The sequence below is a fragment of the Lentzea fradiae genome, from assembly GCF_900100955.1.
Taxonomy (GTDB): domain Bacteria; phylum Actinomycetota; class Actinomycetes; order Mycobacteriales; family Pseudonocardiaceae; genus Lentzea; species Lentzea fradiae.
On sequence record NZ_FNCC01000001.1, the window covers coordinates 227339 to 340457 of the forward strand.

Below are 113119 nucleotides of genomic sequence, written 5' to 3' on the forward strand. Positions count from 1 at the left end.
CAGCCGGTCGTGCGGGCCGCAGACGCTGAAGCAGCCGATGGCGCGCGAGCCCCTGGCCACGATCGGCGCGGCGACCGCGGCGGCGTACGGGTCGCGTTCGCCCTGGCTGACCGAGTACCCGCGGCGCTGGTCGACGGCCAGCATCGCGCGCAGGGTCGTCTTGTCCCGCACCGTCCTGGCGGTCAGCGGGGCGAGCTCCACCCCGGACAGGTACTCGCTGAGGTCGGCCTCGGAGAACGTCATCAGGATCGCCCTGCCCGACGCGCCCGCGTAGAGCGGTGCCCGCCTGCCGACCTCGATGGTCATCCGGACGTCCTGCTTGCTCTCCACCTGCGCGACGTACATGCGCTGCTTGCCCACGACGAAGCTCAGGGTGACCGTCTCGCCGAGCTCGTCGCGGAGGTCCTCCATGATCGGCTGCGACAGCGTGCGGATGTCCATCGAGCCCAGCGAGACGAGGCTCAGCTCCAGCAGCCGGGGGCCGAGGCTGTACTTGCTCCTGTCGTGGTCCTTGGCCAGTAACCCCGATTTCGCGAGCGCTTCGAGGATGCGGTGCACCGCGCTCTTCGGAAGGCCGACCGCTTCCGCGATCTCGGTGACACCGAGATCGCGGCCGGACTCGGTGAAGCTGAGCAGCACTGCTGAGACCCGCTCGACTGCCTGCATCGTCGTCCTCCCGGTTCGAGTCAGAGCCGGCCGCGCAGCGCGGCCGCCGCGGTGCGGACGTCCGGCGTGCCCGACACCGCGAGCCCGGCGAGCCTGCCCTCGAACGCGGCTTCCAGTGCGGTGCGCGGCGCGTACGCGTCGCCCACCACGGAGGCGGCGAGGTGGCCCGGCAGGGACGGCGCGGAGCCCGCGGACCTCTGACGGATGGTGATCATTGACGAGACATTGTGCAGCTCGCCCTGCTCGCCGGACAGCGGGTCGGCGTAAGTCAGCACGCCGTCCTCCAGACGCACCGGGGTGCGCATCAGCACGGCGCTGAAACCCCGGCCGGTCAGCTTCTCCAGCAGGGCCGGCCGGGAGTAGACGGGCACCCGCCAGGACAGCACCGGGCGGTCGGTGAGGAGCGTGACCCGGCACCCGCGCGACAGCAGCAGGTCCGCCGTGGCGAGCGCGGTCGTGGTGCCGTCCTCGTCGAGCAGGACGACGTGCCCGCCGGTGCTCTCCGGATCGGTCACGGCCGTGTGCAGAGGCAGCACCGGGAACCGGGTGTCGGGCACCTCGACGCCCCCGGTCGCGACCACGACGTGGTCCCAGCCCTCGGCGAGCAGCTCGTCGTCCGCGCGCAGCCCGAGCCTGATGTCCACGCCCGCGTGCCGGGCCACGGCCTCCGCCTCGGTGATGAACCGGCCGAACTCGCCGCGCATCGGCAGCCCGGCGGCGAGCCGGAGTGCGCCCCCGAGCGCGTCCTCCGCCTCGGCGAGCGTCACCTCGTGTCCCACGGACGCGGCGGCGGTCGCGGCCTCCAACCCGGCGGGGCCACCGCCGATCACGAGCACCCGGCTGCGGGTGCCCAGGCGGGCGGCGTCGCGCAGCGCGGCCCACTCCCGTTCCATGCCCGCCTCGGGGTTGACCACGCAGCTGATCGGCAGCCCTGCCTCGAGCCGGCCCGCGCAGCCCTGGTTGCACGCGATGCACTCACGGGCCGGCGCCGAGCCGGACACCAGCGGGAGCGAGGAGATGTTCGGGTTGGCGATGTGCGGACGGGCCAGCGCGACCAGGTCCGCGTCGCCGTCGACCACCAGGCTCTCGGCGTTCGCGAGGTTGTCGACCCGGCCCACCGCGACCACGCTGAGCTGCGGGAACTCCTTCTTGAACGCGCGCGGGAGGTGCCGGAAGGCCAGCGGCGGGAAGCTCATGTCGGCCATCTGCGTGGCGATGCTCGCGCTGCCGATGTAGGCGGAGTGGCTGACGTGCAGCACGTCGATCCGGTGGTCCTCGACGAGCAGGCCGACGGCGGAGAGCATCTCCTCGACGCCGAGGCCGCCCTCGATGAACTCGTCCGCGCTGATCCGCAGGATCACCGGCATCTCGGCGGGCAGCGCCGCCGCGACGGAGGCGAGCACCTCGTGCGTGATCCGCAACCGGTTCGTGAGGCTGCCGCCGTACCCGTCGGTGCGCCGGTTCGTCGCGGGGGAGAGGAACTGCTGGAGCAGGTGGCCGTGTCCGAGGTGGACCTCGACGGCGTCGACACCGGCGGTGGCGGCCCTGCGCGCGGCGGCGCCGAACGCGCCGACCAGCTCGGCGATCTCCTCGGCGGTCATCTCGTGCGGCACGGCGGCGGTGGAGGACCACGGGATGGGCGAGGCCGCCCACGCCGGGGTCAGCATGTTGTGCCCGCCCGACTGCCTGCCGACGTGCAGGAGCTGCGCGGCGAGCTTCGCGCCCTCCCCGTGCACGACCTCCACCAGGGCGGACAACGAGGGGATCACGCCGTCGTCGAAGGCCGAGACCGTGTTCGTGCGGCCGAGGCTCGTGGGGTGCACGCGCATGCCCTCGGTGATGATCAGCCCGACTCCGCCCGCGGCGCGGGCCCGGTGGTACGCGAGGTGCCGGGCCGAGAACACGCCGTTCGCCGCGAAGTTGGTCGTGTGCGCTGGCATGACCAGACGGTTACGCAGCGTGAGACGTCCGCAGTGGACTGTCTCGTGCAGACGCGGAAGATCCGTCATTCCTCGCCCCTTCGGAATCGTTCTGGATCAACGGAAGCGTGATCAAGTCCCAGGTGGACAAGTTGTCGAAAACTGAACTTGTTGCCTGGCAGGTCTTGACAGTGAGTGATGCCGTTCTTGAGAGTGGGACAGCAGCGTAGCTCGTTCCCGATGACCGGAACAAGGTGAGGTTTGATGACGCGGAGATCACTTGCCCGAGCGGTTCGGACCGGCTCTGCCAGACGGAAGGCTGTGCGCCCCGTGGCCCTCGTGGCCGCCGTGGCGCTCACGGTCTCCGCGTGTGGCGGCGGCGGTGCGGCGCAGGACGACAACGCCCCCAAGGCGGGCGCGACGTTCACCTACGCGATGACCGGCCTGCCCACGAGCCTCGACCCCGCCGACTACCAGGGCGACCCCTCCCGCAACATCGGTTTCGAGCTCGGCAGCTCGCTCTTCCGCTGGGGCACCGAGGACCTGGACCAGCAGGGCTGCACCACCCTGGCCAACGTCAACCAGCTCAAGGGCGACCTGGCCGAGTCCTTCGAGCGCAGCGAGGACGGCAAGACCGTCAAGGTGAAGCTGCGCGAGGCGAAGAGCGCCGCCGGCAACACGCTCACGTCGAACGACGTCAAGTGGACGATCGACCGGCTGATCCAGCTGAAGGTGGGTACGCCCAACACCCTGATGCAGGACGTGGCCGACTGGGCCGCGGACCCGATCAAGGTCGTGGACGACCGCAACTTCGAGATCCTGATGGACAACCCGTCCGCGATGGACATCGCGATCACGACGTGGGCCCAGTTCCGCATCCTGGACAGCACCGAGATCAAGAAGCACGTCACCGCGGAAGACCCGTGGGGCAAGGCGTACGTCTCGAAGAACGCCTCGACCTTCGGTCCGTGGACGCACCAAGCCGAGGACTTCGTCTCGGGTGACCGCCTCACGCTCAGCAAGAACCCGAACTACACGGGCGAGCGCGGTGACGTCGAGAAGGTCGTCTTCATCGGTGTCTCCGACGCCGCGAGCCGCGCCCAGCTGCTGTCCACCGGCAACGCCTCCTACGCCGCGGGCCTGCAGTACGAGCAGTACGCGCAGCTGCGCGACAACCCGGAGATCGACGTGCAGACCTGCTCGTCGGCCGACCGCATCCCGCTGGTGCTCAACGCCAAGGACCCGGTGCTGGGCAAGGACGACGTCCGCAAGGCGATCTCGCTCGCGATCGACCGGAAGTCCATCGTGGACGCCGTCTACCGCGGCTTCAACCAGCCGTCCGAGGCCACGGTCAGCAACGCCTACGGTCTCGACCTGCCGAACGCCGCCAAGTACGAGTACAACGCGGACGAGGCGAAGAAGCTCCTGGCCGCCGCCGGAGTGTCCTCTCTGGACATCACGCTGCACATCAGCCCGGCGCGTCCCGGCCCCGAGGCCGAGCAGATCGCCATCCTGCTGCAGAACCAGCTGGGCAAGGTCGGCATCAACGTGAAGATCCAGACGCTGGCCAGCGCCACCGAGATCAACACGGTCTTCCACGACGGCAACTTCCAGGCGCTGCTGTACCTGGAGCCCCCGGCCGTGGCCGACCCGTACTACTCGCTGTTCCTCTACAACTCCTCGAAGAGCAAGCTCAACACCTTCGGCTACGTCAACGCCGAGCTCGACGAGGTCATCACCAAGGTCGGGACGACGAGCCCCGGCAGCGAGCGCGACACGCTCGTGAAGAAGGCAGGCGAGCTGCTCGCCGACCACCCCGGCTTCATCTACCTCGTCGACCGCCAGTTCGTCCACGCCGTCCGCAAGGGACTGACGAACTACCAGCACGCCCCGAACGGCGAGATGTTCGTTTACACGCTCAAGCAGGGTTGATATGACTGACTACCCGAACCTGTTCAGCCCGATGCGGATCGGCCCGAAGACGGCCAAGAACCGCGTCTGGATGACAGCGCACAGCACCCAGCTGGTGAAGGACCACAACTTCAGCGACGAGCACGTGCACTACTACGCGGAGCGTGCTCGCGGTGGAGTCGGCGTCATCACCATGGAAGCGATGGCGGTCCACCCCACCACACAGCCGTACAAGGGCAAGATCTTCGCTTTCCAGGAAGCGGTGGTGAAGAACTACCGCAAGCTGGCCGAAGCGGTGCACGAGCACGGCTGCCTGCTCCTCGCGCAGCCGTGGCACCGCGGCCGGGAGACCAACGGCACGACCAACAGGTTGCCGGTCTGGGCGCCGTCCTCGGTGCCCTGCACGGTCTACCGCGAGATGCCGCACGTGCTCACCGAGCCCGAGATCGGCGAACTGGTCGAGGGCTACCGGCTCGCGGCGAAGTACGCCTACGAGGGCGGCCTCGACGGCGTCGAGGTCCACGGCCTGGCGCACGGTTACCTGCTCGGCCAGTTCCTCTCACCGGCGACCAACCACCGCACCGACGCCTACGGCGGCAGCTTCGAGAAGCGGCTCAAGATCGTCCTGGACATCATCGACAAGACCCGTGAGGAGGTGGGCCCCGACCGCATCGTCGGTGTCCGCATCAACGGGACCGACGGTGGCGTCCCGGGCGGTCTGACCAACGCCGACTGGACCGAGATCGCCCAGGCGCTCGTGGCCACCGGCAAGATCGACTACGTGTCCGTCACGGCGGGCACGTACATCGAGCGCATGAACATCTACGGCGCGACGCCCCAGCCGGCCGGTTTCCAGCTGCAGGACACCGCCAACATCAAGCGCGCGCTGCCGGACCACATCCCGGTCGTCGCCGTCGGGCGGCTGAACACCCCCGAGCTCGCGGAAGCGGTGCTCACCAGGGGCGACGCCGACATGATCGGCATGACCAGGACCCTGATCGCCGACCCCGAGTGGCCGAACAAGGCCCAGCGCGGTGACGCGACGCAGATCCGGCCGTGCGTCGGCGCCAACTGGTGCCTCGCGTCGATCGTCAACTCGCCGCTGGCGTGCATCCACAACCCCGCTGTCGCACGGGAGACGGTGCTCGGCATCGGCACGCTGAAGCAGGCGCCGCAGAGCAAGCGGGTCGCCGTCGTCGGTGGCGGCCCCGGTGGTCTGCGGGCCGCGCTGACCGCCTCCCAGCGTGGCCACTCCGTCACGCTGTTCGAGCAGAACAGCGAGCTGGGCGGCCAGGTCGCGCTGATGGCGCAGTCGGCGAGCTACGCCGAGTGGCAGGGCATCACCGACTGGCTGATCTCGCAGATCGGCCTGACCCAGGTCGAGGTGAAGCTCGGGCACCGGGCGGAGGCCGACGACCTCAGCGGCTTCGACGAGGTCATCATCGCCACCGGTTCCACCCCGCTCAAGCACGGCTGGAGCTCGCTGCGCCCCGCGTCGTGGGGCGACGGCACCATCGTGCCGGGCGTCGACCAGTGGAACGTCTACTCGATCAACGAGGTGCTGGCGGGCAAGGCCGAGGTCGGCCCGAACGTCTTCGTCTTCGACGACACGGGTGCGAGGCAGCCGGTCGTCGTGGCCGAGCACCTCGCCGACCGCCGGCACAACGTCACGATCGTGACGCGGCTGCCGCAGGTCTCCCCGGACCTGGAGGCCAGCCGCGACCTCCAGGCCACGTACCGCCGCATCCGCGGCAAGGGAGTCCGGTTCATCACCGACCACGAGCTGGTGTCGGTGGTCGAGGACTCGGTGACGCTCGCCGACGTCTGGACCGGTGAGTCCACTGTGCACAGCGACGTGGACGCGGTGGTGCTCAGCACGGGGAACAAGGCGGAGGACGCCCTGTTCCACGCACTGCAAGGCGTTGTGCCCGTTCGCGCGATCGGCGACAGCGTGTCGCCCCGCCGGGTGTTCAACGCGATCTGGGAAGGCGAACTCGCCGGAAGGGAAGTCTGAGAATGACCACCACGGAGAACCCGAGGGTCGAGTCGGAGGCGCTCGCCGCCGCCAGGGCCCGGCGCGGCTACGTGCTCCCGGTGCACGAGCTGCTGGACGAGGTCGCTCCGGAGATCCTCGCCCGCTACGACGCGCTGACGGCGGAGCTGCTGTTCGCCGACGAGCCGCGAGCGCTCGACCTCAAGACGCGCTACCTCGTGCTGGTCGGCGTCGCGACCGCCGCGAAGGGCGACCCGGACGGGATCGTCCACTTCGGCAAGCGCGCCCTCAAGAACGGCGCGAGCCGTCGTGAGGTCCTGGAGGCCATCGCCCTGTCCGGCCTGCCCGCCGGCATGCCGACCATCGAGGCGGCCACCGAGGTGCTCGACCGTCTGTTCGACGGAAGCTGATGTCACGCCGTCCCGCGCGGCACCGCGCGGGACGGCACTTCTTCTTGGTACTACTGCGAAACGAGGAACAGCGGGTGACCACCTTCACGCTCGATGTCTTCAGTGCGGGCGCGGGGCCGCAGAGGCTGATCACGACTCCGCAACGCCTCTACAACCTGGGTTCGGCCACGGTCGACCCGAACGCGGCGGTCGCGCACCAGCGCGAGGTCGCCGACGTGGGTGTGCGGATCGCGTTCGACGTCCCTGCTCCCCGCATCTACCCGATGTCGGTGAACTCCGTGACCACCGACGAGTGGATCGGCGTGCACAGTGAGACGACCTCGGGCGAGGTCGAGCTGGTGATCGTCGTCCACGAGGGCGAGGTCTTCCTCGGCGTCGGGTCCGACCACACCGACCGCGCCCTGGAGAAGCACAGCATCATCTGGGCCAAGCAGTACTGCCCGAGCGTGCTCGGCCGCCGCGTGTGGCGGTGGAGCGAGATCGCGCCGCGGTGGGAGGACCTGGTCCTGGAGTCCACCGTGGACGGTGAGCTGTACCAGAGCTGCGCGGCGTCGGTCTTCCTCGACCCGGACAAGATCCTCGGCATCCTCGCCGAACGGGTGGAGTCGCTGCCCTCGTCGTACCTCGTCTACTGCGGCACGTACACGAGCATCGACTGCACCATCAAGTACGGCACCAGGTGGACCGGCACCCTGCGCGACCAGAACACCGGCGAGAGCATCGACCTCGCTTACGAGACGGTCGACCTGCTCTCCGAGCTCCGTCCCGGGTTCCGCGTGCCGCTCGTGAACGGCGGCAAGTGATGTACGGGCGCAGAGCACGTGTCGGTGTAGTGGTGCCCTCCACGAACACGACGGTCGAACCCGAGTTCGCGGCGTTCCTGCCGCCCGACGTGGCGGTGTTCTCCACCCGCGTCGCGGTGGCGGAGGTCGCCACGGAGGAGGAGAAGGTCGCGAGCCTGCTGGCGATGCACAGCCAGCTCGACCGCGCGGTGGCCGAACTGGCGTCCGCGGGCGTGTCCGCCATCGCCTACGCCTGCACGTCCGGCAGCTTCCTCGGCGGCCGCGACTCCGACCAGGCGACGTGCGACCGGCTGACCCGCACCTACGGCGTGCCCATCGTGACGACGAGCAGCGCGCTCGTCACCGCACTGTCCACGTTGGACGTGAAGAAGGTCGCGCTGGCGACGCCGTACGTCCGGCCGGTCGCCGAAGGTGCCGTCACGTACCTGGGCCAGGCGGGCTTCTCCGTCACGGCCCGCAACGACCTGGAGATCCTGTCCAACCTGGACAAGGGCAGGCTGGAACCCGCGGCGAGCTTCGTCGCGGCCACGGACCTCGACGTCTCCGACGCGGACGCCGTGGCGATCAGCTGCACCAACTGGCGCACGCTCGAGTCGCTCGTCGCCATCGAGCGCGAGACCGGCAAGCCCGCGGTGAGCAGCAACCTCGCCACGCTGTGGGCGCTGCTGCGGCTCGCGGGCATCGACGAGCCGCTGAGCCCGTCCGTGCGGCTGAGCGGCCTGCCACTGCCCGACAGCGCCCGCGCCGAATGGCACGGCGAGCTCGCGGAAGGGGGCGAGTGATGACCGAGCTGCAACGACAGCCCGTCGCCCTCGTCACCGGTGCGGCCGGCGGCATCGGCACCGCGCTGTGCGACGACCTGGCCGCCCACGGCTACGTCGTCGTCGCGGCGGACCTCGGTGGCGCGGCACCGGCGAGCGCCAAGCACGCCGTCGAGCTCGACCTGCGCTCCGGCGACTCCTGCCGCGCGGCCGTCGCCGCCGCCGTGGAGCAGGCCGGAACCGTGGACCTGCTGGTGAACAACGCGGGCATCAACGCCAGGGGCGCGACCGAGACCATGCCGGAAGAGGTGTGGCACGACGTCGTCGAGATCAACCTCAACGGCACGTTCCGCATGTGCCAGGCCGCGTACCCCGCGCTCGCCAAGGCCGGTGGCAACGTCGTCAACATGGCCTCGACCGGTGGCCTGGTCGCCATCGCCGGCTCGGCGATGTACGGCGTCACCAAGGCCGCGGTCATCCAGCTGACCAAGATCCTGTCGCTGGAGTGGGCGGGCGCGCGCATCCGCGTGAACGCCGTGGCGCCGACCATCGTGCCGAGCGCGATGACGGCGGACGTCCTGGACAACGAGAAGTACATGACCGCGAAGCTCGCGTCGATCCCGCTGGGACGCGTGGTGCTGCCGGAGGAGGTCGCGGCCGCCGTGCGCTGGCTCGCCTCCCCGGACGCGGCCATGGTCACCGGTCACACCGTGTGCGTCGACGGAGGGGTGAGTGTGCTGTGACAACGGCAGAAGCCGCGCAGGTCGCGGTCAAGGAGAAGCGGCGACGCCCCGTCCTGCGCTACGTGCTCAAGCGCGTCGCCATCGTGCCGATCTCCCTGTTCATCCTCGGCAGCGTGTCGTTCTTCCTGGTGTTCCTCATCCCGGGAGACCCCGCGATCACGATCCTCGGCGACTTCGCCACCAAGGAGCAGATCGCGCACGTCAACAGCCAGCTGGGGCTCGACAAGCCGTTGATGGAGCGGTACTTCTCGTTCTGGGCCAACCTGCTGCAGGGTGACCTCGGCACGTCGTTCTTCACCAACGAGCCGATCCTGCACGAGCTCGGGAAGTTCCTCCCCAACACGATCGAGCTGGTGTTCTTCGCGCTGATCTTCGCGATCACGCTCGGCATGACGATCGGCGTCATCGGCGCCTACTTCGCGCGCCGCATGCCCGACCGCCTGATGAGCGGCATCACCTCGGTGCTGCAGTCCGTGCCGGACTTCTTCCTCGCCCTGGTCGGCATCTACGTCTTCTTCTTCCTGCTCGGCTGGGCGCCCGCGCCCATCGGCCGGCTGCCGATCACGTCGGGCTCCGCGGACGGCACGCCGTTCCTGATCTTCAACAGCCTGTTCACCGGCAACTGGGACAGGCTCGGCGAGGCCGTGAGCCACGCGGCGCTCCCGGTGATGTCGCTGGGTCTCGTCTACGCCTCGTACTTCGCGAAGACGGCCCGCGGCAGCATGGGCACCGCGCTCACCACGCCGCAGGTCGAGTTCGCCCGTGCCTGCGGTCTGCGGGAACGCACCGTCGTCTACTACGCGTTCGCCGCGTCCCGCACCACGGTCATCACCTACATCGCGATCCTCTTCGGCTCGCTGCTCGGTGGCGCCGCGATCGTCGAGCGCGTCTTCAACTGGCGCGGCATGGGCCAGTGGGCGCTGGACGGCGTGCTGAAGGTCGACGTGCCCATCATCCAGGGCTTCGTGGTCACGGCCGGTCTTCTCACGCTGACCCTGTTCCTGCTGTTGGACCTCGTGGTCCTCTTCCTTGACCCGAGGGTGAGCTATGAGTGACACGACCTTCGCGCAGCCGTCCGCGCTGTCCCAGGTGTTCACCAAGACCGTGAACTACGTCCGGGCCAGCCCCGGCATCGTGGTCGGCGGCGGCATGCTGGCACTGATGCTGCTGGCGTCGTTCCTGGCGCCGCTGCCGTACGACCCGATGACCCCCGACCCCACCGCCGTGCTCAAGGCTCCGTCCGGGGAGTACATCTTCGGCACGGACGCCAACGGGTTCGACGTCTTCTCCCGCGTGATCGCGGCCGGCCGCAGCGACCTGCCGCTCGCGCTGATGGGAACGCTCGCCTCGCTCGTGATCGGTCTGCTGATCGGTCTTCCGCTGAGCGTGAAGAGCAAGTGGAGCGAGGGCTTCATGCGCGCCCTCGACGCCTTCCAGTCGTTCCCGCTGATCGTGCTGTCGGTGACGATCGTGTCGCTGACCGGCAACGACATCCAGAACATCCTGTACGCCATCGTCATCATCAACGGTCCCCGGTTCATCCGGCTGATCCGCGGTGAGGCGCTGTCGATCCGCGACGGCCGGTTCATCGAGGCCGCCATCGCGACAGGTGCACGGCCGAGGCGCGTGGTGTTCCGCCACATCATGCCGAACGTCGTGGACGTCTGCCTGGTCCAGTGCTCGCTCACCACGGCCAACGCCGTGATCGTGATCGCGGCGCTGAACTTCCTCGGCATCGGCGTCTCGCCGCCCACCCCGACGTGGGGCTCGATGGTGCAGGTGGGCGCCCAGGCGATCTCCACTGGTCAGTGGTGGATCGCGATCTGGCCCGGTGTGGCGATCTTCATCGCCATCGCCAGCCTCAACATGCTGGCCAACGGCATCCAGCGACAGGTGGAGGGAAGCTGATGCTCCGCGTGACAGGACTCACCTCCCAGTTCCGCGGCCGCGCGGGCGTGGTCAGGGCGATCGACGACGTGACGTTCGAGGTGCCCGCGGGAGAGGCCGTCGGCATCGTCGGCGAGACCGGTTCCGGCAAGTCCGTGACCATCCGGTCGGTCCTCGGGCTGCTGCCCTCCTACGGCAAGGTCGTGGGCGGCAGCGCCGAGTTCGAGGGCACCGACCTGGTCAAGCTGCACCGCAACCGCTTGCGGGAGATCAGGGGAGCGCGCATCGGCTTCGTCGCGCAGAACCCGTTCGGCTCGCTGAACCCGGTGCTGTCCATCGAGAAGCAGTTCCGCAACGTCATGCGGGCGCACCGCAAGATCAGCCGCACCGACCTGCGCGACCTCGCGATCGAGCGGCTGGAGTCGGTGCAGGTGCGGGGACCGGAGCGGGTGCTGCGCGGCTTCGCGCACGAGCTGTCCGGCGGCATGGCGCAGCGCGTCGTCATCGCGCTCGCGATGCTGCACGACCCGTCGCTGGTGATCGCGGACGAGCCCACCACGGCGCTCGACGTGACCGTGCAGCGGCAGATCCTGGACCTGATCGACACGCAGGTGAAGCAGGGCGGGCGGTCGTTGCTGCTCGTCACGCACGACCTCGGTGTCGTCGCCCAGTACTGCCACCGGGTGGTGGTCATGAAGTCCGGCAAGGTCGTCGAGACCGGGCTCGTCGCCGACGTGTTCACCAACCCCTCGCACGACTACACCAGGCAGCTGCTCGCCGCGGTGCCGCCCGCCCCGTGGGCGCAGGCCGTGCCGAGCCTGTCCGGCCAGGAGGTGTGAACCGCCCATGAGCATCATGGAACTGCACGACGTGAACCAGGTGTTCCGGCGTGGTGGCAAGGAGGTCTACGCCGTCAACGGGGTGTCGTTGTCGGTGGAGAAGGGCGAGACCGTCGCGGTCATCGGCGAGAGCGGGTCGGGCAAGTCGACGCTCGGCCGCATCGCGCTCGGCCTCATCACCCCCACCTCCGGCGAGGTCGTCTTCGACGGCACGAACCTGGGAGCGTTGTCCAAGAAGGACATGCGGGCCATGCGGTCGCGGCTGCAGGTCGTGTTCCAGGAGCCGTACGAGTCGCTGAACCCGCGCATCAAGGTCGGCAACATCATCGCCGAGCCGCTGCTCATCCACCGCCCCGAGCTCTCCCGCGCCCAGCGGATGGAGAAGGTGGTGGAGATCCTGGAGCGCGTCGGCCTCACCGCCGAGCACGCGGACCGGTTGCCCCGCAACCTCTCCGGTGGCCAGCAGCAGCGCATCGGCATCGCGCGGGCGATCATCACCGAGCCCGAGCTGGTGGTGCTCGACGAGCCGACGTCGTCGCTGGACGTGTCGGTGCGGGCCCGCGTGCTCGATCTGCTGCGGGACCTCCAGCGGGAGCGGGACATCTCGTACGTCTTCATCTCCCACGACCTGGCGACCGTCGGGCTGATCAGCGACCGCGTCGCCGTGATGTACCTCGGCAAGGTCGTGGAGCAGGGCCCGACGCAGGAGGTGCTGACCAACCCGCGGCACCCGTACACCAAGGCGCTGCTGTCGGCGACGCTCAGCACGGTCGTCGGGCAGAAGCGGGAGCACGTGCCGCTGCGCGGCGAGATCCCGAACCCGTCGAAGGCGCCCACCAAGTGCGTCCTCAGTGGACGGTGCCCGATCGAGGTCCCCGAGTGCTCGTCCTGGCCGGTGAGCCTGCTGCCGGTGGACGAGCGCCACGACGTGGCGTGCCTGCTGACGGAGGCCAGGGAGCCGGCGGAGCTGGGCGGGCCGTTGTGAGTGGTGGGTACGTCCGCACGTCCTGGGGATCGGTCCACGTCCTCACCTCGCGCAGGGCACCACTGGCCACCCAGCTCGCGACGGGGCTGCCCGCACTGGTGATGCTGCACCAGAGCCCGTTGTCGGCCCGCCGGTACCGCGAGGTCCTCGACGGCCTCTCCGAGTTCTGCGTGCCCATCGCGGTGGACACGCCGGGCTACGGCGAGTCCGACGCCCCGCCGCAGGGCTGGACGATCGACGACTACGCCGACGTGGCGTGGGCCGTCGCCGACGCCATCGGGGCCCGCAAGCCGTGGCTGTTCGGCCGCGCGACGGGTGCGGCGTTCGCGCTGCACGCGGCGGCACGGCGGCCCGGTGTCGCGGAAGGCGTGATCCTGCACGGGGTTCCCGTCTACACGGAGGCCGAACGCGCCGACCGGCTGGCGTCGTTCGCCCCGCCGTGGAAGGCGGTGCCGGACGGGTCCCACCTGAGCTGGATCTGGGACCGCGTGCGGGGCGAGTACCCGTGGGCACCGCCGGAGCTCGTCACCGAGCTGGTGCGCGACTACCTGCACGCGGGACCGGACTTCGCCTCCTCGTACCGCGCGATCTGGCGGCACGACCTGCGCGACTCGGTGCAGGCCGCGGGAGAGGTCGCGCTGCTGCTCGCGGGCAGCGAGGACCGGATCAGGCACATGCATCCGCGAGCAGTCGAGCTGATCAGGCACCGCAGGGCGCTCGAAGTGCCCGGTGCCACCGACTTCCTCGCCGAACAGGACCCGGACACGTTCTGCCGGGTCCTGCGCGAGGTCATCGAACCGAGGGGAGCCATGCCATGAGCGAGACGTCATCCGCTCTCAGCGATGGCCCGCTGACCGGGGTGAGGGTCGTGGACGCCTCCACGATCCTGGCCGGTCCGCTGTGTTGTCAGGTGCTGGGGGACTACGGCGCCGAGGTGGTCAAGATCGAGCACCCGCGCCGCGGCGACGGGATGCGCGGCCACGGCCCGTCCAAGGACGGGGAGCCGTTGTGGTGGAAGGAGATCTCCCGCAACAAGCGGCTCGTCGCCGCCGACCTCTCGCAGGCCGAGGGCGCGGAGCTGCTGCTGCGGCTGGCCGAGACCGCCGACGTGCTGGTGGAGAACTTCCGGCCGGGCACGATGGAACGCTGGGGCCTCGGGCCCGAAGACCTGTGGAAGCGCAACCCCGGCCTGATCGTGGTGCGCGTCACCGGGTTCGGGCAGACCGGGCCGTACGCCTCGCGCGCCGGCTTCGGCACGCTCGCCGAGGCGATGAGCGGCTTCGCCCACCTCACCGGTGAGCCGTCCGGGCCGCCCACGCTGCCCGCGTTCGGCCTCGCCGACTCGATGTGCGGCATCGCCGCCGTCGGCGCGACCATGATGGCGCTGTGGGAGCGGGACACGAAGACCCCCGGCGTCGGCCAGGTCGTCGACATGAACCTGCTGACGCCGCTCATGACGGCCGTCGGACCGGGACCCACGGTGTACGACCAGCTCGGCGTCGTCGGCCAGCGGCACGGCAACCGCTCGGTGAACAACGCGCCGCGCAACACCTACCGCACCAGTGACGGCTCCTGGGTGGCGATCTCGACCAGCGCGCAGAGCATCGCCGAACGAGTGATGCGGCTCGTCGGCCACCCCGAGGTGATCGACGAACCGTGGTTCGCGACCGGTGGTGAGCGCGCGAAGCACGCGGACCTGCTCGACGACTACGTGGGCTCGTGGATCGGGCAGCGCACCCGTGCCGAGGTGATCGAGGAGTTCACCGCGGCGGGCGCGGCCATCGCGCCGATCTACGACGCCGCGGACATCGTCGCCGACGAGCACGTCCAGGCGACGCAGATGTTGCGCAAGGTCGCCGACGAGAAGCTCGGCGACGTGCTGATGCACAACGTGATGTGGGGAATGTCCAGGACTCCTGGACGGATCAGGCGAACGGGCGGCGACCTCGGTGCGGACACCGACCCCGTGCTCAAGGAGCTCGGGTACGAGGCGGCGGAGATCGAACGGATGCGCGAGCGGGGTGTGATCGCATGACTGTCAACGAGGCGACCAGGGTGAGCACGGCGACGTGGCTCGACTCGGCGCTGGGTTCGGGGGTCAGGGTCTTCGACCTCGGCCGGCCGTTGTACCGCGGCATGCCGCAGTCGCCGAACCACCCTCCCTACTGGCACACGCTTCCGCGCAGACACGGCGACATGGTGAGAGCCGACGGCGGTTCCGCCGCGGCCGACCACATCTCCCTGGGGACGCACGTCGGCACGCACATCGACGCGTTCTCCCACGTGTCGCACAACGGACTGATGCTCGGCGGCGTCTCGGCTGCCGACGCGCAGCGCGGCGGCACGATGAGCTCGCTCGGCGCGGAGACCATCAAGCCGATGTTCCACCGCGGCGTCCTGCTGGACGTGCCGCGCGCTCTCGGGCTGGAGGAGTGCGAGCCCGGCTACGAGATCACGCCGGACGACCTGTCCCGCACCGCGGAGTCGCAGGGCGTCGAGGTGCGCCAGGGCGACGTGGTGCTGATCCGCAGCGGCTGGGGAAAGAACTTCGACAAGGGCAACGAGGTCTACACGGGCCACGACAGCGGTGTTCCCGGTGTCGGCGAGGCCGGTGCCTACTGGCTGGCCGGGCACGGCGTGCACGCGGCGGGCGCGGACACCATCGCGTTCGAACGCCTCGCCCCCGGCGCGGGCCACAGCCTGCTGCCCGCGCACCGCGTGCTGCTGGTGGAGACCGGCATCCACATCATCGAGACGATGGACCTGGAGGAGCTGGCCTCCGCCGGGGCGCACCAGTTCCTGTTCGTCCTGTCGCCGCTGAAGCTCGTCGGCGCCACGGGTTCGCCCGTCCGCCCGCTCGCGGTGGTGCCGGAGGTGACCCCGTGACCGAACTGACGCTGAGCCAGACCGTCGCCCGGTTCGCGGTCAAGACCGCGGCGGGGGAGCTGCCCGAGGACGTGCGCGCCAGCGTGCGGCACCGCGTCCTCGACGTGCTGGGACTGTGCCTCGGTGGCCGCGCCCTCGACACCAGCACCGCCGCGCTCGCCTTCGTGGCCGAGCAGGGCAGTGCGGGACGGGCGCACGTCATCGGTGACACCACACCGGTTCCGGCCGCGCAGGCCGCTTTCGCGAACGGCGTGCTGGCGCACTCGCTCGACTACGACGACACGCACCTGCCGTCCGTGCTGCACCCCAGCGCGAGCATCGTCCCGGCCGCGCTCGCCGCCGCGCAGGACAACGGCGCGAGCGGAGACCTGCTGCTCGCGGCGATCGCCGCCGGGCTGGAGGTCTGCGTCCGCGTCGGCATGGCGGGCTACGACCCCGAGAGCGGCAACTCCGTGTTCTTCGAGCACGGCCAGCACGCCACGTCGATCTGCGGCGCGGTCGGCAGCGCCGTCGCGGCGGCGTTGCTGGGTGGCGCGGACGAGCAGGAGGTGGCGCACGCGATCGGCATCGTGGCGTCGCTGTCGTCCGGCATCATCGAGGCCAACCGCACCGGCGGCACCGTCAAGCGCCTGCACTGCGGCTGGGCCGCGCAGGCCGGTGTGTCCGCCGCCCGGCTGGTGCGCCACGGCTTCACCGGCCCGCCGACGGTGTTCGAGGGCAGGTTCGGCTTCTTCCAGGCGTTCCTGCACGGCGAGTACCGGCCGGAGGCCATCACGGACGGGCTGGGCACCGACTGGGAGGTGCCGCGCATCTTCTTCAAGCCCTACCCGGCCAACCACTTCACGCACACCATCGTCGACGCGGCGGCCGAGCTGCGCCGGCAGGGCCTCGCGCCGCAGGACGTGGCGTCGCTGGAGATCGGCGTGCCCGCGCCGGTCGTGCGGACCGTGGGTGACCCGATCGAGAAGAAGCGGACGCCCAGCACCCCGTACGAGGCCCAGTTCAGCGGCCCGTACGCCGCGGTGGTCGGGCTGTTCGGGGGCGGCGGCCTGGGCGCGGCGCTCGGCGACTACGCGCCGGAGCACCTCACCGACCCCGCCCGCCAGGAGCTGATGCGCCGCACCACCGTCGTCGCCGACGACGAGTGCACGGCGATCTTCCCCCACCAGTTCCCCGCCGTGGTCAGGGCGACGTCCGCGGACGGTCGCCAGTGGACCGCCAAGGCGCTGGTCAACCGCGGCGGCGTCGACAACCCGCTGACCGACGACGAGATCGCCCGCAAGTTCACCGACCTCGCGGGGCCGGTCCTGGGCGAGGCCGCCGCACGGGACGTGGTCGAGGCGGTCGCGGGCCTCGGCACCACGACCGAGGTCGACGACCTGCTGCGACTGACCGCGCCCCGCACGAACGAGAGCACCGAGGAGACGAGATGACCGGCTACGACCTGGTTCTGCACAACATCGACCTGGTGCTGCCCGGCACCGACGACCCGGTCCGCACCGCGATCGCCGTGAAGGACGGCAAGGTCGCGGCGATCGGGCCGGAGCTCGCGACCGCCGAGGCCACCGAGGTGGTCGACGGTGGCGGCAAGCTCGCGTTCCCCGGTGTCGTGGACGCCCACCAGCACTGGGGCATCTACCACGAGCTCGGCGTCGACGCGGAGTCCGAGAGCCGCGCCTGCGCCCAGGGCGGCGTCACGACGGCGCTCAACTACATGCGCACCGGCCAGTACTACCTCAACCGGGGTGGGCGCTACGACTCGTTCTTCCCGGAGGTCCTGGAGACCGTCTCCGGCCGCGCGTGGGTCGACTACGGCTTCCACCTCGCGCCGATGATGAGCGAGCACATCGACGAGATCCCGGACCTGATCAGCAAGTTCGGCGTGCCGTCGTTCAAGGTGTTCATGTTCTACGGCTCGCACGGCCTGCACGGGAAGTCGAGCGACCAGAGCGACTTCCTGATGATCCCCGAGGGCGAGCGGTACGACTACGCGCACTTCGAGTTCGTCATGCGCGGCATCGAGGCGGCCCGCAAGAAGTTCCCGGAGCTCGCCTCGGAGATCTCGCTGTCGCTGCACTGCGAGACGGCCGAGATCATGACGGCCTACACCGAGCGCGTCGAGAAGGAGGGCAAGCTCACCGGCCTGGAGGCGTACTCCGCCTCGCGTCCGCCGCACTCGGAGGGCCTCGCGATCACGATCGCGTCCTACCTGGCGCACGAGACCGGCCTGGCCAACATCAACCTGCTGCACCTGACCTCCCGCAAGGCGCTCGACGCCGCGATGAGGATGTCGGAGGCGTTCCCGCACATCGACTTCCGCCGCGAGGTCACGATCGGCCACCTGCTCGCGGACTACACGACCGCGAGCGGCATCGGCGGCAAGGTCAACCCGCCGCTGCGCGAGCGCGCCGACGTGGACGCGCTGTGGGAGAGCGTCGCGGACGGCACCGTCGACTGGGTCGTGAGCGACCACGCGTGCTGCAAGGACGAGCGCAAGTTCGGCGAGGGCGACAAGCGCGACGACGTGTTCGCCGCCAAGTCCGGCTTCGGCGGCACCGAGTACCTGCTCGCCGGCCTGGTGAGCGAGGGCCGCCGCCGGGGCGTGCCGCTGGGCAGGCTCGCCGAGCTGGTGACGAACGCCCCCGCCCGCCGCTACGGCCTGCGCAACAAGGGCAACCTGGAGGTCGGCTTCGACGCCGACATCGCGCTGGTGGACCCGGACCACACCTGGGTGGTGCGCGCGGAGGACTCCGAGTCGAGCCAGGAGTACACGCCGTTCGAGGGACAGGAGCTGACCGTCAAGGTCACCGACACGTTCCTGCGCGGCACGCGCGTCCTGCAGGACGGCAAGATCGTGGGTGAGCCGGCGGGGCAGTACCAGTCCCGGCCGGTCGGCGTGACGGCCTGACCGGACGACAGACAGGCCGGACGGGGTGGCGTCATCGCCGCCGTCACCCCGCCCGGCCCTCCACACCGGAGTGGATAGTGCGAGTCGTCAGGCGGATAGTGCCGGGCGCGTCCCCGCGGGTTCACTGAGGTCGTGGATCTTGACGGGTGTGGGTACCGCGGTCAGCTGCCGGCGCACGGGACCGGCCGATGACCCCTGCTGCGCCAGAGGGTCCGCGAGGGCGGCTCGCCGAACCGCTCCCGGTACGCGCCCGCGAACCGTCCCAGGTGGACGAACCCCCACGACAGCGCGGCGTCGGTCACGGTCTGGCCGGGAGCACCCGCCGAGAGCACGTCGTGCACCCGGTCCAGCCGGACGTTGCGCAGGTACGTCGCCGGAGCGACACCCGCGTGCCGCCGGAACCCGGCCTGCAGCGCCCTGACCGACACCGAGACCGCCGCGGCGAGACTCGTGGTCGTCCACGGTTCGTCCGGCCGTTCCTCCAGCAGCTCGACGGCCCTGCGCACCGGTCCCGGCGGGATGTGGTGCTGCCGCTGCACCTCGTCGCGCAGGTCGTGGCGGAGGCTGAGCAGCAGGCCGTCCAGCAGCAGCTGCTCCAGCGTGCTCGCCGCGAGCGGGTGGCGGCGCAGCAGTCCCGGCCCCTCGAACTCCTGCAGGAACGGCGCGAGAACGCTCAGCAGGCCGCGCTGCGGCACCGTCTCGAACCTGATCCGGTCCACCTGGCGCCCGAGCAGCGCCGAGAGCCGCCGTTCCAGGGGCTGCCGGTCCACCATGAGGCACACCTGCGCGCACCCGGCGTCCCAGACGATCGAGGCGGGCTCACCCGGCAGGTACGGCACCATCTCCCCGGCCTCGGCGTCCACGACCCGGCGGCCGAACATCGACCGCGACCGTCCCGTCACCAGGAGGTCGAAGTGGTAGGCGGTCAGGTCGTGCGTCAGCATGTCGACGGTCTGTCCGTAGGCGAGGTATCCGGCCGTGACCGAGCCCAGCCGCACGGCGTTCAGCCGCATGTCGAGCGGTTTTCCCGAGTCCGGTGTGATCCGGTGGGGGAGGAAGACGCGGCTGACCGCGTCCTCGGCCTCGTCGACCCTCGTCGTGCGCGCCAGCCGGTGCCTCGCCAGTCGTTCCACGGTTCTGAGGATGCCGAACCGGCGTGGACCTCGCCGTACCCCGGAAGCCTGAACTCCGCGAACCGGATCGGCCTACGGGCGTCTCAGCCGGAGGACCGTGCGTGACGTCCGCGCGTGAACTGACCAACGGCGAGTGCTGGGACGTGCTGGGCCGCGTCGGCATCGGCCGGTTGCTGCACACCTCCGGCGGCCTGCCGGTGGCGCCGCTCGTGCCGTTCGTGATGCGCAACAAGGTGATCATGGCGTCCCTGGACGGGGACACGGCGGCGAAGGTGGTGCCGGCGGGCGCGGAGTTCGTCGCGTTCCAGGCCGACGACCTCTCGGCCGGTGGGCGTTCGTGCCACTCGGTGACGGTCTACGGCCGGGCACGGGTCGTGTCGAGCCGCCGCCGGGCGTGCGCCGAGATGGCCGGACTGCCCCGCTACGACGGGCGCGCCGTGTACGTCTGCGTCGCGCCCGTCCAGCTGAACGGTTCTTACGTGGACTTCGGCTGAGCGTCCCACGCCTGCCGCAGCGCGCTGGTCAGCAGTTCCACCGACTGCGCGCCGGAGACGGCGTGGGTACGTCCGAGCAGGAAGAACGGGACGCCGCTGATCCCGATCTCGCGGGCCAGCCGCTGGTCCGCGCGAACGTCCTCCGCGAACCTGTGCGGGTCGGCGAGCGCGGCCCGTGCCTCCTCGCCGTCCAGCCCGCCCTTCACGGCCAGGTCGACGAGGTCGCCCGTCGTGAACAACGACCGGGCCTCGGCGAAGTTGGCGTGGAAGGCGGCCGTGGTCAGCTCGTCGCGCAGGCCGTGCTCACCGGCCAGGTGCAGCAGGCGGTGCACGTCGAAGGTGTTGCCGACGACGCGGTCCCGCCGGTACCCGAGACCTTCCGCCTCGGCGAGCTCGGCGACCCCGGCGTCCATCCCGGCCGCCTGCGGCCCGAACTTCGCGGTCAGCATCTCCGTCACCGGCACGACGTCGTCCGCGGCACGTCCCGGGTCGAGCTCGAACGAGCGGTGCACCACCTCGACCTCGTCGCGGTGCTCGAAGCCCGCCAGCGCCTTGTCGAAGCGCGCTTTCCCGATGTAGCACCACGGGCAGACGACGTCGGCCCAGATCTCGACCTGCATGCCGGAAACATACCCGTGGACGTACCTGTGCGGCTCAGTGCGCGAACCGGTGTGTGAGGAAGGCGACCGCGTCCGCGACCCCGACGGTCTGGGCGGAACTGTGGCCCTGTCCCGCGTGCTCGGTCAGCACGACGTCGGCACCGCGTGCGCGGTACTGCGCCGCCAGTTCCCGTGCCGCCGACACGGGCAGCAGCTCGTCCTCCGTGCCGTGGTACATCAGCACGGGCGCGGCCGGTGTGCCGCCGAAGCCGACCGGGCTGAGCCGGTGCAGCAGGTCGCGGAACGGGCCCGAGGTGAGCGAGCCCGGCCACGCCTCGAACTCCCCGACCGCCGCGAAGTGCGGTCCGCCGAGGATGGGGGCACCGGCGCAGCCGTGCGCGTACCTGTCGGCGAGGGCGCGCCCGTGCTCGTTGACGTACCGGTCGGCGCCGGCTCGGGGGACGGCGTTGCGCACCGCCGCGACCGCGAACGGGATCCAGCCGGAGAACGCCTGTCCGCTGACGCTCGCGAGGGCCGCGTTCAGGTCGGCGGCCACACCGCCCAGGACCACGGCGCTGATGTCCAGCTCGGGGGCGAAGAGGGACTGCTTCTGCGCCGCGGAGGCCGTGGCGAGACCGCCGCCCGAGTAGCCCCACATCCCCACGGGGGCGTCGCGGTGCACACGGGCCGGGGCGAACGACCGTGCCGCGCGGATGCCGTCGAGCACGCCGTGAGCGGCGGCGTCCGCGCCGAGGAACTGCGAGCGGGGACCCTCGTAGTCCGGCACCATCACCGCCCAGCCGCGTCCGACCGCGTCCGCGACCTGCCCCCGGTCGAACCGGGCCTGACCCTCGGAGGCAGGGTCGTCGGTCTTCGAGCCCGCGCGCAGCAGGTACGACGGGGCGCAGAAGGTCGCGAGGCCGTCCTCGGGCGTCTGGTACGACAGCAGCGGCCGTTCACCGGGACCGGTCCAGCGTGCCGTGGGCACCAGCAGCGTGCCGACGGTGGCGGTGGCCTTCCCGGCGTTGTCGCGGGTCTTGTAGAGCAGCTGCCACACCTGTGCGGGTGCGGGGATCGCCAGCTCGTGCGCGGGTAGACGCCGCCAGCGCAGCACGGTGCCGTCGCGTTTGGCGTCCACATGCGACGGAACGTCGTAGAACGGGTCGTCGTCGGGAAGCACGACCGAGGGCGGTGAGGGGGTGGCGGTGGCGGCCGGAACCGTCGTCACGAGTGCCGCGACGGCGAACGCCACCGCGGCCGCGGGCCGGGCGGACTTCCGCAAGCGGGTGAGCATCGCGCTCCTTCGTCCTGGGTGGATCGGTCACCCCGAACGTAGGAAGGTTCTCGCGCGGCTCGGTCGTACCGCTTTCCCTGGGAACTCCAGTCCTACCCTGCGCGGAAGCGGCGCTGCGAGACTGGGCGCATGGCCGCCAAACACCTGCACGCACGGGAACTCGGCATCTTCCTGCGCGCCCGGCGCAGCCGGCTGCGCCCCCAGGACGTGGGACTGGAACCCGGCGGCCGGCGCAAGGTGCCCGGTCTGCGCCGTGAGGAGCTGGCCCTGCTGGCCGGGCTGAGCACCGACTACTACCAGCGCATGGAGCAGGGCAGGGAGGTGCGGCCCTCGGACGACCTGCTCGGCGCGCTCGCGTCGGCGCTGAACCTCGACGACCAGGAGCGCCGCCACCTGTTCGCGCTCGCCGACGCGGTCCGCCGCGGAGCGCCCCGGCCGCCCGCCGACGAGCAGGTGCCCGCGAGCACCCGGCACCTGCTGCGGACGATGTCCACCCCGGCGTTCGTGCTGAGCCGCCACCTCGACGTGCTGGCGTGGAACGACCACGCGGAAGCCCTGCTGGGCAGCGCGGAGAACGTCCCACCGGCACAGCGGAACCTGTTGGTCTTGCTGTTCACGGACCCCGGCGCGCGTTCCCGGTGCGTGCACTGGGAGGGGTTCGCCACGCAGTACATCGGGATGTTGCGGGCCACCATCGCCGCCGACCCGTCACACCCGCGCGGCACCGCGATCGTCGGTGAGCTGAGCATCCGCAGCGCGGAGTTCCGGCGGCTCTGGGAGAAGTACGACGTGCACGCGCCCGTGCGCGGCACCAAGGTGTTCCGCCGCCCCGAGGTCGGGGAGATCACCCTCGACTGGGCGATCTACCCGCTTCCCGGCAGTCCCGGTCCGGTGCTGATGGTCTACACCGCCGAACCGGGTTCCGTGCACGCCGAACGCCTGCGGGTCCTCGCGGAGCTGCACAGGCTCCGATCATCGCGCTGACCGGAGGCGGCGGCGCAGGTCGACCACCACCACGGCGATGGCGGCGCACAGGAACACGCAGGCTCCCGTGGTGGCCAGGTCGAGCGCGTCGAGGTGCAGCGCCGCGGGTGCGTCGGTCAGGGTGAAACCGGCCCCGTACACCGTGGAGTAGTAGGCCATCGACGCCGTCGCCACACCGACGCTGTTGCTGATGCGTTGCCCGAGCTGGCCGATGGAGCTGGCCGCGCTGCCCTGGTCGCTCGGCACGTCCATGAGCGTCATGGAGTGGTTGGGGGACACCACGAGCCCGCCGCCGAGGCCCTGGACCAGTTGCAGCAGTGGAATGGCGAGCAGGATGGCCGCTGTGCCCAGGTCCGCGTGCAGCACCGCGACCGTGCCCGCCGTGCTCGTGAGCACGAGCAGCATCCCGGTCCCGGTCAGCACCCTGCCCAGCCGCACCACGTACCGGCCGCCCAGCCACGCGCCGAGCACGGACGTGGCGGAGGACGGCAGCAGCACCAGCCCCGCGAGGAACGGGGTGAGCCCGCGGGCCTCCTGGAGGTACAGGGTCAGCGCGAGCGCGATGCCCGGCCCGGCGGCGAACCACGTGAGCGAGACGAGCACGCCGTTGCGGAAGGACGGGATGCGCAACAGGTTCGGGTCGATCACGGCGGACCGCCCCGTCGCGACCCGGCTCCGGCTGCGCGCGACGAACAGACCGGCGAGCAGCACCGCCGGGACGAGGGCGAACCAGCGCAGTCCGGCGTCGCCCGGCCGTCCGGTGGTGAAGATGAACGGCGTCAGCAACCCGATCAGCGCGAGCCCGCCGAACACCAGGCCCAGCACGTCGATGTCGGGTCTGCGCGGCTCGCCCTGGTCGCGGCCGACCGCGGGCAGCAGGACGTGCGCGGCGACGAGGATCGCCACCGCCACCGGCAGGTTCATCACGAACACCCCGCGCCAGCCCAGAACCGGTGTGGTGACGAGCAGTCCGCCGACGCTCGGGCCGAGCGCGGTCGCGAGGCTGACGCACATGCCGTAGGTGCCGAACGCCTTCCCGCGTTCTCCCGGCGGGAAGAGCTGTTGCACGATGCCCATCATCTGCGGCATCAACATTCCCGCGGCGACACCGAGAAGCGCGCGTCCGACGACGACGAACTCCGCGGTCGGGGCGATGGCGCACAACACGCTCGCGGCCAGGTACAGCCACATGCCCGCGTACGTGAGGGTGAGCCGCCGCCCGGCGTCGCCGATGCGGCCCGCGGGCACCAGCGTGACGGCGAAGCAGAAGACGTAGGCGGCCTGGATCAGCTGGATCCCGGTGGGACCGGGGTGCAGGGCGCGCTCGATCGACGGGATCGCGATGGACACCTTGTGGATGTCCAGCAGGAGGAAACCCGCTGTGGTGCCGCACAACAGCAGTGCGGCCCCGCGGTTCACGGTGGCGGGCGCGGAGGTGGTCGTCATGGTGAGCTCACGCGGACGGCGGCGCGACCGGTGCCGCGCCGCCGTCCGGGTGTGGTGTCCTCACGCCTCCTGGAGGATCTTCGTCGTGTCGACGAGCTTGCCGAAGTCGTTGTCCGAGTCGATGAGACCCCAGCTCGCGACCCAGTCCAGCGTCCGGTTGAAGTGGTCCTCCGGGTACGGGCCGGGGTGGATGTAGCGCAGCCGGCCGAGGTTGAAGTCCTCCGGGTCCAGCTCCGCGACGGGCGCCGCCTGCTGGATGAAGTACTTGAGGTACGGGCGGACGTCCTCGTGGATCTTGTCGACACCGCGCGTGACGGCACGGTTGATCTTGCTGAACGTCTCGGCGTCCAGGTCGTCGTTGGCGATCTCCGCGCCGAAGTAGTGGCCCTCGGCGAGGACCTTGTAGCCCTGCTTCTCGGCGACGGTGATCCACGGCTCCATCACCGCGACGGCGTCGATGTCGCCGTCGCGCAGGGCCTCGAAGCGCTCCTTGCCCTTGATGCCCACCAGGTTGATGTCGTCGCGGCGGAGGAAGCCCTCCAGCAGCTGCAGCACGAGGTAGTGCGAGCCGTGGTGGAAGTTGACGCCGACCCGCACGCCGGCCAGGTCGCCGGGGACGTTGTAGGGGGAGTCGGGACGGACGATGATCGCCTGGCTGGCGACCGCGGCGCGGCGCGCCACGACCTTGCCGTTGACCTGGCTGTCCTGCGAGCGGCGCAGCTGGCCCCACTCGCACGCGTTGTAGAGCTGCGACGCGCCCGCCTCGAAGAGCTTGAAGCTGCTGAAGGACGACACCTTGCGCGGGTCCTCGATGAAGCGCAGGCCCGCCTCGTCCGCCGGACGCGAGCGGATGAGCTCGACGTCGAGCCCCTCGTCGGTGAAGTAGCCCTCTTCCTCCGCCACGTAGTAGGGGAGGTAGAAGATGGCGCTGGTCGCCTCGATCTTGATCTTGGACATTCGGGCCCCTTGGTGAGCGCATACTAGAAGTTCTACGACGAACGTGGCTCAACCGTAGGTTCAATACGGGCCGCGCGGTAGAAGTTTCACATAGCGAGACGCCATCTACTACGACCCCTATTGGCCTTACGGTCTAGCGCAAGTGCTGTCACTGGACGGCGCGCAAGGGGCTAGAGAGACGAGAGCGAGTCGCCGACATGGAGCGCCACCTGACCGACGCGTCCGGACGCGTCCGACCCACCAGACGCCTGCCCGCCGCGGTGATCCTCCTGGTGTCCGCGGGTCTGGCGCTGGCCGGCTGTGCCGCGAGCGCCGACGGCGGTGCGGGTTCCGGCCCGGACGCCACTCCCGTGAAGGGAGGTGTCCTGCACTACCGCGCGGCCGGTGGCGGCAAGTCGATCGACCCCGCCGCGGCCACCGGCTACGGCCTCACCGTCCCGCTGCGCGCACTCGTGGACTCCTTGGTGTTCAACAACCAGGACGGCTCGTTCGCCCCGTGGCTCGCCACGAAGTGGGAGGTCAACGACAACGCGACGCGGTACACCTTCACGCTGCGCGAGGACGTGACGTTCTCCAACGGCGAGAAGCTCGACGCGGCGGCGGTGAAGGCGAGCTACCAGGCACTGCGCGACAACGGCGCCAAGTACGCCGTGGCGAACCAGTGGATCGGCGCGCTCAAGGAGATCACCACCCCGAGCCCGTACACGGTCGTCTTCGACTTCTCCAAGCCGAACTCCTCGTTCCTGCAAGCGTCTTCCAGCTCCGTGCTCGGCATCGTCGCCCCGGCGACCTCCGCGCTGCCGTTCGAGAAGCGCCAGGAAGGCTTGGGCATCATCGGTTCCGGCGCGTTCGTCGCGGCGGAGAGCCGCGGCGAGGAGGGCTACACCCTCACCCGGCGCGAGGACTACAGGTGGCCGCCCGCCCCGGCGAAGAACCAAGGTCCCGCGCATCTCGACAAGATCGAGGTGCGCAACATCCAGGACAACAGCATCGCCGCGGCCGAGCTGCGCGCCGGTGGCCTGGACCTGTTGCACAACACCGAACCCGCTGACAAGACCGAGTTCGCGAGCAGCTCCGAGATCACCATCCGGCGCGACCCGCTGCCCGGCTCCGCGCTCGGGTTCGCGGCCAACCTGAAGGTGCCCGGCCTCGACGACGTGAAGGTGCGCCGCGCGTTGTCGCTCGCGATCGACCGCGACGCCGTGCTCAAGCGGGCCTCCGCCATCGACGTCGCGCCCAAGAGCGCTTACACGGCAAGCAACCCGTACGCACCGGACCAGTCCGACAAGATCAGGACCGACGTGGCCGAGGCGAAGAAGCTGCTCGACGAGGCCGGGTGGAAGCCGGGCGCGAACGGCGTGCGGGAGAAGAACGGCGACAAGCTCTCGTTCACGCTCGTCTACAGCCCGTCCACGATCTCGCACGAGCCGAACATCGCCGTCGTGCAGTCGCAGTGGAAGGACATCGGCGTCGAGCTGAAGTTCGGCAGCCTCACCCAGGCCGAGCTGAACCAGCGCGTGCTGTCCGGCAACTACTCCTTCACGTGGGGCTCCGGCACCCGTCCCGACGCCGACGTGCTGCGGTCCACCTACGGCGGCAAGGACCCCGAGCTGGACAGGATCTTCGACGAGATCCTGGCGCAGCCCGACTTCGAGGCCCGCAAGGCGCTCGCGGCCAAGGCGTCGGAGATCGTGCTGACCGAGGCGTACTACCTCCCGCTCTACGACTTCATCCAGCCGCTGGCGTACCGCAACAGCACCCACCTCCCGCTGTTCGAGGCCACGCACGTCCCGTGGCTCGGCGACGCGTGGGTCGACCAGCAGTAGGCCAGGACGGGACCGGTCCTCGCGGTCCCCGACGAGTTCGGAGCTCCCGATGACCGGTTCCCCTTCTTCCGCAAGCCTTCCCGCCCGGCTGGCCCGTGACGTCGCGACCAAGCTCGCTCATGCCGTCGCGGTGGTGTTCGCGGCCTACTCCGCCACGTTCTTCCTGCTGTTCGTGCTGCCCGGCGACGCCGTGCTGGCGCGGATCGGCACGACCGACGCGATCGGGTCCAACGACCTCGCCCAGCTGGACCTCGACGCGCTGCGGTCGGAGGTGGGCCTCGCCGACAGCCTGTGGTCGCAGTACCTCCACGGCGTCACCGGCCTGCTGCGCGGCGACCTCGGCCGGTCGCTGATCACCGAGCAGCCCGTCACCACGCTGCTCGGGGAGGTGCTGCCGAACACCGTCACGCTCGGCGCGGTGTCGCTCGCCTTCTCGGTGCCGCTGGGTTTCCTGCTCGCCGTGCTCGCGGTCAACCCGAGGTCGAAGGCGGTCCGGTCGTTCGCCTCGATGGTGCCGTCCGCGTACGTGAGCCTGCCGGTGTTCTGGGTCGGCATCCTGTTCGTCTACCTATTCTCCATCACGCTCGGCTGGTTCCCGTCGAGCGGCAGCAGGGGCGCCGCGTCGCTGGTGCTGCCGGTCACCGTGCTGTCGTTGCTCGGCGCGGCTCAGTTCGCCCAGGTGCTGATCTCCAGCCTGCGCACCGAGCTGGGCACCACCTACGCGGCGGTCACGGCGCCCGCCAAGGGCGCGGGCCGGTTCCACACGCTCTACCGGCACTGCCTGCGCAACGCCTCGTTCCCGTTCCTCGCGGTGTTCGGCCTGCGGGTCGGGCAGCTGCTCGGCGGCGCCGTCGTGATCGAGATGGTGTTCTCCCGGGTCGGCCTCGGCAGGCTGATGGTCGACTCGGTCAAGGCGGTCGACCTGACCGTGGTGCTGGGCATCGTCGTCGTGCTCGCCGCCGTGTACGTCGCGATCAACGTCCTGGTCGACATCGGTTACGTGCTGCTCGACCCCCGTCTGCGCCGCCACCCGGCGAGCGCCACCCGGAAGGAGGCGGACGCGTGACCGACACGATCACGAGGGCCGTCGTCGAACCCGCGCCACCGCCCACCCCGGTCCGGCGCAGGCGCGGGCGTGTGCGCGAGCTGCACGTCCTGCTGGCACTGGTGGTGGTCCTGGTCGTGGTCGCCGTCTTCCCCGGACTGGTGACGTGGCACGACCCGTACGAGCTGGACGGCCTGCCGTTCACCGCGCCGAACGGCGACTTCCCGTTCGGCACCGACGAGATCGGCCGCGACCTGTACTCCCGGGTCGTGCACGGTCTGCGCGTCTCGCTGTTCTCGGCGGTGCTCGCGGTGGTCGTCGCACTGGCCGGGGGAGCGGTGATCGGCGTGCTGTCCGGCCTGCGTCCCGGCGGCCTGCTCGACCGCGCGCTCGGCATCCTCACCGAGGCCGTCATGGCCATCCCCGGTGTGCTGCTGGCCCTCGCCGTCATCACGACGTACGGCCGCGGCGCGTTCGTGGCGGCGGTGGCCATCGGCATCGGTGAGGCCACCGGGTTCGCCCGGCTCATCCGGGGCTGCGTGATCCAGGCGGGCACCCTGACGTACGTCGAGGCCGCGCGCACGTGCGGTGCCGGCCCGTTGCGCGTGGTCTTCCGGCACGTCGTGCCGAGCATCCACCACCCGGTGCTGTCCTACACGGCACTGCACTTCGGGCTCGCGATGCTCGCCATCGGCTCGTTGAGCTACCTCGGGTTCGGCGAGGCACCGCCGTCCGCGGAGTGGGGCGTCCTGATCGCGGGAGGCCAGAAGTACCTGGCGCACGCGTGGTGGGTCGCCGTCGTCCCCGGCCTCGCGCTGACCGCCGTGGTCGTGCTGTTCAGCCGTATCGCCTACCTGTCGCAGAAGGACAACCGATGACCCCGCTCGTCTGGATCACCGGCCTCACCGTCGCCTACCGCCGCGCGCACGACGACGTCGAGGACACCGCACTGGAGTCGGTCTCGCTGGACGTCCCGGCCGGACAGGTGACCGCGGTCATCGGCGAGTCCGGCTCCGGCAAGAGCACCCTCGCGCACGCCGTCGTGAGGTTGTTGCCGCACAACGGGCACATCAGGTCCGGCCGGATCGAGCTCGGCGGCGAGGACGTGCTCCTGCGCGGCGACCGGGAGTTCCGGGCGTTGCGCGGCAGGCACATCGGGTTCGTGCCGCAGGACCCGGTCGCGTCGCTCAACCCGACCAAGACCGTCGGCGCGCAGCTCAAGGAGGCGTTCAGCCTCGCGAGGTCGCCGCTGTCGCCGCAGGCCGTCGAGGAGCGGATCCACCAGGACCTGCTCGACGTCGGGTTCGCCGACCCGGCCGCGTTGCTCGCCCGCTACCCGCACGAGCTGTCCGGCGGGATGCGGCAACGCGTGCTGGTCACCATCGCGTTCTCCCAGCGCCCCCGCCTGGTCATCGCCGACGAACCGACCAGTGCGCTGGACGTGCTGGTGGGCAAGGAGGTCCTGACGGCGATCCACGCCGCACGCGTCCGCCACGACACCACGGTCGTGCTGATCACCCACGACCTCGCGGTGGCGAGCCGCAACGCCCAGCACGTGGTCGTGATGGAACGCGGCGTCGTCGTCGAGACGGGGCCCGTCGAGCAGGTGTTCGCCCACCCCGAGCACCCCTACACCCGGGCCCTGCTGGCCAGCTCCGCGCGCGTGGCCCAGGGCCGCGTCCTCAGCATCGCCGAGGCCCACCTGCGCCGCGCCGTCCAGCCGGTGCGCGAGACCGGGCAGCCGGTCGTGGAGCTGGAGGCCGTGTCCAAGCGGTTCGGGACGGCGCGGCGCGGCACGCTGGCCGTCGACGGCGTCTCGCTCACCGTGCCGCGCGGCTCGACGTTCGCGCTCGTCGGCGAGTCCGGCTCGGGGAAGACCACCACCAGCAGGCTCGTCCTCGGCCTCGAACGCCCGGACGCCGGAAGCGTGCGGGTGCTCGGCCGCTCGGTGCCGGACCTGCGCCGCGGCGAGCTGCGGGACCTGCGCCGGCGGATGCAGGTGGTCTACCAGAGCCCGTTCGAGTCGTTGAACCCCAGGCTTTCCCTGCGCGGCATCATCAGCGAGCCCCTGGACGCGTACCGGATCGGCAGCCGCGCGGAACGTCTGGCCCGCGTGGACGAGCTGCTCGACCTGGTGCGGCTGCCGCGTTCCTACCGCGACCGCAGGCCCACCGAACTGTCCGGCGGCCAGCGCCAACGGGTGGCCATCGCCCGCGCCCTGGCGTTGCGCCCGGAGCTGCTGGTGCTGGACGAACCGGTGTCCGCCCTCGACGCGACGGTCCAGGCGAGGGTGCTGGAGCTGCTCACCGAGCTGCAACGCGAGCTGGACCTGACGTACTTCCTGATCACCCACGACCTCGCGGTGGTCTCGGACGTCGCCCAGCGGGTGGCGGTCATGCGCGCCGGGCGCATCGTCGAGCACGGCACCACGTCCGACGTGATCCTCACCCCGCACGACGACTACACGCAGGCACTGCTGGCCGTCTGAGGCTCAAACGGCGGCGGGCACGACCGGGTGGATCTCCACGTCGAGGACGGTCGACACCGCGGGCAGCACCCGGCACCCGCCGCGGTACTGCTCCAGCAGCTCCTCGACCTCCTGCTCGGTCAGCCCGTCGACCATGACCTCCACCCGCACCCTGCCGACCTTGAGCCGGCCGGGCGTGTACCGCGACGTCCGCGCCCGCACGTGCACGGCGCGGGAGTCCGGGTTGTCCACGCCCGGCTCGCCGCCGGTGCGCAGCACGTTGAGGAGGTTGACGACGAGCGCGGACACCAGCAGGTCCAGCGGGCCGGGAGCCCGTCCGGGACCACCCGAGGCGACCGAGCCGTCCGCCAGCAGCTCGAAGGCGGGCCCGCGCACGGCGAACCGGCCGCCGACGTCGGTCGTGCAGCCCGTGATGGCGCTGATGTAGTCGTACCCGCTCATCTGCCCTCCTGCCTCGAGACGCTCCCAGTGTGCGCCAGACGGAGGGCGATTCACGCGGTGTACCGCGATGTGGACGGTCAGCGCTTGGCGAGCTCCGCCGCGAAGATCGCGGACGCCTTCTTCAGCACCTCGATCTCCTCCCGCAGCGTCTCGATGAGCTGCTGCGACGACTCCAGCTCCGACTCCAGCTCCGCGATGCGGGTCAGCAGCCGCTCGCGGGGAGCCTGCCGCAGCTGCGCGGCGCCGCCGGTGCTGAACATGCCGTCGTCGAGCCGCTTCACCCAGATCCGCAGGGACTGCTCGCCGACGCCGAACTCCTCGGCCACCTCGCGCAGGATCGACCGGTTGCCGGGCTCGGCCTGGCGGCGCTCCACGGCACGGCGGACAGCGGCGTCGCGCACCTCGTCGCTGTACTTCCGCTCGAACGCCATGACCTGCCCTTCCGTCCACGGTTCCCGACACAGAGTAACGACTGGCGCGGTGCCGTGGTGACCGGACGTACCGGGCGCGGGCGGAAACTGCCGCTGATGCGTCCACTGTGGACTTGGGGCTCCGGGTGGGACGGGGAGTCCCAGGTTGCCGAGTCCGAGGCCGCGCAGGGCCCGTGATGACCCCCGAAACGCCCTTCCGGTCCTCCAGCATTGAGTCATACCGGAAACGGGACCAAGAGCCCGGACCACAACGGAGAGAAGGAAGACGATGACCTTCCCAGCGGACCGCCCCGCCACCTGGTTCGTCACGGGTACCTCGCGCGGCCTCGGACTCGAGCTGGTCAGGCAGCTGCTGGACCGCGGGGACAACGTCGCGGCCACCACCCGCTCCGCGGACCGCCTGCTGTCCGCGCTGGGGGAGAGCACCGGCACGGAGCGCCTGCTGCCGCTGACCGTCGACCTGCGGGACGAGACGGCCGTCGCCGAGGCCGTCCGGCAGACCACCGAGCGCTTCGGCGGCCTCGACGTCGTCGTGAACAACGCCGGCTACGGCTTCCTGGCCGCGGTCGAGGAGACCAGCGCCGACGACGTCCGCGACATGCTGGACGTGCAGGTCGCCGGGGTGTGGAACGTCCTGCGCGCCACGCTGCCGATCCTGCGCGAGCAGCGCGCGGGCCACGTCGTCAACGTGTCGTCCGTGCTGGGCCTGACGTCGGTCCCCGGCTGGGGCCTGTACTGCGCGGGCAAGTACGCGCTGGAGGGCCTGACCGAGGCGCTCGCCGGTGAGGTCGCCGAGTTCGGCGTCAAGGTCACGATCGTCGAGCCGGGCTACTTCCGCACGGACTTCCTGACGACCGACTCGCTCGCGCTGCCGCGGGACACCACGGACGCCTACCCGGCGATCCGCGAGATGGTCGAGAACCACCTCAAGCTCCAGGGCAGCCAGCTCGGCGACCCGGTGAAGGGCGCGCGGGTCATGATCGAGCGGGTCGTGAGCGGCGAGGGCCCGTTGCGCCAGATCCTCGGTTCCGACTCGCACGCCTACGCCACCGCCAAGGTCCAGGCGTTGCGGGAGAACCTCGACGCCGCCGCCGGGACCGCCGGCGTCACCGACTTCGCGTCCGCCTGACCTTCCACCAGAAACGGGGAACCGTCGTGAGCAAGAAGATCCTGATCGTCATGTCCGCGGCCGACACCTGGGAGCGCACGGACGGGTCGAAGTACCCGACCGGCTACTGGGCCGAGGAGGTCGCCGCACCGCACGAGAAGTTCGCCGAGGCGGGGTTCACCGTCGACTTCGCCTCGCCCGGCGGGGTGTTGCAGCCGCTCGACCGGCACAGCGCCGACCCGGAGATCGCGGGCCCGGACGCCGCGCACCACGTCGAGCACGCCGAGCGCGCGCTGCGGGAGTTCGGTCCGCTGTTCAAGCTGGAGGACGTCGACCTCGGCGACTACGCCGCGATCGTCCTGCCCGGCGGCCACGGCCCGGTGGTCGACCTCCACCAGGACGCCGACCTCGGCCGCCTGCTCGTCGAGGCCGACGCGCAGGGCAAGGTCATCGGCGCGGTGTGCCACGGACCGGCCGCCCTGCTGTCCGCTGTGGACACGAGCGGCAGGTGGGTGTTCGAGGGCAGGAAGATGGCCGCCTTCACCGACGAGGAGGAGCAGCTGTTCGGCACCGCCGACAACGCTCCGTGGCTGCTCGCCGGCACGCTGCGGGAGAAGGGCGCGCTGCACTCGGGCGGACCGGCCTACCAGGCGTACACCGTCCGCGACGGCAACCTGTTCACCGGCCAGAACCCCGCCTCCAGCGCCCCGATGGCCGAGGCCATGATCGCCGCCCTCGCGGAGTAGCCCCTCTCGAAGACCGCTTGACGATGGAGACCACATCCGATTACGTTCTGATCCGGAACGAAACGTAATCGGAGGTGGTCGTTCGTGCAGGCACTCGTCGTGCAGTCGTCGGGAGAGGTCGAGGTCAACGAGGTCCCGGACCCGGAACCGGGGCCGGGACAGGTCCTCGTCGAGACCGAGGTGGCGGGCGCGGGGTTCGTGGACGTGATGCTCCGGCGCGGCCAGTACGCGGGTTCCGCCGCGGGCATGGTGCCGGGCGTGGAGGTCGTCGGCCGCGTGCGTGCGGCAGGTGCGGACGTCCCGGCTGACCTGGTCGGGCAGCGGGTGCTGGCCCAGCCGTCCCTCGGCGGCTACGCGGAGCTGGTGGCCGTCGACGCCGGCCGGGTCCTGCCGCTGCCGGAGGACACCGACGCGGCGAGCGCCGTCGCACTGGGCGTGAACGCGCTGGTCGCCGAGGTCTCGCTGAGCCGGGCGGGCGTGCGGAACGGCACCAGGGTCCTGGTCCGCGGCGCGAGCGGCGGCGTCGGCCTCCTCGCGACCCAGGTCGCGGCGGCCAGGGGTGCCGAGGTCACCGCGGTCACCTCGTCGGCGGAGAGAGCCGACCGCCTGCGGGCGTTGGGCGCGACGACCGTCGTCGACCGCACCACGGCCACCGTCTCCGGCGGGCCCTACGACGTGGTGGTCGACCCGGTGGCGGGCCCGGACATGCCGTCGTTCCTGGAGCTGCTCGACGCCAACGGCCACTACGTGGCGTGCGGTGCCGCCGCCGGGACCCCGCCGGACGCCTTCTTCCACGCCCTGCTGGCGGCCTTCTTCCGGTCGCCGACGCTGATGGCGTTCAGCCTGAGCTCCGTCACGCAGGACGAGCTTCGCGCGTCGTGGCGGGAGATCACGACGCTGTGGGCGAAGGGCGCGCTCGAACCCGTTGTGGACGAACGCCTGCCCCTGGCCGAGGCCGAGAAAGCGCTCGTGGCGCTGGAGGCCGGGACGCCGTTCGGCAAGGTGGTGCTGACGTGCGGCTAAGGTGACGCCAGGGAGGGAGCCATGCCACGCCAGCGGGACGAGCGCATCGACGACTCGGTGCTCACCGCCGTCTCGGCCCTGATGCGCGAGGTCGGCTACGCCGGGCTGACCATGGAGGCCATCGCCACGCGGGCGGGCACCACCAAACCGGCGGTCCGCCGCCGCTGGCAGACCCGCCAGCAGCTGGTGCTCGCCGCGATGGCCCGCGACCAGGTCGGCCTCGTCGAGCTGGACACCGGGTGCCTGCACTGCGACCTCATCGGCCAGCTGGAGGCGCTGCGGATCGGCATGGAGGACCCGGCGATGTACCGGGTCGTCCCCGGCCTGCTGGCCGACCTGGTCGACGACCCGGTGCTGCGGCAGGACTTCCTCGACACGGTGTGGGAACCGCGCCGCGCATCCTGTGTCATCGCCCTGCGGAACGCGGAGCAGCGCGGCGAGATCAAGTTCGACGACGTCGACCTCGTCCTGGACCTCTTCGTCGCGCCGGTCGTGTTCCGCGCGCTGTTCCGCCACGCGCCCTCGGGGCCGGACCTCTCCGAGCGCGTGGCGCTCGCGGTGCTGGCGGGCATCGGCAACCCCGGCCCGTACCGGTGCGGCCAGGGGTGAGTTCCGGTCCGGCGCTCAGACCGCGATGGCCAGGACCAGCAGGACCGAGGACACGAGGATCATCGGCACGTACCGGACGAGCTTGCCGAGCGGCTCGCGGATCCGGGTGTGCAGCAGCAGCGACATGACCGACTCCAGCACGACCATGACCGCTCCGGCGACCGCGACCGGCCCGAACTTCAGCCCTGCCGCCAAGGCCGCCGCGGCGACGATCTCGAACGCGCCCATGACGCGGAACCACGTGTATGACAGGCGCAGCGTCTCCGCGTTGGAGCGGAACACGGCGATTCCGCCGATCCGCAGCGTCCCCGCCACGAACATCAAGACGCCGAAGAAGATCGACAGAACGACGAACAACAAGTCCATTGTGGTTTCTCCGCTGAGCTGGATTCTCGTGGTGCCAGCGGAAGGTAGCGATGCGCACCCGGCGGAATGGCTAAAGTGAGAGCATGGCCGACGGTTTGCCTCACTCCCTGCGGTCGGACGCCCGCGACAACCGGGACCGCATCCTGGAGGCGGCGCGGGAGCTGTTCTCGGCCGAAGGACTGGACGTGTCGACGCAGCGGATCGCCCGGCACGCCGGAGTGGGCCCGGCGACGCTCTACCGGCGGTTCCCGACCAAGGAGGCGCTCGTCGCCGAGGCGTTCGCCGAGCAGATGTGGCACTGCGGCACCGTTCTCGACGAGGCGCTCGCCGATCCCGATCCCTGGCGGGGCTTCTGCTCCGTGATCGTCCGGCTGTTCGAGCTGCACGTCCGCGACCGCGGCTTCACCGCCGCGTTCCTGTCGGCCTACCCCAAGGTGCTGACGCTCGAGAACACCCGCGCGGAGCTGATGGCGAAGGCCGGTGAGCTGGCCCGCCGGGCGAAGGAGTGCGGGAAGCTCCGTCCCGACTTCGTCCCGCAGGACCTGGTCCTGGTCATCATGGCCAACAGCGGCATCCGGGCCGCCGAGGCGGACCAGGCCGTGCAGGCGTCGCGTCGGTTCGCGGCACTGGCCATCGAGGGGTTCCGGGCCACCCCCGGTGCCGCGCCACTCCCGCCCGCCTCCTGGACGCCCAGGCTGACGCCGGCCACCTGACCCACCGGCTCGGCGACCGCGGGCGGACCGTTGACTGACCAAGTGGCCAATCTGGTCAGTTGGTTCTACAGTGAGATCATGACACACCTTCGAAACGACCGCCGAGCGCTGGTCGTGGGCCTGGGAATCGCGGGCATGTCCGCGGCCGTCGCACTGCGCCAAGCCGGTTGGACGCCGCTCATCGTCGAGAAAGCACCAGGTCGCAGACGTGGCGGCTACTTCATCGGCCTGTTCGGCGTCGGCCGCAACGCCGCCGGGCGGCTGGGGGTGACGGGCGGGCTGGAGGACCGTTCCCCCGCGAACGCCGCGAGCTTCGAGATCGACCGCAACGGCGTCAAGCGGCCCAGCCCCGGGTTCGCGGACCAGCCGGGCAGCCCGGCCCTCATGCTGCGCGGCGACGCGGAGGAGGTGCTCTTCTCCGCTCTCGCGGACGACATCGAGGTCCGCTTCTCGACCACCCCCGTCGCCATCCGCCAGGACGACGACGGTGCCGAGGTCACCTTGCGCGACACGGCGGACGGCTCCGAGAGCGTCGAGCGGTTCGACCTGGTCGTCGGCGCGGACGGCCTGCGCTCCACCGTCCGCAAGCTCGTCTTCGGGCCGGACGGCGACTACCTGAAGCGCCTCGACTACATGATCGCGGCCTTCCACCTGCCCGGCGACCTGCCGGGGGTCGCCGAGGGGGAGGCGGTGACGCTGGCCGAACCCGGCCGCTCCTTCTGGGTGTTCCCGTTCGCCGGCAAGCCCAGCTCGGTGCTCTTCTCCTACCGCACGGACGACGTCGACGCCGAGTTCACGGCACCGCCGGCGCAGCGCATCCGCGCGGCCTATGGACCGGAACCGCTGGGAGCGGTCATGGAACACGCGGTCCGCGCACTGGAGACGGCGGACGAGTACCTGTTCGACTCCGTCGAGCAGGTGCACCTCGACTCGTGGCACCGGGGCCGGGTCGTCCTGGTCGGCGACGCGGCGTGGTGCACCACCCTGTACTCCGGAATGGGCGCGTCGAACGGCATCGCCGGCGCGGAGCTGCTCGGGACCATGCTCTCCCGCCACCCCGAGGACCTCGAACTGGCGTTGGGCCAGTGGGAACGGACCGTGCGCCCGTTCGTCAGCTACTTCGCGGAGTTCGCGAACCGCGGGCGAATCCTGTTCACGCCCGCCAACCGTCGCGAGTACTTCGGCAGGAAGGCGTTGATGCGCGTCGTGGGCTCACCGGTGGCCTCGGTGGCGCAACGCCTGCTCGGCGCGGACCAGAAGAACTTCCGGCTGCGCAACGCGGATCTCGAAGCCGCGTACCACCTCCTCGCGGAGAAGTGACCCCGCGGCTACCGGTCCGACGGCAGCAGGAACTCCCGCACGGACTTCGCCGAGTCGCCGAGAAAGGCCAGCACGTCGCTCGACAGTGCTTGCAGCCCACCGGGTTTGACGTCCGTGACGCCGAGCAGGGCCTCCGTCGCGGCGGACAGCACCTCGTCGGGTGACGTCGCCGTCTCCAGCCTGTCGATCTCGGGGTGGGTCTGCATCTGCAGGTGCCCGACCGTGAGGACCTGCAACGCGTACGCCTGGTCGTCGAGCTGCCAGTCCGCGCGGATCACGCCGTGCTCGCGCCAGATCGGGAGCAGTCCGGTGATCAGCGCGGAGGCCCCGTGCCGGTGCAGGAGGTCCTGGCTGCGCGGGTGGTCGATGATGATGCCGAGCAGCTCGGCGTCGTGCGTCTGCAGCGCGCGGGCGAGGGGCCGGTCCAGTGCGGCACGGACGATGTGCGCGCAGAACCGGTGCGGCAGCGTGAGTTCCGGCTGCCGCCTCGCTTCGGCGAGGTAGACCTCGATGACGGTCAGGATCTCGTTCGCCAGCAGCTCGACGAAGATGTCCTCTTTGGTCTGCCAGTACAGGTAGACCGTGCCCTTGCCGATGTGCGCCCGTTCCGCGATGTCGGAGATCGTGACGCCCTTGTAGCCCCGCTTCAGGATCAGCTCCTGGGCGGCGGACAGGATGCGTGCGGCCTTCTGCTCGTCGTGACGCGCTGGTGAGGGCATGGCGTGGCGACTCCCGATCCGGTCCGGTGCTGAGCGTGCCCAGTCTGCCCGTCCCGGCGAGCGGGTCTCAACTCGCTCGCCGCCGTGCCGGGCGTGGCGGGGCGGACGGTGGCCCGAACTCCGAGAACGTGCGGCCGATCAGGCCCCGCGCCGTCCGGGTGAGGTGGGCCTGGTCGGCGAAACCCGTCGCCGCGGCCACGGCGGCGACCGAGCTCGCGGGCAGACCGGCCACGGCGGCGTTCAGCCTGGCCCACAGCCGGAGCCGGGCCAGGGGAACAGGAACCTGGCCGCGGACGAGTGCGCGCAGCCGCGGCGCGGACAGGGTCAGGTCCTGTGCGATGGAGGCGATCGAAGCATCATGATCCGCGGCTATCGCCCGCAACGCCCGTACAACGCGCTCGTCCTTGACAGTGCTCCTGGGCGCGACGCGGTACAGCTCGGCGCGGACCGCCTCGACGTCCACCTCGTCGTCGCTTCTCGGCAGGGCAGCCGATCGCATCCGCCGGGCCGCGTCCGCTTCGATGCGGGACGGCGTGGAACCCGCTGCGAGAGCCCAGGAATCCACCGTCAACGCGACGTACTCGGACGACACCTCGCACGTGTGCGAGACCTGGGGCGGCACGATGACGCCGCCGTCGCTCTCCAGGCCGCGGCCGTCGCCAAAGCGGATCGCGACGGTTCCACCGAGCGGCAGGACGATCTTCCACGCGGGTTGCCGATGCGGCGTGACGCGGAACGGGCCGGACTCGTGGAGCACCGCGACCGACTCGCCGGCCGCGAAACGCAGGCGCCGATCGTTTCGTTCAAGCGTCCACGACGCCGCGGGCGACACCCTCACGGCATGAACGCGATCGCCGTTGCGCTTGCCATCTTCCTCATCGTCCACAGTGCCGTGCACTTCGTCGCACCGAGATTCGTCAGGGCGATGGTACCGGCGTGGGTGCCCCGCCCTGAGCTGCCGGTCGCCCTCGGAGGAGCGGCCCTGCTCGTCGACGGCCTGCTGCTCCTGCTCCCGGCAACCCGTGCGGCGGCGGGCTGGGGTGCGGCGGGGCTGATCCTCGTCTTCATGGTGGCGCACCTGGACTCGCTCGCCCGAGCCCTTCGCGAGCGGCCGCGGCGGCTCCGCGCGCAGGTGGCCGCGACCGTCAAGGTGCTGCTGAACCTCGGCTACGCCGGTGTTGCCGTCGCGGTCGCCGTGCTGGCGTGAACGCCCCGGCTCACCGGCGGGACCGGCAGCCGAGGACGAGTCTCATCCGGCTGTCTGACCAAGTGGCCAATCCGGTCAGTAAGTCGGTACGGTGGGTGGTGGGTCCGGCCGGCCCCTCACTCCCCGCACCACGCCACCCGCTCGGGACCGAGCGAGTTCGAAGGAGACCGCAGAGTGTCGATGGAAGTCCGAGACCTGTTCGCCGCACTGCCCACCGAACGCGACGGCTTCGGCCCCTCCGCCGCGTTGACCGCCGCCCGCGAGCAGACCCGCGTGACACCGCTCGGCGGGACGGCGAACCCGGCCGCCTGGCTGGTGTCCAGGTACGAGGACGTGAAGACCGTGCTGTCCAACGCCGACCTGTTCGGCAACGAGGAGGCGGCACCGAAGTTCCCGGGGGCGAACGGCCAGGAAGAGGTGATGGCGGGCAGCTTCCTGTCCTACGACCCGCCGAAGCACACCAGGCTGCGGCGCATGCTGGGCGGCGTGTTCACGCACCGCCGCGTCCAGGACCTGCGTCCCCGCGTCGCCGAGATCGTCGACGCGCACCTCGACGCGATGGCGCGCACCGGCCCGCCGGCGGACCTGGTCGCCGACTTCGCGCTGCCCGTGCCGTCACTGGTGATCTGCGAGCTGCTCGGCGTTCCCTGGGAGGAGCGCGAGGAGTTCCAGGACCGCAGTGCCCGGATGCTCAACGGCGACCTCGGCAAGGAGGAGCAGGACAGGGCCACCCTGGAGCTGTACCAGTACCTGGGCGGCCTGGTCGTGCGCACCCGCGCCAAGCCGGGCGACGACGTCCTCGGCATGCTGGTGACCGTCCACGGCGACGAGCTGAGCGACGCGGAACTGACGGGAATGGCGCTGCTGCTCCTGGTGGCGGGCCACGAGACGACCGCGAACATGCTGAGCCTCGGCACGGTGGGGCTCCTGACCCACCCCGACCAGCTCACCCTGCTCCGCCAGGACCCGGCCGCCGCGGTCGAGGAGCTCCTGCGCTGGCTCTCCGTCGTCTCCACCAGCCTCGTCCGGACGGCCGCCCGTGACACCGAGATCGCCGGCACGACCGTCCACAAGGGAGACCTGGTCGTCGTGTCGCTGACCGCGGCCAACCGCGACCCCCGGCACTTCGGCGACCCCGACGTGCTGGACATGACCCGCGAACGCAAGCCGCACCTGGCGTTCGGCCACGGCATCCACCACTGCCTCGGCGCACCCCTGGCACGGCTGGAGATGCAGATCGCCTTCCCGGCCCTGTTCGACCGTTTCCCGGCCCTGGCCCTCGCGCAACCGGCCCACGAGATCCAGTACCGCCCGAAGAGCGCCGTCTTCGGACCCCTCGCCCTCGCCGTCGAGTGGTGACCGGACAGGTCCTTTCCGGACGGTGAACCAGGTCACCCTCCCCCGAAGAAGTAGCGGACCGAAGCTGTCCTCTTCTGCCGCCACAGTGGCCGCCTGCACGGCACCGGCTCTTCTTCAAAGGAAAGTGACCATGACTGTCTTCACCGCACTGGCGTCCGTCAACTGGATCGCCGTGCTGCTCTCCGTCGTCGCGTACACCGTGCTCGGCGGCCTCTGGTTCGCGGGACTGTTCGCCAAGCACTACGCCGCCTCGCTCGGCCGGGAGAGCACGCCGAAGCCGGAGCAGCCCGCGCTGTTCTTCGGCGGCCCGGCCGTCGCGACGCTGTTCGTCGTGACCACGACCGCCGCACTGATGCGGGCACTGGACATCAACGCCGTCGGCGACGCCCTCGTGTTCGCGTTGGTCATCGGGATCGGCTTCCTGGCGGCGAACACGGTGATCATCGCGATCAACCCGAACATGCCGCGGCCGTTGTTCTACAGCCTGATCTCGGGCTCTTACCACCTCGTCGGCATCGTCATCACGGCGCTGATCCTGGTGGCGTTCGGCTAAGCACGCTTCCAGCACTGCTGTCCGTAACACCCCTCCCGCTCGCGACTCTCTTTCGTGTTTCCCGTGTAGTACGCGGGGGCCCTACGTCCCATGTAGGGAAACGTAGGGCCCCCGCGTTCCCAAGCCACGTCACGCAGCGCAGGCGGGACCGCCTGGGTGGGTGACGCGCGGGCGGGTGTGGGGCGGGAAAGGGGACAGCAACTCTGGCGGCTTGGGAAAGCGGTTCGGCTAGGGCAGGCGCCGCACCGAGATCTCGAACCCCTGCGCGGACAGCCGGTCGGCGAGGTGGTGGTCCATGGCGACGGATGGTGTCAGCACGCCGCCGTCCGACGTCAGCGGATCGGTCGCCAGCGAGAGCACGCTCTGCCCGAGCATGATCGACGTGGCGCGGTACCCCGGGTCGACCGAGGCTCCCACGGTCGCCACGTACCGCGCCCCGGTCGTGGTGCGGGTGTGGATCGCCACCCGGAAGAGGCCGTTCTCCTGCGTCTTCTCCGACGGACCGGACCCCGGCGGCAGCAGCCGGGTCATGATCGGCCGGGTGAGGCGGGACGTGAGCACGAACTTCATGAACGACAACCCGAACGTGAGCCCCACGGCCTGCAGGCGCGCCAACGGCGACGTTCCGACGCCCATGCCCTCGCGGTAGCGGAAGCCGGGACCGTACCCGCCTTCGGTGAGCGAGGCGCTGCGGCGGACGAACCTGCTGTTGAACGGGCCTCCCATCGCCGGGGCGAGCCACCGGCCGGTCAGGGGGTCGCGGAACGCGGACACCGGATCGGAGTCCACTGTGGACCCGGTGGGAACGGCGAGGGCGAACGGGTCGGCGATCGCGGCCCGCAGGGCGGGATCGGCTTTGAGGGCGGCGCTCAGCGCCTGGTTGGAGTCGAAGTTGCCCGCGCTGAAGCCACCTTTGAACTCATCGAGGATGCTGACGGTCTCCGTCAGGCCGCCTTCGCCGTCGGCGCGGGCCCGGTCGGCGAGCAGGAACGTGCCGAGGTCCGACGGGATCGCCTCGAACCCGCACGCGTGGACGATCCGGGCACCCGACCGCACGGCGAGGTCGTGCAGTTCGGTGATGCTGCGGCGGACGAACGGCACCTCGCCGCTCAGGTCGGCGTAGGAGGTGCCCTGGCGGGCGCAGGCCGCGGCGAGGGGGAAGCCGTGGCGCCCGATGGTCGACGCGACCGCGCGGGTGGACGCCGCGAGCTCCTTCGCACCCTCGTCGTCGCGGATGTCCAGCGCGATCACCGGCCACTGCACACCGAGGTCCTTCCGCAGCGCCATGAGCTTGCGCGCGTCACGCCCCGCGAGCGCGATCTTGGCGTCCGGTGCGGCTGCCGCCAGGTGCTTCGCGGTGAGACGGCCGACGAACCCGGTCGCGCCGTGCAGGACGATGTCGAACCTCCGGTGCGGGCCCGACACGGACTCGACCGCGGACTCTTCCGGCGACACGTGTTCGTTCACGGTGCGGACTGCCTTGCTGGTGACGGGAGCACGGCCGCGGGAGGCGAAGAACCACACGACGGCCGCGGTGGCGGACGCGGGAACCGTGCCCAGCGCGAGGAACCACGCGATGGGGTCGGGCAGGGGAGTGCTCGCGGTGGGGTGCGCGATGAGGTGCGCGGCGATCACGGACGAGGCCCACACGGTGCCGGTGATGGCTCCGCGCGCGACGGCTCCGGGCAGCGTGCGGTGCTGGGCTCCCGCGGGCAGGCCGCCGATCATGGACACGGCCGTGGCGAGGACGTACGCCGTGAGGCTGATGCCGGCGGCGAGCCCGACGAGCGCGCCTCCCAGGACCGGGCCCACGGCCAGCTCCCAGACCTGACGGGCTCCGCGCATGTCCGCGAGACGCGGCTGGGTGCGCAGGAAGCCCTTGGCGGGCACGGCCTTCACTGGAACTGCGGTCATGGGGGAGGACTCCTGGCGGGTGAGCAGACGCTACGACTCCATCGTGTTGATCAGCGAAGTCCTCCGGCAATGTCAAACTGCACCAGAATCCACGGAAACTGGTGCACTTTGTGCGCTCGTGGATAGGGTCGGCCCATGTCCTGGACGTTGCCGCCCGCCCCGATCCGCGCCCTGATCCGCACCGGGGCGGAGATCGCGCTCGCCGAGCTGGACGACTGGCTGGCCGAGCTGGGCGAGGCGGCCCTGCGGGGACCGAACATGGCCGCGGTCGCGGTCGACCCGGTGCTGGCGGCCTCGGCCAGGCGCACCATCCGGTCCAACGTCGTGCAGTGGGCGTCCGCCAACGTCCGCGACCCGGGAGCGCGGGTGCCCGCCGACGTGGCCGACGACCCGGTGAGGGCGGTCCGCGACCTGGTCCGGCGGGGCCTGACCGAGTCGTCGCTGGACGCCTACCGCGTCGGCCAGGCCGTCGTGCTGCGGCGGTGGTCCACCATCGCGTTCTCGCTGACGTCGGACCCCGGCGAGCTGCGGGAGCTGCTCGACTTCGCGCACCGGTCGATCGGGGCGTTCATCGACGACACGGTCGAGGCCGTCTTCGCGCAGGTGCACAGGGAACGCGCGAACCTGACCAGCGGCACCCAGGCCGAACGCCGCGAGGTCGTCACCCTGCTCCTGGACGGCTCACGTCTCCCGCGGCGCCGAGCGGAGGCCCGCCTCGGGTACCGGCTGTCCGGCGAGCACGTCGCCGCGATCGTGTGGAGCGACGACCGGACGTCCGGCCCCGACGACCTGGACCGGGCAGCCGAGGCGCTGGCGGGGGAGTCCCGCCCGTTGACGGTCGTCGCGGACTCGGCCACCCGCTGGCTGTGGCTGCCCGCGATGCCGGACACCAGCCGGGTCACCGTCGCCCCGTCCGTCCGGATCGCGCTCGGCACACCCGCGTCCGGCCTGGACGGGTTCCGCCGCAGCCACTGGGAAGCGCTGACCACGCAACGGATGCTGGCCCGCCTCTCCGCGTCCCGGCAGATCGCCACCCACGACGAGATCGAGCTGGTCTCCCTCGTCACCCGCGAACCGGAGCGGGCCGAACGGTTCGTGAAACGCACCCTCGGCGACCTCGAACACGCACCTGCGGACGTCCTCGACGCCGTCCGTGCCTACCTCGCGGAGGAATGCAACGCCTCCAGGGCCGCCGCCCGCCTTTTCACCCACCGCAACACGGTCGTCCGCAGGCTGGCACGCGCCGACGAACTGCTCCCGATCCCGTTGGCGGACAACGTGCTGCGCGTCGGCGTGGCGCTGGAGATCACCCGCTGGACGCCGTGACTCCGGCGCGGGCCTGAGGCAGGACCTCGAGCTTCCGGCGGGAACCACCGCGCGGCCGGTCGGCGACGAGCCGGTCAGAAGCTGTGCGGACCGAAGCGGCCCCAAGCCGCGAAGACGGCCAGGGCGAACAGGACGGCGTTGACGACGACGCCGGAGAACTCCTCGCTCGGCGTCTCGATGGCGGCCGTCGCCCGCGAGGCGGGGGTCGGCAAGGGCACCCTGTCCCACCGGTTCCCGAGCCGCCAGGACCTCGTCGCCGCCGTCTTCGCCGACCGCATGGACGCCTACGCGGACGCCGCCCCCGCGGCTAAAAGCAAACGCCGGACCGCGATTCGTTCCGGCCCGAGCGCGGCGGCGAGACAGTCCGTTGATTGCGGGACCTTGTTCCATTCCTCCCACGCCTCCTGACGCGAAACGGACTGCATCGGCTCATTTCCTCCGGCGACGTCGTGGAAGAGGGCCGCGGCCGGCACCCCCCAGTGACCGGCCGCGGCCCTCGATCCCCCTCCGAACCCTGCCGGCACAGGGTGTGCCCGATCGGTTCCGCTCGGCAAGCGTGTCCCGGTTGCTTCAGCTCATTTGGGACCGCTAGCTTCCTGACCTGCTGGGACATGTCCGTCCCGGGACGGCACCCGCCGGTCGGAGCACACCGCCGGCATGAACGTGAACGAGGTCCTGATGGCGCCTGGCCGGTCGAACGAACCCGATCCGGTGCGCACCCTGGCCGACGCGCTCAGCACCCTGCAGCGCAATTCCGGTCGTCCGCTGCGGTCGCTGGAACCCGAGATCCACGTCAGCGATTCGTCGCTGTCGCGCTATTTGCGCGGACACTCGGTGCCACCTTGGGATGTCGTTCGCGCGTTGTGCGTGGCGTTGAAAGCGGACCCCGTCGAATACCGGGCGCGTTGGGAGGCCGCCAATGCGATTCAGTCGCGTGCGGTGCAGGAGAAACCGGACGTCGCGCCGTCCAGGAAGGCGAGCAGGACGGAGTGGCGGTGGGCCGCCACCGGCGGGGGTGTGGGCGCGGTCCTCGGCAGCCTGGTCACCCTGGCGGTGATCCCCGCGCCGACGTCCGGTGAGAGCGATCCGGCCGGTCCGCTGCCCATCACGACGTCCGGGCGCATCTTCGTCAGCAGGGCGACCGGCGCCTGCCTGGACCACAGCATGGAGGGTGGGCTGCGCACGTTCCCCTGCAACGGCATGAGCTACCAGCGCTGGACGGTGCGGCCCTTCGGCGAGGGCACCTACCGGATCAGCAACCACGCCACCGGCGCCTGCCTCGACCGGGGGGCCACCGGACTGCGGAGCGCGGAATGCGCCGAGACGGCGTCTCAGCAGTGGATGGTCACGGTGTCTGACGCCGCCGCCGAGGTGCGCAGGGCGGACGACGACGAGTGCCTGCACGACGACGAGGTGGGCCTGCGGCTCATCGCCTGCGACGGCGGGTCCCGCAAGCAGCGGTGGGGATGACCGGCTCGCCCGTCCATCAGATGATGCCGTGCCTCATCGCGTAGGCGACGGCGTGCGCGCGGTCGAGCAGCCTGACCACCTCGGGCTCACGCTCGGTGAACCCGAGGTGGTCAGGCCCTTCGCGTCGAGGACGTCGTCGTGCAGCTGCCTCAGGCCGAGCAGAACGCCCGCGACCCGGCGCTCAGACGGGCTGGCCGACCTCGGCGATCCTGCCGAACAGGTGGGTGGCGGGAGCGTCCGGGTCGTCGCCGTAGAAGAACTCCAGGAGCGCCTGGTGGAACTCGGCGCGGTCCAGCCCGCCGGAGCCGTCGAGGTCGAGGGCGTCGAAGACGGCGGAGCAGTCCTCCGGCGACACGTTGCCCGCCAGACCGAAGATCTCGCGGAACTCCTCCCGGTCGATCCGGTCGTCGCCGTCGAGGTCGATCAGGTCGAAGTAGCAGTCGGCGACCGGCCCGACCTGCTGCGAGTAGAGGGACGGGTCGGCCAGCGCGCGGTGGAAGCCCTCGGTCATCTCCCGCAGGTCGACCTTGCCGTCGCCGTCCACGTCCATCGGGGCGATCACGTTGGCCCAGAACGCCGCCAGCCCCTCCGTCAGCCGGTGGGCGGTCTCCGACGCCGACGCGGCACCGCGGGCCGTCGTGAAGCGCTCGCCCATCAGCCGGACGTCCTGCACGGTGATCACGCCGTCGCCGTCGACGTCCGCGCCCCGGAACCACTGGCGGTACTTGAGATCCTGGACTGCGGTCATGGCACGGAAAGTAGGTACGCCGTCATGGGGTGTCCAGCGGTGTACCTCGGCCGGGAGCACGGATCATTCGTTCGAGTGATCGTCCGGCCGCGCGAGGCCGGGCGGGGTGAAGGCCAGCACGTCGGGCAGGGGGCCGTCGTGGCGTTCGACGTCGACGAGCACGCTGTGGGCGCTCGGGCCCTGGGACAGCCGCGAGCACGGCCGGTCCGCTGTGAGGACGTTCGGGTTGCCGTGGCGGTCCAGCGTCCCGGTCTCGCCCGGCTGGACCGGGTCCCACCACGCTCCCGTGGACAGCTGCACGACGCCCGGCATCAGGTCGTCGGACACGATCGCGCCCGCGAGGCAGCTGCCCCGGTCGTTGTGGACGCGCACGACCATGCCGCTCTCGATGCCGCGCGCCGCGGCGTCGGAACGGTTGATCGTCACGGGTTCGCGGCCGTGGATCTTCGAGCCGAGGCTGTTGCCGCCGTTGTCGTACTGGCTGTGCAGGCGTGACGCGGGCTGGTTCGAGATCAGGTGCAACGGGAACCGCTCCGCCAGACCGGCCCGCAGCCACTCCGTCGGTTCGTACCACGTCGGGTGCCCGGCGCAGTCGTCGTAGCCGAACGAGTCGATCTCCTCGGAGAAGATCTCGATCCGGCCGGACGGCGTCGCCAGCGGGAAGCCCTCCGGATCGGCGCGGAGGGCCTCGAAGCTGCCGGGGAACGGCCCGGCCGGCGCGGGCAGCTCCACCGCGGAGCGCCGCCAGAACTCGTCGAAGTCAGGCAGGACCGCCTCATCGCCGAGCTCGGCCCTGGTCACCTCGTACAGGTGCCGCACCCACTCGGTCTCGGAACGCCCCTCCGTGAACTCCTTCTCGAACCCGAGCCGGGACGCCAGCGCGGCGAAGATCCGATGATCGGTCCGCGACTCGCCCGCCGGTTCGCGGACCTTCGGCATGGCGACGACGTGCGGGTCCGAGAACCCGGCGGCGAAGTCGTCGCGCTCCAGGCTCGTCGCGACGGGCAGGACGATGTCCGCGAACTTGGCCGTGGTGTTCCACCACGCCTCGTGCACCACCACCGTGTCGGGCCTCTGCCAGGCGCGGGTCAGCCGGTGCAGGTCCTGGTGGTGGTGGAACGGGTTCCCGCCACACCAGTAGACGAGCCGGAGGTCGGGCAGGGTGAGGCGCATGCCGTCGTAGTCGATGACCTCACCGGGGTTCAGCAGCGCGTCGGCGATCCGCGCGACGGGGATGAAGCCGGGAACGGGGTTGGGCACCTCGGGGATCGTCGCCACGAAAGCGCGGGCGGGTGCGACACCCGTCGCGTCCATCGTCGCGTAGCCGGCGCCCCAGCCGCATCCCGGAAGTCCCATCGACCCCGACATGGCGGCCAGCACCACGGACATCCAGATGGGTTGTTCGCCGTGGTCCGCCCGCTGCACCGCGTAGTTGACCATGACGACGGAACGCCGGGAGGTGAGCCGCCGAGCGAGGTCAACGAGCACCTCGCGGCCGATGCCCGTGATCCCCGCCGCCCAGGCGGCGTCCTTCGGCACACCGTCGAGCTCGCCGAGCAGGTAGGAGGCGAAGCGGTCGAACCCGGTGCAGCAGCGGCGCAGGAAGTCCTCGTCGTGCCACCCGTTGACCAGCATCGTGTGCGCGATGCCGAGCATCGCGGCGGTGTCGGTGTTGGGGACGATCGGCAGCCACTCGGCGTCGAGGAACCCGGCGGCGTCACCGCGGATCGGACTGACGCTCACGAACCGCACCCCGGCCTCACGGCACCGGCGTTGCAGGTCCCGGGTCTGGTGCCGGGCGAGGCCGCCGGGGTTGATCTGGCTGTTCTTGAGGGCCAGCCCGCCGAACGCCACCACCAGCTCGCAGTGCTCGGCGATCTCGTCCCACATCGGCATCCGGCTCTGGTAGCTCCACGGATGACCGCCGATCACGTGGGGGAGGATCACCTCCAGCGCCGCGGTGCTGTAGGTGTTGCGGGAGTCGGTGTAGCCCCCTCCCAGCGCCAGGAACCGGTGGAGCTGCCCCTGTGCGTGGTGGAACCTGCCCGCGCTCGCCCACCCGTAGGACCCGCCGAACACCGCGCTGTCCCCGTGCCGCGACCGAACCCGCCGCAGCTCGTCGCTGACCAACGTGATCGCTTCGTCCCAGCTCACCTCGACGAAGCTGTCCGCACCCCTGGCCGGGGGCCTGCCGTCCAGCCACCCCTTGCGCACCGCGGGACGCAGGATGCGAGCGCTGTCCTCGGCCGCCGTCACCATCCCGGGCCCGATGGGCGAAGGCGCGGGGTCGCCGGGCGCAGGCTCGATCCGCACCAGCCGATCGGAGTCGACCACGGCGACGAAACTGCCCCAGTGCGTCGCGACCGGCAGGCGTCGTTCCATCACGCACCCGCTTCCCTCGGGAGAAGTCCCAGCGGGCCATGGTGGCACGGGAGCGGGCGGGGTTTCCCCGCCTCGGCACGAGCTTCATCAGGTCGGCCTACCGCGGACGCGACGTTTCGCGGAGCCGCTGCCGGAAGCGCGCGAAAACGGGAGACTCCCGGACAAGACCGTTTCGGGGGAGGCGTTGTGTCCGACGACCTGGGTGTGCTGACCGCGATCTACCAGTCCGATCGCACCGACCGTTCGACGACGCTGACCGTCAGCCTCGCCACGATGGGCGCCGCCGTCACCTACCTCGTCGGCACGATCGCCTTCTACGACAAGCTGGACCTCCTCGGCTGGACGATCTGCCTGCTCCCCTTCCCGCTCGTCTGCGTCGCCGCCTTCCACGCGGTGCTGCTGAACCTCGCCGCTGTCCGGGCCCGGTCGATCCTCACTCTCGAACGGGTGCTTCTCGACCGGGTGCCGGAGGGCTCGCCGCCGGACCGCCGTGAGATCGGCGTGACCGCGAGTGAACGAGCGGGCAACCTGCACACCGCCCATCCGAGCCAGCGCGCGGCGATACTCATCGCCTATGGCGGAGTCGCGGCCACCTACCTCGGGTACGTCGTCCTGATGCTCGTCAAGGCGGCACGGCACATGTCCGGGTGGATCGCGGTCCCGGTCGTGGCCTACGTGGTGCTGCTGGTGCCGGTGGCACTCGCCTGGCGGCACAGCACGGCGAACTTCGACCTGGAGCCTGCCCGCACCCCCTGACCCGCCTGGAATTGTTCACACGTTCGGGTGGTGCCATAGCGATTCCGCATCTGTGCGCCGGCTGCGTGCACTTGTGTCGGGTACGGGGAGGCACCGTGAACGCACTGAACCGAATCCTCACCACCCGGGAACCGTTCGGGCCCGCGGACAGCGAGAGCGTCTTCGAAGCCGGCCTCGCGGGTGTGGACGAGTTGCTCGACCGTTCCAACCTGATCTACGCGCAGACCATCAGCGCGAGCCGCCCGACCTACATCATCGGCCGCAAGGGCGCGGGCAAGACCGCGTTCCTCTTCGGCTCCGCGATGAACAACAGCGTGCGAGCGTTGCGCACCGCCACCGTCTACCAGTGGATGGCGAGCGTGATCCGCTGCTGGACGGAGGTGCGCGGGCCGCTCTTCGTCGACCAGGCCGCCGACATCTGGGAGGCGGTGTTCGAGCAGGTCGCCCTGTTCCACGTGCACGACACCGCGCAGAGCGACGACCCGGTGAACGAGCTGCAGGACGTCTGGGACCACCTCGACCACCCCGAGCACACCGACGCGACCAAGATCACCGAGCGGTTCCTCGCCGAGCTGCAGCGCCGCATCGGCAACCGGGAGCTGATCGGGCTGAACGAGATCATCGGCGACGTCTCGCACGGTGGCGTCACGTTCGACCAGGCGCGCCGGGCGATGCGGGTCATCCTGCGGAAGCGGCAACAGCCGCTGGTGATCGTGATGGACAACCTGGAGGACCTGCACGCACGGCTGCCCGAGCTGCGGGACGTGCTGTCGGGCATGTTCCGGTGCGTGGGCAGGGTGATCCTCGGCAACGACGCGTTCGGCGTGCAGATCTGCCTGCCCAGCGAGCTCTTCGACCAGATCCACGAGATCTCGACCGCGCCGGAGAAGGACTTCCGGGGCAGCTACCTCACGATCTACTGGACGGCGAAGGAGCTGCTCCGGCTCGCGGACAACCGCCTGGGCCTCTACCTGCGCACGCACCACCCCGACGAGTACGAGGTGCTGCTGGCGAAAGCGGCGGGCAGGGAGGAGCCGCGCCTGCTCAGAGCCGCGCTGCCGCACCGCATGACCAGCGGGCTCGGCGCGGAGGAGGACCCGCTCGCCTACCTGCTCCGGCACACCCAGCTGCTGCCGCGCCACCTGATCGAGATCCTGAACAGCGTGTTCACCGCACCGGTGAACGGCTCGGTGCCGTGGGCCGTCACCGAGGAGGCGATCCGCGGCGGAACCCGGCGCGCGGAACGCATGGTGGTCAACGGGATCTTCGCCGCCCACCAGGCGTCGTACCCGCTGGCGCGCGAGGCGCTGGTCCGGCTGTCGGACCGGCTGGAGATCTGCTTCGCCGCCAGGGAGCTGCACCGCGTGTTCAACCGCGAGGGCATCCGCAAGGCCACCGGGATGGAGTTCGGTGAGTTCCTGCCGATGCTGTTCACGCTGGGAGCACTGGGAGTGCGGTTCGACGAGACGGCGCGCTACAACAAGGCGCACTTCCAGTACACGTTCGACTCCAGCCTCACCGGCGAGGAGGACACCGACTACCTGTGCTTCCACCCCCTGTTCACCCGCTACCTGCACGAGCGGTCGTTGCCGAAGCTGCGCAGGAAGAACGCGAAAGCCACCTACCCGCACGGCTGCGACCCGGCGGACGAGGACTACCGGGTGTCCCTCGGGTACACCGCCGCGGCGGTGCGAGGCTGACATGGCGCTGGGCTACGGAGGACGCAGCCTGCCGAACGTGGGGGCCGAGTACGTCGAGGACCCGCCGGAGGGGATACGGATCGGGATCGCGTTGTCCGGCGGGGGAATCCGCTCCGCCGCGTTCAACCTCGGTGCGATGCAGGCGTTGCAGCACCGGCACGTCCTGGAGCGCGCCGACTACCTGACCGGCGTGTCGGGCGGCAACTACGTCGCGAGCGCGCTGACGATCACCGGCGCCTACAGCAATCCCGGCACCGACAACGGGAAACCCCACTGGGGCAGCGGTTCCGTCGAAGAACGCCACCTGCGCCAGCACACGAACTACCTGGCACCCGGCCGGGTCGGCAGGTTGTGGCTCGGGCTGAGCATGGTCTACGGGTTCATCCTGAACTACCTGCCGTTCGTGCTGTGCGCGTTCATCGGCGGAAAGCTCGCGGGATGGGCGCTGAACTGGCTCGGCCAGCCACTGGAACGCCTGCGGCTCAACGGTCTCGACCTGCCCGCGGCGCTCCCGCTGAAGGTGCTGCTGATCGGCGCGGCCGCACTGGCGGTCGTCGCCGTGCTGCTGGTGGCGTACCGCAGGTTCATCGACATCCGCCGGTCTCCCCGCAACTACGGGGAGACGCGGTCCGAGGGCGTCGCCGCGAACCTGGTGCTGCTGGTGGGCGTGATCGCGGTGCTGCTGGTGCTGCCACCGCTGGCGTCGCTGTACGGCAAGGTCTCCACCGCGATGATCTCCTGGCTCTTCCACGAGCCGCCGGAGGCGTTCGACACCACGCAGGGCCGCGTCGTGATGGCCGCGGTGTGGCTGGTGCTGTCGCTGGTGCTGGCCATCGCCGCGCTCGCGCTGAGCCGCCGGTTCCGCGCCCTGCGCCTGATGCTGGTGCTGTCCGGGCTCGGCAGCGCCGGCCTGCTGCTCGTACCCCTCCTGTCGTCGCTGGAGTTCGCCGCACGGCTCGGCGTCCGCGGGACCGGCGACCTGCTCGGCGTGCTCGCCGCGACCGCCGTGGTCGTCCTGATGTCGATCAAGGTGCACAACCGCCGCTACTCGATGCACCTGTTCTACCGAGAACGGCTCAACAGCGTGTTCGCCCTGCGGCGCAAGCTGAACGAGGACGGCGACGTCGTGTGCGAGCCCATCGGGTACGACGAACGCCTCTACTTCTCCAAGATCGGGTCCAAGCTCCGCGCGAGCGGGCGCAAGATGCCCAAGCTGATCGTGTGCTGCGCGGTCAACCTCACGAGCGACGAGGTGCCGGTCGGCAGGTTCGCGGAGTCGTTCACCTTCGAGCACGACCAGAGCGGTGGCGGCCTGTTCGGCCGTCGCGGCACCGACTGGTACGAGGAGCAGACCGGCCTGCCGGGCACGCAGCTCACCCTGCCGTCGATCATGGCCGTGTCCGGCGCCGCCCTGTCGCCGCTGATGGGCAGGTTCACCTACCCGCCGCTGCGCTTCCTGATGGCACTGACGAACGTGCGCCTCGGCGTCTGGATCAAGAATCCCCTGCACCCGCGCTGGGAGCGCAAGCCGGAGCCGCCCCGAGGCCGGCTGGCCCGCCTGTGGGCGTCCGTCCTGGACGGCTGGCACGAGCCGGGAGCCCTCTACGTGCTGCGCGAAGCGCTGGGCGCCACCAAGTCCACCCACCGCTTCATCTACCTGACCGACGGCGGCCACTGGGAGAACACGGGTCTGGTGGAGCTGCTGCGCAGGCGCTGCACGCACGTCCTGTGCTTCGACGCGAGCAGCGACCCCACCGGAGCCGGCCTGGACATCGGCCGTGCCATCGCGCTGGCGCGCAGCGAGCTCGGCGCGGACGTCGAGCTCGACCCGCGCCCGACGATGCCGGGGGAGGACGGCATGAGCGAGCTGATGGCCGTGCGAGGCCAGGTGAGGTATCCGGACCAGGGCGGCGAGGCCAAGCTGATCTACGGCAAGGCGGTGCTCACCCGGTCCGGCAGCTGGGACCTGCACGCGTTCAAGGCGCGCGAAGGCCGGTTCCCCAACCACTCGACCAGCAAGCAGATGTTCACCGACGAGCAGTTCGAGGCGTACCGGCGTCTCGGCTACGAGGCGGGGACGCAGGCGGTGGACCTGCTGAACATCCCGGACGCCTTGCTGAGCCCGGTGCGCATCGTGCTCAGCTGACGCGCGGACCAGCCGCCCCCGACCGCTGACGGCACAGCCATTCCACACCGTTGGGCCATCCGGGTGCCCTGGTTGCCGCGGGTCCATTACCGCCCCCTTACGGGACGCGTCCGACGACCGTATGTGGCCATACGGTCGTGTCGCCGCCGCCCGAGGAAAGGGGTTCACCTCATGGACATCCCGTTGGCCCGCCGTCTGCTCGCGGAACTGGCCGGCACCGCCGTGCTGTGCCTGTTCGGCATCGGCGCGGCGGTCGCGGCCGGACCGGCAGGTCTGCTGGTCGTCGCACTGGCACACGGACTCGCGCTCGCCGTGGCGATCTACGCCTTCGGTGCGGTCTCAGGAGGTCACTTCAACCCGACCGTCACGGTCGCCCTGGCCGTGCGCGGACGGTTCGCCTGGCGGGAGGTGCCCGCCTACGTGGCGGCGCAGCTCGCCGGTGGCGTGCTCGGCGCCGCGGTGGTCTTCGCCGTCTACCGCTCCACCGCGGTGACGGCCGGCTTGGGTGCCACGACGTACGGTTCCGGTGTCTCGCCGGTGCAGGCGCTGATCGCGGAGTCGACCGGCGCGTTCATCCTCGTCACCGCCGTGTTCGCGTTCGCGGTCGCACCGGACGCACCAAAAGGCCTGCACGGCTTGGGAATCGGGCTCGCGCTGGCGACGCAGATCATGGTGTTCGGCCCGCTCAGCGGAGCCTCGGTGAACCTGGCCAGGACGGTCGGGCCCGACGTGCTGCTGTCGCTGACCGGCGGCACCGCCGCCTGGTCCCAGCTGCTCGTGTACCTCGTCGGGCCGCTGGTCGGTGGCGTCGCCGCGGCACTGCTGCACGGAGTGGCGAGGCGGGTCACGCGAGTTCCAGTCGCGGAACATGCCTGAGCGCGGTGACGACCTGCCGGAGTGCTGCCGGGCGGCTGCCGAAGCCCACCACCGCTGCCTGGACGGCTTGATCGCGGAGGGCTGGCAGATCGAGGGCATGTGCGTGCTGCCGCGGTGTGTGCGCCACGACGGGTGCGAGTGGTGGTCGCGGCCTCCGGCGGATGACCGTCCACTTCAGACCTGAAGCACCGACTCCATCCCGCCGCCCCTGCCGGGCGGCGGGATGTTGCAGCGTCACCGGGGTCTCGTAGCAGGGCAGGTAACCCGTGATCGCCTGCCGCAGGACGTGCGACTCGGGTTTGGCAGCCTTTGTAGGGGATGATCACGTGGCGACCAGTCGCGTCGATCACCAAGCAGGCCGGGCACCAGTCTCCGGCGATCCAGCGTAACTTAAGCACATATACTGACAATGGATCATGCTCGACGCTCCGAGGCATCTGGTGCGACGCTGCTGCGCAACCCGATGGCCCGGCACCCGCGGCTGCCGCTGGTGCTGATGGGCGCGCTGATCGGCGGACTGCTGCTCGGCAGGCCGTACTCGTTGTTCCGGGTGATTTTCCGCGACACCGCGGCCAGCAACGACGTCGGGTACGCCGTCGCGGCGTTCGTGCTGCAGTCGCTCGGCAACATCGTGATCATGGTCCTGGTGTTCCTGGTGCTGATGCACGCCACCGGCTGTCGGGTGCGGCGGTGGTTCGCCGCACGACCCGAACGGATCGCGCTGGTGACCGGTGCCGGGTTGCTCGTCGCGAGCAGCTTCACACTGGTGTACTGGGATCTGCGCGTGCGCGGCAGAACCGGGATCATCCGGTATCCGATGATCTCCTGGTAGCCCGCGCGGACGGCCTGTGCGGCTTGGAAAGCCCGGCCGCGGTTGTCCGTTGTGGACCCCGACCGAACGGAACAGGTCCTGCCGACGACTCGTTGTTACTATGTACACCGAGAGTGAAGGCAGGTGGAAGTGGCAGGCGGCAAGCGCGACTACGGTCAGTTCTGCGGACTGGCCGCCGGGTTGAACGTCATCGGCGAGCGGTGGACGCTCTTGATCGTGCGTGAGCTGCTCATCCGGCCCGCGAGGTTCAACGAACTGAGCGAGAACCTACCGGGCATCGGACCGAACCTGCTGTCCGAACGGCTGCGCATGCTCCTCGAGTGCGGCGTGGTGGAGCAGACCTCGGTCGAGGGTGACGGCCGGGCGCGGCAGTACCACCTGACCGAGGTCGGCGAGCAGCTGCGTGGCGCGGTGCTCGCGCTCGCGCACTGGGGCCTCGGCTTCCTCTCCGAGGACGACCGCAAGGGCGCGATCAGGGCGGAATGGGGTTTCCTCGCCGTCCAGTCGATGATCGTGGAGGACGCGATCCCCGACGTCGACGAGGTGTACGAGTTCCAGGTCGGCGACCAGACGTTCACCATCGAGGTCAGCGACGGCGCGATCACCTTCGGTCTTGGCCACGTCAAGGAAGCCGACCTGACCATCGAGTGCGACGCCGACACGTTCATCCGGATCGGCGCGCACATGCTGTCCCCGTTCGAGGCGATCGCCACCGGTGACGTCCGCATAAAGGGCAAGCCGGACGCGGTGCGCCGCTGCACCCTCATGCTCGGCCTGAGCTGATCTCACTGCTATTAGCTATAGCGAGTTGGGCAGATGCTCGTGCGGCGCCGAGCGCCGCATCACGACCCGATGAGGCGGCGTCGCCCGCCCGTACCTCGACCTGTCGAGCTGGTGCAAGGCGCACGTCTGGTCCACCGTGGTGTCACCCGACCGCAGGCACGTGTACGTGTCGATGAGCGGCATGCGCGGCCCGGTCGCGAACATGGTCGGCATCGTCGTGTCACCCGACGGCGGGTTCATCTACGCCTGCGACTTCAACAGCTGGCAGGGCAACGGCAAGGTCATCGCGATCGACCGGAAGACCCGCGAGGTCAGCGTGCTCGCCGACGGGCTCGACCAGCCGTCGACGCTCAGCCTCGACGGCCCCTACCACCTGCTGGTCGCCAACACCGGCAGCCGCACGGCAAGGCGAGCGGCGGGCAGGATGAAATGAGCGTCCTTTGTGGACTTACCGGGTCATGGTGGGGCCGTTGGGCGTCGAGACGAAACGAGACGCTATGGGGTCTGACCAGTCAAAACATGCCGATGGGGCCGTCTTCGGGAGATGTCCCGAAAATGGCCCCATTGTGGCCGTCAGCTCTGGCCGGCCCACCACTTCTGGCCGGTCTCGCCGAGGGTGGAGATCGGGTCGTAGTAGGGGTAGCGGCGGTTCAACGCCTCCGGGTCCTCCAGTTCGATCCCGGTCCGGTAGTTCTTCGTCCAGTACGAGATCCCCAGCTCGCGGTCGTATTCCTCGAGCTGGTGCACCCACCGCTTTCCGACGTACGGCACGTCGCACACGATCCGCGGCGTCGCGTAGCCGGGCAGGTAGCCCATGATCGCGTGCTGGAGCTCCTGCGCCTCCCACACCGACACCCGCCAGTGCTCGGCGTTGGGGATCATGTCGCACATGTAGAAGTAGTACGGCAGGATGTTCGCTTCCCCTTGCAGGGCGAAGCAAAGGTCCAGCAGGTCGTCCGGCGTCGCGTTGACGCCCTTCATCAGCACGCCCTGGTTGCGCACGTCGCGGACGCCGACCTCCAGTGCCGTGCGCGCGGCCTCGGCGACCAGTGGTGTCACGGACTGCGCGTGGTTGACGTGGGTGTGGATCGCCAGGTTCACGCCGCGGCGCGAGGCGGTGCGGGCGACTCGTTCGAGGCCCTCGACCACGCGCGGCTGGAGCCAGTGCTGGGGGAGGCCCGCCAGCGCCTTGGTGGCCAGGCGCACGTCGCGGACCGTGTCGATGTCGAGCACCCGCATCAGGAACGACTCGAGCTGCGGCCACGGCACGTTCGCCACGTCGCCGCCGGAGACGACCACGTCGCGCACGCCGGGGGTCTTCTTCAGGTACTCGATCATCTGGTCCTGGCGGTCGACCGGCTTGAGCGACAGCTTGTGCTTGTCGATCAGCGGCGTGGAGTTGCCGACCAGGTCCATGCGGGTGCAGTGGCCGCAGTACTGCGGGCAGGTCGACACCATCTCGGCGAGGACCTTGGTGGGGTAGCGGTGCGTGAGGCCCTCGACGACCCACATCTCCGCCTCGTGCAGCGAGTCGCGCTGCGAGTGCGGGTGGGACGGCCAGCGCGGGTCGCGGTCGGAGCGGACCGGCAGCATGTAGCGGCGCACCGGGTCGGCGAGGAAGGCGTCGGTGAACTCCGCGGGGGACAGCGGCGCGTCGACCGCCATCGTGTTGAGCATCTGCGGCGGGAGCAGCATCGACATCGTCGCGAAGTTCTCCTGGTCCGCGGCCAGGTCGTCGTAGAACTTCTCGGTCAGCAGGTCGCCCGCCACCTTGCGGAGCTGCTTGACGTTCTTGACGCAGTTCACCCGCTGCCACTGGGCGTCACGCCACTGCGCGTCGGTCACGTGGGCCCATCCGGGGAAGCGCCGCCAGTCGGGTTCGACCAGCTCACGCCGGACGTACGTGTACGGCTGGCGGTCCAGCCGCTCCAGCGCCGTGGGGGCGTCGTGCAGCGCGGTCATCCGTACTCCTCAAAGTCGAGGTCGCGTGAAGATATCCTGTCACACGGTTCGACTGCCGTAAATATTTCAGCTCAAGCCCTGGTCGGGAGCATTTGGGGACTTCTGTGCGTTCAACCGGTATGCCTGTCTTCGCTCTGCTGCTGCTCGGCTTCTTCGCCGAGGTCGCGGTCATGATCACTGTCGGGAACGCCATCGGCGGGCTCTGGACGATCGCGCTGCTCCTGCTCGGCACCCTGGTCGGGTTGTCGCTGGTGCGCAGGCAGGGCGCGCAGACGATGGCGGCGTTCCGCGAGTCGGTGTTCCAGCGCCGCGAGCCGCACCAGGAGATGGCAGACGGCGTGCTGATCGCGGCCGCGGGCCTGCTGATCACGGTGCCGGGCTTCATCAGCGACGTGGTGGCGCTGTTCCTGCTGTTCCCGCCGACGCGCAGGCTCGTGAGCAGGCGGATCGCGCGCAAGGCCGAGGCCACGGCGCTGCGGCACCAGCACGAGCGGCGCTTCGGCGCCGGTCAGGTCGTCGAGGGTGAGGTGGTCGACGTCGACGAGCCGGTGGTCGTCATCGATCGCCGCGAACTGACGTGATCCGCGCGTACCGGCCCTCGGACCTGGACGCGCTCCACGACATCTGCCTCGACACCGGCAACGGCGGTCAGGGCGTGCGGCACCTGTTCGACGACCCCAGGCTGCTGGGGCACGTCCACGTCGGCCCGTACGCGGCGTTCGAACCCGACCTGGTGCTGGTGGCCGAGGACGACGACGGCGTCTGCGGGTACGTCGCCGCGGCGTCGGACAGCGAGGCGTTCGAAGACCGCTGCGAGCGCGACTGGTGGCCTGACCTGCGGCTCCGGTACCCGTTGACGCCGGAGTCGAACCGGGTCGTGTGGCAGATCCACCACCCGCCGCGCGTCGACCCGATGATGGTCCGCGACTACCCGGCGCACCTGCACGTGAACCTGCTGGCACGCGCCAGGGGCAAGGGGCTGGGCGGTTCGCTCGTCCGCACGGTGCTCGACCGCCTGGAGAAGGGCGTCCACGTGCACGTGCGGCGCCAGAACACGCACGCGATCGGCTTCTGGGAGCACCTGGGCTTCCGGGTGATCGACTCCGCCGACGGGCTGCTGCTGGGCCTGCGCCTGTGAGGGTGGGTCAGGCGAGCAGGTCCTTGAGCAGCAGCTCGAAGTCGACGACCTCGCGCCCGGCGGGCACCGCCGAGTAGGTCGAGTCGAGGAACCGGCCCAGCTCGTCGGCCGACAGGTGGAACACCGCGTGCGAGTCCTCGGTGAACAGCTCCAGCACGAGCACGTCGCCCTTGCCCGGCCGCAGCCGCACGTCGCCGATCCCGGCGGGGGACAGCAGCCCGTCGGACAGCAGCTCTCGGCCGACGAGCCAGGTCGACTCCCGGTCCCGTGCGTGGAAGCGCATCGTGACGGCGTGCGGGTCGTCCGAGCGGTACTGGAGGTCGACGTTCATCGGCTCTATCGAGCCGTCCGGCCGGACGAACTCGACGACGGTCATGGTGCCGACCCGTGTCTCGTTGAACATCGTCGTTCCTCCTCCGCAGTGAGGGTGCTCCCATAGACACGCGCGCCGCGCCCGGAAGGTTCAAAGCTTTCTCGGACTGCCCGACTGGGTACTAGAAGGCGCATGACGGTCTACGGCATCCACGCCTCACACGAGCAGATACACCCCGCCGGCCTCCTCGCCGCTGTGCGCAGGGCCGAGGAAGCGGGGTTCGCCGCGGCGATGTGCTCCGACCACTTCTCGCCGTGGAGCGCGCGTCAGGGCCAGTCGGGGTACGCCTGGTCGTGGCTCGGGTCCGCGCTACAGGCGACCGACCTGCCGTTCGGCGTGGTCACGGCACCGGGGCAGCGCTACCACCCGGCGATCACCGCCCAGGCGATCGGCACGCTCGCCGCCATGTACCCCGGCCGGTTCTGGGCCGCGCTGGGCACCGGTGAGGCCAGCAACGAGCACATCACCGGCGACGTCTGGCCGCGCAAGGACGTCCGCACCGCCCGGCTGCGCGAGTGCGTGGACGTGATCCGCGCGCTGCTGGCCGGGGAGGAGGTCAGCCACGACGGCCTGGTCACCGTCGACCGCGCCCGGCTGTGGACGCTGCCGGACGAGATGCCGCTGCTGGTCGGCGCCGCGGTGAGCCCGGAGACGGCGCGCTGGTGCGCCTCCTGGGCCGACGGCCTGATCACCGTCAACGCCGCTCCCGAGCGGCTGCGCGCGGTCGCCGACGCCTACCGCGACGCCGGCGGCAAGGGCAAGCTGCACCTCCAGGTGCACCTGAGCTGGGACCCCGACGAGGACGCGGCGATGGCGACGGCGCACGAGCAGTGGCGCAGCAACGTCTTCCAGCCACCCGTGTGCTGGGACCTGGAGATGGCGGAGCACTTCGACGTCGTGTCCGAACGCGTCACGCCCGAGCAGGTGGCCGAGGTCGTGAACGTCTCCTCGGACCTGAAGTGGCACGCGGAGCAGCTGAGCTCGTACGAGGAGATCGGGTTCGAGGAGATCTACCTGCATCACGTCGGCCAGGACCTGGACCCGTTCATCGACGCGTTCGGTGAGCACGTGCTGCCGGAGGTGACAGCGTGATCCGTTCCTCCGACGTCTGGTGGAAGAACGCCGTCATCTACTGCCTCGACATCGAGACCTTCACCGACGACGGCTTCAGAGGCGCGACCGAACACATCGACCACTTACACGCCCTTGGCGTCACGTGTGTGTGGTTGATGCCGTTCTACCCGACCCCCGATCTCGACGACGGCTACGACATCACCGACTTCTACTCGGTCGACCCGCGCCTTGGTTCGCTCGGCGACTTCGTGGAGTTCGTGCGCGCCGCACGGGACCGCGGCATGCGCGTCATCGCCGACCTCGTCGTCAACCACACGTCCGACCAGCACCCGTGGTTCCACGATCCCGAGAAACGCGACTGGTACGTCTGGGCCGACAAGCCCCAGGAGGACGGGCCGCAGGGCGTCACGTTCCCGGACAAGGAGGACAGCCTCTGGGAGTACTCGGAGGAGGTCGGCAAGTACTACCTGCACCGCTTCTACAAGCACCAGCCGGACCTGAACGTCGCCAACCCCGCCGTCCGCGACGAGATCGCGCGGATCATGGGCTTCTGGATGGAGCTGGGCCTCAGCGGTTTCCGCGTGGACGCCGTCCCGTTCCTGCTGGAGCACCAGGACCGCACCGACGCGATCGACCTGCCCGACCCGCACGACTACCTCGCCGATCTGCGCGCGTTCCTCAAGCGCCGCAACGGTGAGGCCGTGCTGCTCGGCGAGGTGAACCTGCCCTACAAGGACATGATGCCCTTCTACGGCCAAGGCGTCGGCGACGAGCTGACCATGTGCTTCGACTTCGTCGGCATGCAGGCGATGTACCTGGCGCTGGCACGGCAGACGAGCGGGCCGCTGGCGAAGGCGCTGCAAGAGCGCCCGGCGCCGCCCCGCGACGGGCACTGGGCGACGTTCGTCCGCAACCACGACGAGCTGACGCTGGACAAGCTGCCCCTCGACGAACGCCAGGAGGTCTTCGACGCCTTCGGCCCCGACCCGGACATGCAGCTCTACGGCCGGGGCCTGCGCCGCCGCCTGCCGTCGATGCTCCAGGACGACTACCGGCGCATCCGCATGGTGTACAGCCTGCTCTTCACGCTGCCGGGCACGCCGGTGCTCTTCTACGGCGAGGAGATCGGCCTGGTCGAGGACCTGGCGCTGGAAGGCCGGATGGCGGTGCGGGTGCCGATGGACTGGGAGGCCGCGGGACGGCAGCGGCACGCGCCGGACTCGCTGCTGTCGTTCATGCGACGGCTGGTCGAGTGCTACCGGGAGTGCCCCGAGCTGGCCTGGGGCACGGTCGAGGTGCTCGACGCCGGCGACCCCTGCGTGTTCGCCCACCGCGCCGACTGCGACGGCAGGACGGTGATCGCCCTGCACAACTTCGCCGACCGCGAGGTTCAGGTGCGCGTCCCCGTCGAGGGCACCCTCGTCAACGTGCTGAGCGGGGAGAAGAGCCCGGCCGAGTTCGACCTCGCGCCTTACGACTGCCGCTGGCTCCGACTGATTGCCGAGTGATGCTTGCGGTAAGTCCGTCCTTCACGTGAAGATATCCTTCGAGATAGCGTCGTCGACCGAAGGATTTTCAGGTGAGCGCGTACGGACTGCACCGCGTCCTCGAACCCGCCGGTGTCCTGCCGCAGCAGGCGTGGCGGCTGGACGCGAGCCCGGTCCCGGCCGCTGACGAGGTCGTCGTCGCGGTCGAGCGCCTGAACCTGGACGCGGCGTCGTTCCGCCAGCTCCGTGAGCAGCACGGCAGCGGCGCCGCGGTCCGGCAGGCGGTGCTCGGCATCGTCGCCGAGCGCGGCAAGATGCAGAACCCGGTCACCGGGTCGGGCGGCATGCTGCTCGGCACCGTGCTGGAGGTGGGGCCCGAGTCGCCGCTTGGGCTGCGGGTGGGGGACAGGGTCGCGACGCTGGTCAGCCTCACCCTCACGCCGTTGCGGATCACCGACGGCCTGGAGGAGTGGGACGGCGAGGACGAGCAGGTGCCGTGCCGGGGGACCGCCGTGCTGTTCGGCCGGTCCATCGCGGCCGTGCTGCCGGACGACATGCCCAGCGAGCTGGCGTTGTCCGTGCTCGACGTGTGTGGCGCACCGGCACTGACGGACCGTGTGGTGCGCAAGCACCCCGGTGGGTCGGTGCTGGTGCTCGGCGGTGGCGGTAAGTCGGGTTCCCTCTCTCTTGCGGCCGCCCGTCAGGCCGGAGCGTCGCGCCTCGTGGCGTTGGTGCCGACCGAACGTGAGGCGGCGCAGGTCCGTGAGTCGGGCTTGGCGGACGAGGTCGTCATCGCGGACGCACGGAACCCCGTCGCCGTCGCCGAAGCGGTGGGCAAGCAGGTCGACGTCACGGTCGTGTGTGTGGACGTGCCGGGGTGCGAGCACGGCGCCATCCTCGCGACCGCCGACGGCGGCACCGTGATCTTCTTCTCGATGGCGACCTCGTTCAGCGCCGCCGCTCTGGGAGCGGAGGGTCTGGCCGCCGACGTCGAGATGCTCGTCGGCAACGGGTATGTGCCTGGTCACGCCGCCTTCGCGCTCGACCTGGTCAGGAACCAGCCGGGTGTGCGGGCCCTGTTCGAGCAACGGCAGACTGCGTGACGTGAGTACGCAACTTTTGGTCGGCGGACGCATCTACGCACCGGATGCGACGGCGATGGCCGTGACGGACGGCGTCGTCGTGTGGATCGGACAGGACTCGGTCGGCCGTGCGCTGCACCCCGACGCCGAGGTCATCGAGCTGAACGGCGCCTTCGTCGCGCCCGCGTTCGTCGACGCGCACGTGCACGCCACGTCCGCCGGCCTGCTCCTGACCGGCCTCGACCTGACCCGCACCGCCAGCGTCGCCGAACTGCTCCAGCAGGTGCGGGACGCCGAGGGCCTGCTGGTCTGGGGCCACGGCTGGGACGAGACGCGCTGGCCGGAGAACCGCCCGCCGACGCGCGCGGAGATCGACGAGGCCGCCGCGGGCAAGACGGTCTACCTGTCGCGCATCGACGTGCATTCCGCCGTCGTCTCCTCGGACCTGGTGACGGACGAGGTCCGTGCCGCAGACGGCTACACGGAGGACGGCCCTCTCGCGCGTGCCGCCCACCACCACGTGCGTGGCACGGCCAAAGCAGCCATCACGCCGGAACAGCGCGAAGCCGCGCAACGCGCGTTCCTCCGCCACGCCGCGTCGCAGGGCATCGCGTCCGTGCATGAGTGCGCGGGCCCGGACATCTCCGGCGAGGACGACCTGCGCGACCTCCTCGCCGTGGACGAAGGCCCCGAGGTCGTCGCCTACTGGGGTTCCCACGACCTGCCGGACGTCCCCGTGCGTGGCCTGGCAGGCGACCACTTCGTGGACGGCGCGCTCGGCTCGCGCACGGCCGCCTTGGTCGAGCCCTACGCCGACGCCCCGACCTCCGGCGCGCTCTACCTGACCGCCCAGCAGATCGCCGACCACCTGGTGAAGTGCACCGAGCAGGGCCTCCAGGCCGGCTTCCACGTCATCGGCGACGCGGGCATGGCCACCGTGGTCGAGGGCTTCACGATCGCCGAGAAAACCCTCGGCACCCCGGCACTCGCGTCGGCGCGCCACCGCCTCGAACACGTCGAGATGGTGACAGCGGAGCAGGCCGCCCAACTCGCCGGGTGGGGTGTCATCGCCTCGGTCCAGCCGTTGTTCGACGCCGAGTGGGGCGGGCCGACCGGCATGTACGCCCAGCGGCTCGGAACCGAGCGCGGTGTGGGGCTGAACCCCTTTTCCCGCCTCGCGGCAGCAGGCGTAGTCCTCGCGTTCGGCTCCGACACCCCCGTGACCGCCATCGACCCGTGGGCCGCCGTGCGCGCGGCGGTGCACCACCGGACCGAGGGCTTCGGCGTCTCCCCACGCGCCGCGTTCACCGCGCACACGCGTGGCGGCTGGCGTGCGGCGGGCGTGGACGACGGCCTGACCGGCACGCTCCAGCCCGGCGCCCCCGCGACGTACGCGGTGTGGGAGACCGGTGACCTGGTCGTCGCCGGGTCCGACGCCCGCGTGCAGCGCTGGTCCACCGACCCGCGCTCGGGCGTACCCGGCCTGCCCGACCTGACCGGTCCCGCGCCCGTGTGCGTGCGGACCGTGCTGAACGGCCGGACGATCTACGAGAGGAAGTGACTTGATGGCGTTGCTCGACCTCGACCCCAAGGTGGTCGCCACCGCGCGTGAGCTCGCGGCGCGGGCGGCCGAGCCGGTGGTGTCGCTCGCGAAGGCGCACACCACCGTCGCCGTCGAGCGCGCCACCCTCCGGCTGGCCGGCATCACCGGCGCGGACTCCACCCACCGCGCCGGTGACGTGCCGTGGGTCAACCGCGTGATCGACACCGTGCGCGAGCAGTGCGGGCTGGAGCACGGCGTGGCGCTTCCCGCGTTCCACGCGCTGCGGCAGCACGACCTCGGCACCCTCACCGAGCTCGCCGAGGCCACCGCCGCCGGCCAGGTCCAGTTCACGATCCCCACCGGCAAGGACCTGACGGCCGCGCGGAAGGCCGCCACGTCCGCGGTGGCCAAGGGCATCAGGACGGTCGACCGCAACCGGGCGCAGCGCGACAAGCTCGTCGCCAAGTGGGGCGACCCCGCGCAACGACCGTGGATCTACCTGATCGTCGCGACCGGCGACATCGACGAGGACGTCGTGCAGGCGCAGAACGCGGCTCGTGCGGGCGCGGACATCATCGCCGTCATCCGGTCGACCGGGCAGTCGCTGCTCGACTACGTCCCGGAAGGCGCCACGCACCACGGGTTCGCGGGCACCTACGCCACGCAGGAGAACTTCCGGATCATGCGGGCGGCGCTCGACGACGTGTCCAAGGAGGTCGGCCGGTACGTGCGGCTGACCAACTACGCGTCCGGCCTGTGCATGCCCGAGATCGCCGTCCTGGCCGGTCTCCAGCGTCTGGACATGATGTTGAACGACTCGATGTACGGCATCCTGTTCCGCGACATCAACCCGATCCGCACGTTCGTCGACCAGCGCTTCTCCCGCCAGGTCCACGCCCGTGCCGGCATCATCATCAACACCGGCGAGGACAACTACCTCACCACCGCGGACGCCGTCGAGGCCGCGCACACCGTCACCGTCTCGCAGCTGCTCAACGAGCACTTCGCCCACGAGGCGGGACTGCCCGACCACCTGCTGGGCCTCGGGCACGCGTTCGAGATCAACCCGGAGGTGCCCGACTCGTTCCGGCTGGAGCTCGCCCACGCGCTGCTCGCCCGCGAGCTGTTCCCGGACGCGCCGCTCAAGTGGATGCCGCCCACCAAGCACATGACCGGCGACGTGTTCAACGGCTACCTGCTCGACGGGTTCTTCAACCTCGCGGGCGTCCTGACCGGACAGTCGATCCTGCTCGTCGGCATGATGACCGAGGCCGTCGTGACGCCGTTCCTCTCCGACCGGGACCTGGCGCTGCGCAACGTCCGGTACGTCCTGAACGCGGCGGGCAGCCTCGCGGAGGACTTCCGCCCCGCGCCGGACGGGCTCATCGTCAAGCGGGCCCACCAGGTGCTCGGCGAGGCCGTCGACCTGCTCGCCCGCATCGTCGACGACGGTCTGCTGAACGCGATCGCGGACGGCACGTTCGGCCTGATGAAGCGCCCGGCGGACAAGGGCAAGGGCGCGGACGGCGTGGTCGAGAAGGCGCCCGAGTACTTCAACCCGGCGAGCGAGATGCTGGAGGCAGCTCAGTGAGCGAGGACGTCACGACGAGCAGGTACGTGCGGCCGTACGGCGACACCACCGGCGACGGCATGGTCCAGACGTCGTTCACGCTGCCGATCCCGTTCGGTCCCAAGGCAGACGGCGCGGCGCAGCAGCTCGCGAACAAGATGGGCCTGGACCCCGCGATGGTGGTCCACTCGAACCCGATCGGCGACAACTTCACGTTCTTCGTCGTCTACGGCTCGGTGAAGCACCTCGTCGACCTCGACGAGGTCAAGGTCGTCGAACGCGAGTACCCGCTGCTCTCGCCCGCCGAGGTCAACACGACGCTGAAGAAGCTGTTGCGGCGCAAGCTCGTCGTGGTCGGCGGCTGCATCGGCACCGACGCGCACACCGTCGGCATCGACGCGATCCTCAACATCAAGGGCTTCGCCGGTGAGAAGGGCCTGGAGTACTACCGCGAGCTGAAGGTCGTGAACCTCGGCGCGCAGGTGAGCGTCCCGGAGCTGGTCCGCAGCGCCCGTGCGGAGAAAGCCGACGCCGTGCTGGTCTCCCAGGTCGTGACGCAGCGCGACGCGCACATCCTGAACACGCAGGAGATGTCCGCGGCGTTCCGCGAGGCGATGGGGGACAGGCGGCCCCTGCTCGTCGCCGGAGGCCCGCGCTTCGACCCGCTGATGGCGGGCGAGCTGGGGGTTGACCGAGTTTTCTCCCGGGGTACCACGCCGGGTGAGGTCGCGAGCTACCTGGTGCACGCGATCAAGGAGAAGAAGGGGGTCGCCGCGTGAGCGGGGCTTTGGTCGAAGGCTTTCAGGTGACGCACCGCCGTTACGTGCCGCACTCCCACGCGCACTACGGGGGCAGCCTCGTCGACGGCGCGTACGGGCTCGGCATGTTCGGCGACGTCGCCACGGAGCTGCTCATCCACACCGACGCCGACGAGGGCCTCTTCGCGGGCTACAGCTCCGTCGAGTTCGCCGCGCCGATCCAGACCGGTGACGTCGTCGAGGCCACCGCGACACTGGTCCGGATCGGAAAGCGCTCTCGCGAGATCGAGTTCGAGGCGCGCGTGGTCTGCCGTTCCGCACCGGAACGCGGCCCGTCGGCGGCGGGCGTGCTGCCAGAGCCGATCGTCGTGACGCGGGCGCGCGGCACCGTCGTGGCGCCGAAAGCCGCCGAATAAACCCGAGATCGAGGTCGAACCGGCGGACGTCCTGCTCCGAACCCCTGACTGCGGGGAGGGGGCAGGACGATGCCGTTGGGGAGCAGGCACCGGTTGCGCCGCGGCGCACTCGCCGCCTTCACCGCCGTGGAGCTGTTCGCGGCCTCCGCTTACCCGGCCCGCGCCGATCCGCCGTCCGTCGTGGACAGTGCCGCGATCCCCACCCTCCGGGACCGCGTCTCCGAAACCAGGCCCGCCAGTGGCGCAGGTCTGCCGACGATGCACCTGACCTGCGGTTACGTCCCGCCCCCTGTCGGAACCGAGGCCACCTTCGCCGGCTCTTGGCCCGGCAGATCGGCCTGCACTTCGTAGGTGTCTCATTTCGAGCGACGTGCGCACCACGCACGGGTGAACGAGGACCAGACCAATCTCCGCTGATTCGACCGCAACCTCCCGGGCACTCCTCCGTTGGTCAATACAGAGGTAGTGACATGCCGGGAGGATGGCCGCAGTGAAGATCGACCACCAAGGGGACCTTCCCCCGTACGAGCAGGTGCGCGTGCACTACGCACACGCCATCTCGAACCGAGAGCTGCCGGTGGGGGCCAAGCTGCCTACGGTGCGTGCCCTGGCGAAGGACCTGGGCCTGGCCGTCAACACGGTCGCGCGCGCCTACCGCGAGCTGGAGGAGGCGGGCCTGGTCGAGACGCGGGGCCGCGCCGGAACCGTGGTCAGCGCGAACGGTGACAGCAACCGCGAACGCGTCCGCGCCGCCGCCGCCCAGTACGCGGCGATGTCCGCCGAGCTGGGCCTCAGCTCCGCCGAGGCGCTGGACATCGTCCGCGCTGCTCTGAACCGCTGACGACGTTGTCCAACCGCTGCCCGCGGGTGCGTGGGCAGCGGAACCCTCGGCTCCTTCCACGCGGCGTCACCGCGTTCGTGCCCACCCCGAGCCGCCGAAAGCGGCTGTCAACCCACCGTTCGGCGATCAGTGGACAACTCCGCGTAGACCGCTCCACGAAAGGGTCGTCACACGCCGATCCATCACCCGTTCGCGACCTTCCAACCTGCTGAAACGCCGCTAGGCTGCCCCGTGGACCGCGAATAACTGACTCGTCAGTCAAATTGGGAGTGGGAGATGGGGCGGACCGTCCGCGACGGCCTGCGGCTCACAGCCGACCAGCACCAGTTCGTCGAGCTCGCCCGTGAGTTCGCCGCCTGCGAGATCCGCCCGCGCGCGCGAGCCGTGGACGAGGCCGACGTCGAGTCGCCGCTCGACCTGTGGGAGAAGGCGGCGAAGCTCGGGCTGACGAGCTTCATGATCCCCGAGCGGTTCGGCGGCGGTGGCGTCACCGACCTGCTCACCCAGGTGCTCGTCCAGCAGGAGCTGTGCCACGGCGACATCGGCATCGGCAACCTGATCACCTCCAACGGCTTCTTCAGCGCCCCGGTCGAGCACCTCGGCACCGTCGAGCAGCAGGAACGCTTCCTCCGGCCGTTGGGGACCGACACGCCGCCGCTCACCGCCGTCGCGGTCACCGAACCCGGCAACGGCTCCGACGCGGCCGGCATCCAGACGTTCGCCAGGCGCGACGGCGACCACTACGTCCTCAACGGACAGAAGACCTGGATCTCCAACGCCCCCTACGCCGAGCACTTCGTCATCTTCGCGACCGTCGACCCGTCGAAGCGCGCCAAGGGCGTCACCGCGTTCGTCGTGCCGAGGGACACGCAGGGCCTCGAAGTCGGGCCGCCGTTCCGCAAAATGGGACAACGCGCGATCGTGAACGCCGAGGTGTTCCTCGACGACGTGCGCGTGCCCGCGGAGAACCGGCTCGGCGAGGAGGGGCAGGGGTTCGTCGGGCTGATGCGCACGTTCGACGCCTCGCGCATCCTCATCGGCGCCGCCACGACCGGACTCGCCCGCGCGGCGCTGGACTTCGCCAACGACTACGCGCGCACCAGGACCCAGTTCGGCGTGCCGATCATCCAGCACCAGGCCGTGGCGTTCCGGCTGGCCGACATGGCCACCCGCGTCGACACCGCGCACCTGCTCACCGTGCGCGCGGCGGCTCTGTACGACGACGGTTTCGAGGTCGCGCAGGAGTCCGCGATGGCGAAGCTCGTCGGGTCCGAGAACGCGATGTGGTGCACGCACGCGGCCGTGCAGACGTTGGGCGGCTACGGCTACTCGCGCGAGTACCCCGTCGAACGCTGGATGCGCGACGCGAAGCTCGAAGAGATCGAGGAAGGCACCTCGGACATCCAGCGCCTCATCATCTCCCGGGGACTCGGTGCGAGATGATCTTCTCCGATCCCGCGTCCGTCGCCGTCGTCGGCGCCAGCGACGATCCCGCCAAATGGGGCCACTGGCTCGCCCGCGGAGCGCTGGTAGGACGTGACCGCCGCGCCGTGCACCTCGTGAACCGCGGCGGCGGCCCGGTGCTGTCCGAACCCACGGTCCGATCGTTGTCGGAACTGACAGAAGCCCCCGAACTGGTGGTGCTCGCCGTGCCCGCGGCCCACGTGCCGGCCGTCGTGGACGAGGCGCTCGCGGTGGGGGTGCGCGGGTTCGTCGGCATCACGTCCGGAATCGACGAGGCGGTCGTCCGCCGCATCCGTGCCGCGGGCGCCCGCATCCTCGGACCCAACTGCCTGGGCGTGTACGACGCCGCGACGTCGCTGCACCTCGCGTGGGGCCGGTTCCAGTCGGGCTCGCTCGGGATCGTGTCGCAGAGCGGCCAGGTAGGGCTGGAGATCGGCGGACTCGCAGCGACGTCCGGACTCGGCGTCTCGCGGTTCGTCTCGGTCGGCAACCAGGCGGACGTGACGGCGACGGAAGCGTTGCTGGACCTGGTTTCCCACGACATGACGACCGTCGTCGGCCTTTACCTGGAGAGCTTCGGACCCGGCATCGTGCCGGCGATGGCGGAGCTGCGCGCAGCCGGAAAACCGGTGGTACTGCTGACGGTCGGCTCTTCGGCGGCGGCCCAGGAAGCAGCTCTGACACACACGGGCGCACTGACGTCATCTTTGGACGTCGTCGACGCGGCTTGCCGTCGTGCGGGCGCGATCCGAGTCGCGACCCCGGCGGCACTGGTCGACCTGGCGGCCGTTCTGTCGGGCGGAATACCGCGCGGGCGCCGGATCGGGGTGATCTCGGACTCCGGCGGTCAGGGCGCGATCGCGGCCGATCTCGCCGTCGCCGCCGGTCTGTCCGTGCCTACGCTGACGTCCGTGGACGGCCTGCCCGAGGGTGCGTCCCGCCGGAACCCGATCGACCTGGCCGGGGCAGGCGAACGGGACCTGGCGAACTACGCCCGCGCCGTCGAAGTGCTGGCACGCGGGGGAGAAGTCGACACGGTCGTGTTGTCCGGGTACTTCGGTAGCTACGGGGAGGACACCCCTTCGCTGGAGTCCGCCGAGGTGGCCGTCGCCGAGCGGATCTGCCGTGCGGCAGCGGAAAGCGGCGTCACCGTGGTGGTGCACAGCATGCGTCCCGACTCGGCGGCGGTGCGGGCGCTGCGGGCGGGCGGGGTGCCGGTGCAGCACACGATCGAGCGGGCCATGGCTGCGCTCGGTGACGCGACACGGCTCGCTTCGCTGGACGAACGGTCCACTCGCGCGGCGAGCAGGCCGGGAATGTCGGTGCCGGCTGAAAGAATGAAAGCAGGGGGACCCCCTGGAGGGGACCCCTGCGCGAGCTTGGCCGCCCGCGAGACCTCGACCGCCGGCGAAAGACAGGTCGCGCGAACAAACGCGCCCCCATCGTGCAGACCGGGCTACCTGACCGCCAGAACCCTGCTGGACTTCGTCCGCTTCCCCCGAGCCCACGCCGTGACCAGCGTCGCCGAGACAAGAGCCACGCCCCTCAGGGGCCCCTACGCGCTCAAAGCCGACTGGCTCGCCCACAAGAGCGAACACGACGGCGTGAAAACCAACGTCACCGACCCCGCCGCGGCGTTCGAGGAGATGCACGCCAGGCTCGGTCCCGGCACCTACGTTCTCGAAGAGATGGACACCCGCGAGAACGCCGTCGAACTGATCATCGGTGCCAGGCAGGACCACTCGTTCGGTCCGGTCGTCCTCGTCGGGGCGGGGGGCCTGCACGCGGAGCTGTTCAACGACACCGCGATCGAACTGGCCCCGGTCACTCCCGCCACAGCCCGTGAAATGCTCGACCGGCTCGTCTGCGCGCCGTTGCTCAAGGGGTGGCGTGGGGCGCCCGCGCCGGACGTCGAGGCGTTGGCCGAGGTCATCGCCCGGATCTCCGAGATGATCTCGGCACGGCCGGACCTCGCCGAGATCGAGCTGAACCCGGTACGGGTCGGGCCGGACGGGGTGGTGGCGGTCGACGCGCTCGTCATCCCCGACAGGCCACTGCAAGAGGAGTGCGCGGAATAACCGGCGCGCATCGGGCGTTGTCTGCTACAGTCCGTTCATACCGGCAGTGCGCCAGGCGCACGTAAGTTCCGGCCAGCCGCTGGAAGATCACACTCCGCGGCGACGAACCCCAGTTTCTGACGCTGGTGGATCGCATCCGACGCCCTCTCCGAACAGGGGGCATCGACGAGCGCTCTCCTCCGCACACGATGTGCGGAGTCGATGAAGCGCACCTTCGAGCTACCCTCCTGAAAGGACAGACCCGTGAACGTCGGTCTACTCGACATACGCAACAACAAGGCATTCCTCCCGGACGGGACGGTGGTGCCGCAAGGGCTGGTGCGTCAGCACGACCTGCGGCGCGGCGACCGGATCAGCGGTGAGGCGCACGACGGCAAGCTCGTCAGCGTCGACACCGTCAACGGGCTCAAGCCGCACCGCAGGCCGAGGTTCGAGGACCTCACGCCGCTCTACCCCAACGAAAGGCTGCGGCTGGAGCACGACCCCCACGAGCTCACCAGCCGCACGATCGACCTGGTCATGCCGGTCGGCAAGGGGCAGCGGGCGTTGGTCGTGGCGCCGCCCAAAGCCGGTAAGACCGTTGTGCTGCAACAGATCGCTCAGGCGATCGCCAAGAACCACCCCGACGCGCACCTCATCGTCGCACTGGTCGGGGAACGGCCGGAGGAGGTGACGGACATGCGCGCCACCATTCCGGGCGAGATGTTCGCCTCCACGTTCGACGAGCACCCGAAGCACCACATCGCCGCCGCCGAGCTCGCGGTGGAGCGGGCCAAGCGGCTGGTCGAGGACGGGCGGGACGTCGTGGTGCTGCTCGACTCGCTCACGCGGCTCGGCAGGGCCTACAACCTGGCCGCGCCCAACGGCGGGCGCATCCTCAGCGGTGGTGTCGACGCGGGGGCGTTGACACCGCCGAAGAAGTTCCTCGGCGCCGCCAGGAACATCGAGGAGGGCGGCAGCCTCACGATCTTCGCGACCGCGCTCGTCGAGACCGGGTCCACGGCCGACACGGTGATCTTCGAAGAGCTCAAGAGCACCGGCAACGCCGAGCTGAAGCTCGACCGGAAGGCCGCGCAGAAGCGGATCTACCCCGCCGTCGACCTGCACCAGTCCAGCACCCGCAAGGCCGAGCTGCTGGTCTCGCCGCAGGAGCTGGCCATCACGGACGCGGTGCGGCGGGCGATGGCCGACCGCGAGATCGACGTGCTGCTGGAAGGGTTGCGCAAGACGAAGACGAACGCCGAGTTCCTCGTGCAGATGGCGCGCTGACCGACCCGTAGGGTTGGGCGGTGAGCTTTCTCGAAGTCACGTGGACGGACCCGGCGACGCGGGCGCGCGGGCACCTGGTCATCGACCGGCTGGTGCGCGGGGTCAGCAGCGGCGGACTGCGGATGCGGGCCGGCTGCACGCTCGACGAGGTGCGCGGGCTGGCACGGGGGATGACGGCCAAGGAAGCGCTGAACTACGAGCCCGGCGCGCGGTACGTGCCGCTCGGCGGTGCCAAGGGAGGCATCGACTTCGACCCTTCCGATCCGAGAGCCGACGAGGTTCTCACGAACTACCTGTACGCGATGTCGCCCTACATCGAACGGTTCTGGACCATGGGGGAGGACCTGGGGTTGCGGCAGTCCACGATCGACGCGGCCATCGAGCGGATCGGGTTGCAGTCGTCGATCCAGGCCGTGTATCCGTTGCTGGACGACGAAAAGACGGCGCGCCAACGACTTGCGGACGCCTTCCGGGTCACTGTGGACGGTGTCGGGCTGGACGAGCTGGTCGGCGGCTACGGTGTCGCGCAGGCGGCGCTGATCGGTGTCGAGCACCTGAACCTGAAGAACCCCACCGCTTTCGTGCAGGGTTTCGGTTCGATGGGAGGCGCGACCGCACGCTATCTCCAGCGCAACGGCGTCAAGGTGGTCGGACTGGCGGACGTGCACGGCGTCATCGCCAACCCCCGCGGACTGGACGTCGAAACCCTTCTGCTGTCAAGAGATCCCAGCGGCGGCATCGACCGCACCAAGCTGACGGAGAACGACGTGCGGCTGGACGGGGAGCGGTGGCTCGACGTCGAGGCGGACGTGCTGGTTCCCGCCGCCACCAGCTACGCGATCCACGCCGGCAACGCGCACCGGGTGCAGGCGTCGCTGGTCGTCGAGGCGGCGAACATGCCGATGACCGAGGACGCGGAAGCCGTGATCGACGCACTCGTCATCCCGGACGTCATCGCGAACTCCGCCACGAACTCCTGGTGGTGGTGGACCCTGTTCGGCGACGTCGAACCGACTGCGGCCTCGGCGTTCGGCAAGATCGACACGAACATGCGGCGGCTCGTCGGACAGGTCATCGCGCGGCCCTCGCCCCGCGCCGCGGCCAGGGAGATCGCCGCCGACGCGGTCGAGGAGATCGACAAGCGGTTCTAGACTCGGGCCCATGCCCGGTCTACAGCACTCCGTCACGATCGCGGCCCAGCCCGAACGGGTCTGGGCGGTCGTCACCGACGTCGAACGGTGGCCGGAACGCATCCCCACGGTGGACGAGGTGGAACGGCTGGAGCCGGGACCGCTGGCCGTCGGGTCGCGGACGCGGCTGAAGCAGCCGAAGCTGTCCGAGGCGATCTGGACGGTCACCGAGCTGACCGGCGGGACGTCGTTCACCTGGGTCTCGAGGTCGCCTGGCCTGTTGATCACGGCCGGGCACGTCGTGGAGCCGGACCCCGCCGGGGCCCGGCTCACGCTCACCCTGAAGCTCTCCGGACCGGTGGCGCCGCTCGGCTGGCTGATGACCAGAGCGCTGACCAGGCGGTACGTCGAGACCGAGGCGGCCTCCGTGAAGAAGGCCGCCGAGGACTAACGCTTCTTGCGCCGCGCCGGAGCGCCCACGTAGTCGGCCAGGTGCTCGCCGGTCAGCGTGGAGCGGCCAGCCACCAGCTCGGCCGGGGTGCCCTCGAACACGACCTTGCCGCCGTCGTGACCGGCGCCGGGACCCAGGTCGATGATCCAGTCGGCGTGTGCCATCACGGCCTGGTGGTGCTCGATCACGATCACCGACTTGCCCGAGTCGACGAGCCGGTCCAGCAGGCCGAGCAGTTGCTCGACGTCGGCGAGGTGCAGGCCCGTGGTCGGCTCGTCGAGGACGTAGACGCCGCCCTTGTCGGCCATGTGCGTGGCGAGCTTCAGGCGCTGCCGCTCACCGCCGGACAGGGTCGTCAGCGGCTGGCCGAGCGACAGGTAGCCCAGGCCGACGTCGTTCAGGCGGTCCAGGATGGCGTGCGCGGCGGGCGTGCGGGCGTCACCGGAGCCGAAGAACTCGACGGCTTCGGACACCGGCATGGCCAGCACCTCGGAGATGTCCTTGCCGCCCAGCTTGAACTCCAGCACGGCCTGGTCGAACCGCTTGCCCTCGCAGACGTCGCACGGCGTCTCGATGGTCGCCATGATGCCGAGGTCGGTGAACACGACGCCCGCGCCGTTGCAGTTGGGGCACGCGCCCTCGGAGTTCGCGCTGAACAGGGCGGGCTTCACGCCGTTGGCCTTGGCGAACGCCTTGCGGATCGGCTCCAGCAGACCGGTGTAGGTGGCCGGGTTGGACCGCCGCGAGCCCTTGATCGGGGTCTGGTCCACGACGATCGCGCCCGCGTCGCGCGGCATCGACTGGTGGATCAGCGACGACTTGCCGGATCCCGCCACGCCGGTGACCACGGTCAGCACGCCGAGCGGGACGTCGACGTCCACGTCGCGCAGGTTGTTGGCGGACGCGCCGCGGATCTCCAGCACACCCGTGCGCTCGCGGACCGACGGCTTCAGCGACGCCCGGTCGTCCAGGTGCCTGCCCGTCACGGTGCCGCTCTCGCGCAACCCCTCCAGCGTGCCCTCGAAGCAGATCGTGCCGCCGTTGCGACCGGCGCCGGGACCGAGGTCGACGATGTGGTCGGCGATCGCGATGGTCTCGGGCTTGTGCTCGACGACCAGGACGGTGTTGCCCTTGTCCCGCAGGCGGAGCAGCAGGTTGTTCATCCGCTCGATGTCGTGCGGGTGCAGGCCGATCGTCGGCTCGTCGAACACGTACGTCACGTCGGTCAGCGCCGAGCCGAGGTGCCGGATCATCTTCACCCGCTGCGCCTCACCGCCGGACAGCGTGCCCGCCGGGCGGTTGAGCGACAGGTAGCCGAGGCCGATCTCCACGAACGAGTCGAGCGTGTGCGCGAGCTTCTCGATGAGCGGCGCCACGCCCTTGTCCTCGACGCCGCGGATCCACTCGGCCAGGTCGGTGATCTGCATGTCGCACAGGTCGGCGATCGACTTGCCCTTGATCTTCGACGACCGCGCGGCCTCGGTGAGACGGGTGCCTTCGCAGCCGGGGCACGTGCCGAACGTCGCCGCGCGGTCGACGAACGCGCGGATGTGCGGTTGCAGCGCCTCCCGGTCCTTCGAGAGCATCGACTTCTGCAGCTTCGGGATCAGGCCCTCGTAGGTCAGGTTGATGCCGTTGACCTTGATCTTGACCGGGTCCCGGTAGAGGAAGTCGTGCAGCTCCTTCTTCGTGTACTCGCGGATCGGCTTCGCCGGGTCGATGAAGCCGGACTGCGTGAACGTCTGCACGGTCCACTGGTTGTCGACGTTGTAGCCGGGCACCTTGATCGCGCCCTCGAGGATCGACTTCGACTCGTCGTAGACCTCGGTCAGGTCGATGTCGGAGACCTGGCCGCGGCCCTCGCAGCGCGGGCACATGCCGCCGGTGATGGAGAACTCGCGGCGCTCCTTGACCTTCTGACCCGCCTTCTCGATCGTCACGGCGCCCGCGCCGGAGATGGAGGCGACGTTGAACGAGAACGCCTGCGGGCCGCCGACGTGCGGCGCGCCCAGGCGGCTGTACAGGATGCGCAGCATCGCGTGCACGTCGGTCGCGGTGCCGACCGTCGAACGCGGGTCGGCGCCCATCCGCTGCTGGTCGACGAGGATCGCCGTGGTGATGCCCTCCAGCAGGTACACCTCCGGCCGCGGCAGCGTGGGCATGAAGCCCTGGATGAACGCCGAGTACGTCTCGTTGATCAGCCGCTGCGACTCCGCGGCGATGGTGCCGAACACCAGCGAGCTCTTGCCCGAGCCCGAGACACCCGTGAACACGGTCAGCCGTCGCTTGGGGATCTCGACGTCGACGTCGCGCAGGTTGTTCACCCGCGCGCCCTGAACGCGGATCAGATCGTGGGTGTCGGCGTCGTGCCGAGCTGGTGCTGTCCTGGTCATGGCGCAGAACCTAGCCCGGACGACCTGGCCGTGCCTTCTCGATTCCTGACCGGTTACGCGCGGATCCGGTAGTGGTAGGCGCTCACCTCGCGGAACCCCGTCCGCTCGTACAGGCGGAACGCCCCCTGGTTCGTCCGCACCATCTGCAGGTACATGTGGTTCGCCTCGCGGGACGCGGCCCAGCTCGCGAGCGCCGCGAGCACCGACCGCGCCGCACCCTGCCCGCGGGCGTGCGGCAGCGTCGCCATCCCGAACACCCCGGCCCACCCGTCCTCGTCGACGGCCCTGCCCACGGCCACGATGTCGCCGTCGACCTCGGCGTACGCGTACGCGCCGGGGTGCTCGATGCGGCTGAGCAGGTCGCGTTCGGCGCTCACGTCGCGGTTCGTCACGGCGTGCCACGCGGTCAGCCACTCGTCGGTGGGCCGGGAGCTGACCTCGCCCGCGTCCGCGTGGGACTGCCTCAGCACGTCGGCGGTCGACGCGATCTGCAACGACATGTCGTGGCTGCGCGCGTAACCCCGGTCGCCGAGCCGCTCGTCCAGGTCGTCCGCGCACACGCCCGGCGTGATCTGGAACCGCACCTCGGACCCGCGTGAGGTGCAGAACTCCTCCGCGAGGTCCACGCGGTCCTCGCGGTCGTGCGGCAGCACCGATCCCACCCACCAGGCGTCGCCGGGGGAGTGGCGCAACCACCAGCCGCCCGCTTCCTCGACGTGGGCGGCCGGCTGGGCGCGCGCCGCGTACTCCTGCAACGTCTTCAGCAGCACGCGGTGCTACCACCCCCGGGACGCGGTGATCTCCATGGATCCCTTCTACCGCATCCGGGCTCGGAACGACATGGATCAGCGCCGGCCCAACCCCGCCAGAGCACTCGCCACGACCGCCATCCCGACGATGCTGATCACCGCCGCGGCGCCGCCCACCGCGGGTTTCGACAGCTGCCGCACCTCCGAGACCGGGCGCGGTGGCTGCGGCTCGGCCGGTGCGGGAGGGTCCGGTTCGTCCGGCGCCGGTGAGGACGGCGGCGGCGGTGTGACCGGCGGTGGCTGCACGGGCAGCGGCTCGGCCGTCACCGACTCGATCCGCACGACGGCGCTCTCGGTGACCGCCTGGCCCACTCCCCGCCCGGACACCGTCAGCCGGGCGTTCACCGGAACCGTGACCTGGCAGGTGTAGGTGATCCGCTCGAACGGCCGCAGCACCGGGAACACCCGGCGGCACGCGGCGGGCTCGCCCTCGACGCGGACGTTCTCGATCGTGTGCGGGGACGGGTTGCCGACCGTGATCGTCACCGTCACGACCTCGCCCTCGGGAGCACGGTCCGTCGACCACACCGCGGTGATGGTCAGCCGCGGGTAGATCACCTTCACCTGCACGGACGCCGTCGCCTCGACCGTGCCGCCGAGCTTGTCCGACGCCGTGACGGTGGCGGTCAGCGCGCCGCTCTCCTCCCCGGCGGGCGCCGTGCAGTCGACGGTGGCGCCGGCGCCGGGGTCGAGCCGGTCCTGCATGGGCTCGCACCCCGAAGCGGCGCGGGCGGTGAGGCCGTGCAGCGGCGTGTCCCCGGTGTTCGTGACGGTCGTGGTGAACGTGACGGCCTGGCCCGGCAACGCCGTCACCGGTTCGGCCGGCGCGGTGGCCCGCAGCGCCGGGTGCAGCACGTCGACGGTGGACGCCGCACCGGCGGTGAGCTGGTCGCCGGCGAGGCTCACGCCACCGGCCGTGACGGTGGCCTGGTAGTCGTCCTGGGCCGCTGTCGACGAGCACGTGCGGGTGGCCGTGGCGTGTGGCGCGAGCGCACCGATCTGCTGGCCGCACACGGTCACCTCCGCCGCCGGGGCGTCACCGGCGTTCGTGACCGTCGCCGTCTGCGTGACCGTGCCGCCGGGGTGCGCCTCCGCGTGTTCCGGCGACACCGCGAGGACGAGCTCGGGCAGCGGGAACGACCAGGCGATGCTCTGCACCAGGAACGCGTCCTCGTCGCGCTGGAACGTCAGCTCGGCGCTCTTGGAACCGGGCTGCAGGACGCCGTCGGGCACCGTCAGCGTGCGGGCGTCGACGCTCATGTTGTTGGGGTGCGCGGAACCCTGGGCCGACGACGCGAACACGTTGCGGCCGCCGACCGAGGTGCCGTTGACCAGCAACTGGTCGCCTTCGCCCGCCCAATCGCCCTCGTAGGCGGTGAAGCTGAGCCGGACGCTGCCGCCCGCCGGATGCGTCGGCGCGATCGGCGTGCGCAGGACCGGCACCCTCGTGGGGAGGCGGACGTGACCGCCGTGCACCGTGACGTGCCGTTTGGCCGGCGCCGCCGCCGTGGCGGCCGGGAACTTCCAGACGACGGTCAGCGACCAGCCGCCGAAGCAGTCGAAGCCCTGGGGCGTCCAGACGTTGCCGACCGTCACCGTCCCGCCGGTGACGTACCGGGTTACGTCGGCCTCGGCGCTGTAGAAGGCGTTGTCGGTGCCGCTGATCTCGCCCGGCGCGTCGGCGCGGAACGAGCCGGGGCTGATCGCGGTGCCGTTGAACAGCACCGGGTCGCGCGGGCCGCCCGGCGGCGGGGTGGCGCGGTCGCACGCGGTGTTGCCCGCCCAGCCGAGCTTGGCGTAGGCGACGGAGGCACCCGGCGGGAGGGCGAGCTGGGCGCTGGAGGAGTTGAACGTCCGCGAGTCGCCGTCGGTGTCGGTCCACGACATGCGGTGCGCGTTGTTCTGCGCCGACGGCCCACGCCCCTGCTGGTGCAGCGCGTCCACACAGGACTGCGGCGGATACCGGGGCAGCGGCCCGGCCTGCTCCCGCGTCGGGCACGTCACGACCGACTCGCCGATGATCGCGACGTCCCCGTACACCGCCTCGTCGAACTGCGTGCGCCACACCTCGGCCGCGCCGACCGGCGGCCCTGGTGAGAGGAGGGCGACCAGCAGCGCCACGGCGAGGAGGATCGGGACGCGCATGCAGGGCCTTCCGGTCGGGTCAGCCCAGGTTGGCACGCGTGGTCCGGCTTGTCAGCGCGCGCTGACCAGGGCGTCCTCACTCTCCGTCGAGGACGGTGGCGCCGCGGTTCTCCTGTTCGGGTAACGGGTGTTCCGCGCGGGGTCCGATGTGGACCGGCTGTGCACGGGTTCGGACGAGGTTGGTCTCGTCGGGCGGGGAAGTGTGCCGGGAAGCGTGAAGTTGGTGGTCAACGGCGTCCGGCTGTGGGGAGATGGGAGTCATGTGGACAGCTCTGCTCGTCGTACTCGTGTCGGTGGTCGTCGCCGCCGTCGCCTGCGTCCTGTTCGGGCGGGGGCGGGCACGGTCCCACGAGCAGGCCGACGACCGGGACGCGGACTCGCGCGGGTTCCTCGGTGCGGTGATCAGCGGGCTGTTCATCGTCGCGCTGGCGTTCTACGTGGTGATCGTGTGGGAGGAGAACGGCGCCGCCGAGGACAACGCCGCACGGGAGGCCGCCGCCATCGCCGACATCTACTGGCAGACCCCGGTCCTGCCGCAGCCGCAGCGCGACGTGATCCGCGGGCTGCTCACCGAGTACCCGAGGCTGGTGGCGGAGAAGGAATGGCCGCAGCTGGCCGTCGGCGAGGCCGACCCGGCCACGACCGCGGCGCTGCACTCGCTGCACGCGGAGGTCGTGAGCCTGCCCGCCACGCCGGACGTCGTGAAGAGCGCGCGCGAACGCGCGGTGGAGCGGTTGCGGGAGATCACCGACCTGCGGCGCGAGCGGCTCGACTCGGCGGGCGGGCTCGACGCCACGGGCATGATGATGCTGGTCGGCACCATCGCCGGGTCCGTGGCGATGGTGGTGTACCCGTTCCTGATCGGGTTCACGGCGCGTGCGCGGCACGTCGTGCAGCTGTGCCTCACCACGGCCGTGCTGGCGCTGGTGTGCGTGCTGTGCCTGGGGATGATGCAGCCGTTCGACGGGTTGTTCCAGGTGGAGCCGGAGTCGTTCACGAGCCTCACGGAGGAGCTGGCGGAGATCCCCGTCGACCGGAGCCGATGACACGCCACCGCCCACGCACGCCGTGGCGCACGTGGGCGGAGCCGCGGGCGGTCAGTAGCCGCGGTCGGGCATGATCACCCAGAGCACGAGGTAGACGACGAACTGCGGTCCGGGCAGAAGGCAGGACAGCAGGAACAGAAGGCGCACGGTGCCCGCCTTCATCCCCCAGCGCTGGGCCAGCCCCGCGCACACACCCGCGATCCTCCGGTTGGTCCTGGGCCTGCTCAAAGCAACTGTCGTGGTCATGACTCCAGGGTGCCCAAAAATCACCGCTTGCCGCATCGGGGACGAACCCTGGTTGAACCCGGAGGCGTCATCCCACCGCGGCGGACGACAGCTGGTCGACGAACCGCAGGCAGGTCGCGCGCATCACGTCGACCGTCATCGCCCGCGAGCCCGCCAGGACCTGCAGCGCCAGGCCGTCGAGCATGCTGACCAGCATGTTCGCCAGCTCGACCGGATCGCCGGGCGCGAGGATCTCGCCGGACGCCTGGCCGTCGCGGAAGATGCTCGCCACGATGTCGCGCCACTCGCCGTAGAAGCGCTCGTTGAGGTCCTGCAGCTCGGGGCTGCGGATGGCCTCCACCCACAGCTCGGCCCAGACCTTCCACGCCTCGACGGTCTCCGCGCCTTCCGGCAGGTAGGACTCCACCACCATGCGCAGCCGGGAGAGAGGTGGCTCGTCGGACTCGAGGATCCAGCGGCGGCGGGTCACCGACTGCTCGAAGCAGTGCTCGAAGGCGGCGTCCGTCAGTTCGCGCTTGGTCTCGAAGTAGTAGTGCACCGTGCCGCCGGAGACGCCGGCGTCCTTGGCGACGTCGGAGACGCGCAGGTGCCGGAAGCCCTCGGCCGCGATGACCTTGCACGTGGACGCGAGGATCTGGGCCTTGCGTTCGGCTTCCACGCTTGGACGGGGCATCCGCCGTCACCTCCTGATTTGTGGTGAACCTTACCGAAAGCGGGAACACGCCCGGTGCTCGTCAGGCGGTCCGGGTGGGGCCGGCGGCACGGTTTCGTCCGCTCGGTCCACCGCTGCCTGCCGAATGCCGGGCGGGGAGTGGGACGTGCGCCGGGCGCTGCGCGTTCCACGGTGTTCCCGAGTCCGGGAGATGCCGTCGCGCCCTGACATTTTCGTCAGGTGCCGGTGCGGGCGACAGCTCCTCGGGCAGGCGGCGCGCCAAGGTCGGAGGTGGAGGTTCCGTCACTCGGAAGGCTGGGCTCTTCGCCACAGGTGCCCTGGTGGCGACGCCGCCGCGGGGGACGCAGACTACTCTGGCGACTTGGCTAGGAGCCTGGCCCGAGTGGGTGATGCCCGCTACGGGCCTTGTGGCGTTGGCGCTGGGCTTCACCCGACGACGGAAGGACTCGAATGGCGCAGCAGCCTGACCAGGAACTCGGGCAGGTGCTGGTGGTGATCCCGACCTACAACGAGCGGGACAACATCGGAAAGATCGTCAAGAGGCTGCACACGGCGGTGCCCGAGGTGCACGTGCTGGTGGTCGACGACGGCAGCCCCGATGGCACCGGCCAGCTCGCCGACGAGATGGCGGCCGCCGACGACCGGATCCACGTGATGCACCGCACCGAGAAGGCCGGTCTGGGCGCCGCGTACGTCGCGGGCTTCCAGTGGGCGCTCGACCGCGGCTACGGCGTCATCTGCGAGATGGACGCCGACGGGTCGCACGCCCCCGAGCAGCTGCACCGGCTGCTGGACGCGCTGCCGCAGGCCGACCTCGTGATCGGCTCGCGCTGGGTGCCCGGCGGCGAGGTCGTGAACTGGCCTGCGCAGCGCAAGGTGCTGTCGCTGGGCGGCTCGCTGTACTCCCGGCTGGCGCTGGGCGCGAACGTCCGCGACATGACCGGCGGCTACCGGGCGTTCCGCGCGGACACGCTGCGCAAGCTCAACCTCGCGTCGGTGGCCTCCGCCGGGTACTGCTTCCAGATCGACCTGCTCTGGCGCACGATCGAGCTCGGCTTCCGCGTCCGCGAGGTGCCGATCACGTTCCAGGAGCGCGAGTTCGGCGAGTCGAAGATGAGCGGCAACATCGTCCGCGAGGCCCTGGTCCGCGTGACGAAGTGGGGCCTGCGCCGCCGCGGCACGCAGCTCAAGGAGCTCTTCGGCGGCAAGAAGAAGTAAAGCGCCACGGCAACGCCGGACCGGCCCGACGCGGGCTGCTCCGGCGTCCGCGCATTACGATTCGAAATCGATGCAGCGGAGGTGACGCGGTGGAGTGGAGTGCTGGAGCGGTGGCGCGGATGCTCGGCATCGCGCCGACGACCCTGCGCACGTGGGACCGCCGGTACGGGCTCGGTCCCAGCACGCGCCAGGAGGGCAAGCACCGCCGCTACAACGACGACGACCTGGCGCGGCTGCGGCGCATGGTGGAGCTGACCGGCTCCGGTGTGGCGCCCGCGTCGGCCGCGGCGACCCTGGTCGCGCCCGAGGGGCTCGACTTCGTGTCCGCCGCGGACCGGATGGACGCGGCGGGCATGCGGCGGGTGGCCGCCGACCTGATCGCGCGCCACGGCGTCGTGCACACGTGGGACGCGGTGCTGGTCCCGTTCCTGGTGGAGATCGGCGAACGGGTCGCGTCGACCGCGGCCGGCGTGGAGATCGAGCACGTCGCGAGCGGGAGCATCACCGACGCGATGCGGGCGTCCGGGGTGGTCGTCGGCACGCCGTCGGTGCTGCTGGCGTGCGCGCCGGACGAGCAGCACAGCCTGCCGCTGGACGTGCTGGCGGCGGCGCTGGCCGAGAAGGACTGCGTGGCCCGCAACCTGGGCGCCCGCGTGCCCGCCGACGCGCTGGTCAGTGCCGTGCGGCTGGTGCGGCCCGCGGTCGTGGTGATCTGGGCGCACGACCGGGTGTACGCCGACCAGGTGCCTCTCTCGGACCTGGGCGACGTTCCGGTGCTGGTCGCGGGCTCGGGATGGGCCGGTGTGGAGCTGCCGCCGGGGGTGGCGGTGGTCGACACGCTGCGCGGTGCGGTTGAAACGATTCTGAGTCGAATCTAGACTTGGGGGCATGAGCCTCGCCGACCGCATGATCCGCCTGCTGTGGGCGGCCGCGGGTGAGGACGTGGCCGAGCGCGTGCTGCGGTCGCACTGGAGGGTGCTGCCCTCCGACGATGCCGCGGGGAGGGCGTTGCGGGACCGCCTGGTCGGGGTACTCCTGCGGGAGCTGCCCGGCGAGTTCGACAAGATCCGCCGGGCGGTGCTCGACGACGAACTGTCGTTGCTCGACGACGCCGGGCGGGCGGCACCCAGCCGCTCGTCGGTGCTCGCCATCGTCCGCGCCTTGCCAGTCTGGAGTCCTCGATGACCAGCTTGTCCCTGCAGCGCAGGCACCCCGTCCGGGTGCTGCTCGTCTTCCTCGCGGCGGTCGTCGTCGTGGCCGTGTTCGGCTCGCTGTTCTCGATCTCCGCGGGTGACGAGTACAGCGGCCTGCGGCAGCCGTCCTGGGCACCGCCCTCCTGGCTGTTCGGCCCGGTGTGGACGGTGCTCTACGGGCTGATCGCGCTGTCCGGCTGGCTTGCGTGGCGCGGTAATGCCCGGCGCCGCGAGCTGACGCTGTACGGCGCGAACCTGGTGCTCAACGCGTTCTGGACGCCGTTGTTCTTCGGGCTCGGCTGGTTCTGGCCCGCGTTCGCCGAGATCGTGCTGCTGTGGCTGACCGTCGTGGCCCTGGTCGTGGTGTTCTGGCGGCACAGCCGGGTCGCGGCGCTGCTGCTGGTGCCCTATCTGGCGTGGGTGAGCTTCGCGGGTGCGCTGAACTTCTCGATCGCCACGCTCAACTGACGGTCCTCAGTTCACGGGGGAGTCGCTGCGCTTGCGTTCGACCGCGGTGGTGGCCACGCCGAGCAGGATCATCCCGGCGCCGAGCCCGAGGTGCAGCCAGTTGTCCGCGGTGTTGATCGGCAGGAAGTTCGCGCCGGTGTGCTCGCCGATCGCGGAGCCGTAGACCCACAGGACCACGTAGACGCCGCCGCCGACCACGAGGAACGCGCGGGAGAGCGGCGGGCTCTTCTTCGCCGCGAACAGGCCCAGCACACCGAACAGCAGGTGCACGAGGTTGTGCAGGATCGAGACCGCGAAGATCCCCAGCAGCAGTGCGCCGGAGTGTCCCGCGAAGGTCATCTCGTCGTAGTGCGTGGTGATGCCGGGGATGAAGCCGAGCACTCCGGCGAGCAGGAACGCCACGCCGGCCACCGCCGCCGCTGTCTGTACAGGTCGCATGATCGACGGATACCCGGCCGTGCGCGGGATGAACGTGCACGGAAAATCGATCGCCCGCGCGTGGGTCCTGCTGTCAGGATGGAGCCGTCAGCGCAGGTCAGAAGCCTGAAAATGACTTGCGCCGAGGTGGAGAGGGGGCTGTGGAGCCCCGCCCGTCTGTAAAACGGGAGCCCTCGCGCGAAGGCGGTTCGACTCCGTCCTCCACCACCGGTGACCCACCCGGGTGAACCGTGCAACGACCTCCTTCCTCCCGGCGACTTGGCTGTAGAGGAAAGGGGATCTCATGTCGATCGAAGTGCAGCAGCCGAAGCCGCTCGGGCTCGTGGGCAGCACCGTCCTGATCGCCGGCACGGCCGGCGGCGCGTTCGAGGCCGCGTTCAGCTACCGGGTGCACGAGGGGCACGACGAGGTCGTCGGCGGGTTCACGGCCGGCGACGGGGCAGGCGGGCACGGGCAGTTCCAGGTGGAGGTCGACGTCTCCGGCGCGGCGTTCGCGCTCGACCGGCTCTTCGTCGAGGTGTTCTGGCGCTCGCCCAAGGACGGCGAGGAGCTCGACAAGGTCATCGTGCCGGTCGTCTACGGTCCTCGGATCGTGCCGGGCTACCGCGTCTACCAGGAGTACCAGATCAAACCGGGCGACACTTTGTGGGGAGTCGCCACCCAGTTCTACGGCGCGGGCAACCTCTACACGCGGCTCGTGAGAGCGAACCCGCACGTCATCACCGACCCGAACGTGGTCAGACCGGGGGATGTGATCCGGATCCCGCAGGCGTGATCCTCGCGTCTTGCTCGACGCGGGCACGAGGGAGCGCCCGGTGGGTGAGTTGGGCCACGGGCTCAAGTGAAGCTGTGCCGAGGACCTGGTGCCTTGTTGGTTTCATACAAAGCACGCTGCTCAACTCGCTCCGCTCCAGCGATTTTCCTACCGGGTAGTAGACGAGAGTGTGTACACCGATTGGGCGGCGACTGCCGCTGAGGTCGTATGTCCGCGAGGAGTCAAGTCGTTGTTCAGTCGTGTAGCGATCGTCAACCGCGGGGAAGCCGCAATGCGGCTGATCCACGCCGTCCGTGAGCTCGCCGCCGAGTCGGGGGAACGAATTGAGACCGTTGCCCTGTACACCGATGTCGACAAGTCGGCACCCTTCGTCAGGGAGGCCGACCTCGCCTACAACCTCGGCTTGGCGGCCGATCGTCCGTACCTCGACCTGAAGGTGCTGGAGACGGCACTGGTCGAGACGGAGGCCGACGCCGCCTGGGTCGGCTGGGGCTTCGTCGCCGAGATCCCGGAGTTCGCCGAGCTGTGCGAGAAGGTCGGCGTCACGTTCGTCGGCCCGTCCGCCGAGGCCATGCGCAAGCTCGGCGACAAGATCGGCTCGAAGCTGATCGCCGAGGAGGTCGGGGTCCCGGTCGCGCCGTGGTCGAGGGGCGCGGTGAAGAGCCTGGAGCACGCGCTGGAGGTGGCCGAGCAGGTCACCTACCCGCTGATGCTCAAGGCGACCGCCGGCGGTGGTGGCCGCGGCATCCGCAAGATCACCTCCCCGGAGGAGCTGACCGAGAACTTCGACCGCACCAGCATGGAGGCGGAACGTGCGTTCGGCTCCGGCGTGATGTTCCTGGAGCGCCTCGTCACCGGCGCCCGGCACGTCGAGGTGCAGGTCATCGCCGACGGCCAGGGCACGGCGTGGGCGCTCGGCGTCCGCGACTGCTCGGTGCAGCGGCGCAACCAGAAGATCATCGAGGAGTCGGCCTCCTGCGTGCTGGCGCCCGAGCAGGTCGAGGACCTGAAGGCGTCGGCGGAGCGGCTCGCGAACGCGGTGGGCTACCGCGGCGCGTGCACCGTCGAGTTCCTCTACCACCCCGGGGAGAAGCTCTTCGCGTTCCTCGAGGTCAACACCCGCCTGCAGGTCGAGCACCCGATCACCGAGATCACCACGGGCTTCGACCTGGTCAAGGCCCAGCTGCACGTCGCGGGCGGCGGCAGGCTCGAGGGCGAGAAGCCCGCAGAGCTCGGCCACGCCGTCGAGGCCCGCCTGAACGCGGAGGACCCGGACCGCGACTTCGCGCCGTGCCCCGGCACGATCGTCCGGCTGGAGCTGCCGGCGGGCCCCGGCATCCGCGTCGACACCGGTGTCGCCGAGGGCTCGCAGATCCCCGCCGACTTCGACTCGATGATCGCCAAGATCATCGCGTACGGCCGCGACCGCGACGAGGCGCTGGGCAAGCTGCGCCGCGCGATGGCCGAGACCACCGTCATCATCGAGGGCGGCACGACCAACAAGAGCTTCGTGCTCGACCTGCTCGACGAGCCCGCCGTGATCGACGGCTCCGCCGACACGTCGTGGATCGACCGCGTCCGCGCCGAGGGCGGCCTGGTCTCGCACCGGCACTCCGCCATCGCGCTGGCCGCGGCCGGCATCGAGGTCTACGAGGCCGAGGAGCGGATCAACCTCACGCAGCTGCTCGCCACCGCGCGCGGCGGCCAGCCGCGCACCAACCACGAGGGCGCGAGCAAGCTGGAGTTCGTGCTGCGCGGCCAGCCCTACGTCGTGCAGGTCGCGCGCACCGGTGCCACCAAGTACCGCGTCGGCGTGTCCGCGGCGGACTCCGCGCAGGTGCTGACCGGTGACGTCGACGTCGAGCGGTTCGACCACCAGATCGGCCAGATCACCGTCAACGGCTCCCGGTTCCGCGTCGTCACCGGCACGCACGGCCCGGTCCACCAGGTCGAGGTCGACGGTGTCACGCACCGCGTCACCCGCGACGAGGGCGGCGTGCTGCGCTCGCCGATGCCCGCGCTGGTCGTCGCGACCCCGCTGGAGGTCGGCGCCGAGGTCGAGGCCGGTGCCCCGGTGCTCGTGCTCGAGGCCATGAAGATGGAGACGGTGCTGCGCGCGCCGTTCCGCGCCCGCCTCAAGGAGCTGAACGTCGTCGTCGGCACGCAGGTGCCCGCCGGTGGCGCGTTGCTCAAGCTGGAGGAGGTCGAGGACGCGGACGGCGCAGCCGAGGAGGCGAAGTCCGAGCCGTCGGTCGAGCTGGAGCTGCCCGCGCCGCGCACGGACGTCAGGCCGGAGGAGCGCGTCGCCCGCGGCCAGGACGACCTGAGGGCGTTGCTGCTGGGCTTCGACACGACCGCCGCGGAGACCGACCGCGTGCTGGCCGAGTACCTCAGCGCGCGCAAGGACCTGCACGAGCGGCCGCTGGTGCAGGAGGCGCAGCTGCTGGCGATCTTCGCCGACCTGTGCGACCTCTCCCGCAACCGGCCCGCCGGTGAGGAGACCAAGCCGGAGAACCACATCCACTCTCCGCGCGAGCACTTCCACACCTACCTGAAGACGCTCGACGCGGACCGCGCCGCCCTGCCGGAGAGCTTCCGCGAGCGGCTGTCGACCGTGATCGGCCACTACGGCATCACCGAGCTCGACCGCACGCCGGAGCTGGAGCAGGCCGTCTTCCGCATCTTCGTGGCGCAGCGCCGCGGGGTCTTCGACGCGGCCGTCGCGACCGCCCTGCTGCGCCAGTGGGTGGAGGAGGCGCCGCCGGTCGAGTCCGAGCGCGTCCAGGTCGGCCTGGTGCTGGAGCACATCGTCGCCGCGACGCAGGTCCGCTACCCGGCGGTGGCCGACCTCGCCCGCAGCGTCGTGTTCACCTGGTTCGCCCAGCCGCTGGTGCGCCGCAACCGTGCCCGCGTGCACAGCGAGGTCCGCAAGCACCTGATCCACCTCGACGCGCACCCGCAGGCGCCCGACCGCGAGCAGCGGATCGTGGCGATGGTGGCGTCCGCCGAGCCGCTGGTGCGCCTGCTCGGGCAGCGCATCGGCAAGCCCGGCGCGGACAACACCCCGCTGCTGGAGGTGCTGGGCCGCCGCTACTACACCAAGAAGGCGCTGGCGAACCCGCGCGTGAGCGGTGCGTTCTTCCTCGCGGAGAACGAGCCGGAGCAGACCCGGCTCGTGTCGACGGCGGTGGAGTTCCCGTCGCTGAGCGACGCCATCGGCGAGGTTCTCCGGCACGGCGACGGCGGCGCCGTGGTCGCCGACATCTACGTCAAGTGGACCGACGGACCGTCCGACCAGGACGAGATGGCCGCCGGGCTGGGCGCCGCGCTGGCCGCGCACCAGCTGCCGCCGACGATCACCCGCATCACCACCACGGTGGCGGGCCGCCGCGGCGAGTCCATGCACCACCACTTCACCTTCCGCCCGTCGTCGAACGGGTTCGCCGAGGAGAGGCTGGTGCGCGGGCTCCACCCGCGCATCGCCGAACGCATGCAGCTGGAACGGCTGCGCGAGTTCGACCTCACCCGGCTCACCTCGGTGGACGAGGACGTCTACCTGTTCCGCGCGGTGGCGAAGTCGAACAAGTCCGACGAGCGCCTGGTGGCGCTGGGCCAGGTCCGCGACCTGACCCCGTTGCGCGACGACGACGGCCGGATCGTCGCCCTGCCCGCCGCCGAGGACGTGCTCGCGGCGTGCCTGGACGGCATCCGCCGGGCCCGCGCGCAGACCGGTGGCCGCACCCGCCTCGCGACCAACCGCGTCGTGCTCTACGCGTGGCCGCCCACCGACCTGTCCTCGAAGGACCTCGACGCGGTCGGCCAGCGCGTGCTGCCCACCACCGTCGGCCTGGACCTGGAGGAGGTCCTGTTCCTGGCCAGGCGCAAGGACCCGGTGTCCGGTGAGCTCACCGACATCGGCGTCCGGATCGCCCAGGACGCGGGCGCGAGCGTGTCGTTCTCGTTCGTGCAGCCGCCGTCCGAGCCGATCCAGCCGCTCGACGACTACCGCCAGAACGTGCTGCGGGCCCAGTCGCGCGGCACGATCTACCCGTACGAGCTCGTCGACATGCTGATCGGCGACGGCGGGTCGTTCGTGGAGCACGACCTCGTCGACGGCGCCCTGGTGCCGGTCGACCGGCCGCGCGGCGGCAACAAGGCGGGCATCGTCGTCGGTGTGGTGACCACGCCGACCCCGGCCTACCCCGAGGGCATGAAGCGCGTCGTCCTGCTCGGCGACCCGACCAAGTCGCTGGGCGCGCTGGCCGAGCCCGAGTGCTCGCGGGTGATCCACGCCCTCGACCTCGCGACCGAGCTGTCGGTGCCGCTGGAGTGGTTCTCGCTGTCGTCCGGCGCGAAGATCTCGATGAGCTCCGGCGTCGAGAACATGGACTGGGTCGCGGCCGCGCTGAAGCGCATCGTCGAGTTCACCCAGGCCGGCGGCGAGATCAACGTCGTGGTCAACGGCATCAACGTCGGCGCCCAGCCGTACTGGAACGCCGAGGCCACGATGCTCATGCACACCAAGGGCATCCTGGTCATGACGCCCGACTCGGCGATGGTGCTGACGGGCAAGCAGGCGCTCGACTTCTCCGGCGGTGTCTCGGCGGAGGACAACTACGGCATTGGCGGCTACGACCGCGTCATGGGCCCCAACGGCCAGGCGCAGTACTGGGCCCCGAACCTGCGGGCGGCGTTCGACGTCCTGCTGGCCCACTACGAGCACAGCTACATCGCCCCCGGCGAGCCCGGCCCGCGCCGCGTGCCGTCCTCGGACCCGGCCGACCGCGACGTCTCGTCCTACCCGCACGTGGTCGGCGACAGCCCGTTCACGACGGTCGGCGAGATCTTCTCGGTGGAGGCGAACCCGGACCGCAAGAAGCCGTTCGACATCCGCACGGTCATGCGCGCGCTGTCCGACCAGGACCACGAGGTGCTGGAACGCTGGGCGGGCATGGCCGAGGCGGACACCGCGGTCGTCCAGGACGTGCACCTCGGCGGCATCCCCGTGACGCTGCTGGGCATCGAGTCGCGAGGCGTGTCCCGCACCGGCTTCCCGCCCACCGACGGCCCGGACACCTACACGGCGGGAACCCTGTTCCCGAAGTCGTCGAAGAAGGCAGCCCGCGCGATCAACGCCGCCTCGGGCAACCGCCCGCTCGTGGTGCTCGCGAACCTGTCCGGCTTCGACGGCTCACCGGAGTCGATGCGCGAGCTGCAGCTCGAGTACGGCGCCGAGATCGGCCGTGCGATCGTGAACTTCCGCGGCCCCATCGTGTTCACCGTGATCTCGCGGTACCACGGCGGCGCGTTCGTGGTGTTCTCGAAGGCGCTCAACCCGTCCATGACCGTGCTCGCGGTCGAGGGCTCCTTCGCGTCGGTCATCGGCGGCGCCCCCGCCGCGGCCGTCGTCTTCGCCCGCGAGGTGGACGGCCGCACGGCCAACGACCCGCGCGTGAAGAAGCTGGAGTCCGCCGTGGCCGAGGCATCCGGCGCCGAACGCGCGGCACTGACCGCCGAACTGACGGCGACCCGCCAGTCGGTGCGCACGGAGAAGCTGAACGAGATGGCCGCGGAGTTCGACCGCGTCCACAGCGTGCAGCGCGCGGTCGAGGTCGGTTCGGTCGACGCGATCATCTCCGCCGCCGAGCTGCGGCCGGCGATCATCAAGGCGATCGAGGACGGCCTGGCGAAGTAGGTCCGTCGTGGAGGAGCCCGGTCACTCGGTGGCCGGGCTCTTCTCGTCCGTGCGCGCACGTTCCGGACGCCGAACGGGACGTGCACGCACGGGACCGAACTCACCAGGTGCTGACACCTCGCGCCTTGCGATGCCTCCCAGGAAGAAGGCGTCGTTCATAGCGGTGATGCGCCACTTTTCGGGAACGGCTCGGCGCTCGTTCATGAGCTGGGGCGTTCCGCACTGTCAGGCGGCTCTCTCACCGCTCGTCAGGCAGCATCCAGCTTGAACGGGTCGTGCTCCGCCAGCAGCTTCTCCAACCGAGCCCGATCCACCCGCCGAGTGATGTAGCTGTCCTCCTGCCGGTCCCGGATCACCTTCGCCAGCGTGAAAGCCGAAGTCACGGTGTAGAGCATCGCGATCCCGAGGAACGCCCGCACCCACCCGTCGACAGGCAGGAACACAACTCCGATGGCGACGGCGCTCATCGAGAGACCGAAGGACAGGACGGCCTGCATGTAGAAGGCGCCGGACGTCGGTGTGTTCGCGGGCGTGGTGGTCATGGTGAAGAGAGTCGTCGATCACACCGTCAGCTGTCATGAGTACAGCTACTCATTCGTCACGCCGAAGGGAATGTGCACGCACGGCACGGTTTCCACGAGATGCCCGCGTTGGTCGTCGAAGAAGATGTGGGGCTTCAGCACGTCGAGGATCGGGCCTTTCTTGAGCCCTCCCAGGAAGAACGCGTCGTTCACCGTCAGTCCCCACGCCTTGAGGCTGTTGACGGCTCGTTCGTGGGACGGTGCGGAGCGGGCCGTGACGACCGAGACGCGGATGCGGTCTTCTGCCTGTCGCTGGATGCGGTTGATCGCGGCGAGGAAGTTGCGCAGCGGTCCCGGGTCCAGCGGTGTCACGACGTTCAACGCCTCGTGCTCCTGGAACCGGTCGAGGCCGCCTGCCTGGTAGATCCGCTCGGACGCGTCGTCGGCCAGTACGCCGTCGAAGTCGAACGCGATGCGCAGCGCCGGATCGTCGTCGTCCAGGAACGACGACTTCAGCACCTGACCGGCGGGCATGCCGGCCGCGGTCGCGCGGCGCACGTCGTTCTCGTTGGCGGACAGGAACAGCGACATGTTCAGCGCGGGCATGTACTCGTGCGGCGCGCGGCCCTCGGTGAAGATCGCGCGCGTCATCGTCAGGCCGTGGTGTGCCGCCGAACGCAGTATGCGCAGACCGGTGCCGGGGGAGTTGCGGGACAGGACGATCACCTCGACCAGCGGTCCCAGTTCGTTGAGGCCCAGCAGGCGGCGGATGAACGGGAACGCGACGCCGGGTGCGAACGGCTCGTCGAGGTGGGCCTCCTGGTAGGCGCGGTAGGCCAGTTCGCCCTCGGTGGTGAAGACCGCGTCGGAGGCGGTCAGGTCGAACAGGGCGCTCGACGCGACGCCCACCACCAGCAGGTTCTCCAGGCTCGGAGCCACAGCGCGTCAGCCTAGTCGCCTGTTCTGGTACGGTCGTACCAATGTACTGGGTCGTACTGGTGGCCTCCGGGGTGCTGGAGGCGGTGTGGGCCACGGCGCTGGCCGCGTCGAACGGGTTCCGCCGGCCGTGGCCGGTGGTGGTGTTCGCCGTGTCGACGACGTTGAGCGTCGTCGGGCTGGCCTGGGCGATGCGCGGGATTCCGGTCGGCACCGCCTACGCGGTGTGGGTCGGCATCGGGGCCGTGCTCACGGTGCTCGTGGCCGTCGTCCGCGGGCAGGAGAAGCTCGACGTGGCCAAGGCGGCGCTGCTCGTCGTGCTGATCGGCTGCGTCGCGGGCCTGAAGGTGGTGAGCTGATGCACTGGGCCGTGCTGGTGGCGAGTGCCGTGCTCGAGGCGGTGTGGGCGACGGCGTTGTCCGAGCAGTCCTATGTGGTCTTCGGCATCGCCGCCACGCTCAGCATGGTGGGGTTGTCCTACGCGATGAAGCAGATCTCCGTCGGGACCGCGTACGCCGTGTGGGTCGGCATCGGCGCGGCGCTGACGGTGGCGTGGGCGATGATCACCGGTGCGGAGCAGGTCTCGGTGTGGAAGATCGTGTTCCTCACCGGGATCATCGCCTGCGTCATCGGGCTGAAGTTCCTACGCGAACGTCCAGCGCTGGTTGGCGGTTCCGGCGCAGTCCCAGAGCTGGAGCCGGGTGCCGTCGGCCGAGGAGTTGCCGGTGGCGTCGAGACACCTCCCTGACGCCGCGTTGCGCAGCTGACCGTTCGACTCGGCGGTCCACTGCTGGTTGGCCGCGCCCGTGCAGTCCCACAGCTGCGTCACTGCGCCGTTGCCGGTGCCGGACGCGTCGAGGCACTTGCCCAGCGCCCGGAGGGTGTTGCCGGTGCGGGACCACTTCTGGGCGTTGGTGCCGTTGCACGTGTAGAGCTGGACGGCCGTGCCGTTGGCGGAGCTCGCCGCCGCGACGTCGACGCACTTGCCGCCGAAGCCGGTGATCGAACCGGCGGGCGGCGGGGGAGTGGTGCCGCCGCTCGCGGTCTCCCAGATCGCGTTGAGCAGGCTGGTGCTGCCGGTCGTGTCCTGCGACAGCTCCCAGTTCATGATCCCGCCCGCGTTGGACAGCGCCCACTGCGTCTTGCGGCGGATGGTCGGCAGGCCGTTGTAGCAGTTGCCGTTGTAGCAGTCGCGGTTGGCGTTGGCCGGGTCCTGCGCCACGAGGTCGCGGTAGGAGATGTAGGCCGGGCGGCTGTAGAACGGCACGCCCAGCACCGCCTTGCTCGCGGGCAGGCCGCGGTTCTTCCAGAAGTTGACCGCGTTGACCGACCAGTCGTAGTTGGCGTGCGGGCTGCCGCCGTCGTAGGCCATGATGTTCAGCCAGTCGACGACGCCGAACACCGCGGGCTGCACGCCGTTCGCGATGCCGCCCTCGCTGACCACCGCGGCGGTGAGCAGCTTGCCGCGGCTGTGCAGCTGCTCGCCGAGCTGCCGCATGAGCAACGTGTAGTTGTCGCCTTCCGCGCCGGGATCCGGGTACTCCCAGTCGATGTCGACGCCGTCCAGGTTGTACTGGTTGACGAGGTTCACCAGCGCGTTGACGAACGTCGTGCGTCCACTGGAGCTGGCGGCGAGGATCTCGAAGTTGTCGTCGTTGCCGTCGTTCCAGCCGCCGACCGCGATCGACACCTTCACGCCGTTCTGGTGGCCGAGGCTGACGAGCTGCTGGAGCTTGCCGGGGTCGGGAACGCCCTGGAGCGTGCCGTTGGAGTTCGGCAGGACGAACGAGTAGTTGATGTGCGTCAGCTTCGTGTACTGGATCGAGCTGACGTTGCCGGACCACGACGGCATGTAGCCGACGCTCTTGAACCCTGCCGGATAGGCGGCCTGCGCGGCAGGCGCCATGACGGTGATCGTCGCCGCGGCCGCGGCCAGCGCGAGGCCGGCGGCACCGAGGCGGGAGCGGAGTGAACGCATTGCGAGGTTGCCTCTTCCACTGTCGTCGAGCGCCCAGCGCGACGGTAGTGGTCTAGACCGGTTGTCGGGAGATCGCGGTCGAACCGGAACTGGTTCCGGTTCGACCGGTTCCGCGTCACCGCAGGTAGGAGGCCCCGTTCACATCCATGATCGTGCCGCTGGCCCAGGTCGCCGCCGGGCTCGCGAGGAAGGCGACGGCCGCGGCGACCTCCTCGGGTTCGGCGACGCGGCCGAACGGGCTCTGCGCGCGGATCTGCTCGCCCGCCTCGCTGTCGAGCAGGTCGGCCACCAGTTCGGTGCGCACGAAGCCGGGCGCGACCCCCGCGACCGCGATGCCACGCGGTGCCAGGGACTGGGCGAGTGACTGGGTCAGCGCGTGCAGGCCCGCCTTCGCCGCGCCGTACGCGGGGGCGTCGGGCTCGCCGCGGTACGCGCCGCGCGAGCCGACGTTGACGATGCGCGCGCCGTCGGTCATGTGCTGGACGGCGTGCCACGTGAGGTCTGCCGGGCCGTACAGGTTGAGCTCGACCGTGCGGCGCCACGCCCGCTGCCACTCGTCGAAGCTCGTCGTGGTGATCGGGTGGTGGAAGTAGATGCCCGCGTTGTTGACCAGGACGTCGAGACCGCCGAGCCGCTCGACGGTCGCGGCGACGACCTGCTCCGCCTGGTCCGCGCCGAGATCGCCCTGCACGGTGACGTGCCCGTCGCCGGGAAGTGCGTCGGCCACGGCCTGTGCGGCGGCGGGGTCGGAGCGGTAGTGGACCGCGATCCGGTGTCCGTCCGCCGCGAGGGCGTGGGCGATGGCGGCGCCGATGCCGCGGGAGGCTCCGGTGACGAGTGCGCGTCGGGTCATGGGGTGATCATGCCTGGTTGTCGATCATCCACTTGCCGTTCTGCTGGACGAACGTGTACGTGTGCCGCTCGGTCGAGTGGACGCCCCCGCCCTGCAGGTACGTCACCGACACGGTCACCACGTTGTCGCCCTGCGGCGCGAAGTCCGACAGCTGCACCCCGCTGAACTGGGACCACCATGACTGGTAGTTCTGGAAGCTCGGGGAGCGGACGGACTTGAACCTGTCCGTGAGCAGCGAGTAGCTGGTCTGCAGGTCGCCGGGGATCAGCGCGTAGTAGGCGGTGATCGCCTCCTGCGCGTTCTTCGGTCCCGCGGGCGGCGGCGGGTTCTGCCCCTGGCCGGGGTCCGTGGCGGGCGGGGTCTCCGCTGTGGACTCGGCGGGCGGCGTCGACTGGGTCTCGGTCGTCGTCGTGGTCTGCAACTGGGACTGCGGGTCCTGCTGTCCCTGGTCCGGGGCCGGCGTGTTCGTGCCGGAGTCACCGGCCGCAGGCGGGTTGTTCGCCTGGGAGCTGTCGCCCTTGGGCCACAGGAAGAACGCGCCGAAGCCCACCGCGAGCACCAGCAGGACGATCGCGACCGGCACGAGCGGGGACCGGCGGCGCTCCTCCTCCTGCGCGGCGGGGGCCGGCGGCGGGGGAGTGACCGGTGCGGGCCGTGCCGGTTCCGGGGCGGGGAGAACCGGCGTCGCGGCGGCGACCGCGGGGGTCGTGGCGGCGACGGTCTTGTCCTCCGAGGACTCCGCCGCGGCCTTCTCCTCGACGGGGGCGGGCTGGGGTTCCTCGGCGGCGGGCTCGGGTTCTTCCGCGACGGGCTCGGCGACGGGCTCTTCGGCGGCGGGTTCCGGCTCCTTGGCGGCCGCGGGCGGGGCGGTGAGCCCGGCGGCCTCGGCGGCCGCGGCACCCGCGACCAGTCCGGCGGCTGCGGTACCCGCGCCCTTCTTGGACTTCTCCTCCGGCTGGGCCTCGACGGGCAGCTCGACGGTCGAGGGGATGACGACCGTCGCCTCCGATCCCTGCGGCGACTCGTTCACCACCGCCGCCAGCAGGTGGACGGCCTCCTCCATGGTGGGACGGCGGTCGGGTTCGTTGGCCAGCAGGCGGAACAGCACGGGCGCGAGCAGCGGACCTGCGTTGGCCGGCGGCATGATCGAGCCGCTGGCGACGCGGTGCAGCATCGCGATGGTGTTCTCGGAGGTGCCGAACGGCGGTTCGCCCTCGACGGCGTTGTACAGCGTGGCGCCCAGCGAGAAGACGTCGGAGGGGAGACCGGCGTCCTCGCCGCGGGCGACCTCGGGGGAGAAGAACGCGGGGGTGCCCACGGTGCCGGTCGCGGTGGCGGTCGCGTCCTCACCGGTGGCGCGCGAGATGCCGAAGTCGGTGATCTTCACTTCCTGGTCGCCGATCAGCACGTTGCCGGGCTTCACGTCGCGGTGCTGGATGCCGTGGCGGTGCGCGGCGGCCAGCGCGGCGGCGGTGTAGCACCCGATCCGCGCGACCTCGCGCGGCGGCAGCGTGCCCTGCTCGGCGATGACGGCGGCGAGGCTGCGGGACGGTAAGTACTCCATGATCAGCCAGGGCTGACCGTCCTCCTCCACGACGTCGTACACGCGGATGGCGTTCGGGTGCTCCAGCCGGGCGGAGAGCCGGGCCTCGCGCATCGCCCTCGCCTTGGCGCGCGCGACCCTGGCGTCGTCGAGGCCGTCCAGCGCGAGCAGCGCCTTGGCGGCGACAACGCGTTGGAGCTGCTCGTCGTAGGCTTGCCAGACGACGCCCATGGCGCCCTGGCCCACCTTCTTCCTCAAACTGTAGCGGCTCCCGATGAGCCTGCTGCTCTCCTCCACGCGTGTGCTCCCGTCCCCTCTGATCACTCACAAGTGTGACGGTTGCCGCCGCCGACGTTGACCATAACCCCACCTGGGGGTACGCATGGGGTTATGCCAAAAGTCAACGTGTACCTGCCGGACGACCTGGCCGACTCGGTCAAGGAGCTCAACCTTCCTGTCTCGGCGATCTGCCAGCGGGCACTGGAGGTTTCCGTCAAACGACTGGCGTCGGTCCGCGGCCTCACCGTCGCCGACCTCGACGGGGAAAGGGGTTCCCAGCTGACCGAGCGCTTACGCACGGTGCTCCGGCTCGCGGGCGGTTCCTCGGTGGTCACCACGGCCGGTCTGGTGCGCGCACTCGTCGAGGAAGGCGGCAACCTCGCGCTCGACGTGTTGCGCGCCATCGACATCGACCCGCGGTCGTTGCGTCTCGACACGCCGGAACGCAAGGGGTCCGGCTTCGCCCCGGACGCGGTGAACGCGCTGGAGCTGGCGGTCGTGGAGGCGATCGCCTTGGGGCACAACTACGTCGGCTGCGAACACCTGCTGCTCGGCTTGGTGGCCGAACCGGACGGCGAGGGCGGCGAGCTGCTGCGCTCGCTCGGTGCGGACATCAAGGGCACGCGGCGGGCCGTGCAGACCGCGCTGGCCGGGATCATCCACGCGCAGAAGCAGAAGGCCGCGGGACCGGACCCGGCCGAGGTGGTGAAGATGATCATGGCTCGGCTGGACCGGCTGGAGAAGCACGCCGGTATCGGCTGACGAGCTCCTCGCCGATGCGCGCGAGGTGTTCGGCCACCTCGGGCGACTCGACCGTGACGAGACCGCCCCATCCGGCGACGTTGCGGGCGATGTCGAACGCGCGCGGCGCGGTCAGCTCGACCCTCGTCCGGTCGCCGACCTCTTCCACGACCGTGCAGTGACGGCCGTGCTGATGGCGGAAGACGTCGAGGAACCGCGTGGGCACGAGGATCGTCGCCGAAGCCGTCGCACGGCGTTCTTCGACGGCGGTGACGATCTCGTCCCACGCGCCCGCCAGCTCGAAGTCCGGCGGCCGGTCGGAGGGGACACCGGTGAGAGTGGCGCCGAGAATGCGATCGAGCCGGAAAGTGCGCTGACCCGCCGCGGTGCCGGCGATGAAGTACCAGGTGCCGTCCTTGTCGACGAGCCCCCACGGGTCGACGACGCGTCCTTCCGGTTTCTCGCCCCGTTTCCGGTAGCTCAGGCGCACCTGGACCTGTTGCACGATCGCGGTCTGCAGCGTGGCGACCAGGCCGGGGCGTTCCTTGACGTCCTCGCCCCATCCGGCCGTGTCGACGATCGTCGCTTGGGCGGCCGCTTCGGCGTCGGAGCGGAAGGTCTGCGGCAACGCGCGCACGAGCTTTCTCAGTGCCGACTTCACCTCCGGTGCCACGGACGCGGCCGGGCCCGCGACGAGGAACAGCGCCTGGGCCTCCGCCGAGGTGAGGCCGCTGAGATCGGTGCGGGCGCCACCGACGAGCGACCAGCCGCCGCCCCGGCCGGGCTGGGGGTAGACCGGCACGCCCGCCGCGGACAACGCCTCCAGGTCACGGCGTGCGGTCGCGCGCGAGACCTCCAGCTCCTCGGCCAGTTCGGCGGCGGTGATCCGGCCGCGGGCCTGCATCAACAACAACGTGGCGACGAGCCGGTCCGCGCGCATGTCTCCAGATTTCCGGTGAAAGTGCTCACTGGATGAGCACTTTACGGCGGAAGCTCGAAACACACCGACCGAAAATTTTGGAGGCAGCCGTGCTGCGAGGAATGTCGACCGTGTCCTACTTCGCCGACGACGTGGCGGAGGCCCGTGCCTGGTATGCGTCGTTCCTCGGCGTGGACGCGTACTTCGAGCGGAGCGGCCCCGACGGGCGGCCGGCCTACGTGGAGTTCCGCATCGGCGACTACCAGGCGGAGCTCGGGATCGTGGACCGCGCGTACGAGGTGACGCCGTCGGCGGGACCGGCGGGGCAGATCGTCTACTGGGCGGTCGACGACCTGGACGCGACGCTGGCGAGGCTCGCCGAGCTGGGCGCTCGGGTGCACGACGAACCGCGGGTGCGCGGCGAGGGCTTCGTGACGGCGTCGGTGGTCGACCCGTTCGGCAACGTCCTCGGCGTCATGACGAACACGCACTACCTGTCGGTCGTGGGCGGGAAACACCACTGATCCCCGTCGCGGCCGCCTATCCTGCACAGGTGCAGCTCGCCATCACCGGACATCGCGGCCTCTCCTCCGAGCTGGAGGCCAGGGTCGACAGGCTGATCCGGGACGCCGTCGCCACCAGCGGTGACGTCGTCGGCGTGTCGTGCCTGGCGGACGGGGCGGACGCGGTGTTCGCGCAGGCGGTGCTCGACGCGGGCGGTTCGCTGGTCGCCGTGCTGCCCGCCACGAGCTACCGCGAGACGCTGCCCGAGGACTACCGGCCCCTCTACGACCGGCTGCTGTCCCGCGCGGGCAAGGTCGTGCAGCTGCCGTACGTCGTGCCGGACCCGCACGCGTACATGGAGGCGGGCAAGCGGATGGTCGACGAGTCCGACTCGTTGCTCGCCGTGTGGGACGGACAACCCGGACGCGGTGAAGGCGGGACGGCCGACGTCGTCGCCTACGCGCGGTCGCGGGGCGTGCCGGTCACCGTGCTGTGGCCCGAGGGCGCGATCCGCTGAGCACATGCCACAACACCCTCGGCGCGAGCAGCGCTGACGGGTGGTCGGCCAGTTGCGCGACGCGGACGTACGCGCGGTAGACCCGTGCGTTGCCGGGGACGGCGTCGGCGAGGCGTTGCGCGTACCACCGCCGCGCCCGTGTGCGCGTTGTCGTCTTCCGGTTGCTCCAGGCGCGGTCGGCAGTCGTCACGGCCGACCACGGCAGCCGCGCCGACCTGGCCACCGCACGCTGGAAGACGAGCGGTTCCTTCGCCAGGTCGTGGCTCTGGAGCAGGTGCCGCAGGTCGGCGGCGTGCAGGGCGGCCAGCGTCATCCCGTGGCCGTGCACGGGGTTGAGCGAGATCACCGAGTCGCCGACCGCGAGCAGGCCCCGCGGCCATCGCGGCACCTGGTGGAACCTGTTCCAGCGGCTGCGCAGGGCGCCCGAGCGGTGGACGGGCGACGCGGGAACGGCGGTCTTCACGATCTCCGCGATGTCGTGGCACTCCAGGGCCGCGGCGTGCTCGGCGAACCCGTCCTCGTCGGCCGGGGTGGTGTCGCCGTCCGTGCCCACCAGCGTGACGAACCACCGGTAGCCGTCCACTTCGGACACAGCGGCGCCGCGCCGCGGTGAGGGCGCCCGCGTGAACTCGCGGGCCGTTCTCCAGTCGAGCCCGAGGTCGCTCGTCACGTGGTAGAGCCGCGAGGCGCAGGCGGCGTGGCCGGTGACGATCAGCGGCGCCGGGCAGTGCACACCGTGCTCGGCGAGCCACGACACGAGCTTGCCCGCCTGCCCGGACGCGTCGACCACCAGGTCCGCGTAGTCGGTGAACGGACGCCCGTCGCGCGTGCCGTGCACACCGGTGACGAGCCCGCGGTCGGTGAGCAGGCCCTGGACGGTCACGCCGTCCACCAGGGAGACGTTCGGGAGCTTCAACACCCGCTTCCTGACGACCTGCTCGATCGTCACCCGCGTCGCCGACAGCACGCTCAGCCCGAGGTGGTCGCGCGGCGCCCAGCCGGACGGGAAGCGGACCAGGTGGTCGCTGCCGACGTCCGCGCGGACCGCGCCCGCGTCCTCGAGGTCGGCGCGGAACCGGGGGAACAGCTCGTCCAGGACCTCGGCCCCGCGCGCCAGCAGCACGTGCGGGTGGTGCGCCTGGGGCACGCCGGGGCGGTGCCCGGTGTCCGGGGTGAGCCGGTCCCGTTCCACCAGCACGACGTCGCCGTACGACTCGGACAGCGCCCTGGCCGCCAGCAGTCCCGCGAAGCCGGCGCCGATGACCAGGGCGCGGTCGGAGTACATGGCGGTCATGCTGACAGAGCCCGGTCCGCGGATCGAGACGCCGAAAGTCCCGTGTCACGGCCGGGCGGAGTGTTCCCGGCTGGAACCTCAGACCGGGAAGTTCCGCACCCAGCGCTTCTGCCACGGCGTCTCGACGGCACGCTTGTGGTAGTTCGCGCGGGTCCACGCCACGGCTTCCCGCGCGGGGACGCCGGAGAGCACCGCCAGGCACGAGATCACGGTGCCGGTGCGGCCGATGCCGCCGCTGCACGCCACTTCGACGCGTTCGCCCGCCAGGGCACGGGCGTGCAGCGCGCGGATCAGCCGCACGGCCTCGTCGTGGTCGCGCGGCAGCCGGAAGTCCGGCCAGTCGATCCAGTCGTGCGGCCACGGCACGTCGACCGGCCGCGGCTGCAGGTACACGCCGTACTGCGGTTGCGGTTCGACGAGCGTGCCGTCCCGCAGCCCGCGTCCCGTCACCACGGTGCCGTCCGGAAGTTCGACGGTCTTCACGAGCAGTCCCCCAAACAGTTGTGAGGCAGGAATCCTAGGTGCACGGCAGGACCGTCGGCAGCGGAACGCACCCGGCCGCCTGGGTCACGACGTCACCCGCACACGGCGTTCATCGCTGGGTTCCTGCTGCCATGCGCTCGCGCACGTGCGCGACGACATAGGGCGGCACCGAGTCGCCCGCATCGAGGAGCCGGGGCAGCAGCTCGGGTGCGGTGAGCATGGCGCGGAAGAACAGCTCGACCGTGACGTCGTGGTCCGGCCGGTGCACGACGGTGATCTCGTCGCCCGGCGCGACGCGGCCCGCTTCGAGCACCCGCAAGTAGGCGCCGGGCCGTGCGACCTGCGTGAACCGCTTGACCCAGCCGCGTCGGCCGAGGAAGCCGGCGAACGTCCGGCACGGGATGCGCGCCGCGGTGATCTCCAGCAGCGCCGTACCGACCCGCCACCGCTCGCCGACCAAGGCGTGCGTCTGGTCGATGCCCTCGGTGGTGAGGTTCTCGCCGAACTGGCCGTTGCGCAGGTCGACGCCGAGCTCGGTCTGCCACCAGTCGAGGTCTTCCCGCGCGTAGGCGTACACGGCCTGGTAGTCGCCGCCGTGGTGGGCCTGGTCCGCGATCGCGTCCCCGCTCACCCCGCCGCCGGAGCTCCCCCACGGGCCGGGAGCGCTGATCTCGAGCGGTCCATCGACCGGGCGCTTGTCGATGCCGGTGGCGCCCTCCCTGGCGTAGTCGACCGGCTTCGTCTTCTGGGCGATGTTCAGCGAGAGCACGACAGGCATGGGTCCGAGGCTATTGCGCGGCCGTCTTCACGGCGATCGATTTGACGTAGTCCTCGTAGACGCCGACCTTGTGGGTGATGAGGTCCAGGCACTCCCGCAGGTGCTCCATCTGCAACCGGACGCGCTCCTGGTGCTCCTTGAGGACGGCCAGCCGCTGCGGCTCGTTGCCGTCGCCCTGACGGACCAGCTCGGTGTACCGGCGGATCTCCGGCACCGGCATTCCGGACGTGCGCAGCATGATGCACATGCGCAGCCAGTCGACGTCCCGCTGGGTGTAGACGCGGCGCCCACCCGGCCCCCGCAGGACCTGGTGGGCGAGGATGCCTTCCTTCTCGTAGAACCGCAGCGCGTGCACGCTCAGCCCGGTCTGTTCGGCGACCTGTCCGATGCTCAACCGCATGGCCGCGAGCATAGGTGCCGGAGCCGGACCGGTGCCCGTGCCGCAGCGTGGGTGGTCTTCGCGTCGTGCGACTGCCGGGGTGTGGCCGCGTGACCACACCCCGCGTCCCTTCTCACCAGATCTGGGTGCTCAGGCCGGTGCCCAGGTAGATCTGGTCGAACTCGTTGCCGTCGTTGTCGTCGGTGTAGACGACGGTGACGCGGCCCCACGGGTCGACGCCCACGGCGGGCTCGTCCTGCCTGCCCGTGGCGGTCGAGACCGTCAGCTGCCGTTCCGGTCTGCCGGTGGTGGTGCCGTCGGGGTTGTAGACCTGCGTGTACACGTCCTGCGCCTCCACCGTGGTCACCGCGACGCCCAGTTGGTCGTCGATGCCGATCTGCGGGTCGGCGCCGGTGGTCACGGCGACGGCACCGCGCGCCGCACCGGCCGCGGTGAACGACTGGGTGCGGACGCCGGACTGCTCCCACGCGATGGCGAAGTCGCCGTTGAAGTTGGCCGCGACGGCGGGGCGCTTGCCCGGTGCCGTGGTGGTCTGCGCGAGCTTCACGCCGCCGGCGGGCGTGACGATCTTGCGGGCCACGTTCGCGTCCGCCTCCCACACGACCACCGCGTTGCCGGCGGCGCCCATCGCGACCCTTGGCTTGGCGTGGGCCCCGCCGGAGTTGTTGACCTGGGCCTCGTACGACTTCGACGAGATCGACGCGAACATGCCCACCCGCACGGTCGGCGCGGCGGTGCCCTGCTGGTCCTCCCACACCACCGCGAAGCCGCCGCTGTCCGGGTCCGCCGCCACGCTGGGGAAGTGCTGCTGGCCGGCGGCGTCCGCGTTGGCCCTGCCGGTTCCGGAGACGGTGCCGGACGCGCTCACCGCGCGGACCGCGATGTTGTAGTAGCCGTTGCCGTCGGGGTCCTCCGACCAGACGACGACGGCGCTGCCGTCCTCGTGCAGGGCCACGTCCGGCTGCCAGTGCCGCCAGTTGCCGGTGCCGCCGGTGCTGAGCTTCTTCTCGTAGACCGAGGTCCCCTCCTTGTACAGGCGGATCCAGATGTCGGAGTGCACCGGGTCGGCCGGGTCGGTGGAGTCGCGGTCGTCCTCCCACACGACGGCCGTGTAGCCGTTGCGGGTGGCCGAGACGGCCGCGTTGTCCTGGTCGCCGGTCGCCGCGCTGTTGACCGTGGACCACGTCAGGGGTGCGGGTGCCAGCAGGAGGCTCGCGATCAGCAGTGTCTTCACGGCGCCTGCAATCCGGGGTTCGTGGCTTCGACGACGAAGCTGCCGACGGTCTTCACCGGGTAGTCGCGCACCGTGACCTTGTCGACGGCGCGGAACTCGACCCGCATCTCGGTGGAGCTGGTCCGCGTCTTCACGTACCCGCGCAGGTTCTTGAAGAACTTCACGTGCGGGTTCAGCGTCGGCTTGAGGCCGTTGTCGGCGGCGTTGCCGTCACTGCCGGACGTGACGGACGTGGTGACGAGCTCGGTGCCGATGACCCGGTTCTGGGTTCCGTAGTCCTGCATGAGGTTCGCGGCCCAGCTGCGGTGCACGTCGCCGGTCAGCACGACCGTGCCCTTGTTGCCGCTGGCGTCCCACGCGTTCTGGATGCGGGTGCGGTTGGCCGTGTAGCCGTCCCAGGCGTCCATGCTCTTCGAGCCGTCCGCGGCGGCGAGCCGTTGCGCGAAGAACACCTGCTGCCCCAGGAAGTCCCACGTGCCGAGCTTCTGGCGCAGCCCGTCGATCAGCCAGCTCTCCTGGGAGGTGCCGGTGAGCGTGCGGTTCGCCGCGTCGGCGTCGGGACACACCTTGGTGCCGTCACCGCACGCCTGGTCGTCGCGGTACTGGCGGGTGTCGAGCATGTGGAACGTGGCGAGGCTGCCCCAGCGGACCCTGCGGTGCAGCAGCATGTTCTCGCCGCTCGGAGCTTGCGCGCTGCGCAGGGGCATGTGCTCGTAGTACGCCTTGTAGGCGGCTGCGCGCCGGGCTTTGAAGTCCCCGGCGGGGCTGCTGTCGTTGCGGACGAGGTTCGCGTAGTTGTTCTCTACCTCGTGGTCGTCCCACACCACCAGCCACGGTGCTGTGGCGTGCGCGGCCTGCAGGTCCGGGTCGGTCTTGTACTGAGCGTGCCGGACCCGGTAGTTCGCGAGCGTGCTGATCTCGGACGTGGGCGCGAACCTGCGGACCTTCGTGGTGGTGGCACCGCCCTCGTAGATGTAGTCGCCGAGGTGCAGGACCAGGTCGGGGTGCTCCTCCGCCATCCGGCGGTAGGCGGTGAAGTACCCCTCCTCCCAGTGCGAGCACGAGGTGAAGAGCATGGTCAGCGCGGGCTGCGTCCCCACGGCCGGCGCGGTGAGCGCGCGGCCGACAGGGGAGATATGGCCGCCGGTGCGGAACCGGTACCAGTACTCGCGGCCCGGTTCCAGCCCGGTGAGGGTGACGTGCACGGAGTGAGCGCTCGCCTGCTGCGTGGTGACCGTGCCGGAGCGGACGACAGCGGTGAAGCGCTCATCGGTGGCGACCTGCCAGTCGACGGCCGTGGCGGTGTTCGGCATGCCGCCGAGACCGTCGGCGTTGAGAGGGCTGGGCGCGAGGCGGGTCCAGATCACGAACCCGTCCGCCGCCGGCTCGCCGGACGCGACGCCCAGGGTGAAGGGGTAGGCGATCGCGCCTGCCGAGGACGGCACGAGGATCCCGGCGCTCGCTCCCGCGAGGCCGCCCACGATGAAGGTGCGTCTCCGTAACGTGGTCATGGGGACAAGACCTATCGAACTCGGGTAAAGGCCCGCCTAACAGGAGACGACGGCGAAGTTGTTTCCTGTCAAGCAAAAGACGCGGCCTCCTCGCGCGACACCAACGTCACGTGGCCGCGCCACCTGAACCGCGCCCGCGCCAGGTACTCGCCTGCCCTGGCATTCTTGCGCCCGGCACCCCACGCGCCGTGCTTCCTGCCAGGGCCACGCCTCCCGTGCTCTGGTGCTGGCGAGCCTCACAGCGCTCGCGCCCGCCGCTCCGGACCCCGCGCCCGCCGCTCTGCACCCCCGGCACCCGCCGCTCCGCGTCGGCCGCGCGCCCGGCACCCGATCCGCCTCGTCCGTGTCGAATCACCTCGGCGACACCTGGTGCCGGCGACGGCGAGCCCTTGCCGAGTGGCTCAGAGCACGATGGTGTTCTGGCCGGCGGCGATCTTCCACGTACCGTCCTCTTTGGACAGGACGTAGAGCGGCGAACCCTCGTTCTGCTCCGACGGCGTCCCGTCCGGCCGGACCGGGCGCTGCCGGATCTTCACTGCCGCCACGTCGGGGCGGATGAACAGGACGTTCTCCACCTCGTAGGTCGCGGTGCCCTCCTTCGTCGAGCCCGGCAGCCGCTGACGGGTGAAGGCGGCGATCTCGTCGCGGCCGGTGAGGCGCTTGCCGTGGGCGGTGGTCCAGATCGCGTCCTCCCGGAAGAGGCCGATGAACTCCTCCGGGAGCTCGTTGCGCTGGGAGTGCTCGACGGTGGCCACGAGCTTCTCGATCTCGGTCATGTCCCGATCGTCGTAGCTCCAGCGCACTGGAGGTCAAGCCCGCGGGGCCACGCGGGACTCGTAGGACGCCGGGCGGTATCGCGGGTCGAAGTAGCAGCCGGTGCCGTACTCGCGGTCGAGCGCGGGGCAGGCCGCCGCGACCAGGTGCGGGGTGGCGCGCAGGCCCCGCTTCTCCCACGCTTCCAACGACCGCAGCGCCGCCGCGTACTCGGAGTCGCTCAGCGCGCTGTGCGTCTTCTCGGTCGTGAAGGTCTGCACGAGGTTGTACCAGCGGCCTGCCTTCCGCACCGTGTCGCGGTAGGCGGACTCGTGCTCCACGAACGCTGTCGGGTCGCCGATCGCGTGCACGGACAGCACCGGGATGTCGATCTTGCCGGTCAGGTCGCTGTCGTGCGCCAGGTCGGCTCGGGCGGCGGGATCGGCCGCGAAGCGCTCGACGCCCGCGTTCAGCGCCTCGTCGTCGTGCGAGCCGCGGTAGACGACGCCGGTGTTGCTGAACGGGTTCCGGCCGTCCAGGCGGTGGTGCACGATGTCGCGGAAGGTGAACGTCGCGAAGTTCAGGTGCGAGTTCAGCGTCTCCTCCGGGATCTTCGTGACGGCGAGGACGCCGTCGAGCTTCCGCTGTTGTTCGGGCGTGCGGTTGCCCGCTGTGCCAAGGCATTCCTCGACGCGGCCGCGCAGGCCCGCCGTCGTCATGGTGGAGTCGGCGCGCAGGCCCTGCCACAGCGGGTACTGCACCTCGGACGGGCGCGGGTGGTTGCCGCAGTAGTACTGGTAGACCGCGCGCAGGTCGACGCGGTAGTCGTAGCCGCGCGAGCCGCCGGCCAGGACGCCGCTGGTGAGCAGGGCGGCGTCGTAGCCGCGGTAGAGCTCGATCGTCTTGGCCGCGACGTTGCCGCCCCACGACTGGCCGTGCAGGTAGACCTTGTGCGGCCGGAGCATCTTGCTGACGAGGCGGCGCAGGTTGTCGGTGTCCTCGGCGGCCATCCGCGTGCCGTAGCCGCCGCGCCGGTAGGACGTGCCGGCCCACGCGTAGCCTTCCTCGACCACGACGGACCAGCGGTTCAGGTCGTCGCGGGTGCGTTCGGGCGTGGGGTCACCGAGGTCGGGGCCGCCGTGCGAGTGCACGACGAGCGTCTTGTTCCACTTCTTCGGCACGGCGACCGTGTAGTACGCGCCGTTGACGTCCCGGCCCTCGTAACACGTGGTGCCGGCGGGGACCTCCGCCGGGCACGGCGCTGTCGGCGGCAGGTGCACCGGTGACGTGAGACTGGCGGTGAGCGCGAAGGCCAGCAGGACGTTCATGGCGGGAATCGTGGTTCCGCGCGGGGGAGTGGTCCAGCTCACGCGGGCAAACTTGGGATTTCCCTGACGTTGCCGTCGTGTGCGATGGGTGGACCGATCATGCTCGCGGTACGGTCGTGGCGTGCGGTACCCACCCGAACCGTGGCACCTGCGGGGCTCGGCCGTGATCTCGGTGTTCCGAGTCCCACGCGACCAGGTCCCCGGTGACCACCTGCCCTCCGGAGCGAGGCTGCTCGCCGTGGCGGGCAACGTCTTCGTGGCCGTGGCGTTCGTGACGTACGAACCGGGCGGCGTGCTCTCCTACGACGAGCTGCTCGTGGGGACGCCGGTGTGGGACCGCGGCTCGCTCGCCGTGTCCATCCCGCAGATCTGGGTCGACAGCGAGGTGTCCCGCACCGGCGGGCGCGAGCTGTGGGGCATTCCGAAGCAGCTCGCCCGGTTCGGGCAGGGCTCGTCGATCGCGGCGGTCTCGGCCGGTGGCGGCGTGCCGCTGCCCGGCCGCTGGAAGGTCGCGGGCCCCACCGCCCAGCGCCTCGACGGCAGGGACGTGCGCGCGAAGGCCGCCGTGTCCGGCCGCGTCCGCCTGGTGAGGAGCGCCTGGCTGGTCCCGGCAGGCGGCCCGCTCGGCTACCTGACCGGACGCACGCCACTGCTCAGCGTCGCACTGGACGACATGCACCTGACGTTCGGCGAAGCCTCCTGACGGCCTTCGCGGGCCGTCAGCCGACGTAGCGGACGCTGTTCAGCACGTGCTGCGCCCAGGTCCGGTCCGCCGGGTAGCGGTGGATGCAGCGCACTGACAGCATGGTGCCGCGCCGGACGACGTGGGCGTGGAACACCTGTTCCTCTTGGCCGTCGATGACCTCGCTGAGCCAGAACGCGTGCCGCAGCTCCTCGCCGTCGTGCTCGACGGAGTGCTCCGCGGTCGCCGGGTAGCCGTCCAGGACCGCGCCGAGGAAGTCGCTCGGGCTGCCGCCGGTGAGGTCTGCGTAGACGTCGATGCTCACCGAGCGGCCGGGGCTGGAGAAGCGGACGGTGCGGCCGTCGATCGTGCACCGCATGCCCTCGGTGCGCTCGATCGTCCACACCTCGCCGAACTTCTCGCGGATGGGCACGGGCAGCGGGTGGCGGATGCGGCTGAGCACCTCGTCGCGGTCCCATTCGCGTTCCAGCAACGGGTGCGAGGTGTAGTACGGCAGCTCGTCGGCGTTGAGGACGGCCGCCTCGGCGTGCACGCCGAGGACGTCCCACGGTTTGATGACGTTCGCGAACTTGCCGGACAGGCGCAGGTTCGCGTACTCGGTGTCGTTGTCCCACACGGCGTGGGCGTACATCGCGTCGACCTTGCTGATCCGCATCCAGGCACCGAACACCAGCTCCGTTCCGCCGGTCAGCGCAACGGGGAGCAGGCAACGGATGTAGGTGTCACCGTCCGGTCCGACGAGCAGTCCGCCTGTCGGTGCGGCCAGCCGGTCGCCGGGGACGCCGACCAGTTGCTCCGGACGGTTCAACCGGTAGTCGATGCGGTCCGTCGACGTGATCTCGGCTCCGCAGCATCCGCATTGGACGGTCATGCGCGCATGGTAGTGCCGCGTCAAAGCTCCATCGCGGAGAGCAGCCGCGACCGGACCAGGAAGCGCACTCCCAGCGGTGCCTCCAGGGAGAAACCGCTCCCACGGCCGGGCACCACGTCGATCGTCAGGTGGGTGTGGCTCCAGAGCTCGAACTGCGCCAGGGACATCCAGATGGGGACCTTGAACGAGTCGACCTCGAGGTCGCCGAGGTGGACGTCCGACGAGCCCGTGCGGAACTCGCCGAACCGGTAGCACATCGGGGCGGAACCGTCGCAGCAGCCGCCGGACTGGTGGAACATCAGGTCGCCGTGGTCGGCGCGGAGGCGGCGGAGCACGTCCGCCGCCTCCGGGGTCAGCGCGACTCTCGTCATCAGAAGAAGCCCTGCGCGTTCTGGGAGTAGCTGACGAGGAGGTTCTTCGTCTGCTGGTAGTGGTCGAGCATCATGCGGTGGTTCTCGCGGCCGATGCCGGACTGCTTGTAGCCGCCGAACGCCGCGTGCGCCGGGTAGGCGTGGTAGTTGTTCACCCACACGCGGCCCGCCTGGATGTCGCGGCCCGCGCGGTAGGCGACGCCGCCGTCGCGCGACCACACGCCGGCGCCGAGGCCGTAGAGGGTGTCGTTGGCGGTCTTCATGGCGTCGTCGTAGTCGGCGAACCGGGTGACGGCGACGACCGGGCCGAAGATCTCCTCCTGGAAGATCCGCATCTTGTTGTCGCCCTCGAACACCGTCGGCGTCACGTAGTAGCCGCCGGACAACTCGCCGCCGAGGTCCGCGCGCCCGCCGCCGGTGAGGACCTTGGCGCCTTCCTGCTTGCCGATGTCGATGTACGAGAGGATCTTCTCGAGCTGGTCGTTGGACGCCTGCGCGCCGATCATCGTCTCGGTGTCGAGCGGGTTGCCCTGCCTGACCGCCTTCGTGCGTTCGACGGCGTCGCCGAGGAACTGGTCGTAGATGTCGTCCTGGATGAGCGCGCGGGACGGGCAGGTGCAGACCTCGCCCTGGTTCAGCGCGAACATCGTGAAGCCTTCGAGGGCCTTGTCGTAGAAGGCGTCGCGCTGGGCGGCGACGTCGGCGAAGAACACGTTCGGCGACTTGCCGCCGAGCTCCAGCGTGACCGGGATGATGTTCTCGCTCGCGTACTGCATGATCAGCCGGCCGGTGGTCGTCTCGCCGGTGAACGCGATCTTGGAGATGCGGCGCGACGACGCGAGCGGCTTGCCGGCCTCGACGCCGAAGCCGTTCACCACGTTCACGACGCCGGGTGGCAGCAGGTCGGCGATCAGCTCCATCAGCACGTGGATCGAGGCGGGGGTCTGCTCGGCGGGCTTCAGCACGACCGCGTTGCCCGCGGCGAGGGCGGGAGCGAGCTTCCAGACGGCCATCAGGATCGGGAAGTTCCACGGGATGATCTGGCCGACGACGCCGAGCGGCTCGTGGAAGTGGTAGGCGACGAGGTCCTCGTCGATCTGCGAGATGCCGCCCTCCTGGGCGCGGATCGCGCCCGCGAAGTAGCGGAAGTGGTCGATCGCGAGCGGCAGGTCCGCGGCGAGCGTCTCGCGGACGGCCTTGCCGTTGTCCCACGTCTCCGCGACGGCCAGCTTCTCGAGGTTCGCCTCCATCCGGTCGGCGATCCGGTTCAGGACGTTGGCGCGCTCGGCGACCGAGGTCCTGCCCCACGCGCGGGAGGCGCCGTGGGCCGCGTCCAGCGCCCGGTCGACGTCCTCCGCGGTGCCGCGGGCGATCTCGGTGAAGTCCTCGCCGGTGACGGGGGTCGGGTTGGCGAAATACCCGCCCTGGGCGGGCGGCACGTACTCGCCGCCGATGAAGTGGTCGTAGCGGTCACGGTAGGTGACCACGCTGTCCGGCTGTCCCGGAGCCGCGTACTGGGCCATTTCGCCTCCTGTGCGCATCGTTGCGAACCGGGGACGACGCTAAGTAGTGCAACGTTTCACCCACGTTGCATCCGAATGGAGTAACGCGGGCCGCCAGAAGGACCGTCATCCTGAACAGGTGACGGAGCCCGACGAGGCAGCCCGGCCGGTGATCGCCGAGTCGTGGCGGCGTTCCCTGGCCACGGGCGTGGACCCCGACCGCCACGAGGCGCCGGTCGTCTACGCCCCGGACGAGGTCGCCGACCTGCGCGGCACGCACCCGCTGGCCGAGGCGGTGCCGGTGCTGCGGCACACGCTGTCGATGGACGACACGATCATGATCGTCACCGACACCGCTGGTCACGTCCTGTGGTGCGAGGGCGACAACCAGGTCCGCCACAAGGCTGAACGCGTTCACCTCACCGAGGGGGCGAGGTGGAGCGAGGACGTCATCGGCACGAACGCGATGGGCACCGCGCTCGTCACCGGCAGGCCCCTCACCGTGCACTCCCGCGAGCACCTGGTGCGCACCTACCACGGCTGGACGTGCGCGGCGAGCCCGATCACCGACCCCCGCACGGGCGTGGTGCTCGGGGTGGTCGACGTCAGCGGGCCGCTGACGACCATGCACCCGGCCGTGCCGCAGCTCGTGTCGGCCGCCGCCCAGCTCGCGCAGCACCACCTCCGGCAGTGCGCGCCGCGCAGGCCCGTGCTCACGCTGAACTTCCTCGGCGGGCTGTACGCCGACCTGGGCGGCCGGACACTGGCGCTCACGCTGCGCAACGCCGAGGTGCTGACGGCGCTCGCACTGCACCCGAAAGGACTGACGGCCGAGCAGCTCGCGCTGCTGCTCTACGGCG

At 70.5% G+C, this 113119-nt stretch carries 111 protein-coding genes and 1 tRNA gene (2 of these 112 cut by a window edge); 71 read left to right on the top strand and 41 right to left on the bottom strand.

Annotated elements, in window-relative coordinates:
- Together BLT23_RS01020 and BLT23_RS01025 are read right to left on the bottom strand one after the other, a co-directional pair.
- On the bottom strand, positions 1-666 hold the 5' portion of the coding sequence (locus BLT23_RS01020; RefSeq protein ID WP_090044544.1) for an IclR family transcriptional regulator. It extends 84 nt beyond the left edge of the window; 666 of the gene's 750 nt are visible here — the first part of the coding sequence; it begins with the start codon at positions 664-666; its stop codon lies beyond the left edge, outside the window.
- 20 nt (positions 667-686) lie between these two features.
- Positions 687-2675 carry an oxidoreductase gene (locus tag BLT23_RS01025; protein WP_090044545.1) on the bottom strand — a complete coding sequence of 663 codons (1989 nt, stop codon included), beginning with the start codon at positions 2673-2675 and terminating at the stop codon, positions 687-689.
- Between the two features lie 231 nt (positions 2676-2906).
- Here BLT23_RS01025 and BLT23_RS01030 point away from each other — a divergent pair, with 231 nt between their 5' ends.
- The 15 genes from BLT23_RS01030 (at position 2907) to BLT23_RS01100 (ending at position 18711) form a co-directional block, all read left to right on the top strand.
- Positions 2907-4517 carry an ABC transporter substrate-binding protein gene (locus BLT23_RS01030; protein ID WP_176946535.1) on the top strand — a complete coding sequence of 537 codons (1611 nt, stop codon included), beginning with the start codon at positions 2907-2909 and terminating at the stop codon, positions 4515-4517.
- Position 4518: 1 nt separating this feature from the next.
- Entirely contained in the window at positions 4519-6510 is a 1992-nt protein-coding gene (locus BLT23_RS01035; RefSeq protein WP_090044549.1) for an oxidoreductase, read from the top strand.
- Between the two features lie 2 nt (positions 6511-6512).
- Positions 6513-6899 carry a carboxymuconolactone decarboxylase family protein gene (locus tag BLT23_RS01040; RefSeq protein ID WP_090044551.1) on the top strand — a complete coding sequence of 129 codons (387 nt, stop codon included), beginning with the start codon at positions 6513-6515 and terminating at the stop codon, positions 6897-6899.
- A gap of 74 nt (positions 6900-6973) precedes the next feature.
- Positions 6974-7702 carry a DUF2848 family protein gene (locus BLT23_RS01045; RefSeq protein ID WP_176946536.1) on the top strand — a complete coding sequence of 243 codons (729 nt, stop codon included), beginning with the start codon at positions 6974-6976 and terminating at the stop codon, positions 7700-7702.
- A 32-nt stretch (positions 7703-7734) separates the two neighbouring features.
- Entirely contained in the window at positions 7735-8484 is a 750-nt protein-coding gene (locus BLT23_RS01050) for a maleate cis-trans isomerase family protein (protein ID WP_176946537.1), read from the top strand.
- The gene (locus BLT23_RS01055; protein WP_176946538.1) at positions 8484-9206 is read left to right on the top strand and encodes an SDR family NAD(P)-dependent oxidoreductase; all 723 of its coding nucleotides are present in this window, start codon (positions 8484-8486) and stop codon (positions 9204-9206) included. Before BLT23_RS01050 ends, BLT23_RS01055 begins: the two co-directional genes overlap by 1 nt.
- The gene (locus BLT23_RS01060) at positions 9203-10261 is read left to right on the top strand and encodes an ABC transporter permease (RefSeq protein WP_090044557.1); all 1059 of its coding nucleotides are present in this window, start codon (positions 9203-9205) and stop codon (positions 10259-10261) included. The genes BLT23_RS01055 and BLT23_RS01060 overlap by 4 nt, the downstream gene beginning before the upstream one ends.
- Positions 10254-11114 carry an ABC transporter permease gene (locus BLT23_RS01065; RefSeq protein ID WP_090044559.1) on the top strand — a complete coding sequence of 287 codons (861 nt, stop codon included), beginning with the start codon at positions 10254-10256 and terminating at the stop codon, positions 11112-11114. Before BLT23_RS01060 ends, BLT23_RS01065 begins: the two co-directional genes overlap by 8 nt.
- Positions 11114-11932, top strand: a complete 819-nt coding sequence (locus BLT23_RS01070) for an ABC transporter ATP-binding protein (RefSeq protein WP_090044561.1) — start codon at positions 11114-11116, stop codon at positions 11930-11932. Before BLT23_RS01065 ends, BLT23_RS01070 begins: the two co-directional genes overlap by 1 nt.
- Positions 11933-11939: 7 nt before the next feature.
- A complete protein-coding gene (locus tag BLT23_RS01075) occupies positions 11940-12917 on the top strand; it encodes an ABC transporter ATP-binding protein (protein WP_090044562.1) in 978 nt (325 codons plus the stop codon).
- Positions 12914-13735, top strand: coding sequence for an alpha/beta fold hydrolase (locus BLT23_RS01080; RefSeq protein ID WP_090044564.1), 822 nt, complete (start codon positions 12914-12916; stop codon positions 13733-13735). The genes BLT23_RS01075 and BLT23_RS01080 overlap by 4 nt, the downstream gene beginning before the upstream one ends.
- Positions 13732-14952, top strand: coding sequence for a CaiB/BaiF CoA transferase family protein (locus tag BLT23_RS01085; RefSeq protein ID WP_090044565.1), 1221 nt, complete (start codon positions 13732-13734; stop codon positions 14950-14952). Before BLT23_RS01080 ends, BLT23_RS01085 begins: the two co-directional genes overlap by 4 nt.
- Positions 14949-15803 (top strand): cyclase family protein, encoded by an 855-nt coding sequence (locus BLT23_RS01090; protein ID WP_090044567.1) that lies wholly within the window; start codon positions 14949-14951, stop codon positions 15801-15803. Before BLT23_RS01085 ends, BLT23_RS01090 begins: the two co-directional genes overlap by 4 nt.
- Positions 15800-17236 carry an MmgE/PrpD family protein gene (locus tag BLT23_RS01095; RefSeq protein WP_090044568.1) on the top strand — a complete coding sequence of 479 codons (1437 nt, stop codon included), beginning with the start codon at positions 15800-15802 and terminating at the stop codon, positions 17234-17236. The genes BLT23_RS01090 and BLT23_RS01095 overlap by 4 nt, the downstream gene beginning before the upstream one ends.
- A complete protein-coding gene (locus BLT23_RS01100) occupies positions 17233-18711 on the top strand; it encodes a dihydroorotase (protein WP_090044570.1) in 1479 nt (492 codons plus the stop codon). The genes BLT23_RS01095 and BLT23_RS01100 overlap by 4 nt, the downstream gene beginning before the upstream one ends.
- Before the next feature lie 161 nt (positions 18712-18872).
- On the opposite strand, the gene BLT23_RS01105 is transcribed toward BLT23_RS01100, so the two are convergent.
- Entirely contained in the window at positions 18873-19844 is a 972-nt protein-coding gene (locus tag BLT23_RS01105) for an AraC family transcriptional regulator (protein ID WP_090044572.1), read from the bottom strand.
- Positions 19845-19945: 101 nt separating this feature from the next.
- Between BLT23_RS01105 and BLT23_RS01110 the strand changes: the two genes are divergently transcribed.
- Positions 19946-20338 carry a pyridoxamine 5'-phosphate oxidase family protein gene (locus BLT23_RS01110; RefSeq protein WP_090044574.1) on the top strand — a complete coding sequence of 131 codons (393 nt, stop codon included), beginning with the start codon at positions 19946-19948 and terminating at the stop codon, positions 20336-20338.
- Here the strand turns inward: BLT23_RS01110 and BLT23_RS01115 are convergent.
- Both BLT23_RS01115 and BLT23_RS01120 read right to left on the bottom strand, forming a co-directional pair.
- Entirely contained in the window at positions 20320-20958 is a 639-nt protein-coding gene (locus BLT23_RS01115; protein ID WP_090044576.1) for a DsbA family oxidoreductase, read from the bottom strand. The genes BLT23_RS01110 and BLT23_RS01115 overlap by 19 nt on opposite strands.
- Positions 20959-20992: 34 nt before the next feature.
- Entirely contained in the window at positions 20993-22231 is a 1239-nt protein-coding gene (locus BLT23_RS01120; protein ID WP_090044578.1) for a lipase family protein, read from the bottom strand.
- A 129-nt stretch (positions 22232-22360) separates the two neighbouring features.
- Here BLT23_RS01120 and BLT23_RS01125 point away from each other — a divergent pair, with 129 nt between their 5' ends.
- A complete protein-coding gene (locus tag BLT23_RS01125) occupies positions 22361-23215 on the top strand; it encodes a helix-turn-helix transcriptional regulator (RefSeq protein ID WP_090044580.1) in 855 nt (284 codons plus the stop codon).
- Here the strand turns inward: BLT23_RS01125 and BLT23_RS01130 are convergent.
- Complete coding sequence (locus tag BLT23_RS01130; protein WP_090044581.1) at positions 23204-24661, bottom strand: MFS transporter; 1458 nt, start codon at positions 24659-24661, stop codon at positions 23204-23206. The genes BLT23_RS01125 and BLT23_RS01130 overlap by 12 nt on opposite strands.
- Positions 24662-24721: 60 nt before the next feature.
- A complete protein-coding gene (locus BLT23_RS01135; RefSeq protein ID WP_090044583.1) occupies positions 24722-25618 on the bottom strand; it encodes an ABC transporter substrate-binding protein in 897 nt (298 codons plus the stop codon).
- Between the two features lie 197 nt (positions 25619-25815).
- On the opposite strand from BLT23_RS01135, the gene BLT23_RS01140 reads away from it, so the two are divergent.
- From BLT23_RS01140 to BLT23_RS01155, 4 genes are read left to right on the top strand one after another with little or no spacing between them, the layout of a single operon-like run.
- Positions 25816-27444, top strand: coding sequence for an ABC transporter substrate-binding protein (locus tag BLT23_RS01140; RefSeq protein WP_090044585.1), 1629 nt, complete (start codon positions 25816-25818; stop codon positions 27442-27444).
- 49 nt (positions 27445-27493) lie between these two features.
- Positions 27494-28510 (top strand): ABC transporter permease, encoded by a 1017-nt coding sequence (locus BLT23_RS01145; RefSeq protein ID WP_090044587.1) that lies wholly within the window; start codon positions 27494-27496, stop codon positions 28508-28510.
- Positions 28507-29367 carry an ABC transporter permease gene (locus BLT23_RS01150; RefSeq protein ID WP_218133595.1) on the top strand — a complete coding sequence of 287 codons (861 nt, stop codon included), beginning with the start codon at positions 28507-28509 and terminating at the stop codon, positions 29365-29367. The genes BLT23_RS01145 and BLT23_RS01150 overlap by 4 nt, the downstream gene beginning before the upstream one ends.
- Positions 29364-30977, top strand: a complete 1614-nt coding sequence (locus BLT23_RS01155) for an ABC transporter ATP-binding protein (protein WP_090044589.1) — start codon at positions 29364-29366, stop codon at positions 30975-30977. The genes BLT23_RS01150 and BLT23_RS01155 overlap by 4 nt, the downstream gene beginning before the upstream one ends.
- A gap of 3 nt (positions 30978-30980) precedes the next feature.
- Here BLT23_RS01155 and BLT23_RS01160 read toward each other — a convergent pair whose 3' ends face one another.
- Both BLT23_RS01160 and BLT23_RS40445 read right to left on the bottom strand, forming a co-directional pair.
- Positions 30981-31418 carry a hypothetical protein gene (locus tag BLT23_RS01160; RefSeq protein WP_090044590.1) on the bottom strand — a complete coding sequence of 146 codons (438 nt, stop codon included), beginning with the start codon at positions 31416-31418 and terminating at the stop codon, positions 30981-30983.
- Between the two features lie 77 nt (positions 31419-31495).
- Positions 31496-31849 (bottom strand): transposase, encoded by a 354-nt coding sequence (locus BLT23_RS40445; protein WP_176946539.1) that lies wholly within the window; start codon positions 31847-31849, stop codon positions 31496-31498.
- A gap of 268 nt (positions 31850-32117) precedes the next feature.
- Between BLT23_RS40445 and BLT23_RS01170 the strand changes: the two genes are divergently transcribed.
- The 4 genes from BLT23_RS01170 (at position 32118) to BLT23_RS01185 (ending at position 35335) form a co-directional block, all read left to right on the top strand.
- Positions 32118-32978, top strand: coding sequence for an SDR family oxidoreductase (locus BLT23_RS01170; RefSeq protein ID WP_090044593.1), 861 nt, complete (start codon positions 32118-32120; stop codon positions 32976-32978).
- Positions 32979-33004: 26 nt separating this feature from the next.
- Positions 33005-33703 carry a type 1 glutamine amidotransferase domain-containing protein gene (locus BLT23_RS01175; RefSeq protein WP_245743415.1) on the top strand — a complete coding sequence of 233 codons (699 nt, stop codon included), beginning with the start codon at positions 33005-33007 and terminating at the stop codon, positions 33701-33703.
- A gap of 84 nt (positions 33704-33787) precedes the next feature.
- On the top strand, positions 33788-34726 hold the full coding sequence (locus BLT23_RS01180; RefSeq protein WP_090044595.1) for a quinone oxidoreductase family protein: 939 nt from the start codon (positions 33788-33790) through the stop codon (positions 34724-34726).
- Between the two features lie 21 nt (positions 34727-34747).
- A complete protein-coding gene (locus BLT23_RS01185) occupies positions 34748-35335 on the top strand; it encodes a TetR/AcrR family transcriptional regulator (RefSeq protein WP_090044596.1) in 588 nt (195 codons plus the stop codon).
- 15 nt (positions 35336-35350) lie between these two features.
- Here the strand turns inward: BLT23_RS01185 and BLT23_RS01190 are convergent, their stop codons facing one another.
- The gene (locus BLT23_RS01190) at positions 35351-35692 is read right to left on the bottom strand and encodes a hypothetical protein (protein WP_143035775.1); all 342 of its coding nucleotides are present in this window, start codon (positions 35690-35692) and stop codon (positions 35351-35353) included.
- A gap of 92 nt (positions 35693-35784) precedes the next feature.
- Here BLT23_RS01190 and BLT23_RS01195 point away from each other — a divergent pair, with 92 nt between their 5' ends.
- Both BLT23_RS01195 and BLT23_RS01200 read left to right on the top strand, forming a co-directional pair.
- A complete protein-coding gene (locus BLT23_RS01195) occupies positions 35785-36414 on the top strand; it encodes a TetR/AcrR family transcriptional regulator (RefSeq protein ID WP_090044601.1) in 630 nt (209 codons plus the stop codon).
- 78 nt (positions 36415-36492) lie between these two features.
- Positions 36493-37734 (top strand): FAD-dependent monooxygenase, encoded by a 1242-nt coding sequence (locus BLT23_RS01200; protein ID WP_245743417.1) that lies wholly within the window; start codon positions 36493-36495, stop codon positions 37732-37734.
- Between the two features lie 8 nt (positions 37735-37742).
- Here BLT23_RS01200 and BLT23_RS01205 read toward each other — a convergent pair whose 3' ends face one another.
- A complete protein-coding gene (locus BLT23_RS01205; RefSeq protein WP_090044605.1) occupies positions 37743-38453 on the bottom strand; it encodes a TetR/AcrR family transcriptional regulator in 711 nt (236 codons plus the stop codon).
- Positions 38454-38520: 67 nt separating this feature from the next.
- The gene (locus BLT23_RS01210; RefSeq protein ID WP_090044607.1) at positions 38521-39291 is read right to left on the bottom strand and encodes a helix-turn-helix domain-containing protein; all 771 of its coding nucleotides are present in this window, start codon (positions 39289-39291) and stop codon (positions 38521-38523) included.
- A gap of 3 nt (positions 39292-39294) precedes the next feature.
- On the opposite strand from BLT23_RS01210, the gene BLT23_RS40450 reads away from it, so the two are divergent.
- From BLT23_RS40450 to BLT23_RS01225, 3 genes are all read left to right on the top strand, one after another.
- Positions 39295-39660, top strand: coding sequence for a DoxX family protein (locus BLT23_RS40450; RefSeq protein WP_090044610.1), 366 nt, complete (start codon positions 39295-39297; stop codon positions 39658-39660).
- Positions 39661-39840: 180 nt separating this feature from the next.
- Positions 39841-41019 carry a cytochrome P450 gene (locus BLT23_RS01220; RefSeq protein ID WP_090045654.1) on the top strand — a complete coding sequence of 393 codons (1179 nt, stop codon included), beginning with the start codon at positions 39841-39843 and terminating at the stop codon, positions 41017-41019.
- Positions 41020-41149: 130 nt separating this feature from the next.
- Positions 41150-41572, top strand: a complete 423-nt coding sequence (locus BLT23_RS01225; RefSeq protein WP_090044611.1) for a DUF1761 domain-containing protein — start codon at positions 41150-41152, stop codon at positions 41570-41572.
- Between the two features lie 228 nt (positions 41573-41800).
- Here the strand turns inward: BLT23_RS01225 and BLT23_RS01230 are convergent, their stop codons facing one another.
- A complete protein-coding gene (locus BLT23_RS01230) occupies positions 41801-43486 on the bottom strand; it encodes a saccharopine dehydrogenase family protein (RefSeq protein ID WP_218133596.1) in 1686 nt (561 codons plus the stop codon).
- Positions 43487-43621: 135 nt separating this feature from the next.
- Between BLT23_RS01230 and BLT23_RS01235 the strand changes: the two genes are divergently transcribed.
- Entirely contained in the window at positions 43622-44812 is a 1191-nt protein-coding gene (locus BLT23_RS01235; protein ID WP_090044612.1) for a PucR family transcriptional regulator, read from the top strand.
- Between the two features lie 74 nt (positions 44813-44886).
- Here the strand turns inward: BLT23_RS01235 and BLT23_RS40455 are convergent, their stop codons facing one another.
- Entirely contained in the window at positions 44887-45030 is a 144-nt protein-coding gene (locus BLT23_RS40455; RefSeq protein WP_218133645.1) for a hypothetical protein, read from the bottom strand.
- Here BLT23_RS40455 and BLT23_RS01240 point away from each other — a divergent pair.
- Both BLT23_RS01240 and BLT23_RS01245 read left to right on the top strand, forming a co-directional pair.
- On the top strand, positions 44990-45220 hold the full coding sequence (locus BLT23_RS01240; protein ID WP_090045658.1) for a helix-turn-helix domain-containing protein: 231 nt from the start codon (positions 44990-44992) through the stop codon (positions 45218-45220). The genes BLT23_RS40455 and BLT23_RS01240 overlap by 41 nt on opposite strands.
- Positions 45221-45469: 249 nt before the next feature.
- The gene (locus BLT23_RS01245; RefSeq protein WP_090044614.1) at positions 45470-46282 is read left to right on the top strand and encodes a ricin-type beta-trefoil lectin domain protein; all 813 of its coding nucleotides are present in this window, start codon (positions 45470-45472) and stop codon (positions 46280-46282) included.
- Between the two features lie 181 nt (positions 46283-46463).
- Here the strand turns inward: BLT23_RS01245 and BLT23_RS01250 are convergent, their stop codons facing one another.
- Both BLT23_RS01250 and BLT23_RS01255 read right to left on the bottom strand, forming a co-directional pair.
- Positions 46464-47030 carry an EF-hand domain-containing protein gene (locus BLT23_RS01250; protein ID WP_090044616.1) on the bottom strand — a complete coding sequence of 189 codons (567 nt, stop codon included), beginning with the start codon at positions 47028-47030 and terminating at the stop codon, positions 46464-46466.
- A gap of 63 nt (positions 47031-47093) precedes the next feature.
- Positions 47094-49412 (bottom strand): molybdopterin-dependent oxidoreductase, encoded by a 2319-nt coding sequence (locus BLT23_RS01255; RefSeq protein WP_090044617.1) that lies wholly within the window; start codon positions 49410-49412, stop codon positions 47094-47096.
- A gap of 186 nt (positions 49413-49598) precedes the next feature.
- Here BLT23_RS01255 and BLT23_RS01260 point away from each other — a divergent pair, with 186 nt between their 5' ends.
- The 8 genes from BLT23_RS01260 (at position 49599) to BLT23_RS01300 (ending at position 56938) form a co-directional block, all read left to right on the top strand.
- Positions 49599-50168 (top strand): hypothetical protein, encoded by a 570-nt coding sequence (locus tag BLT23_RS01260; RefSeq protein WP_090044619.1) that lies wholly within the window; start codon positions 49599-49601, stop codon positions 50166-50168.
- Positions 50169-50263: 95 nt separating this feature from the next.
- Positions 50264-51868 (top strand): P-loop ATPase, Sll1717 family, encoded by a 1605-nt coding sequence (locus BLT23_RS01265; protein WP_090044621.1) that lies wholly within the window; start codon positions 50264-50266, stop codon positions 51866-51868.
- Position 51869: 1 nt separating this feature from the next.
- Positions 51870-54014: a patatin-like phospholipase family protein gene (locus BLT23_RS01270; RefSeq protein WP_090044623.1), complete on the top strand. Its 2145-nt coding sequence runs from the start codon at positions 51870-51872 to the stop codon at positions 54012-54014.
- A 171-nt stretch (positions 54015-54185) separates the two neighbouring features.
- A complete protein-coding gene (locus tag BLT23_RS01275) occupies positions 54186-54890 on the top strand; it encodes an MIP/aquaporin family protein (RefSeq protein WP_090044625.1) in 705 nt (234 codons plus the stop codon).
- Positions 54883-55074, top strand: coding sequence for a hypothetical protein (locus tag BLT23_RS01280; RefSeq protein WP_090044626.1), 192 nt, complete (start codon positions 54883-54885; stop codon positions 55072-55074). Before BLT23_RS01275 ends, BLT23_RS01280 begins: the two co-directional genes overlap by 8 nt.
- A gap of 225 nt (positions 55075-55299) precedes the next feature.
- Positions 55300-55722: a hypothetical protein gene (locus BLT23_RS01285; RefSeq protein WP_143035776.1), complete on the top strand. Its 423-nt coding sequence runs from the start codon at positions 55300-55302 to the stop codon at positions 55720-55722.
- A gap of 123 nt (positions 55723-55845) precedes the next feature.
- The gene (locus BLT23_RS01290) at positions 55846-56505 is read left to right on the top strand and encodes a winged helix-turn-helix transcriptional regulator (protein WP_245743420.1); all 660 of its coding nucleotides are present in this window, start codon (positions 55846-55848) and stop codon (positions 56503-56505) included.
- A gap of 136 nt (positions 56506-56641) precedes the next feature.
- Entirely contained in the window at positions 56642-56938 is a 297-nt protein-coding gene (locus BLT23_RS01300) for a YncE family protein (protein WP_143035777.1), read from the top strand.
- 140 nt (positions 56939-57078) lie between these two features.
- Here the strand turns inward: BLT23_RS01300 and BLT23_RS01305 are convergent, their stop codons facing one another.
- A complete protein-coding gene (locus BLT23_RS01305; protein WP_090044633.1) occupies positions 57079-58467 on the bottom strand; it encodes a KamA family radical SAM protein in 1389 nt (462 codons plus the stop codon).
- A gap of 119 nt (positions 58468-58586) precedes the next feature.
- On the opposite strand from BLT23_RS01305, the gene BLT23_RS01310 reads away from it, so the two are divergent.
- The gene (locus BLT23_RS01310; protein WP_090044635.1) at positions 58587-59048 is read left to right on the top strand and encodes an FxsA family protein; all 462 of its coding nucleotides are present in this window, start codon (positions 58587-58589) and stop codon (positions 59046-59048) included.
- The gene (locus BLT23_RS01315) at positions 59045-59605 is read left to right on the top strand and encodes a GNAT family N-acetyltransferase (RefSeq protein WP_090044636.1); all 561 of its coding nucleotides are present in this window, start codon (positions 59045-59047) and stop codon (positions 59603-59605) included. Before BLT23_RS01310 ends, BLT23_RS01315 begins: the two co-directional genes overlap by 4 nt.
- Positions 59606-59612: 7 nt before the next feature.
- On the opposite strand, the gene BLT23_RS01320 is transcribed toward BLT23_RS01315, so the two are convergent.
- Positions 59613-60008 (bottom strand): SsgA family sporulation/cell division regulator, encoded by a 396-nt coding sequence (locus tag BLT23_RS01320; protein WP_090044638.1) that lies wholly within the window; start codon positions 60006-60008, stop codon positions 59613-59615.
- Between the two features lie 102 nt (positions 60009-60110).
- On the opposite strand from BLT23_RS01320, the gene BLT23_RS01325 reads away from it, so the two are divergent.
- The 13 genes from BLT23_RS01325 (at position 60111) to BLT23_RS01390 (ending at position 75141) form a co-directional block, all read left to right on the top strand.
- A complete protein-coding gene (locus BLT23_RS01325; protein ID WP_090044640.1) occupies positions 60111-61070 on the top strand; it encodes a TIGR03885 family FMN-dependent LLM class oxidoreductase in 960 nt (319 codons plus the stop codon).
- On the top strand, positions 61067-62560 hold the full coding sequence (locus BLT23_RS01330) for an alpha-amylase family protein (protein WP_090044641.1): 1494 nt from the start codon (positions 61067-61069) through the stop codon (positions 62558-62560). The genes BLT23_RS01325 and BLT23_RS01330 overlap by 4 nt, the downstream gene beginning before the upstream one ends.
- Before the next feature lie 71 nt (positions 62561-62631).
- On the top strand, positions 62632-63642 hold the full coding sequence (gene kdd / locus BLT23_RS01335; RefSeq protein ID WP_090044643.1) for an L-erythro-3,5-diaminohexanoate dehydrogenase: 1011 nt from the start codon (positions 62632-62634) through the stop codon (positions 63640-63642).
- On the top strand, positions 63635-65182 hold the full coding sequence (locus tag BLT23_RS01340) for an amidohydrolase (protein ID WP_218133627.1): 1548 nt from the start codon (positions 63635-63637) through the stop codon (positions 65180-65182). Before kdd ends, BLT23_RS01340 begins: the two co-directional genes overlap by 8 nt.
- Positions 65183-65186: 4 nt before the next feature.
- Positions 65187-66755 carry a lysine 5,6-aminomutase subunit alpha gene (gene kamD, locus BLT23_RS01345; RefSeq protein ID WP_176946540.1) on the top strand — a complete coding sequence of 523 codons (1569 nt, stop codon included), beginning with the start codon at positions 65187-65189 and terminating at the stop codon, positions 66753-66755.
- Entirely contained in the window at positions 66752-67513 is a 762-nt protein-coding gene (gene kamE, locus BLT23_RS01350) for a lysine 5,6-aminomutase subunit beta (protein WP_245743423.1), read from the top strand. Before kamD ends, kamE begins: the two co-directional genes overlap by 4 nt.
- Positions 67510-67908, top strand: coding sequence for a 3-aminobutyryl-CoA ammonia lyase (gene kal, locus BLT23_RS01355; protein WP_090044648.1), 399 nt, complete (start codon positions 67510-67512; stop codon positions 67906-67908). Before kamE ends, kal begins: the two co-directional genes overlap by 4 nt.
- A 481-nt stretch (positions 67909-68389) precedes the next feature.
- Complete coding sequence (locus BLT23_RS01365) at positions 68390-68749, top strand: GntR family transcriptional regulator (protein WP_090044652.1); 360 nt, start codon at positions 68390-68392, stop codon at positions 68747-68749.
- A gap of 276 nt (positions 68750-69025) precedes the next feature.
- On the top strand, positions 69026-70192 hold the full coding sequence (locus tag BLT23_RS01370) for an acyl-CoA dehydrogenase family protein (RefSeq protein WP_090044653.1): 1167 nt from the start codon (positions 69026-69028) through the stop codon (positions 70190-70192).
- Positions 70189-72291, top strand: coding sequence for an acetate--CoA ligase family protein (locus tag BLT23_RS01375; protein ID WP_090044655.1), 2103 nt, complete (start codon positions 70189-70191; stop codon positions 72289-72291). Before BLT23_RS01370 ends, BLT23_RS01375 begins: the two co-directional genes overlap by 4 nt.
- Before the next feature lie 243 nt (positions 72292-72534).
- The gene (rho, locus tag BLT23_RS01380) at positions 72535-73560 is read left to right on the top strand and encodes a transcription termination factor Rho (RefSeq protein ID WP_090044656.1); all 1026 of its coding nucleotides are present in this window, start codon (positions 72535-72537) and stop codon (positions 73558-73560) included.
- 20 nt (positions 73561-73580) lie between these two features.
- Complete coding sequence (locus BLT23_RS01385) at positions 73581-74711, top strand: Glu/Leu/Phe/Val dehydrogenase dimerization domain-containing protein (RefSeq protein ID WP_090044658.1); 1131 nt, start codon at positions 73581-73583, stop codon at positions 74709-74711.
- Positions 74712-74721: 10 nt separating this feature from the next.
- Positions 74722-75141 carry an SRPBCC family protein gene (locus BLT23_RS01390; RefSeq protein ID WP_090044660.1) on the top strand — a complete coding sequence of 140 codons (420 nt, stop codon included), beginning with the start codon at positions 74722-74724 and terminating at the stop codon, positions 75139-75141.
- Here BLT23_RS01390 and BLT23_RS01395 read toward each other — a convergent pair.
- The 3 genes from BLT23_RS01395 to BLT23_RS01405 all read right to left on the bottom strand — a co-directional run bounded on the left by BLT23_RS01395 (position 75138) and on the right by BLT23_RS01405 (position 80488).
- The gene (locus BLT23_RS01395) at positions 75138-77534 is read right to left on the bottom strand and encodes an ATP-binding cassette domain-containing protein (RefSeq protein ID WP_090044661.1); all 2397 of its coding nucleotides are present in this window, start codon (positions 77532-77534) and stop codon (positions 75138-75140) included. The genes BLT23_RS01390 and BLT23_RS01395 overlap by 4 nt on opposite strands.
- A 53-nt stretch (positions 77535-77587) precedes the next feature.
- Entirely contained in the window at positions 77588-78304 is a 717-nt protein-coding gene (locus BLT23_RS01400; RefSeq protein WP_090044663.1) for a GNAT family N-acetyltransferase, read from the bottom strand.
- 75 nt (positions 78305-78379) lie between these two features.
- Complete coding sequence (locus tag BLT23_RS01405; protein ID WP_090044665.1) at positions 78380-80488, bottom strand: hypothetical protein; 2109 nt, start codon at positions 80486-80488, stop codon at positions 78380-78382.
- A gap of 260 nt (positions 80489-80748) precedes the next feature.
- Here BLT23_RS01405 and BLT23_RS01410 point away from each other — a divergent pair, with 260 nt between their 5' ends.
- Positions 80749-81534, top strand: a complete 786-nt coding sequence (locus tag BLT23_RS01410) for a bestrophin-like domain (RefSeq protein ID WP_176946541.1) — start codon at positions 80749-80751, stop codon at positions 81532-81534.
- A gap of 51 nt (positions 81535-81585) precedes the next feature.
- Here the strand turns inward: BLT23_RS01410 and BLT23_RS01415 are convergent, their stop codons facing one another.
- Both BLT23_RS01415 and BLT23_RS01420 read right to left on the bottom strand, forming a co-directional pair.
- Positions 81586-81780: a PspC domain-containing protein gene (locus tag BLT23_RS01415; RefSeq protein WP_090045664.1), complete on the bottom strand. Its 195-nt coding sequence runs from the start codon at positions 81778-81780 to the stop codon at positions 81586-81588.
- Positions 81781-81847: 67 nt separating this feature from the next.
- Entirely contained in the window at positions 81848-82453 is a 606-nt protein-coding gene (locus BLT23_RS01420; protein ID WP_090044668.1) for a TetR/AcrR family transcriptional regulator, read from the bottom strand.
- Positions 82454-82903: 450 nt separating this feature from the next.
- Between BLT23_RS01420 and BLT23_RS01425 the strand changes: the two genes are divergently transcribed.
- The 4 genes from BLT23_RS01425 to BLT23_RS01440 all read left to right on the top strand — a co-directional run bounded on the left by BLT23_RS01425 (position 82904) and on the right by BLT23_RS01440 (position 85332).
- Complete coding sequence (locus tag BLT23_RS01425) at positions 82904-83671, top strand: polyprenol monophosphomannose synthase (protein ID WP_090044669.1); 768 nt, start codon at positions 82904-82906, stop codon at positions 83669-83671.
- Positions 83672-83760: 89 nt separating this feature from the next.
- Positions 83761-84549, top strand: coding sequence for a MerR family transcriptional regulator (locus tag BLT23_RS01430; protein WP_218133597.1), 789 nt, complete (start codon positions 83761-83763; stop codon positions 84547-84549).
- A 10-nt stretch (positions 84550-84559) separates the two neighbouring features.
- The gene (locus BLT23_RS01435) at positions 84560-84856 is read left to right on the top strand and encodes a hypothetical protein (protein ID WP_090044671.1); all 297 of its coding nucleotides are present in this window, start codon (positions 84560-84562) and stop codon (positions 84854-84856) included.
- Positions 84853-85332: a TspO/MBR family protein gene (locus BLT23_RS01440; RefSeq protein WP_090044673.1), complete on the top strand. Its 480-nt coding sequence runs from the start codon at positions 84853-84855 to the stop codon at positions 85330-85332. The genes BLT23_RS01435 and BLT23_RS01440 overlap by 4 nt, the downstream gene beginning before the upstream one ends.
- A gap of 6 nt (positions 85333-85338) precedes the next feature.
- On the opposite strand, the gene BLT23_RS01445 is transcribed toward BLT23_RS01440, so the two are convergent.
- A complete protein-coding gene (locus tag BLT23_RS01445) occupies positions 85339-85770 on the bottom strand; it encodes a DUF4383 domain-containing protein (protein WP_090044674.1) in 432 nt (143 codons plus the stop codon).
- A 125-nt stretch (positions 85771-85895) separates the two neighbouring features.
- On the opposite strand from BLT23_RS01445, the gene BLT23_RS40460 reads away from it, so the two are divergent.
- The 3 genes from BLT23_RS40460 to BLT23_RS01455 all read left to right on the top strand — a co-directional run bounded on the left by BLT23_RS40460 (position 85896) and on the right by BLT23_RS01455 (position 92240).
- A tRNA-Tyr gene (locus tag BLT23_RS40460) sits at positions 85896-85977 on the top strand.
- A 76-nt stretch (positions 85978-86053) separates the two neighbouring features.
- Entirely contained in the window at positions 86054-86545 is a 492-nt protein-coding gene (locus tag BLT23_RS01450) for a Gmad2 immunoglobulin-like domain-containing protein (protein ID WP_090044676.1), read from the top strand.
- Positions 86546-86774: 229 nt separating this feature from the next.
- A complete protein-coding gene (locus BLT23_RS01455; RefSeq protein ID WP_090044678.1) occupies positions 86775-92240 on the top strand; it encodes an ATP-binding protein in 5466 nt (1821 codons plus the stop codon).
- Between the two features lie 248 nt (positions 92241-92488).
- Here BLT23_RS01455 and BLT23_RS01460 read toward each other — a convergent pair whose 3' ends face one another.
- Both BLT23_RS01460 and BLT23_RS01465 read right to left on the bottom strand, forming a co-directional pair.
- Positions 92489-92782 (bottom strand): YiaA/YiaB family inner membrane protein, encoded by a 294-nt coding sequence (locus tag BLT23_RS01460; RefSeq protein ID WP_090044680.1) that lies wholly within the window; start codon positions 92780-92782, stop codon positions 92489-92491.
- Positions 92783-92827: 45 nt separating this feature from the next.
- A complete protein-coding gene (locus tag BLT23_RS01465; RefSeq protein WP_090044681.1) occupies positions 92828-93700 on the bottom strand; it encodes a 5'-nucleotidase in 873 nt (290 codons plus the stop codon).
- 41 nt (positions 93701-93741) lie between these two features.
- Between BLT23_RS01465 and BLT23_RS01470 the strand changes: the two genes are divergently transcribed.
- Positions 93742-94056 carry a DMT family transporter gene (locus tag BLT23_RS01470; protein ID WP_090044683.1) on the top strand — a complete coding sequence of 105 codons (315 nt, stop codon included), beginning with the start codon at positions 93742-93744 and terminating at the stop codon, positions 94054-94056.
- A complete protein-coding gene (locus BLT23_RS01475; RefSeq protein WP_090044685.1) occupies positions 94056-94445 on the top strand; it encodes a DMT family transporter in 390 nt (129 codons plus the stop codon). The genes BLT23_RS01470 and BLT23_RS01475 overlap by 1 nt, the downstream gene beginning before the upstream one ends.
- Here the strand turns inward: BLT23_RS01475 and BLT23_RS01480 are convergent.
- The 3 genes from BLT23_RS01480 to BLT23_RS41975 all read right to left on the bottom strand — a co-directional run bounded on the left by BLT23_RS01480 (position 94341) and on the right by BLT23_RS41975 (position 98329).
- On the bottom strand, positions 94341-95675 hold the full coding sequence (locus BLT23_RS01480; protein WP_090044686.1) for a glycosyl hydrolase family 18 protein: 1335 nt from the start codon (positions 95673-95675) through the stop codon (positions 94341-94343). The genes BLT23_RS01475 and BLT23_RS01480 overlap by 105 nt on opposite strands.
- 115 nt (positions 95676-95790) lie before the next feature.
- Positions 95791-96528, bottom strand: a complete 738-nt coding sequence (locus BLT23_RS01485; protein WP_090044688.1) for an SDR family NAD(P)-dependent oxidoreductase — start codon at positions 96526-96528, stop codon at positions 95791-95793.
- 7 nt (positions 96529-96535) lie between these two features.
- Positions 96536-98329 carry a serine/threonine-protein kinase gene (locus tag BLT23_RS41975; RefSeq protein ID WP_281248811.1) on the bottom strand — a complete coding sequence of 598 codons (1794 nt, stop codon included), beginning with the start codon at positions 98327-98329 and terminating at the stop codon, positions 96536-96538.
- Between the two features lie 132 nt (positions 98330-98461).
- On the opposite strand from BLT23_RS41975, the gene BLT23_RS01495 reads away from it, so the two are divergent.
- The gene (locus BLT23_RS01495; protein WP_090044690.1) at positions 98462-99112 is read left to right on the top strand and encodes a Clp protease N-terminal domain-containing protein; all 651 of its coding nucleotides are present in this window, start codon (positions 98462-98464) and stop codon (positions 99110-99112) included.
- On the opposite strand, the gene BLT23_RS01500 is transcribed toward BLT23_RS01495, so the two are convergent.
- Positions 99066-100031, bottom strand: coding sequence for a helix-turn-helix transcriptional regulator (locus BLT23_RS01500; protein ID WP_090044692.1), 966 nt, complete (start codon positions 100029-100031; stop codon positions 99066-99068). The genes BLT23_RS01495 and BLT23_RS01500 overlap by 47 nt on opposite strands.
- A gap of 89 nt (positions 100032-100120) precedes the next feature.
- Here BLT23_RS01500 and BLT23_RS01505 point away from each other — a divergent pair, with 89 nt between their 5' ends.
- Positions 100121-100534, top strand: a complete 414-nt coding sequence (locus tag BLT23_RS01505) for a VOC family protein (protein WP_090044694.1) — start codon at positions 100121-100123, stop codon at positions 100532-100534.
- A gap of 29 nt (positions 100535-100563) precedes the next feature.
- Positions 100564-101031, top strand: coding sequence for a DNA-processing protein DprA (locus BLT23_RS01510; protein ID WP_090044696.1), 468 nt, complete (start codon positions 100564-100566; stop codon positions 101029-101031).
- On the opposite strand, the gene BLT23_RS01515 is transcribed toward BLT23_RS01510, so the two are convergent.
- From BLT23_RS01515 to BLT23_RS01550, 8 genes are all read right to left on the bottom strand, one after another.
- A complete protein-coding gene (locus BLT23_RS01515) occupies positions 100997-102316 on the bottom strand; it encodes a tryptophan 7-halogenase (RefSeq protein WP_143035778.1) in 1320 nt (439 codons plus the stop codon). The genes BLT23_RS01510 and BLT23_RS01515 overlap by 35 nt on opposite strands.
- A gap of 87 nt (positions 102317-102403) precedes the next feature.
- Positions 102404-102808, bottom strand: coding sequence for a protein-tyrosine phosphatase family protein (locus BLT23_RS01520; RefSeq protein ID WP_425434338.1), 405 nt, complete (start codon positions 102806-102808; stop codon positions 102404-102406).
- Between the two features lie 109 nt (positions 102809-102917).
- Positions 102918-103586 (bottom strand): MOSC domain-containing protein, encoded by a 669-nt coding sequence (locus tag BLT23_RS01525; RefSeq protein ID WP_090044702.1) that lies wholly within the window; start codon positions 103584-103586, stop codon positions 102918-102920.
- A gap of 10 nt (positions 103587-103596) precedes the next feature.
- The gene (locus tag BLT23_RS01530; protein WP_090045668.1) at positions 103597-103986 is read right to left on the bottom strand and encodes a MerR family transcriptional regulator; all 390 of its coding nucleotides are present in this window, start codon (positions 103984-103986) and stop codon (positions 103597-103599) included.
- A 112-nt stretch (positions 103987-104098) separates the two neighbouring features.
- Positions 104099-105220 carry a hypothetical protein gene (locus BLT23_RS01535; protein ID WP_245743428.1) on the bottom strand — a complete coding sequence of 374 codons (1122 nt, stop codon included), beginning with the start codon at positions 105218-105220 and terminating at the stop codon, positions 104099-104101.
- Complete coding sequence (locus BLT23_RS01540; protein ID WP_090044704.1) at positions 105217-106731, bottom strand: alkaline phosphatase D family protein; 1515 nt, start codon at positions 106729-106731, stop codon at positions 105217-105219. The genes BLT23_RS01535 and BLT23_RS01540 overlap by 4 nt, the downstream gene beginning before the upstream one ends.
- A 401-nt stretch (positions 106732-107132) precedes the next feature.
- Positions 107133-107507, bottom strand: a complete 375-nt coding sequence (locus BLT23_RS01545) for an SgcJ/EcaC family oxidoreductase (RefSeq protein ID WP_090044706.1) — start codon at positions 107505-107507, stop codon at positions 107133-107135.
- Between the two features lie 33 nt (positions 107508-107540).
- Positions 107541-108812 carry an alpha/beta hydrolase gene (locus BLT23_RS01550; protein WP_090044709.1) on the bottom strand — a complete coding sequence of 424 codons (1272 nt, stop codon included), beginning with the start codon at positions 108810-108812 and terminating at the stop codon, positions 107541-107543.
- Positions 108813-108933: 121 nt separating this feature from the next.
- Between BLT23_RS01550 and BLT23_RS01555 the strand changes: the two genes are divergently transcribed.
- A complete protein-coding gene (locus BLT23_RS01555) occupies positions 108934-109515 on the top strand; it encodes an acetoacetate decarboxylase family protein (protein ID WP_218133598.1) in 582 nt (193 codons plus the stop codon).
- 16 nt (positions 109516-109531) lie between these two features.
- Here the strand turns inward: BLT23_RS01555 and BLT23_RS01560 are convergent, their stop codons facing one another.
- Genes BLT23_RS01560 through exaC form a run of 3 tightly spaced genes read right to left on the bottom strand, consistent with a single transcriptional unit; the run spans position 109532 to position 112280 of the window.
- The gene (locus BLT23_RS01560) at positions 109532-110386 is read right to left on the bottom strand and encodes a hypothetical protein (protein ID WP_090044713.1); all 855 of its coding nucleotides are present in this window, start codon (positions 110384-110386) and stop codon (positions 109532-109534) included.
- Between the two features lie 20 nt (positions 110387-110406).
- Positions 110407-110757, bottom strand: coding sequence for a DUF779 domain-containing protein (locus BLT23_RS01565; protein ID WP_090044714.1), 351 nt, complete (start codon positions 110755-110757; stop codon positions 110407-110409).
- Positions 110757-112280: an acetaldehyde dehydrogenase ExaC gene (gene exaC / locus BLT23_RS01570; RefSeq protein ID WP_090044716.1), complete on the bottom strand. Its 1524-nt coding sequence runs from the start codon at positions 112278-112280 to the stop codon at positions 110757-110759. Before exaC ends, BLT23_RS01565 begins: the two co-directional genes overlap by 1 nt.
- Positions 112281-112398: 118 nt before the next feature.
- On the opposite strand from exaC, the gene BLT23_RS01575 reads away from it, so the two are divergent.
- Positions 112399-113119, top strand: partial view of a GAF domain-containing protein gene (locus BLT23_RS01575; protein ID WP_090044718.1) — the 5' portion only. 401 nt of this gene lie beyond the right edge of the window; only the first 721 of its 1122 coding nucleotides appear in the window; its start codon is at positions 112399-112401; its stop codon lies beyond the right edge, outside the window.

What these genes read in the sequence shown, in the direction of transcription:
- BLT23_RS01435 (WP_090044671.1), top strand. Translation starts at nt 84,560, where the DNA reads ATGAGCCTCGCCGACCGCATGATCCGCCTGCTGTGGGCGGCCGCGGGT.
- BLT23_RS01405 (WP_090044665.1), bottom strand. Translation starts at nt 80,488, where the DNA reads ATGCGCGTCCCGATCCTCCTCGCCGTGGCGCTGCTGGTCGCCCTCCTC.
- BLT23_RS01100 (WP_090044570.1), top strand. Translation starts at nt 17,233, where the DNA reads ATGACCGGCTACGACCTGGTTCTGCACAACATCGACCTGGTGCTGCCC.
- BLT23_RS01370 (WP_090044653.1), top strand. Translation starts at nt 69,026, where the DNA reads ATGGGGCGGACCGTCCGCGACGGCCTGCGGCTCACAGCCGACCAGCAC.
- BLT23_RS01460 (WP_090044680.1), bottom strand. Translation starts at nt 92,782, where the DNA reads ATGACCACCACGCCCGCGAACACACCGACGTCCGGCGCCTTCTACATG.
- BLT23_RS01365 (WP_090044652.1), top strand. Translation starts at nt 68,390, where the DNA reads ATGGCCGCAGTGAAGATCGACCACCAAGGGGACCTTCCCCCGTACGAG.
- BLT23_RS01090 (WP_090044567.1), top strand. Translation starts at nt 14,949, where the DNA reads ATGACTGTCAACGAGGCGACCAGGGTGAGCACGGCGACGTGGCTCGAC.
- BLT23_RS01200 (WP_245743417.1), top strand. Translation starts at nt 36,493, where the DNA reads ATGACACACCTTCGAAACGACCGCCGAGCGCTGGTCGTGGGCCTGGGA.
- BLT23_RS01170 (WP_090044593.1), top strand. Translation starts at nt 32,118, where the DNA reads ATGACCTTCCCAGCGGACCGCCCCGCCACCTGGTTCGTCACGGGTACC.
- BLT23_RS01550 (WP_090044709.1), bottom strand. Translation starts at nt 108,812, where the DNA reads ATGAACGTCCTGCTGGCCTTCGCGCTCACCGCCAGTCTCACGTCACCG.
- BLT23_RS01220 (WP_090045654.1), top strand. Translation starts at nt 39,841, where the DNA reads ATGGAAGTCCGAGACCTGTTCGCCGCACTGCCCACCGAACGCGACGGC.
- BLT23_RS01530 (WP_090045668.1), bottom strand. Translation starts at nt 103,986, where the DNA reads ATGCGGTTGAGCATCGGACAGGTCGCCGAACAGACCGGGCTGAGCGTG.
- BLT23_RS01390 (WP_090044660.1), top strand. Translation starts at nt 74,722, where the DNA reads ATGCCCGGTCTACAGCACTCCGTCACGATCGCGGCCCAGCCCGAACGG.
- BLT23_RS01065 (WP_090044559.1), top strand. Translation starts at nt 10,254, where the DNA reads ATGAGTGACACGACCTTCGCGCAGCCGTCCGCGCTGTCCCAGGTGTTC.
- BLT23_RS01445 (WP_090044674.1), bottom strand. Translation starts at nt 85,770, where the DNA reads ATGCGACCTGTACAGACAGCGGCGGCGGTGGCCGGCGTGGCGTTCCTG.
- kamD (WP_176946540.1), top strand. Translation starts at nt 65,187, where the DNA reads ATGGCGTTGCTCGACCTCGACCCCAAGGTGGTCGCCACCGCGCGTGAG.
- BLT23_RS01035 (WP_090044549.1), top strand. Translation starts at nt 4,519, where the DNA reads ATGACTGACTACCCGAACCTGTTCAGCCCGATGCGGATCGGCCCGAAG.
- BLT23_RS01125 (WP_090044580.1), top strand. Translation starts at nt 22,361, where the DNA reads ATGGCCGCCAAACACCTGCACGCACGGGAACTCGGCATCTTCCTGCGC.
- BLT23_RS01185 (WP_090044596.1), top strand. Translation starts at nt 34,748, where the DNA reads ATGCCACGCCAGCGGGACGAGCGCATCGACGACTCGGTGCTCACCGCC.
- BLT23_RS40450 (WP_090044610.1), top strand. Translation starts at nt 39,295, where the DNA reads ATGAACGCGATCGCCGTTGCGCTTGCCATCTTCCTCATCGTCCACAGT.
- BLT23_RS01425 (WP_090044669.1), top strand. Translation starts at nt 82,904, where the DNA reads ATGGCGCAGCAGCCTGACCAGGAACTCGGGCAGGTGCTGGTGGTGATC.
- BLT23_RS01515 (WP_143035778.1), bottom strand. Translation starts at nt 102,316, where the DNA reads ATGTACTCCGACCGCGCCCTGGTCATCGGCGCCGGCTTCGCGGGACTG.
- BLT23_RS01275 (WP_090044625.1), top strand. Translation starts at nt 54,186, where the DNA reads ATGGACATCCCGTTGGCCCGCCGTCTGCTCGCGGAACTGGCCGGCACC.
- BLT23_RS01470 (WP_090044683.1), top strand. Translation starts at nt 93,742, where the DNA reads ATGTACTGGGTCGTACTGGTGGCCTCCGGGGTGCTGGAGGCGGTGTGG.
- BLT23_RS01485 (WP_090044688.1), bottom strand. Translation starts at nt 96,528, where the DNA reads ATGACCCGACGCGCACTCGTCACCGGAGCCTCCCGCGGCATCGGCGCC.
- BLT23_RS01245 (WP_090044614.1), top strand. Translation starts at nt 45,470, where the DNA reads ATGAACGTGAACGAGGTCCTGATGGCGCCTGGCCGGTCGAACGAACCC.
- BLT23_RS40445 (WP_176946539.1), bottom strand. Translation starts at nt 31,849, where the DNA reads ATGGCGTTCGAGCGGAAGTACAGCGACGAGGTGCGCGACGCCGCTGTC.
- BLT23_RS01495 (WP_090044690.1), top strand. Translation starts at nt 98,462, where the DNA reads ATGCCAAAAGTCAACGTGTACCTGCCGGACGACCTGGCCGACTCGGTC.
- BLT23_RS01120 (WP_090044578.1), bottom strand. Translation starts at nt 22,231, where the DNA reads ATGCTCACCCGCTTGCGGAAGTCCGCCCGGCCCGCGGCCGCGGTGGCG.
- BLT23_RS01070 (WP_090044561.1), top strand. Translation starts at nt 11,114, where the DNA reads ATGCTCCGCGTGACAGGACTCACCTCCCAGTTCCGCGGCCGCGCGGGC.
- BLT23_RS01440 (WP_090044673.1), top strand. Translation starts at nt 84,853, where the DNA reads ATGACCAGCTTGTCCCTGCAGCGCAGGCACCCCGTCCGGGTGCTGCTC.
- BLT23_RS01160 (WP_090044590.1), bottom strand. Translation starts at nt 31,418, where the DNA reads ATGAGCGGGTACGACTACATCAGCGCCATCACGGGCTGCACGACCGAC.
- BLT23_RS01525 (WP_090044702.1), bottom strand. Translation starts at nt 103,586, where the DNA reads ATGCCTGTCGTGCTCTCGCTGAACATCGCCCAGAAGACGAAGCCGGTC.
- BLT23_RS01055 (WP_176946538.1), top strand. Translation starts at nt 8,484, where the DNA reads ATGACCGAGCTGCAACGACAGCCCGTCGCCCTCGTCACCGGTGCGGCC.
- BLT23_RS01230 (WP_218133596.1), bottom strand. Translation starts at nt 43,486, where the DNA reads ATGACCGCAGTTCCAGTGAAGGCCGTGCCCGCCAAGGGCTTCCTGCGC.
- BLT23_RS01545 (WP_090044706.1), bottom strand. Translation starts at nt 107,507, where the DNA reads ATGACCGAGATCGAGAAGCTCGTGGCCACCGTCGAGCACTCCCAGCGC.
- BLT23_RS01240 (WP_090045658.1), top strand. Translation starts at nt 44,990, where the DNA reads ATGGCGGCCGTCGCCCGCGAGGCGGGGGTCGGCAAGGGCACCCTGTCC.
- BLT23_RS01540 (WP_090044704.1), bottom strand. Translation starts at nt 106,731, where the DNA reads ATGACCACGTTACGGAGACGCACCTTCATCGTGGGCGGCCTCGCGGGA.
- BLT23_RS01565 (WP_090044714.1), bottom strand. Translation starts at nt 110,757, where the DNA reads ATGACGAGAGTCGCGCTGACCCCGGAGGCGGCGGACGTGCTCCGCCGC.
- BLT23_RS01305 (WP_090044633.1), bottom strand. Translation starts at nt 58,467, where the DNA reads ATGACCGCGCTGCACGACGCCCCCACGGCGCTGGAGCGGCTGGACCGC.
- BLT23_RS01325 (WP_090044640.1), top strand. Translation starts at nt 60,111, where the DNA reads ATGACGGTCTACGGCATCCACGCCTCACACGAGCAGATACACCCCGCC.
- BLT23_RS01410 (WP_176946541.1), top strand. Translation starts at nt 80,749, where the DNA reads ATGTGGACAGCTCTGCTCGTCGTACTCGTGTCGGTGGTCGTCGCCGCC.
- BLT23_RS01310 (WP_090044635.1), top strand. Translation starts at nt 58,587, where the DNA reads ATGCCTGTCTTCGCTCTGCTGCTGCTCGGCTTCTTCGCCGAGGTCGCG.
- BLT23_RS01475 (WP_090044685.1), top strand. Translation starts at nt 94,056, where the DNA reads ATGCACTGGGCCGTGCTGGTGGCGAGTGCCGTGCTCGAGGCGGTGTGG.
- BLT23_RS01270 (WP_090044623.1), top strand. Translation starts at nt 51,870, where the DNA reads ATGGCGCTGGGCTACGGAGGACGCAGCCTGCCGAACGTGGGGGCCGAG.
- BLT23_RS01255 (WP_090044617.1), bottom strand. Translation starts at nt 49,412, where the DNA reads ATGGAACGACGCCTGCCGGTCGCGACGCACTGGGGCAGTTTCGTCGCC.
- BLT23_RS01075 (WP_090044562.1), top strand. Translation starts at nt 11,940, where the DNA reads ATGAGCATCATGGAACTGCACGACGTGAACCAGGTGTTCCGGCGTGGT.
- BLT23_RS01450 (WP_090044676.1), top strand. Translation starts at nt 86,054, where the DNA reads ATGTCGATCGAAGTGCAGCAGCCGAAGCCGCTCGGGCTCGTGGGCAGC.
- BLT23_RS01415 (WP_090045664.1), bottom strand. Translation starts at nt 81,780, where the DNA reads ATGACCACGACAGTTGCTTTGAGCAGGCCCAGGACCAACCGGAGGATC.
- BLT23_RS01205 (WP_090044605.1), bottom strand. Translation starts at nt 38,453, where the DNA reads ATGCCCTCACCAGCGCGTCACGACGAGCAGAAGGCCGCACGCATCCTG.
- BLT23_RS01420 (WP_090044668.1), bottom strand. Translation starts at nt 82,453, where the DNA reads ATGCCCCGTCCAAGCGTGGAAGCCGAACGCAAGGCCCAGATCCTCGCG.
- BLT23_RS01500 (WP_090044692.1), bottom strand. Translation starts at nt 100,031, where the DNA reads ATGCGCGCGGACCGGCTCGTCGCCACGTTGTTGTTGATGCAGGCCCGC.
- BLT23_RS01085 (WP_090044565.1), top strand. Translation starts at nt 13,732, where the DNA reads ATGAGCGAGACGTCATCCGCTCTCAGCGATGGCCCGCTGACCGGGGTG.
- BLT23_RS01320 (WP_090044638.1), bottom strand. Translation starts at nt 60,008, where the DNA reads ATGTTCAACGAGACACGGGTCGGCACCATGACCGTCGTCGAGTTCGTC.
- BLT23_RS01155 (WP_090044589.1), top strand. Translation starts at nt 29,364, where the DNA reads ATGACCCCGCTCGTCTGGATCACCGGCCTCACCGTCGCCTACCGCCGC.
- exaC (WP_090044716.1), bottom strand. Translation starts at nt 112,280, where the DNA reads ATGGCCCAGTACGCGGCTCCGGGACAGCCGGACAGCGTGGTCACCTAC.
- BLT23_RS01250 (WP_090044616.1), bottom strand. Translation starts at nt 47,030, where the DNA reads ATGACCGCAGTCCAGGATCTCAAGTACCGCCAGTGGTTCCGGGGCGCG.
- BLT23_RS01225 (WP_090044611.1), top strand. Translation starts at nt 41,150, where the DNA reads ATGACTGTCTTCACCGCACTGGCGTCCGTCAACTGGATCGCCGTGCTG.
- BLT23_RS01130 (WP_090044581.1), bottom strand. Translation starts at nt 24,661, where the DNA reads ATGACGACCACCTCCGCGCCCGCCACCGTGAACCGCGGGGCCGCACTG.
- BLT23_RS01480 (WP_090044686.1), bottom strand. Translation starts at nt 95,675, where the DNA reads ATGCGTTCACTCCGCTCCCGCCTCGGTGCCGCCGGCCTCGCGCTGGCC.
- BLT23_RS01135 (WP_090044583.1), bottom strand. Translation starts at nt 25,618, where the DNA reads ATGTCCAAGATCAAGATCGAGGCGACCAGCGCCATCTTCTACCTCCCC.
- BLT23_RS01195 (WP_090044601.1), top strand. Translation starts at nt 35,785, where the DNA reads ATGGCCGACGGTTTGCCTCACTCCCTGCGGTCGGACGCCCGCGACAAC.
- BLT23_RS01285 (WP_143035776.1), top strand. Translation starts at nt 55,300, where the DNA reads ATGGATCATGCTCGACGCTCCGAGGCATCTGGTGCGACGCTGCTGCGC.
- BLT23_RS01395 (WP_090044661.1), bottom strand. Translation starts at nt 77,534, where the DNA reads ATGACCAGGACAGCACCAGCTCGGCACGACGCCGACACCCACGATCTG.
- BLT23_RS01375 (WP_090044655.1), top strand. Translation starts at nt 70,189, where the DNA reads ATGATCTTCTCCGATCCCGCGTCCGTCGCCGTCGTCGGCGCCAGCGAC.
- BLT23_RS01140 (WP_090044585.1), top strand. Translation starts at nt 25,816, where the DNA reads ATGGAGCGCCACCTGACCGACGCGTCCGGACGCGTCCGACCCACCAGA.
- BLT23_RS01025 (WP_090044545.1), bottom strand. Translation starts at nt 2,675, where the DNA reads ATGACGGATCTTCCGCGTCTGCACGAGACAGTCCACTGCGGACGTCTC.
- BLT23_RS01040 (WP_090044551.1), top strand. Translation starts at nt 6,513, where the DNA reads ATGACCACCACGGAGAACCCGAGGGTCGAGTCGGAGGCGCTCGCCGCC.
- BLT23_RS01280 (WP_090044626.1), top strand. Translation starts at nt 54,883, where the DNA reads ATGCCTGAGCGCGGTGACGACCTGCCGGAGTGCTGCCGGGCGGCTGCC.
- BLT23_RS01235 (WP_090044612.1), top strand. Translation starts at nt 43,622, where the DNA reads ATGTCCTGGACGTTGCCGCCCGCCCCGATCCGCGCCCTGATCCGCACC.
- BLT23_RS01115 (WP_090044576.1), bottom strand. Translation starts at nt 20,958, where the DNA reads ATGCAGGTCGAGATCTGGGCCGACGTCGTCTGCCCGTGGTGCTACATC.
- BLT23_RS01145 (WP_090044587.1), top strand. Translation starts at nt 27,494, where the DNA reads ATGACCGGTTCCCCTTCTTCCGCAAGCCTTCCCGCCCGGCTGGCCCGT.
- BLT23_RS01560 (WP_090044713.1), bottom strand. Translation starts at nt 110,386, where the DNA reads ATGACCGTCCAATGCGGATGCTGCGGAGCCGAGATCACGTCGACGGAC.